The 109277-nt window shown below is 67.8% G+C and carries 119 protein-coding genes and 1 pseudogene (2 of these 120 running past the window's edge); 39 read left to right on the forward strand and 81 right to left on the reverse strand.

Features of this window, described 5'->3' with window-relative positions; genetic code table 11:
* The 10 genes and pseudogenes from queA to ACFQRC_RS11405 form a co-directional block, all read right to left on the reverse strand.
* Window positions 1-947, reverse strand: partial view of a tRNA preQ1(34) S-adenosylmethionine ribosyltransferase-isomerase QueA gene (gene queA / locus ACFQRC_RS11360; protein ID WP_379961270.1) — the 5' portion only. It extends 82 nt beyond the left edge of the window; only the first 947 of its 1029 coding nucleotides appear in the window; its start codon is at window positions 945-947; its stop codon lies beyond the left edge, outside the window.
* 355 nt (window positions 948-1302) lie between these two features.
* Window positions 1303-1869, reverse strand: a pseudogene (locus ACFQRC_RS11365) (peptidylprolyl isomerase); the annotation flags it as partial.
* A gap of 74 nt (window positions 1870-1943) precedes the next feature.
* Window positions 1944-2450, reverse strand: coding sequence for a pantetheine-phosphate adenylyltransferase (gene coaD, locus ACFQRC_RS11370; protein ID WP_379961272.1), 507 nt, complete (start codon window positions 2448-2450; stop codon window positions 1944-1946).
* A gap of 37 nt (window positions 2451-2487) precedes the next feature.
* Window positions 2488-3387, reverse strand: a complete 900-nt coding sequence (locus ACFQRC_RS11375; protein ID WP_379962423.1) for a polyprenyl synthetase family protein — start codon at window positions 3385-3387, stop codon at window positions 2488-2490.
* Window positions 3388-3392: 5 nt separating this feature from the next.
* On the reverse strand, window positions 3393-3641 hold the full coding sequence (locus ACFQRC_RS11380) for an exodeoxyribonuclease VII small subunit (RefSeq protein ID WP_379961274.1): 249 nt from the start codon (window positions 3639-3641) through the stop codon (window positions 3393-3395).
* Window positions 3642-3673: 32 nt separating this feature from the next.
* On the reverse strand, window positions 3674-4069 hold the full coding sequence (locus tag ACFQRC_RS11385) for a type II toxin-antitoxin system VapC family toxin (protein WP_379961276.1): 396 nt from the start codon (window positions 4067-4069) through the stop codon (window positions 3674-3676).
* The gene (locus ACFQRC_RS11390; protein ID WP_379961278.1) at window positions 4066-4353 is read right to left on the reverse strand and encodes a type II toxin-antitoxin system Phd/YefM family antitoxin; all 288 of its coding nucleotides are present in this window, start codon (window positions 4351-4353) and stop codon (window positions 4066-4068) included. The genes ACFQRC_RS11385 and ACFQRC_RS11390 overlap by 4 nt, the downstream gene beginning before the upstream one ends.
* Window positions 4354-4376: 23 nt before the next feature.
* Window positions 4377-6059: a long-chain fatty acid--CoA ligase gene (locus ACFQRC_RS11395; protein WP_379961280.1), complete on the reverse strand. Its 1683-nt coding sequence runs from the start codon at window positions 6057-6059 to the stop codon at window positions 4377-4379.
* Window positions 6060-6106: 47 nt separating this feature from the next.
* Entirely contained in the window at window positions 6107-7228 is a 1122-nt protein-coding gene (locus ACFQRC_RS11400) for an MBL fold metallo-hydrolase (protein WP_379961282.1), read from the reverse strand.
* The gene (locus ACFQRC_RS11405) at window positions 7206-7916 is read right to left on the reverse strand and encodes a DUF1013 domain-containing protein (protein ID WP_379961284.1); all 711 of its coding nucleotides are present in this window, start codon (window positions 7914-7916) and stop codon (window positions 7206-7208) included. The genes ACFQRC_RS11400 and ACFQRC_RS11405 overlap by 23 nt, the downstream gene beginning before the upstream one ends.
* Before the next feature lie 201 nt (window positions 7917-8117).
* Between ACFQRC_RS11405 and ACFQRC_RS11410 the strand changes: the two genes are divergently transcribed.
* Entirely contained in the window at window positions 8118-8561 is a 444-nt protein-coding gene (locus ACFQRC_RS11410) for a hypothetical protein (RefSeq protein ID WP_379961285.1), read from the forward strand.
* Here ACFQRC_RS11410 and ACFQRC_RS11415 read toward each other — a convergent pair.
* The gene (locus ACFQRC_RS11415) at window positions 8542-9186 is read right to left on the reverse strand and encodes a glutathione S-transferase family protein (protein WP_379961287.1); all 645 of its coding nucleotides are present in this window, start codon (window positions 9184-9186) and stop codon (window positions 8542-8544) included. The genes ACFQRC_RS11410 and ACFQRC_RS11415 overlap by 20 nt on opposite strands.
* A 103-nt stretch (window positions 9187-9289) precedes the next feature.
* Window positions 9290-10291 carry an NAD(P)H-quinone oxidoreductase gene (locus ACFQRC_RS11420; RefSeq protein ID WP_379961289.1) on the reverse strand — a complete coding sequence of 334 codons (1002 nt, stop codon included), beginning with the start codon at window positions 10289-10291 and terminating at the stop codon, window positions 9290-9292.
* A gap of 13 nt (window positions 10292-10304) precedes the next feature.
* Here ACFQRC_RS11420 and ACFQRC_RS11425 point away from each other — a divergent pair, with 13 nt between their 5' ends.
* Both ACFQRC_RS11425 and clpA read left to right on the forward strand, forming a co-directional pair.
* On the forward strand, window positions 10305-10571 hold the full coding sequence (locus ACFQRC_RS11425) for a DUF1192 domain-containing protein (RefSeq protein WP_379961291.1): 267 nt from the start codon (window positions 10305-10307) through the stop codon (window positions 10569-10571).
* Window positions 10572-10700: 129 nt separating this feature from the next.
* Window positions 10701-13022, forward strand: a complete 2322-nt coding sequence (gene clpA, locus ACFQRC_RS11430; protein ID WP_379961293.1) for an ATP-dependent Clp protease ATP-binding subunit ClpA — start codon at window positions 10701-10703, stop codon at window positions 13020-13022.
* A gap of 88 nt (window positions 13023-13110) precedes the next feature.
* On the opposite strand, the gene ACFQRC_RS11435 is transcribed toward clpA, so the two are convergent.
* Together ACFQRC_RS11435 and ACFQRC_RS11440 are read right to left on the reverse strand one after the other, a co-directional pair.
* On the reverse strand, window positions 13111-13419 hold the full coding sequence (locus tag ACFQRC_RS11435; protein ID WP_379961295.1) for a HigA family addiction module antitoxin: 309 nt from the start codon (window positions 13417-13419) through the stop codon (window positions 13111-13113).
* Window positions 13419-13697 carry a type II toxin-antitoxin system RelE/ParE family toxin gene (locus tag ACFQRC_RS11440; protein ID WP_379961297.1) on the reverse strand — a complete coding sequence of 93 codons (279 nt, stop codon included), beginning with the start codon at window positions 13695-13697 and terminating at the stop codon, window positions 13419-13421. The genes ACFQRC_RS11435 and ACFQRC_RS11440 overlap by 1 nt, the downstream gene beginning before the upstream one ends.
* Before the next feature lie 126 nt (window positions 13698-13823).
* Between ACFQRC_RS11440 and ACFQRC_RS11445 the strand changes: the two genes are divergently transcribed.
* Genes ACFQRC_RS11445 through ACFQRC_RS11455 form a run of 3 tightly spaced genes read left to right on the forward strand, consistent with a single transcriptional unit; the run spans window position 13824 to window position 16359 of the window.
* On the forward strand, window positions 13824-14453 hold the full coding sequence (locus ACFQRC_RS11445) for a glutathione S-transferase family protein (protein WP_379961299.1): 630 nt from the start codon (window positions 13824-13826) through the stop codon (window positions 14451-14453).
* Window positions 14450-15340 carry a dienelactone hydrolase family protein gene (locus ACFQRC_RS11450; RefSeq protein WP_379961301.1) on the forward strand — a complete coding sequence of 297 codons (891 nt, stop codon included), beginning with the start codon at window positions 14450-14452 and terminating at the stop codon, window positions 15338-15340. Before ACFQRC_RS11445 ends, ACFQRC_RS11450 begins: the two co-directional genes overlap by 4 nt.
* Window positions 15341-15375: 35 nt before the next feature.
* Window positions 15376-16359 carry a YihY/virulence factor BrkB family protein gene (locus ACFQRC_RS11455; protein WP_379961303.1) on the forward strand — a complete coding sequence of 328 codons (984 nt, stop codon included), beginning with the start codon at window positions 15376-15378 and terminating at the stop codon, window positions 16357-16359.
* 56 nt (window positions 16360-16415) lie between these two features.
* On the opposite strand, the gene ACFQRC_RS11460 is transcribed toward ACFQRC_RS11455, so the two are convergent.
* Window positions 16416-17162 carry a Bax inhibitor-1 family protein gene (locus tag ACFQRC_RS11460; RefSeq protein WP_379961305.1) on the reverse strand — a complete coding sequence of 249 codons (747 nt, stop codon included), beginning with the start codon at window positions 17160-17162 and terminating at the stop codon, window positions 16416-16418.
* Window positions 17163-17296: 134 nt separating this feature from the next.
* Between ACFQRC_RS11460 and thpR the strand changes: the two genes are divergently transcribed.
* A complete protein-coding gene (thpR, locus tag ACFQRC_RS11465; RefSeq protein ID WP_379961307.1) occupies window positions 17297-17872 on the forward strand; it encodes an RNA 2',3'-cyclic phosphodiesterase in 576 nt (191 codons plus the stop codon).
* Here the strand turns inward: thpR and ACFQRC_RS11470 are convergent.
* Window positions 17839-18666: a fructosamine kinase family protein gene (locus tag ACFQRC_RS11470; RefSeq protein WP_379961309.1), complete on the reverse strand. Its 828-nt coding sequence runs from the start codon at window positions 18664-18666 to the stop codon at window positions 17839-17841. The two genes, thpR and ACFQRC_RS11470, sit on opposite strands and share 34 nt — an antisense overlap.
* Window positions 18663-19127 (reverse strand): low molecular weight protein-tyrosine-phosphatase, encoded by a 465-nt coding sequence (locus tag ACFQRC_RS11475; protein WP_379961311.1) that lies wholly within the window; start codon window positions 19125-19127, stop codon window positions 18663-18665. The genes ACFQRC_RS11470 and ACFQRC_RS11475 overlap by 4 nt, the downstream gene beginning before the upstream one ends.
* A 74-nt stretch (window positions 19128-19201) precedes the next feature.
* Here ACFQRC_RS11475 and ACFQRC_RS11480 point away from each other — a divergent pair, with 74 nt between their 5' ends.
* Complete coding sequence (locus ACFQRC_RS11480) at window positions 19202-20836, forward strand: spinster family MFS transporter (RefSeq protein WP_379961313.1); 1635 nt, start codon at window positions 19202-19204, stop codon at window positions 20834-20836.
* Here the strand turns inward: ACFQRC_RS11480 and ACFQRC_RS11485 are convergent.
* The 18 genes from ACFQRC_RS11485 to ACFQRC_RS11570 all read right to left on the reverse strand — a co-directional run bounded on the left by ACFQRC_RS11485 (window position 20829) and on the right by ACFQRC_RS11570 (window position 36213).
* Window positions 20829-21272, reverse strand: coding sequence for a superoxide dismutase family protein (locus tag ACFQRC_RS11485; RefSeq protein WP_379961315.1), 444 nt, complete (start codon window positions 21270-21272; stop codon window positions 20829-20831). The genes ACFQRC_RS11480 and ACFQRC_RS11485 overlap by 8 nt on opposite strands.
* A 162-nt stretch (window positions 21273-21434) precedes the next feature.
* A complete protein-coding gene (locus ACFQRC_RS11490; protein ID WP_379961317.1) occupies window positions 21435-22748 on the reverse strand; it encodes a UDP-glucose dehydrogenase family protein in 1314 nt (437 codons plus the stop codon).
* Window positions 22749-23045: 297 nt separating this feature from the next.
* Window positions 23046-24155, reverse strand: coding sequence for an OmpA family protein (locus ACFQRC_RS11495; protein ID WP_379961319.1), 1110 nt, complete (start codon window positions 24153-24155; stop codon window positions 23046-23048).
* 203 nt (window positions 24156-24358) lie between these two features.
* Window positions 24359-24853, reverse strand: coding sequence for a DUF2793 domain-containing protein (locus tag ACFQRC_RS11500; protein WP_379961321.1), 495 nt, complete (start codon window positions 24851-24853; stop codon window positions 24359-24361).
* 80 nt (window positions 24854-24933) lie between these two features.
* On the reverse strand, window positions 24934-27123 hold the full coding sequence (locus ACFQRC_RS11505; RefSeq protein WP_379961323.1) for a phage tail protein: 2190 nt from the start codon (window positions 27121-27123) through the stop codon (window positions 24934-24936).
* A 1-nt stretch (window position 27124) separates the two neighbouring features.
* Window positions 27125-27523: a hypothetical protein gene (locus tag ACFQRC_RS11510; protein ID WP_379961325.1), complete on the reverse strand. Its 399-nt coding sequence runs from the start codon at window positions 27521-27523 to the stop codon at window positions 27125-27127.
* A gap of 10 nt (window positions 27524-27533) precedes the next feature.
* Window positions 27534-28352 (reverse strand): DUF2163 domain-containing protein, encoded by an 819-nt coding sequence (locus ACFQRC_RS11515; protein WP_379961327.1) that lies wholly within the window; start codon window positions 28350-28352, stop codon window positions 27534-27536.
* Window positions 28349-30640 (reverse strand): DUF2460 domain-containing protein, encoded by a 2292-nt coding sequence (locus ACFQRC_RS11520; protein ID WP_379961329.1) that lies wholly within the window; start codon window positions 30638-30640, stop codon window positions 28349-28351. Before ACFQRC_RS11520 ends, ACFQRC_RS11515 begins: the two co-directional genes overlap by 4 nt.
* A gap of 473 nt (window positions 30641-31113) precedes the next feature.
* Window positions 31114-31686, reverse strand: a complete 573-nt coding sequence (locus tag ACFQRC_RS11525; protein WP_379961331.1) for a hypothetical protein — start codon at window positions 31684-31686, stop codon at window positions 31114-31116.
* A 72-nt stretch (window positions 31687-31758) separates the two neighbouring features.
* On the reverse strand, window positions 31759-31953 hold the full coding sequence (locus tag ACFQRC_RS11530) for a phage tail assembly chaperone (RefSeq protein ID WP_379961333.1): 195 nt from the start codon (window positions 31951-31953) through the stop codon (window positions 31759-31761).
* A complete protein-coding gene (locus tag ACFQRC_RS11535) occupies window positions 31950-32264 on the reverse strand; it encodes a gene transfer agent family protein (RefSeq protein ID WP_379961335.1) in 315 nt (104 codons plus the stop codon). Before ACFQRC_RS11535 ends, ACFQRC_RS11530 begins: the two co-directional genes overlap by 4 nt.
* Complete coding sequence (locus ACFQRC_RS11540) at window positions 32261-32668, reverse strand: phage tail tube protein (protein ID WP_379961337.1); 408 nt, start codon at window positions 32666-32668, stop codon at window positions 32261-32263. The genes ACFQRC_RS11535 and ACFQRC_RS11540 overlap by 4 nt, the downstream gene beginning before the upstream one ends.
* A 53-nt stretch (window positions 32669-32721) precedes the next feature.
* The gene (locus ACFQRC_RS11545) at window positions 32722-33102 is read right to left on the reverse strand and encodes a DUF3168 domain-containing protein (protein WP_379961339.1); all 381 of its coding nucleotides are present in this window, start codon (window positions 33100-33102) and stop codon (window positions 32722-32724) included.
* Window positions 33099-33311 (reverse strand): hypothetical protein, encoded by a 213-nt coding sequence (locus ACFQRC_RS11550; protein ID WP_379961341.1) that lies wholly within the window; start codon window positions 33309-33311, stop codon window positions 33099-33101. The genes ACFQRC_RS11545 and ACFQRC_RS11550 overlap by 4 nt, the downstream gene beginning before the upstream one ends.
* A 13-nt stretch (window positions 33312-33324) precedes the next feature.
* Window positions 33325-33864 (reverse strand): hypothetical protein, encoded by a 540-nt coding sequence (locus ACFQRC_RS11555; RefSeq protein ID WP_379961343.1) that lies wholly within the window; start codon window positions 33862-33864, stop codon window positions 33325-33327.
* An 87-nt stretch (window positions 33865-33951) separates the two neighbouring features.
* Entirely contained in the window at window positions 33952-34692 is a 741-nt protein-coding gene (locus ACFQRC_RS11560; protein WP_379961345.1) for a hypothetical protein, read from the reverse strand.
* A complete protein-coding gene (locus ACFQRC_RS11565) occupies window positions 34692-34958 on the reverse strand; it encodes a hypothetical protein (RefSeq protein WP_379961347.1) in 267 nt (88 codons plus the stop codon). The genes ACFQRC_RS11560 and ACFQRC_RS11565 overlap by 1 nt, the downstream gene beginning before the upstream one ends.
* A gap of 130 nt (window positions 34959-35088) precedes the next feature.
* Window positions 35089-36213, reverse strand: coding sequence for a phage major capsid protein (locus tag ACFQRC_RS11570; protein WP_379961349.1), 1125 nt, complete (start codon window positions 36211-36213; stop codon window positions 35089-35091).
* A gap of 95 nt (window positions 36214-36308) precedes the next feature.
* Here ACFQRC_RS11570 and ACFQRC_RS11575 point away from each other — a divergent pair, with 95 nt between their 5' ends.
* On the forward strand, window positions 36309-37682 hold the full coding sequence (locus tag ACFQRC_RS11575) for an alpha/beta hydrolase (protein ID WP_379961351.1): 1374 nt from the start codon (window positions 36309-36311) through the stop codon (window positions 37680-37682).
* Here the strand turns inward: ACFQRC_RS11575 and ACFQRC_RS11580 are convergent.
* Genes ACFQRC_RS11580 through ACFQRC_RS11590 form a run of 3 tightly spaced genes read right to left on the reverse strand, consistent with a single transcriptional unit; the run spans window position 37679 to window position 39705 of the window.
* Window positions 37679-38098, reverse strand: coding sequence for an HK97 family phage prohead protease (locus tag ACFQRC_RS11580; protein WP_379961353.1), 420 nt, complete (start codon window positions 38096-38098; stop codon window positions 37679-37681). The two genes, ACFQRC_RS11575 and ACFQRC_RS11580, sit on opposite strands and share 4 nt — an antisense overlap.
* 46 nt (window positions 38099-38144) lie before the next feature.
* Window positions 38145-38459 (reverse strand): DUF6127 family protein, encoded by a 315-nt coding sequence (locus ACFQRC_RS11585; RefSeq protein WP_379961355.1) that lies wholly within the window; start codon window positions 38457-38459, stop codon window positions 38145-38147.
* Window positions 38449-39705, reverse strand: coding sequence for a phage portal protein (locus tag ACFQRC_RS11590; RefSeq protein WP_379961357.1), 1257 nt, complete (start codon window positions 39703-39705; stop codon window positions 38449-38451). The genes ACFQRC_RS11585 and ACFQRC_RS11590 overlap by 11 nt, the downstream gene beginning before the upstream one ends.
* Before the next feature lie 208 nt (window positions 39706-39913).
* Between ACFQRC_RS11590 and ACFQRC_RS11595 the strand changes: the two genes are divergently transcribed.
* A complete protein-coding gene (locus ACFQRC_RS11595) occupies window positions 39914-40780 on the forward strand; it encodes a hypothetical protein (protein ID WP_379961359.1) in 867 nt (288 codons plus the stop codon).
* A gap of 14 nt (window positions 40781-40794) precedes the next feature.
* On the opposite strand, the gene ACFQRC_RS11600 is transcribed toward ACFQRC_RS11595, so the two are convergent.
* Both ACFQRC_RS11600 and ACFQRC_RS11605 read right to left on the reverse strand, forming a co-directional pair.
* Window positions 40795-42144 (reverse strand): DNA-packaging protein, encoded by a 1350-nt coding sequence (locus tag ACFQRC_RS11600; protein ID WP_379961361.1) that lies wholly within the window; start codon window positions 42142-42144, stop codon window positions 40795-40797.
* A 103-nt stretch (window positions 42145-42247) separates the two neighbouring features.
* Complete coding sequence (locus ACFQRC_RS11605) at window positions 42248-42739, reverse strand: hypothetical protein (RefSeq protein WP_379961363.1); 492 nt, start codon at window positions 42737-42739, stop codon at window positions 42248-42250.
* 263 nt (window positions 42740-43002) lie between these two features.
* Here ACFQRC_RS11605 and ACFQRC_RS11610 point away from each other — a divergent pair, with 263 nt between their 5' ends.
* From ACFQRC_RS11610 to ACFQRC_RS11620, 3 genes are all read left to right on the forward strand, one after another.
* Window positions 43003-44637, forward strand: coding sequence for a M10 family metallopeptidase C-terminal domain-containing protein (locus ACFQRC_RS11610; RefSeq protein ID WP_379961365.1), 1635 nt, complete (start codon window positions 43003-43005; stop codon window positions 44635-44637).
* A gap of 262 nt (window positions 44638-44899) precedes the next feature.
* Entirely contained in the window at window positions 44900-48313 is a 3414-nt protein-coding gene (locus ACFQRC_RS11615) for a hypothetical protein (RefSeq protein ID WP_379961367.1), read from the forward strand.
* Between the two features lie 199 nt (window positions 48314-48512).
* Window positions 48513-49598, forward strand: a complete 1086-nt coding sequence (locus tag ACFQRC_RS11620; protein ID WP_379961369.1) for a sigma-54 interaction domain-containing protein — start codon at window positions 48513-48515, stop codon at window positions 49596-49598.
* Between the two features lie 53 nt (window positions 49599-49651).
* Here the strand turns inward: ACFQRC_RS11620 and fliS are convergent, their stop codons facing one another.
* The 19 genes from fliS to ACFQRC_RS11715 form a co-directional block, all read right to left on the reverse strand.
* On the reverse strand, window positions 49652-50044 hold the full coding sequence (gene fliS, locus ACFQRC_RS11625; protein WP_379961371.1) for a flagellar export chaperone FliS: 393 nt from the start codon (window positions 50042-50044) through the stop codon (window positions 49652-49654).
* Window positions 50045-50085: 41 nt separating this feature from the next.
* A complete protein-coding gene (gene fliD / locus ACFQRC_RS11630; protein ID WP_379961373.1) occupies window positions 50086-51702 on the reverse strand; it encodes a flagellar filament capping protein FliD in 1617 nt (538 codons plus the stop codon).
* A gap of 113 nt (window positions 51703-51815) precedes the next feature.
* Window positions 51816-52244 carry a hypothetical protein gene (locus ACFQRC_RS11635; protein ID WP_379961375.1) on the reverse strand — a complete coding sequence of 143 codons (429 nt, stop codon included), beginning with the start codon at window positions 52242-52244 and terminating at the stop codon, window positions 51816-51818.
* 52 nt (window positions 52245-52296) lie between these two features.
* The gene (flhB, locus tag ACFQRC_RS11640) at window positions 52297-53436 is read right to left on the reverse strand and encodes a flagellar type III secretion system protein FlhB (RefSeq protein WP_379961376.1); all 1140 of its coding nucleotides are present in this window, start codon (window positions 53434-53436) and stop codon (window positions 52297-52299) included.
* Between the two features lie 4 nt (window positions 53437-53440).
* On the reverse strand, window positions 53441-54217 hold the full coding sequence (gene fliR, locus ACFQRC_RS11645; protein WP_379961378.1) for a flagellar biosynthetic protein FliR: 777 nt from the start codon (window positions 54215-54217) through the stop codon (window positions 53441-53443).
* A complete protein-coding gene (fliQ, locus tag ACFQRC_RS11650) occupies window positions 54217-54489 on the reverse strand; it encodes a flagellar biosynthesis protein FliQ (protein WP_379961380.1) in 273 nt (90 codons plus the stop codon). The genes fliR and fliQ overlap by 1 nt, the downstream gene beginning before the upstream one ends.
* A gap of 51 nt (window positions 54490-54540) precedes the next feature.
* The gene (gene fliP / locus ACFQRC_RS11655) at window positions 54541-55302 is read right to left on the reverse strand and encodes a flagellar type III secretion system pore protein FliP (protein ID WP_379961382.1); all 762 of its coding nucleotides are present in this window, start codon (window positions 55300-55302) and stop codon (window positions 54541-54543) included.
* Between the two features lie 82 nt (window positions 55303-55384).
* Window positions 55385-55660 (reverse strand): flagellar biosynthetic protein FliO, encoded by a 276-nt coding sequence (locus tag ACFQRC_RS11660; RefSeq protein ID WP_379961384.1) that lies wholly within the window; start codon window positions 55658-55660, stop codon window positions 55385-55387.
* Window positions 55657-55983 (reverse strand): flagellar motor switch protein FliN, encoded by a 327-nt coding sequence (gene fliN / locus ACFQRC_RS11665; protein WP_379961386.1) that lies wholly within the window; start codon window positions 55981-55983, stop codon window positions 55657-55659. The genes ACFQRC_RS11660 and fliN overlap by 4 nt, the downstream gene beginning before the upstream one ends.
* Window positions 55976-56950: a flagellar motor switch protein FliM gene (locus ACFQRC_RS11670; RefSeq protein ID WP_379961388.1), complete on the reverse strand. Its 975-nt coding sequence runs from the start codon at window positions 56948-56950 to the stop codon at window positions 55976-55978. The genes fliN and ACFQRC_RS11670 overlap by 8 nt, the downstream gene beginning before the upstream one ends.
* Window positions 56947-57522 carry a flagellar basal body-associated protein FliL gene (fliL, locus tag ACFQRC_RS11675; protein WP_379961390.1) on the reverse strand — a complete coding sequence of 192 codons (576 nt, stop codon included), beginning with the start codon at window positions 57520-57522 and terminating at the stop codon, window positions 56947-56949. Before fliL ends, ACFQRC_RS11670 begins: the two co-directional genes overlap by 4 nt.
* Window positions 57523-57532: 10 nt before the next feature.
* Window positions 57533-59041: a flagellar hook-length control protein FliK gene (locus tag ACFQRC_RS11680; RefSeq protein ID WP_379961392.1), complete on the reverse strand. Its 1509-nt coding sequence runs from the start codon at window positions 59039-59041 to the stop codon at window positions 57533-57535.
* A complete protein-coding gene (locus tag ACFQRC_RS11685) occupies window positions 59038-59472 on the reverse strand; it encodes a hypothetical protein (protein ID WP_379961394.1) in 435 nt (144 codons plus the stop codon). The genes ACFQRC_RS11680 and ACFQRC_RS11685 overlap by 4 nt, the downstream gene beginning before the upstream one ends.
* Window positions 59469-60800 carry a FliI/YscN family ATPase gene (locus ACFQRC_RS11690; RefSeq protein ID WP_379961396.1) on the reverse strand — a complete coding sequence of 444 codons (1332 nt, stop codon included), beginning with the start codon at window positions 60798-60800 and terminating at the stop codon, window positions 59469-59471. The genes ACFQRC_RS11685 and ACFQRC_RS11690 overlap by 4 nt, the downstream gene beginning before the upstream one ends.
* Complete coding sequence (locus ACFQRC_RS11695; protein ID WP_379961398.1) at window positions 60797-61426, reverse strand: FliH/SctL family protein; 630 nt, start codon at window positions 61424-61426, stop codon at window positions 60797-60799. Before ACFQRC_RS11695 ends, ACFQRC_RS11690 begins: the two co-directional genes overlap by 4 nt.
* The gene (fliG, locus tag ACFQRC_RS11700; RefSeq protein ID WP_379961400.1) at window positions 61419-62456 is read right to left on the reverse strand and encodes a flagellar motor switch protein FliG; all 1038 of its coding nucleotides are present in this window, start codon (window positions 62454-62456) and stop codon (window positions 61419-61421) included. The genes ACFQRC_RS11695 and fliG overlap by 8 nt, the downstream gene beginning before the upstream one ends.
* Complete coding sequence (gene fliF / locus ACFQRC_RS11705; RefSeq protein ID WP_379961402.1) at window positions 62449-64179, reverse strand: flagellar basal-body MS-ring/collar protein FliF; 1731 nt, start codon at window positions 64177-64179, stop codon at window positions 62449-62451. Before fliF ends, fliG begins: the two co-directional genes overlap by 8 nt.
* A 1-nt stretch (window position 64180) precedes the next feature.
* Complete coding sequence (gene fliE / locus ACFQRC_RS11710; RefSeq protein WP_379961404.1) at window positions 64181-64534, reverse strand: flagellar hook-basal body complex protein FliE; 354 nt, start codon at window positions 64532-64534, stop codon at window positions 64181-64183.
* Window positions 64535-64546: 12 nt separating this feature from the next.
* The gene (locus tag ACFQRC_RS11715; RefSeq protein ID WP_379961406.1) at window positions 64547-65764 is read right to left on the reverse strand and encodes a sigma-54 interaction domain-containing protein; all 1218 of its coding nucleotides are present in this window, start codon (window positions 65762-65764) and stop codon (window positions 64547-64549) included.
* 274 nt (window positions 65765-66038) lie between these two features.
* On the opposite strand from ACFQRC_RS11715, the gene ACFQRC_RS11720 reads away from it, so the two are divergent.
* Both ACFQRC_RS11720 and ACFQRC_RS11725 read left to right on the forward strand, forming a co-directional pair.
* Window positions 66039-66863, forward strand: coding sequence for a flagellin (locus ACFQRC_RS11720; RefSeq protein ID WP_379961408.1), 825 nt, complete (start codon window positions 66039-66041; stop codon window positions 66861-66863).
* A 419-nt stretch (window positions 66864-67282) separates the two neighbouring features.
* Window positions 67283-67999 (forward strand): CPBP family intramembrane glutamic endopeptidase, encoded by a 717-nt coding sequence (locus tag ACFQRC_RS11725; protein ID WP_379961410.1) that lies wholly within the window; start codon window positions 67283-67285, stop codon window positions 67997-67999.
* 66 nt (window positions 68000-68065) lie between these two features.
* Here the strand turns inward: ACFQRC_RS11725 and ACFQRC_RS11730 are convergent, their stop codons facing one another.
* From ACFQRC_RS11730 to ACFQRC_RS11780, 11 genes are all read right to left on the reverse strand, one after another.
* Entirely contained in the window at window positions 68066-68884 is an 819-nt protein-coding gene (locus ACFQRC_RS11730; RefSeq protein WP_379961412.1) for a class I SAM-dependent methyltransferase, read from the reverse strand.
* Window positions 68884-71265, reverse strand: a complete 2382-nt coding sequence (locus ACFQRC_RS11735; RefSeq protein WP_379961414.1) for a hypothetical protein — start codon at window positions 71263-71265, stop codon at window positions 68884-68886. The genes ACFQRC_RS11730 and ACFQRC_RS11735 overlap by 1 nt, the downstream gene beginning before the upstream one ends.
* 21 nt (window positions 71266-71286) lie before the next feature.
* Window positions 71287-72018, reverse strand: coding sequence for a sigma-70 family RNA polymerase sigma factor (locus ACFQRC_RS11740; protein WP_379961416.1), 732 nt, complete (start codon window positions 72016-72018; stop codon window positions 71287-71289).
* Window positions 72005-72826, reverse strand: coding sequence for a MinD/ParA family protein (locus tag ACFQRC_RS11745; RefSeq protein ID WP_379961418.1), 822 nt, complete (start codon window positions 72824-72826; stop codon window positions 72005-72007). Before ACFQRC_RS11745 ends, ACFQRC_RS11740 begins: the two co-directional genes overlap by 14 nt.
* Window positions 72823-74925 carry a flagellar biosynthesis protein FlhA gene (gene flhA, locus ACFQRC_RS11750; RefSeq protein WP_379961420.1) on the reverse strand — a complete coding sequence of 701 codons (2103 nt, stop codon included), beginning with the start codon at window positions 74923-74925 and terminating at the stop codon, window positions 72823-72825. Before flhA ends, ACFQRC_RS11745 begins: the two co-directional genes overlap by 4 nt.
* 4 nt (window positions 74926-74929) lie before the next feature.
* The gene (locus tag ACFQRC_RS11755) at window positions 74930-75772 is read right to left on the reverse strand and encodes a transglycosylase SLT domain-containing protein (RefSeq protein ID WP_379961422.1); all 843 of its coding nucleotides are present in this window, start codon (window positions 75770-75772) and stop codon (window positions 74930-74932) included.
* A 151-nt stretch (window positions 75773-75923) separates the two neighbouring features.
* Entirely contained in the window at window positions 75924-76247 is a 324-nt protein-coding gene (locus ACFQRC_RS11760; RefSeq protein WP_379961424.1) for a hypothetical protein, read from the reverse strand.
* Window positions 76244-76531 (reverse strand): flagellar biosynthesis anti-sigma factor FlgM, encoded by a 288-nt coding sequence (flgM, locus tag ACFQRC_RS11765; RefSeq protein ID WP_379961426.1) that lies wholly within the window; start codon window positions 76529-76531, stop codon window positions 76244-76246. The genes ACFQRC_RS11760 and flgM overlap by 4 nt, the downstream gene beginning before the upstream one ends.
* Window positions 76532-76601: 70 nt before the next feature.
* On the reverse strand, window positions 76602-77099 hold the full coding sequence (locus ACFQRC_RS11770; protein ID WP_379961428.1) for a flagella basal body P-ring formation protein FlgA: 498 nt from the start codon (window positions 77097-77099) through the stop codon (window positions 76602-76604).
* A gap of 53 nt (window positions 77100-77152) precedes the next feature.
* The gene (locus ACFQRC_RS11775; protein WP_379961430.1) at window positions 77153-77620 is read right to left on the reverse strand and encodes an OmpA family protein; all 468 of its coding nucleotides are present in this window, start codon (window positions 77618-77620) and stop codon (window positions 77153-77155) included.
* Complete coding sequence (locus tag ACFQRC_RS11780) at window positions 77617-78294, reverse strand: MotA/TolQ/ExbB proton channel family protein (RefSeq protein ID WP_379961432.1); 678 nt, start codon at window positions 78292-78294, stop codon at window positions 77617-77619. The genes ACFQRC_RS11775 and ACFQRC_RS11780 overlap by 4 nt, the downstream gene beginning before the upstream one ends.
* Before the next feature lie 204 nt (window positions 78295-78498).
* Between ACFQRC_RS11780 and flgB the strand changes: the two genes are divergently transcribed.
* The 11 genes from flgB to ACFQRC_RS11835 are packed head-to-tail and all read left to right on the forward strand — an operon-like array spanning window position 78499 to window position 87145.
* On the forward strand, window positions 78499-78852 hold the full coding sequence (flgB, locus tag ACFQRC_RS11785; protein ID WP_379961434.1) for a flagellar basal body rod protein FlgB: 354 nt from the start codon (window positions 78499-78501) through the stop codon (window positions 78850-78852).
* A gap of 2 nt (window positions 78853-78854) precedes the next feature.
* Complete coding sequence (flgC, locus tag ACFQRC_RS11790) at window positions 78855-79259, forward strand: flagellar basal body rod protein FlgC (protein ID WP_379961436.1); 405 nt, start codon at window positions 78855-78857, stop codon at window positions 79257-79259.
* Window positions 79256-79918, forward strand: coding sequence for a flagellar hook assembly protein FlgD (locus tag ACFQRC_RS11795; RefSeq protein ID WP_379961438.1), 663 nt, complete (start codon window positions 79256-79258; stop codon window positions 79916-79918). The genes flgC and ACFQRC_RS11795 overlap by 4 nt, the downstream gene beginning before the upstream one ends.
* Before the next feature lie 24 nt (window positions 79919-79942).
* The gene (locus ACFQRC_RS11800; protein WP_379961440.1) at window positions 79943-81199 is read left to right on the forward strand and encodes a flagellar hook protein FlgE; all 1257 of its coding nucleotides are present in this window, start codon (window positions 79943-79945) and stop codon (window positions 81197-81199) included.
* Window positions 81200-81210: 11 nt separating this feature from the next.
* Window positions 81211-81954 (forward strand): flagellar basal body rod protein FlgF, encoded by a 744-nt coding sequence (locus ACFQRC_RS11805; RefSeq protein ID WP_379961442.1) that lies wholly within the window; start codon window positions 81211-81213, stop codon window positions 81952-81954.
* Between the two features lie 19 nt (window positions 81955-81973).
* Window positions 81974-82762, forward strand: a complete 789-nt coding sequence (flgG, locus tag ACFQRC_RS11810; protein WP_379961444.1) for a flagellar basal-body rod protein FlgG — start codon at window positions 81974-81976, stop codon at window positions 82760-82762.
* Between the two features lies 1 nt (window position 82763).
* Window positions 82764-83411: a flagellar basal body L-ring protein FlgH gene (locus ACFQRC_RS11815; protein WP_379961447.1), complete on the forward strand. Its 648-nt coding sequence runs from the start codon at window positions 82764-82766 to the stop codon at window positions 83409-83411.
* Between the two features lie 11 nt (window positions 83412-83422).
* Window positions 83423-84652, forward strand: a complete 1230-nt coding sequence (locus tag ACFQRC_RS11820; protein WP_379961449.1) for a flagellar basal body P-ring protein FlgI — start codon at window positions 83423-83425, stop codon at window positions 84650-84652.
* Window positions 84652-84930: a rod-binding protein gene (locus tag ACFQRC_RS11825; protein ID WP_379961451.1), complete on the forward strand. Its 279-nt coding sequence runs from the start codon at window positions 84652-84654 to the stop codon at window positions 84928-84930. Before ACFQRC_RS11820 ends, ACFQRC_RS11825 begins: the two co-directional genes overlap by 1 nt.
* Window positions 84927-86276 carry a flagellar hook-associated protein FlgK gene (flgK, locus tag ACFQRC_RS11830; protein WP_379961453.1) on the forward strand — a complete coding sequence of 450 codons (1350 nt, stop codon included), beginning with the start codon at window positions 84927-84929 and terminating at the stop codon, window positions 86274-86276. Before ACFQRC_RS11825 ends, flgK begins: the two co-directional genes overlap by 4 nt.
* Window positions 86277-86287: 11 nt before the next feature.
* The gene (locus ACFQRC_RS11835) at window positions 86288-87145 is read left to right on the forward strand and encodes a flagellin (protein WP_379961455.1); all 858 of its coding nucleotides are present in this window, start codon (window positions 86288-86290) and stop codon (window positions 87143-87145) included.
* A gap of 103 nt (window positions 87146-87248) precedes the next feature.
* Here the strand turns inward: ACFQRC_RS11835 and ACFQRC_RS11840 are convergent, their stop codons facing one another.
* The 3 genes from ACFQRC_RS11840 to ACFQRC_RS11850 all read right to left on the reverse strand — a co-directional run bounded on the left by ACFQRC_RS11840 (window position 87249) and on the right by ACFQRC_RS11850 (window position 88322).
* A complete protein-coding gene (locus tag ACFQRC_RS11840) occupies window positions 87249-87488 on the reverse strand; it encodes a hypothetical protein (protein WP_379961457.1) in 240 nt (79 codons plus the stop codon).
* Between the two features lie 127 nt (window positions 87489-87615).
* Complete coding sequence (locus tag ACFQRC_RS11845; protein ID WP_379961459.1) at window positions 87616-87858, reverse strand: type II toxin-antitoxin system HicB family antitoxin; 243 nt, start codon at window positions 87856-87858, stop codon at window positions 87616-87618.
* A gap of 212 nt (window positions 87859-88070) precedes the next feature.
* Window positions 88071-88322 (reverse strand): hypothetical protein, encoded by a 252-nt coding sequence (locus tag ACFQRC_RS11850; protein WP_379961461.1) that lies wholly within the window; start codon window positions 88320-88322, stop codon window positions 88071-88073.
* A gap of 152 nt (window positions 88323-88474) precedes the next feature.
* On the opposite strand from ACFQRC_RS11850, the gene ACFQRC_RS11855 reads away from it, so the two are divergent.
* From ACFQRC_RS11855 to ACFQRC_RS11865, 3 genes are all read left to right on the forward strand, one after another.
* Complete coding sequence (locus ACFQRC_RS11855; RefSeq protein WP_379961463.1) at window positions 88475-88633, forward strand: hypothetical protein; 159 nt, start codon at window positions 88475-88477, stop codon at window positions 88631-88633.
* 108 nt (window positions 88634-88741) lie between these two features.
* Entirely contained in the window at window positions 88742-89704 is a 963-nt protein-coding gene (locus tag ACFQRC_RS11860) for a peptidylprolyl isomerase (protein ID WP_379961465.1), read from the forward strand.
* A 90-nt stretch (window positions 89705-89794) separates the two neighbouring features.
* Window positions 89795-90283, forward strand: a complete 489-nt coding sequence (locus tag ACFQRC_RS11865) for a PAS domain S-box protein (protein WP_379961467.1) — start codon at window positions 89795-89797, stop codon at window positions 90281-90283.
* Here the strand turns inward: ACFQRC_RS11865 and ACFQRC_RS11870 are convergent, their stop codons facing one another.
* Both ACFQRC_RS11870 and ACFQRC_RS11875 read right to left on the reverse strand, forming a co-directional pair.
* Window positions 90284-91528, reverse strand: a complete 1245-nt coding sequence (locus ACFQRC_RS11870; RefSeq protein WP_379961469.1) for a M48 family metallopeptidase — start codon at window positions 91526-91528, stop codon at window positions 90284-90286.
* A gap of 65 nt (window positions 91529-91593) precedes the next feature.
* Window positions 91594-92049, reverse strand: coding sequence for an SRPBCC family protein (locus ACFQRC_RS11875; protein WP_379961471.1), 456 nt, complete (start codon window positions 92047-92049; stop codon window positions 91594-91596).
* A 46-nt stretch (window positions 92050-92095) separates the two neighbouring features.
* On the opposite strand from ACFQRC_RS11875, the gene ACFQRC_RS11880 reads away from it, so the two are divergent.
* Window positions 92096-92434 (forward strand): ArsR/SmtB family transcription factor, encoded by a 339-nt coding sequence (locus tag ACFQRC_RS11880; RefSeq protein WP_379961473.1) that lies wholly within the window; start codon window positions 92096-92098, stop codon window positions 92432-92434.
* A 49-nt stretch (window positions 92435-92483) separates the two neighbouring features.
* The gene (gene pepN / locus ACFQRC_RS11885) at window positions 92484-95075 is read left to right on the forward strand and encodes an aminopeptidase N (RefSeq protein WP_379961475.1); all 2592 of its coding nucleotides are present in this window, start codon (window positions 92484-92486) and stop codon (window positions 95073-95075) included.
* On the opposite strand, the gene ACFQRC_RS11890 is transcribed toward pepN (ACFQRC_RS11885), so the two are convergent.
* From ACFQRC_RS11890 to ACFQRC_RS11905, 4 genes are read right to left on the reverse strand one after another with little or no spacing between them, the layout of a single operon-like run.
* Window positions 95076-95663 carry an ABC-type transport auxiliary lipoprotein family protein gene (locus ACFQRC_RS11890; RefSeq protein WP_379961477.1) on the reverse strand — a complete coding sequence of 196 codons (588 nt, stop codon included), beginning with the start codon at window positions 95661-95663 and terminating at the stop codon, window positions 95076-95078.
* Window positions 95660-96607: an MlaD family protein gene (locus ACFQRC_RS11895; protein ID WP_379961479.1), complete on the reverse strand. Its 948-nt coding sequence runs from the start codon at window positions 96605-96607 to the stop codon at window positions 95660-95662. Before ACFQRC_RS11895 ends, ACFQRC_RS11890 begins: the two co-directional genes overlap by 4 nt.
* Complete coding sequence (locus ACFQRC_RS11900; RefSeq protein WP_379962424.1) at window positions 96607-97413, reverse strand: ABC transporter ATP-binding protein; 807 nt, start codon at window positions 97411-97413, stop codon at window positions 96607-96609. Before ACFQRC_RS11900 ends, ACFQRC_RS11895 begins: the two co-directional genes overlap by 1 nt.
* Window positions 97410-98519, reverse strand: coding sequence for an MlaE family lipid ABC transporter permease subunit (locus ACFQRC_RS11905; RefSeq protein ID WP_379961481.1), 1110 nt, complete (start codon window positions 98517-98519; stop codon window positions 97410-97412). The genes ACFQRC_RS11900 and ACFQRC_RS11905 overlap by 4 nt, the downstream gene beginning before the upstream one ends.
* A gap of 89 nt (window positions 98520-98608) precedes the next feature.
* On the opposite strand from ACFQRC_RS11905, the gene ACFQRC_RS11910 reads away from it, so the two are divergent.
* The 5 genes from ACFQRC_RS11910 to xth all read left to right on the forward strand — a co-directional run bounded on the left by ACFQRC_RS11910 (window position 98609) and on the right by xth (window position 104706).
* A complete protein-coding gene (locus ACFQRC_RS11910; RefSeq protein ID WP_379961483.1) occupies window positions 98609-99286 on the forward strand; it encodes an HAD family hydrolase in 678 nt (225 codons plus the stop codon).
* A 229-nt stretch (window positions 99287-99515) separates the two neighbouring features.
* The gene (motA, locus tag ACFQRC_RS11915; RefSeq protein WP_379961485.1) at window positions 99516-100379 is read left to right on the forward strand and encodes a flagellar motor stator protein MotA; all 864 of its coding nucleotides are present in this window, start codon (window positions 99516-99518) and stop codon (window positions 100377-100379) included.
* 3 nt (window positions 100380-100382) lie between these two features.
* Window positions 100383-101246 (forward strand): flagellar motor protein MotB, encoded by an 864-nt coding sequence (locus ACFQRC_RS11920; protein WP_379961487.1) that lies wholly within the window; start codon window positions 100383-100385, stop codon window positions 101244-101246.
* 80 nt (window positions 101247-101326) lie between these two features.
* The gene (gene pepN, locus ACFQRC_RS11925) at window positions 101327-103906 is read left to right on the forward strand and encodes an aminopeptidase N (protein ID WP_379961489.1); all 2580 of its coding nucleotides are present in this window, start codon (window positions 101327-101329) and stop codon (window positions 103904-103906) included.
* Window positions 103907-103929: 23 nt separating this feature from the next.
* The gene (gene xth / locus ACFQRC_RS11930) at window positions 103930-104706 is read left to right on the forward strand and encodes an exodeoxyribonuclease III (RefSeq protein ID WP_379961491.1); all 777 of its coding nucleotides are present in this window, start codon (window positions 103930-103932) and stop codon (window positions 104704-104706) included.
* A gap of 6 nt (window positions 104707-104712) precedes the next feature.
* Here the strand turns inward: xth and ACFQRC_RS11935 are convergent, their stop codons facing one another.
* Complete coding sequence (locus tag ACFQRC_RS11935; RefSeq protein WP_379961493.1) at window positions 104713-105867, reverse strand: aminotransferase; 1155 nt, start codon at window positions 105865-105867, stop codon at window positions 104713-104715.
* 57 nt (window positions 105868-105924) lie between these two features.
* Between ACFQRC_RS11935 and ACFQRC_RS11940 the strand changes: the two genes are divergently transcribed.
* Entirely contained in the window at window positions 105925-107268 is a 1344-nt protein-coding gene (locus ACFQRC_RS11940) for a tetratricopeptide repeat protein (RefSeq protein WP_379961495.1), read from the forward strand.
* Here ACFQRC_RS11940 and ACFQRC_RS11945 read toward each other — a convergent pair.
* Window positions 107237-107926 (reverse strand): TIGR02117 family protein, encoded by a 690-nt coding sequence (locus ACFQRC_RS11945; RefSeq protein WP_379961497.1) that lies wholly within the window; start codon window positions 107924-107926, stop codon window positions 107237-107239. The two genes, ACFQRC_RS11940 and ACFQRC_RS11945, sit on opposite strands and share 32 nt — an antisense overlap.
* A 92-nt stretch (window positions 107927-108018) precedes the next feature.
* Here ACFQRC_RS11945 and ACFQRC_RS11950 point away from each other — a divergent pair, with 92 nt between their 5' ends.
* Entirely contained in the window at window positions 108019-109233 is a 1215-nt protein-coding gene (locus tag ACFQRC_RS11950; RefSeq protein WP_379961499.1) for a glycerate kinase, read from the forward strand.
* A 9-nt stretch (window positions 109234-109242) separates the two neighbouring features.
* Window positions 109243-109277 carry the start of an S-methyl-5'-thioadenosine phosphorylase gene (locus ACFQRC_RS11955; protein ID WP_379961501.1) on the forward strand. Its footprint extends 841 nt past the window's final position, so the window shows 35 of its 876 coding nt (coding positions 1-35); the start codon lies at window positions 109243-109245; the stop codon falls past the right edge of the window.

Below are 109277 nucleotides of genomic sequence, written 5' to 3' on the forward strand. Positions count from 1 at the left end.
ATCCGCTCGCGGCCCATCAGCGCCGAGACCAGCATGAACAGGGTCGAGCGCGGCAGGTGGAAGTTGGTCAGGAGGCCGTCGGTCGCGCGGAAGCGGTAGCCGGGGGTGATGAAGATGGCCGTGTCGCCCTCGAAGGGGCGCACGCGGCCCGCCTCGTCGGCGGCGCTTTCGAGCAGGCGGAGCGATGTCGTGCCCACGGCGATCAGGCGTCCGCCTCGCTTCCGCGCAGCGTTGAGGCGCCCGGCGGTGGCGACGTCGATGCGGCCCCATTCGGCATGCATGTCATGGTCTTCGGTGTCATCGACCTTCACCGGAAGGAAGGTGCCCGCGCCGACATGAAGCGTCAAAGTCTCGTGACCGATGCCGGCCGCTTCCAGCGCCTTCATCAGGCGAGGCGTGAAATGGAGTGCGGCGGTGGGCGCGGCGACGGCGCCCTTTTCGCGCGCGAACATGGTCTGGTAATCACTGGCGTCGCGGGCGTCCGCCTCGCGCTTGCCCGCGATATAGGGCGGCAGCGGCATCCGACCGGCGCGCTCCAGCAACAGTTCGACCGGCTCTTTCCCCTCGAACGTGAGAAGGAGGCTGCCGTCCGTTCCCTTGCTACCCGCAAGGGCCGTGACACCGGAGCCGAAGTCGATCCGGTCGCCGTCGCGCACCCTCCTGGCGTTGCGGACGAAGGCGCGCCATTCGCGCGGCCCCTCACGCTTGTGGAGCGTCGCGCCCACCCTCGCATTGCCCCGATGCCCTTCGAGTTGCGCCGGAATGACGCGCGTGTCGTTGAACAGGAGGACGTCGCCTTCGCGCAGGAGGCCCGGCAGGTCGGTCACGACACGATCCTCCAGCGCATCGCCCTGGACGAGGAGCAGCCGGGCGCTGTCGCGCGGGCTCGCCGGCCTCAGCGCGATGCGATCGGACGGGAGGTCGAAGTCGAACAGGTCAACACGCATCGCGTGTCGTCCGATCATCCCTAGCCTGTCGAAGGGCGCGCATGGCGCCGGCTCAGGCTTGCGGCGTGTCGGCGCTTTCGGGCTGCGCGACGGGCTCTTCGGCAGCCGCGTCCTCGGCAGCGGGAACCTCGGCGACGGGCGCTTCCGTGGCGGGCGCTTCGGCAGCCGGAGCTTCCACCACTGGCGCTTCCGTCGCAGCCGGCGTTTCGGCGGGCGGCGCTTCGGCCACGGCTGCGGCGGGCGGGGCGACGGGCGGTGGGGCCGCCGCAGCCGCCGCGGCGCGGGCGGCCGAGGCGGCGGCCTGCTGCGCGGCGAGCGTCTCGATCTCGGCCGGGCTCAGCGCCGGAACATTGTCGGCGCCGATCGAGGCGCGCACGATCCGCGACGGGTTGGCCGCCGGTTCGCCCCGCGGGATCGTATCGACATATTGCATGCCGTCGACGACGCGGCCGAACACCGTATATTTGTTGTCGAGCGTCAGCCGGGGAATGAACATGATGTAGAACTGGCTGTTCGCGCTGTTGGGTTCGGTCGCGCGAGCGGCCGCGACGGCGCCGCGCACGTGCGGCAGCGCGTTGAACTCGGCGGCGAGATCCGGAAGCTCGGAGCCGCCTTCCCCGGTCCCGGTCGGGTCGCCAGTCTGGGCCATGAAGCCCTCGATCACCCGGTGAAAGATGATGCCGTCGTAGAAACCCTGGCGGGCCAGCGTCTTGATCCGCTCGACATGGTTGGGCGCGGCGTCGGGGCGGAGCTGGATGCTGACCCTCCCACCGGTCGAGAGGTCGAGATGAAGCGTGTTCTCGGGCTCCAATGCCGGCGTGACCGACAGCGGCGGCGCGACGGGAGCCGGCGCCTGGTCCTGCGCCGTCGCGGTGCCCGCGAACGCCAGCGCGACGATGACAAACAATGATTTCAAACGCATAACGCCCTCACCCGAATCCCTGGTTAACCGCTCTTAACGCGATCCCCGCCTTTTGTCGCGTCAGGCTGAACCGTTCATGAGCCTTTGCGGCCGATCTCGTCGACCCGGGCCCGTACCTGCTCGGCGACGGCGGGCGACACGAACTTGCGGATGTCGCCGCCGTAGAGCGCGATTTCCTTGACGAGGCGCGACGCGATCGGCTGCAGCGACACGTCGGCCATCAGGAAGACGGTCTCGATCCGGTCGTTCAGTTGCTGGTTCATCCCCGCCATCTGATATTCATATTCAAAGTCGGCGACGGCGCGCAGGCCCCGGACGATCATCGACGCGCCCTCGCGCTCGGCGAAGTCCATGAGCAGCGAATCGAAGCTGACGACGCTGATCCTGCCATCGGCACAGCCCTCGATCTCGCGACGCACCATCTCCATCCGCTCCTCGACGCTGAACATCGGCGACTTGGAGGGATTGGTGGTGACCCCGATGACCAGCCGATCGACGAGATGCGCGCCGCGGCGGATGATGTCCATGTGGCCGAGCGTGATCGGATCGAAGGTTCCGGGATAGACGCCGGTGCGTGTCATATTGTCCCCCCATGGATCATCCCGCCCGCGGCTTCTATCAATGATCCCGCTCGACCGCAAAGCGGGCGATGGCTCGGAGGAGGTCCGCTTCGGGACCGAAGCCCTGCAGATGCTCCACCGCCTGGCCGACCAGCATCTCCGCCTGCCGGCGGGCGCGTTCGGGGCCCAGAAGCGACACGAAGGTCTCCTTGCCCGCGCCGCGATCCTTGCCGACGCGCTTGCCCGTCTTCGCCTCCTCACCCTCGGCGTCGAGCAGGTCGTCGGCGATCTGGAAAGCGAGGCCGACGTCGCGGGCATAGCCGCGAAGCGGCGTGCGTCCCTCCGGCGGCACCCGGCCCATGATCGCGCCGGCTTCAAGGCAGAAGCCGATAAGGGCGCCGGTCTTGAGCTGCTGAAGGCGGGTGACGGCGGCGAGATCGAATGCCATCGCCTCGGCCGCCAGGTCCATCATCTGCCCGCCCGCCATGCCGCCCGGGCCGGCGGCGCGGGCAAGCTCCGCGATGAGTTCGACGCGGACGAACGGGTCCTCGTGCGTCGCCTCGTCCGCCAGAATTTCGAAGGCGAGCGCATGGAGCGAATCGCCGGCGAGGATGGCGGTCGCTTCATCCCAGGCCTTGTGCACCGTCGGCTTGCCGCGGCGAAGATCGTCGTCGTCCATGCAGGGCAGATCGTCGTGGATCAGCGAATAGACGTGAACGCATTCGACGGCGAGACCGACGCGGAGCGCGCGGTCGCGATCGACGTGGTAAAGCTCGCACGCCGCGGCGACGAGGAGCGGGCGCAGGCGCTTGCCGCCGCCGATCGCGGCGTGGCGCATGGCGCGATAGAGCCGGTCGCGGGCGTCTTCCGGCACGGCGAGCAGGCCCGCAAGCAGGCGATCGACGTCGTCGCCGATATCGGTCATCGCCGGATGGAGCCTGTCGAACGCCTCCGCCACGAGCGTCAACCGCCGTCGAACGGCGCGATGCCCGCTGGCCGGCCGTCGCGGCCGAACTGAATCTTCTCGATACGCGCCTGCGCCGCCTGCAACCGCGCCTCGCATTGCTGCTTCAGCCGCTCGCCTTCCTCGTAAAGTTCGATCGAAGCGTCGAGCGACGCCTCCCCGCCTTCGAGCGTACGGACGATCTCCTCGAGCCGCTTCAGCGCGGCTTCGAACGACAATTGGGCAATGGTTTCGGGCTGTTCTGACATGGGATCAGCATTGGCCTTCACGCAAGCGAGGGTCAAGCGGCGGTCGGGCGCCAGGCAAGCGGGTGATCGACGAGTGCGCCGTCCGTCGTAACAAGATGCATCTGCTCGGCGGCACAGATCGCCAGCAACAGCCTGTCGAATGGATCCTTAGTCACCGGCCACGGATCGACATCTCGGATGACGTGGGCGGCACTGACCGGCAACGCGGAAATATTGAGGCGGGTCAATGCGGCGGGCCAGTCGGGCAGCGGACACGGCAATGGCAACTTCCCCAGTCGATGCTTCATCGCGACCTCCCAGATGGAAGCCACACTCGCCCATAAGCTGGCGTCGTCATCCTCCAGCGCACGAATGACCGGCTCCGGCAGATTCCGACCGTTTCCGTCGATCAGCGGTACCAAAATGTTGGTATCGAGCAGAAGCCTCACTTCTGCTCCGCTTCGTCCGGGTAGCGCAGTGGTGTGATCAGAAAATCCTCTGGCAGCGGGTCGTCGAAATCCTTGGGCAGCGGCCCAACGATATGCCGTGGAAGGCCACGCTCCTCCTTCCATCGGTCGAGTGCCGCGAAATCAATGCCGCCGGGGCGCGGGGTCACCATCTCGAACACCGGTTCGCCACGTCGCGTGACAATCACGCGCTCTCCCCTCTCCATGGAGCGGATGAGATCGCTCAGGCGATTCTTCGCCTCTTTAATGGAAACATGGATGGTCATGCCACCATTGTAGCCACCGGTGGCTACTTTGACAATTCCGCCTTCGCCCGCTCCTCGGCCTGGAGCTCCTTGCGGCTCAGTTTGCCGATCATCGTCTTGGGCAGGCTGTTGCGGATTTCGAGGGCGACGATGCGCTCGTGCTTGCCGAGCGACCGGTTGAGCCAGTCGAGGAGGTCGGCGTCCGCGACGGAGGCGTCCTCATTCAGCGTGACGAAGGCCTTGGGGCGCTCGCCGGCATAAGGATCGGGAATGCCGATGACGAGCGCCTCGCGCACCGCCTCGTGCTGATAGAGAAGCGCTTCGAGCTGGCTCGGGAAAACCTTGAAGCCCGACACGGCGATCATGTCCTTCAGCCGGTCGACGATGCGGATATAGCCATCCTCGTCGATCAGGCCGACATCGCCGGTGCGAAGGCCGCCCGGGACGAACACCTTCGCGTCGGATTCCGGGCGATTCCAATAACCCTTCATGATCTGCGGCCCGGATACGACGATCTCGCCCGGTTCGCCTGTTGGCGCCGGGCGGCTCGGATCCTCCTTGTCGACTAGGGTCACCATCGTCGCCGGCAGCGGGTGGCCGATCGTGCCGGTCTTGTTGAGCCCCTCATAGGGGTTGGTGGAAACGACGCCGGAACTCTCGGTCAATCCATAGCCCTCCACGAGGCGGGCGCCGGTCTTCTCCTCGAAGCGGCGTTTCACCTCGGCCGGCATCGGCGCGCCCCCGGAGATGCAGACACGGAGCGAGGAGAGGTCCGCCTTCGCGATGCCGGGATGGTCGAGCAGAGCCTGATACATGGTCGGAACGCCCGGCAGCGCCGTCGCCCTGGTCCGCTCGATCGCGGCCAGCGCCTGCGCGGCATCGAAGCGGGGCAGTAGCACCATCTCGCCGCCCTTGGCGATGGTGCGGTTGAGGACGCAGGTGTTGGCGAAGACATGGAAGAGCGGGAGAACGCCCATGATCCGGTCGTCCGCTTCCGGCTCCGGGTCGATCGCTTCGACCTGCCGGGCATTGGCGGTGAGATTCTGGTGGGTCAGCATCGCGCCCTTGGGCGTACCGGTGGTGCCGCCCGTATATTGAAGCAAGGCGACCGCCTGCGGATCGAGCGTAGGCGTCTCGCAGCGGCCGTCATTGGCGATCAGCGCGGAGAATGCCGTGACGCGCCCAATGCTGGGGCGCTCGGCGATCTGGCTTCGCTTGAACAGGCGGTAGAGGACCGATTTGGCCGGCGGCAACGCGCCCGCCACGGAGCCGACGACCAGCCGTTCGAGCCCGGTCATCTCCATCACCTCCAGCGCGTTCGGCAACAGCGCGCTGGCCGACACGGTGAAGAGGATGCGCGTGCCGGAATCCTCGATCTGCGCGGCCAGCTCCGGCACCGTGTATAGGGGCGAGAAATTGACGACGATCGCGCCCAGCTTCATCGCGCCATAATAAGCGGCGACATAATGCGGGACGTTGGGGAGGAAGAGACCCACCCGGTCGCCCTCGCCGATACCGAATTTCGCCAGGCCGCAGGCGACGCGGTCGACGCCGCTCGCCACCTCGGCATAGCTGTACTTGCGACCCATGAAGTCGATCGCCCAGCTATTGGGAACGCGCCGGGCGGTGCGCTGGAACATGTCCGGCACCGTCAGCGGCGGGAAATCCCGCTCCCATGGCGCGGGATGGCGATAGGCCTTGCGCCAGATGTCGGCCGGATCGGTCATGGCGCAGGCGTAACGGGGGCACCGCCCAGGCTCAAGTCCTCAGACCCTCAGGTCGCGCGATACCAGTGGATGCCGTCGCGCAGCTCCCGCACGGCCCTTCCCTCCACCTGGAGGCGCCGGAGATGGGCCATCGCTTCGCCGGTGGCGAGGCCGAAGACGCTGTCGTCGATCTTGCGGGCGAACAGGATCGCGAAGCAATCCACGGCCCGGCGCGGCTCCGACAGGTGCGCGTGGAGCGCGTCGAGCTGTTTGCGGTGGCCGTGGTCCAACGCGTCGAGACGGGCGTGGAGGCCGGTGAAGGGCTCGCCATGGGAGGGGAGGACGAGCGGGCTGTCGGACAGCATTTTCAGTTTGGCGATCGACGCGAGCCAGTCGCCGAGCGGGTCCGCCTCCGGCTCGCTCAGGCTGAGCGAGACGTTGGAGGTGATCCGCGGCAGCACCTGGTCCCCCGCGATCATCACGCCGCCTGCCTCGTCCACCAGGCAGGCATGTTCGGGGCTGTGGCCGCCGCCAACCAGCACCCGCCAGTCGCGGGCGCCGATGCGGATCGTATCGCCGTCGCGCATCCGCACGAAGGCGACCGGCACCGGGCTCACCACCGAGGAGAAGCGGCCCCATCCCTTTTCCGCCTCGGCCGCGATCCTCTCCTCGTCCCAGCCGGCGGCGCGCCAGTAAGCGAAGGCTTCGCGCGGCGGCGTGTCGCGGATATCGGCGGTCAGCATCCGCGCGAATAGCCATTCCTCGCGCGTCATCCACAAAGGCGCGCCGAAGCGCTCCGTCAGCCAACCGGCAAGGCCGATATGGTCGGGGTGGAAATGCGTGCAGATGACGCGGGTGACGGAACGGCCCGCCAGCGGACCCGCGAGCAACGCTTCCCAAGCCTCGCGGCAGGGCGCGATGTCGAGCCCCGTATCGACGATGGCGACGCCGTCGGGGCTTTCCCCGGACTCCGATCCGGGGTCGTCGAGCAGCCAGATGTTGATGTGCTTGAGCGAGCCTGGAACCGGCAGCCGTGCCCAGCAGACGCCGTCGGCGATTGCGATCACCTCGCCCGCGCCGGGTCCGTCGCGGCCGAGCGGATAGGTCAGGCCCTTATGGCTGTAAGCCGCGCCGGCGTCCGCGATCGAGGCGTCGGGGGTCGCGCCCTCAGTTTTTGAAGGGATCGACAAAATCCGGTTCGGCGCTGGCTTCGGCTTCCTGGTCGCCGGATTGGGCGGCGGCCTCGGCGGCAAGCGCCGCTTCGGCCTCGCGGGCGTGGGTCTCACGCTCGGCGCGGAGCTCGGTGATCAGCGCCTCGCGGTCGCTGGCGAGGTTGAGGTCGACCGGCGCCGGCTCGATACCCGCCGCCTTCGCCGCCTTGGCGACGATGGCGTCGAGCTCGCGCTGCGAGGTGAGACCAAGCGTCACCGGATCCTTGGGCTGGATGTTGGCGATGTTCCAGTGCGTACGATCGCGGATCGCGGCGATGGTCGTGCGGGTGGTGCCGATCAGCTTGCCGATCTGGCCGTCCGAAATCTCCGGGTGGTTACGGATGATCCAGGCGATGCCGTCGGGCTTGTCCTGACGCTTGGACACCGGCGTGTAGCGCGGCCCCTTGGTGCGGACGGCCTTGTCGGGCTCCTTCTGCATCCGCAGGCGATATTCGGGATCGGCCTGGCCGCGCTCGATCTCCTCCATGGTGAGCTCGCCGACGCGAACCGGATCGCGGCCGGTCAGCTTGGTCGCGGCGGTATCGTCGGCGATCGCCTGCACCTCGAGAATGTGCAGGCCGCAGAATTCGGCGATCTGCTCGAAGGTGAGCGCGGTGTTGTCGACCAGCCAGGAAGCGGTCGCATGGGGCATGAGCGGCTGAGCCACTGGGCGTCTCCGGATAAAATAAGGGCCGCCCCTTCGCGGAGCGGCCGAAACATTGCCCGCGATGTACGCCCGCCGTCCACCGGGCGCAAGCCAAGACTTGTTCCGCTTCGCCGATAATCGGCCGCAATCCGCCTCAAAAAAGCCGCGCGCCCGATGAATGGGAGGAATGGGGAATCAGGGGAGGGACCAGTGAAGAGATTGATGATCGCGTCGCTTGTGGCGGCGCAGACGCTTGCCGTGGCGCAGCCGGCTCTGGCCGCGACGATCGACGACCTGCCGATCGCAGCGCAGCAGAGCCACGGCGCCTTCGCCGGAGCGCGCCTGCGCGTGCCTTTGGGCGGCGAAACCCGTGCGGTACGCGCCGGGCTCGCCGTCGCTTCGATGCAGCGCAGCGAGGCCAGCGACGGCCGCGCCGCCCTGCGCTTCTCGGAAGGAATGGAGTTGGGATTCACCGGCAAGGGCAAAGCGCGCTTGATGCTCGCGGGCCAGCCGATCGGCGCCAGGCTCGGCGTCGCGCAGGATGAAGACGATGACGGTGGCCCTTCCACCTTGGGGACGATCGCAATCGTGGTCGGCGGGTTGCTCGTCGCCGGGGCGATCGGCGTCGCCGTCCTCGCCCACGAGATCAGCAAGAATTCCGAGTGAAGCGGTAGGAGTCGATCGAGATGTGGCCGGGGGCGGCGCGTACCGCCTCCAGCCATTTCACGACCGCTGGAAAGGCGCCGAGCGAGAAGCCGCCTTCCGCCGCGACATGGGTGTAGGCGTAGAGAGCGATGTCGGCGAGGCTGAGCGTCTCCCCGACCAGGAACAGACGCGTCTCCAGGTGCTCGTCCATCAGCCGGAGCGCGGCCTCCCCGGCGGCTCGTTTCGCCGGCATCTGGCCCTGCTGCGCCCCGCTCAGCCGGTCTTCTCCGACATAAGCGAGCCAGTAGCGCATCGTCGCGATGTTGGGCTCGTGGCTGTACTGCTCGAAGAACATCCAGCGCAGCATGTCCGCGCGGTCGAAACGATCCGAGGGAATGAGGCGCGAGCCGTCGGCCAGATAGAAGCAGGCGGCGTTGCTCTCGGGGATGAACCGGTCGCCGACCTGAAGCACCGGAATGCGGCCGTTGGCGTTGACGGCGGCGAGAAACGCGGGCGTCCGCGTCTCGCCCTTCGAGATGTCATATTCGCGCCGTTCCAGCGGCAGACCGAGATACGCGGCGGTGAGCCGGACCTTGTAGCAATTGCCGGACGCCGAATATTCGTGGAGAATGAGTTCCAACGTCATTTCACCCCCCGTCATTCCCGCGAAAGCGGGAATCCAGCGCCGCGTCCGCATCATGCGTTGATCCATCGGAACAGATCGGTCCGGTCCGGATTGCCACGCTCGATCAGTCATGCATCTCCAGCACGATCTTGCCCACATGCTCGCTGCTCTCCATGCGGCGGTGGGCGTCAGCGGCCGCCTCCAGAGGAAAGACGCTGTCGATGACCGGGCGTATGCGTCCAGCCTCCAGATGCGGCCAGGCCTCGCGCCTCAATTCGTCCGCCAGGGCCGACTTGAACTCCACCGAGCGCGCGCGGAGCGTGGAGCCGGTGAGGGTGAGGCGCTTCGCCATGATCGGCCAGAGGGGGATTTCGGCTTTGGCTCCGCGCTGGGCGGCGATGGAGACGTGCCGGCCCTCCTCGGCGAGGCAGGCGAGGTTGCGGGGCACATAGTCGCCGCCGACCATGTCGAGCACGACCTGCACACCGCCCGGCGCGACCTGCTTCACCGACTCGACGAAATCCTGAATCTTGTAGTTGATTGCGTGTGCGGCGCCGATCTCCAGCGCCCGGGCGCACTTCTCGTCGGAGCCGGCCGTGACGAGGACGGTCAGGCCGAACGCAGTGCCGAGCAGGATTGCGGTCGTGCCGATGCCGCTCGTGCCGCCATGCACAAGCACGGTGTCGCCCTCCGCCGCGCCGCCACGCTGGAACAGATTGCTCCAGACCGTGAAGACGGTCTCGGGAAGCGCGGCCGCCTCGATCATCGTCAGCGTCGCCGGAACCGGCAGGCACTGGCCGGCGGGCGCGACGGCATAATGCGCATAGCCGCCGCCGGCGACCAGCGCGCAGACCCTTTCGCCGACGCGCGCGGGATCGACGCCCTCTCCCGTGGCGACGATCTCGCCCGCTATTTCGAGGCCGGGAATGGTGGGGGCGCCCTTGGGCGGCGGATAGAGGCCCAGCCGCTGCATCACGTCGGGCCGGTTCACGCCCGCCGCCGCGACCTTCACGAGCAGCTCGCCGGCGCCGGGCTTCGGAACCGGCCGCTCGACCGGCTTCAGCACCTCGGGCCCGCCCGTCTCGGCCGGGTCGATCGCGATCATCGTGGCCGGAAGGGTGGTCATTAAGTCACGCTCCATGCAAGAAATCTGGGGATATGTCGCGCATCCGATTGACACAAGCGGGTGTCCGGCGGACTCTTCGCACATGGATCTGGACGAACTCTTTCCGGACAAGCCAGGCGACCCGCTGACGTTGCTCGTCAGGCAGGATCTCGATCCCTTTTCGGTCGACGAGCTCCACGCCCGCATCGCCGCGCTCGAAGGCGAAATCGCGCGGGTGAAGGCAAAAATTGAAGCCGCCGTTAACCATCGCGCAAGCGCCGATGCGATATTCAAGAAGTGAAGGACGCGCGGAGCAACGTCCAAGGCGCTCCGCCGTTAATAAGGACGAGTGCTTGATGATGGGCCGACGCGGCACGACATTGGGGACAAGTTGCCCGTGACAGCCAGCGCGGGCCCTGAGGAGTAAGATATGCCGTCATTCGCCCGCGAACTGGAACAGACGCTCCATACGGCGCTCGCCGAAGCGAGCGGCCGCAGGCACGAATATGCGACGCTCGAGCATCTGCTGCTCGCGCTCGTCGAGGATGTCCACGCCTCCAAGGTGATGCATGCCTGCGGCGTCGACTTGAAGGAGCTGCGCGAAGGCGTCCGCCTCTATCTCGACAGCGAGCTCGAAGCGCTGAAGGTCGATGGCGAAACCGACCCCTCCCCCACCAGCGGCTTCCAGCGGGTCGTCCAGCGCGCCATCCTCCACGTCCAGTCTTCCGGACGAGACGAAGTGACCGGCGCCAACGTGCTCGTCGCGCTCTTTTCCGAGCGTGAGAGCTATGCCGTCTATTTCCTGCAGCAGCAGGATATGAGCCGCCTGGATGCGGTGAGCTACATCAGCCATGGCGTCGGCAAGGGCGAAGCCGCCGCCGAACCGACCGAGGTGAAGGGCACCGAGGAGACGCCCAAGGAAGAAGGCAAGAAGAAGTCCGAATCGGCGCTGAAGCAATTCACGGTAAACCTGAACGAGAAGGCCCAGGCCGGCCGCGTCGATCCCTTGATCGGGCGCGGACCCGAGGTCGACCGCACCGTTCAGATTCTCTGCCGCCGCTCCAAGAACAACCCGCTCTATGTCGGTGATCCGGGTGTCGGCAAGACGGCGATCGCGGAGGGCCTCGCCCGCAAGATCATCGAGGGCGACGTGCCCGACGTGCTCAAGCCGGCGGTCATCTACTCGCTCGACATGGGCGCTTTGCTCGCCGGCACGCGCTATCGCGGCGATTTCGAGGAAAGACTGAAGGCCGTGGTGACGGAGCTCGAAAAGCTGCCGCACGCGATCCTGTTTATCGACGAGATCCACACCGTAATCGGCGCCGGCGCCACCTCGGGCGGCGCGATGGACGCGTCGAACCTCCTCAAGCCGGCGCTGTCGAGCGGCACGATCCGCTGCATCGGCTCGACCACCTACAAGGAATTCCGCAACCATTTCGAGAAGGACCGGGCTTTGCTCCGGCGCTTCCAGAAGATCGACGTCAACGAGCCGACCATCGAGGACACGATCAAGATCCTCGCCGGCCTGCGCTCGGCGTTCGAGGAGCATCACAACGTCAAATACACGCCCGACGCGATCAAGTCGGCGGTGGAGCTGTCGGCGCGCTACATCAACGACCGCAAGCTGCCCGACAAGGCGATCGACGTGATCGACGAGGTCGGCGCGATGCAGATGCTGGTGATCCCGTCCAAGCGCAAGAAGACGATCACCACCCGGGAGATCGAGGCGGTCATCTCGACCATCGCCCGCATCCCGCCCAAGAGCGTCAGCGCCGACGACAAGAAGGCGCTCGAGCATCTCGGCCGCGACCTCAAGCGGGTCGTATTCGGCCAGGACAAGGCGATCGACACCTTGTCGTCGGCGATCAAACTGAGCCGCGCGGGCCTCCGCGATCCGGACAAGCCGATCGGCAATTATCTCTTCTCCGGCCCCACCGGCGTCGGCAAGACCGAGGTCGCGCGCCAATTGGCCTCGATCATGGGCATTCCGCTCCAGCGCTTCGACATGTCGGAATATATGGAGCGCCACTCGGTCAGCCGCCTGATCGGCGCCCCCCCGGGCTATGTCGGCTACGACCAGGGCGGCCTGCTCACCGACGCGGTCGACCAGCATCCGCACAGCGTGCTGCTGCTCGACGAGATCGAGAAGGCCCATCCCGACCTGTTCAACATCCTCCTCCAGGTGATGGACAACGGCAAATTGACCGATCACCACGGCAAGACGGTCGATTTCCGCAATGTCATCCTCATCATGACCACCAATGCCGGGGCGTCCGACATGGCCCGCGAGGGGATCGGCTTTGGTGCCATCACCCGCGAGGGCGAGGATGAGGAAGCGATCAAGCGGATGTTCACGCCCGAATTCCGCAACCGTCTCGATGCGGTCGTGCCGTTCGGCTATCTGCCCCCCGAAGTGGTCGCCCGCGTCGTCGATAAGTTCATCCTCCAGCTCGAATTGCAGCTGGCGGACCGCAACGTCCACATCAGCCTCGACGAGAATGCCAAGGAATGGCTCACCTCTCGCGGCTACGACCGGCTCTACGGCGCCCGCCCGATGGGCCGCCTGATGCAGGAGAAGATCAAGCAGCCGCTCGCCGAGGAATTGCTGTTCGGCAAGCTGATGGGCGGCGGCGAGGTCAAGGTCACGATCAAGGACAATGCTCCCGCCTTCGAGATCGTCCCGGCGGCGCCCAAGGCGCCGCGAAGGAAGAAGGGCGGCGGCAAGAAGAAGCCGGAAGAGCAGAAGGCGTAGTTACCACCGCGTTGGGCTGCGCCCGTCTAGGAGTTGGCCAAATTACAGGCAAAATCTAAATTCCGGTGACACAATTGGATTCACCCGCTCACGCCGCCTCCAGCCGGGGGATGGCGTCGAGGGCATCGCCCAGTTCGCGTTCGGCGATTTTGAGGTCGTAGTTGCGCTGCATGTTGACCCAGCTTTCGGCGCTGCCGCCGAACATCCGTGCGAGGCGCAAGGCCATTGCCGGGGTGACGGGCTGCTTCTCGCCAAGGATGTCGTAGAGCGTCTGGCGAGAGATGCCGAGCAGGCGGGCGATCTCCGTCTTGGGGCGGCCGACGGCGGGAAGGATATCCTCGCGCAGCATCTCGCCGGGATGGACGGGGCGCAAGCCCTTGAGGAGCGGGTTGGTCATCAGTGGTAATCCTCCAGATCGACATCGACGGCATTCCTGCCATCCCAGCCGAATGTGATCCGCCAGTTGCCCGAAGCATCGACGGCATAGCGTCCTTTGTCGCGTCCTTCGAGGCCGTGGAACCGATAGCCGGGCAGGTTCATGTCCTCCGGCGTGATCGCTCCCTCCAGCCTGGCGAGTATCGCCTCCGCCCGGCGGACATTCGGCACGCTCAGCTTCGACGCATCACCCCGTTCCGCCAACCGGCGCAGGGCTTTGCTGCGGAACGAGCGGATCATGGGTGTAAGCTAGTGCCTGACAAATGACCTGTCAAGCACCGCCTGACAGTCTCCCCGTTGGACCGCGCGTCTAGCGACTCCGCCGGAGGGACGATAAGGTGGCGCCTCCGCAGCAGGAGTACCGCCATGCCCAGCCTCACTTTCTACACCAATCCGATGTCGCGCGGGCGGATCGCCCGGTGGATGCTGGAGGAAGTAGGCGAGCCCTACGACACCGTCCTGCTCGATTACGGTACGACGATGAAGGGCGCGGACTATCTCGCCGTCAATCCGATGGGCAAGGTGCCGGCGATCAGGCATGGCGACACCGTCGTGACCGAGGCGGCGGCGATCTGCGCCTATCTGGCCGACGCCTTCCCCGCCGCCGGCCTCGCTCCCCCGCCCGGCGACGAGCGCCGCGGCCCTTATTATCGCTGGATGTTCTTCGCCGCGGGTCCGGTCGAAGCGGCGGTGACCAACAAATCCCAGGGCTTTGAATCCGACAAGAAGCAGATGCTCGGCTATGGCAGCTTCGAGGACACGATGAGCGCGCTGGAGCTGGCGATCTCGCGAGGCCCCTACATTTGCGGCGATCAGTTCACCGCCGCCGACGTTTATGTGGGCTCGCAGATCGGCTGGGGCCTGATGTTCGGTACGATCGATGAGCGCCCCGGGTTTAAGGACTATGTCGGCCGCCTGGACGTCCGCCCCGCCGCCAGGCGCGCGAACGAACTCGATGACGCCGCGATGCCGGCGAAAGAGGAGCAGCCGGCATGAGCGACGACATCCGGGACGCCGCGATCCGCCTTTACGACCGCTTCACGCATGACGGCATGGACCGCCGCGACTTCATGGCCCGTCTGACCAGGCTGGCCGGAAGCGCCGCCGCGGCCAATGCCCTGCTGCTCGGCATCGCCGCCAGCCCGGCCGCCGCCGCGATCGTGCCACCGGACGATCCGCGCCTCGAATTGCGCGACCTGGAATGGGAGATTTCACCGGGCCGCAAGATGAAGGGCTATGGCGCGGCGCCGGTAGAGGCCGATCCCGGTTTGCCTTTGGTTCTCGTCATCCACGAGAATCGCGGCCTCAACGACCATATACGCGACGTCGCGCGCCGCGTCGCGCTCGCCGGCCTGTCGGCGGTCGCGCCCGATTTCCTGTCGCCGCTCGGCGGTACCCCGGCAGACGAGGACAAGGCGCGCGAGATGATCGGCACGCTCGATCTCGCCGCCGCCACCGGCGACGGAGTCGCCATCATCAAATGGCTGAGCTCGCCCGCCGGCGGCAGCCGCAAGGTGGGCGCGGTCGGCTTCTGCTGGGGTGGCGCAATGGTCAATCGCCTCGCCGTCGCCTCGGGACCGGAGCTGCGCGCCGCCGTGCCCTTCTACGGCACGGCTCCCGATCCCGCCGAAGCCGTGAAGGTCGAGACGCCGATGCTGATCCACCTTGCCGGGCTCGACGAGCGGGTCAACAAGACCGCCCTTCCCTTCGCCAAGGCTCTGGAGGCGGCGGGCAAGGACGTCACCACCCACGTCTATCCGAACGTCAACCACGCCTTCCACAACGACACGTCGGCGGAGCGATACGACAAGGCGGCGGCGGATCTGGCGTGGCGGCGGACGCTGGACTTCTTCGCCCGCCATCTCGGCACGACCGCCGGCTGACCCACGTGACGAGAACAATGCGATGGCTGGCCCTGATGGTCAGCAGGGGCTTCGGCGATCGCGGCCGCCACGCCGATTCCCCGCTCGCCATCCCGCTTATCGGGTGGCGCGACATCCTGATCCGCGTCTGGCGCAGCGCCAAGGCCGACAATCTCAACGTGCTGGCGGCTGGAATTGCCTTCTACGCTTTTCTCGCCTTGCTCCCGCTTATCGCCTCGACGGCGATGATCTACGGCTTCGCGAGGGAACCCGTGGAGGTCGTCCGGGATGTGGGCAAGCTGGTGTCGATCATCCCCGAAGCGGCGCAGGAGCTCGTCGCGCGGCGGGTGGTTGAGGTCATCACCGATCATCGCGGCAGCGGCCTGGCCTTATTCCTCGCGCTGTTGCTCACGCTCTATGGCGGCGCGCGCAGCGCGCGGTCGATCACCGCCGCGCTCAACGCCATCTACGGCGAAGGCGACGTGCAGCGCTTCGCCCGGCGCTGGGGCATTCCCATGTTGCTGGCGCTGGGCAGCGCCGCTTTGATGCTGCTGGCGCTCACCGCCATCGCTATCTTCGGCTATGTGGGAGAGATGCTGCCGGAGAGCGCGAGCCTCGAATGGGGCATAACGACACTGGCTTTCTGGCTGCTGATAGCTTTGGGAATAAGCGGCGGCAGCGCCCTGCTCTACCGCTACGCTCCCTCGCGCCGCCACGCGCGCTGGGCGTGGATTTTCCCCGGCGCTCTTGCCGCCACGATCCTGTGGCTGCTCGCCACCTTCGCCTTCGGATTCTACATCGCCCGCTTCGGCCGCTACGACATCAGCTACGGCTCGCTCGCCGCCGTGGTCGTGCTGCAATTGTGGATCTACCTCTCCGCCTTCATCCTGCTGCTCGGCGCCAAGCTCAATGCCGAGATCGAGCGCCAGACCAGCGAGGACACCACCGTCGGCGCTTCCCGCCCAGCCGGCCGGCGCCACGCCGCATCGGCCGACGAGACCGGTGAGATCCCCAGGATCGAGTTGGACCTGACCGAATAGAAAAAGGCCCGGCGTTTCCGCCGGGCCTTCTCCCCTTCCCAATTCCAGGACCGTGCCTATTCGCGGCTGCCCATGAAGTTGAGGAGGAAGGTGAACATGTTGACGAAATCCAGATAGAGCGACAGCGCGCCCATGATGACGGTCTTGCCCATCATATCCGTTCCGGCGACATGGAAATAGAGGCTCTTGATACGCTGTGTATCATATGCGGTGAGCCCCGCGAACAGCAGCACGCCGATGAAGCTGATCGCGAGCTGCATGGCAGTCGACTGGACGAACAGGTTGATGATCATCGCCACCAGCAGGCCGACGACGCCCATGATCAGGAACGTGCCGAAGCCCGACAGATCCTTCTTCGTCGTGTAGCCCCACAGGCTGAGGCCCGCGAAGCCCGCCGCTGTCGCGAAGAAGGTCATCGCGATCGATTCTCCGGTGAAGACTAGGAAGATCGACGCCATCGACAGGCCCATCACGGTCGCGAACAGCCAGAACAGCAGTTGCGCGGTTCCGGTCGACAGCCGGTTGATGCCGAAGCTCAGCACCATCACGAACGCCAGCGGCGAGAACATGATGACATATTTGAGAATGCCCGGCCCGCCGAGGATGGCGGCCGCATAGCCGCTGTTCGCGAACAGCAAAGCGACGATGCCGGTGAGCAGCACGCCCGAGGCCATGTAATTGTAAACCGAGAGCATATAGGACCGAAGGCCCGCGTCGAAGGCCGCCGTGTCGCGGCCGACGCCCGTCGTCCGGGCGGTCGGTTGCGGCGATGCTGTCGCCCGCGGGTCAAACCCGTTTGCCATTTCAAACTTCTCCTTTGACGGCGAAATCCTCGCCGTTGCCCAGCAATATCGTGTGAATCGCTCTCGCATTCAAGGAAAACCGGAGGGGCTCGCCGGCGCGTCACCCCGGCGAAGGCGGGGGCCCAGTCCGGCGATTGACGCTGGACCCCGACTTTCGCCGGGTTACATTGGTGGGCATGCACCGCCTGTTCGTAGCGATCCGGCCGCCGCGCGCGATTCGCGATCAGCTTCTCGCGCTGATGGGCGGCGTTCGCGGCGCGCGCTGGCAGTGCGACGACCAGCTCCACCTCACCTTGCGCTTCATCGGCGAAGTCGACCGCCACCTGGCCGAGGACGTCCATGCCGCCCTCGGCGCGATCCATCATCCGCGCTTCGAAGTGGCGCTGAGCGGCATCGGCGGGTTTGAGCGTCGCGGGCAGCCGCACGCTTTGTGGGCCGGCGTCGCGCCGCATGAGCCGCTGAAGGCGCTCCACAAGAAGATCGACCAGGCGCTCGGCCGCGCCGGCATCGGACCGGACGAACGCGCCTATCTGCCGCACATCACGCTGGCGCGCCTCAACCGCTCTTCGGGACCCGTGGCGGGCCTGCTGGAGGAAGCCGGCGGCGTCACCAGCCCGCTTTTTGTCGTCGACGGCTTCTCGCTCTACGAAAGCCAGCTGACACCGGAGGGCGCGATCTATTCGGTGGTCGAGAGATTCCGGCTCGACTGATCCAGCAGCCGTTCCACCATAGCCGCATAGCCCGCGCCGAACAGCCGCAGGTGCACCAATGCGGGAAAGAGCTGATAGATCGGGCGCCGTTCCTCCCAGCCCGGCTCCAGCGGCCCATAGGCTTCCCAAAATTCGGGCGGCGGCGACCCGAACAGGGTCAGCATCGCGAGGTCCACTTCGCCATGGCCGTAATAGCAAGCGGGATCGATCAGCGCGGCGAGTTTGCCGCCGGCGACGAGGATGTTGCCGCTCCACAGGTCGCCATGGAGGAAGGCAGGTGGAGGGTCTGGTGGAACCAGCTCCGCCATCCGCCGCGCCACCGCCTCGACGCGCTCGCGCCAGGGCCGGTCCAATATGCTCGCGGTCGCCACCAGCCGCTGCTCCGCCCAGAAGCCCGGCCAGTCGCTCCGCTGACGATTGTCGAGCTCGACCGTGCCGAGCCGGTGATCCACGGGCCAGCCATACGTCTCACCCCTCCGCTCGTGCAGCCGCCGCAGCGCCGCTCCGATATCGGCCCAGGCGAGCGGGCTGAACAATTCATCATTCTCGACATGTTCGAGCAGCAATACGCCGTCATGCTCGCCCTCGACCATCGGCACCGGGGCGCCCGCGCCAGCCAGGGACCGAAGCATCGCCGCTTCGGTGCCGATGCCCGCGCCTCCCTTGGCCACCGTGCAACGTCCGTCGGGGCGTCGAAGCAGCAACACCTCCGACAAGTCCCCGCCCGCCAGCCGCTCCAGCCGATCCTCGGCGACCCCGAGAAGGTTCGCGACCTTGCGGGCGAAAGAGGTCATCGCCCCGCGATCTTGCGCGCGAGGCCTTTCGCACCCTCCATCACGTCCGCCCAGGCGGCGTCGAAATGCTCTTCCTCGCCATAATAAGGATCGGCGACCGCCTGCCCTTCGCGGCCTTCGACATGGTCGAGGAGCAGCGACAATTCCGCCTTCGCGCCGGCGGGCCGCATCGCCTCCAGGTCGGCGAGGTTCTGGGCATCGAGCGCGACGATGTGATCGAAGCGATGGAAGTCCTGCGGGCCTACCTGCCGCGCACGCAAGCCGGAGATATCGACGCCGTTCCTCCTGGCCACCGCCGCCGCGCGCGGATCAGGAGCATGGCCGATATGCCAGTCCCCGGTCCCAGCCGAATCCACCTCGACCTCCAACCCCAGCCGCTCCGCCTCGCCGCGCAGCGCCGCCTCGGCGAGGGGCGAGCGGCAGATATTGCCGAGGCACACGAACAGCACCGACTTTCCCATAAGGTAAACCTTGTTGCCAAAGCGCCTTCCTCTGCTAGCCCTGTCACAAGGGCGATTCAATCGGGAGGCAGGGCATGGCGGCGGAGGAACGCGGCGCGGGCACGGGCGCCGAACCCCAGCCTTACCGGGTCGGCGCCTATGCCTGGTACGCGCTCGGCGTTCTCGTCATCGTCTACATGCTCAATTTCATCGATCGGCAGATCCTCTCCATCCTCGCCGAGGACATCAAGGCCGATCTCGGCCTCGAGGACGCGCAGATCGGATTCCTCTACGGCACCGCTTTCGCCGTCTTCTACGCCTTGTTCGGGATACCGCTCGGACGGCTCGCCGACAGCTGGTACCGGGGCCGGCTGATGGCGATCGGCCTCGCTTTATGGTCGTCGATGACGGCCCTTTCCGGCTTCGCGAACAGCTTCGGGATGCTCGCCGTCGCGCGTATCGGCGTCGGCATCGGCGAGGCAAGCGCATCGCCCGCCGCTTACTCGATGATCTCCGACTATTTCCCCAACGAGCGCCGCGCCACCGCGCTCTCCATTTATTCGAGCGGCCTTTACCTTGGCGGCGGCCTCAGCCTGCCGATCGGCGGCTTCGTGCTGAGCCGCTGGAACATGGCCTATCCGGTGGCCGCCGAGGCGCCGCTCGGCCTCGCCGGCTGGCAGGCCGCCTTCCTCGCGGTCGGCATTCCCGGTCTGCTGCTCGCTTTGTGGATGCTGTCGCTCAAGGAGCCGCAACGCGGCGCGTCGGACGGCCTCCCTCAGCCGATCGTCCGGCCCAACGCCTGGGCCGCGTTCGGCCGAGAGCTCGCCGCGATCCTGCCGCCGCTCACCTTGTTCAGCGTCGCCCGGATACCCGGCGCGCTGCGCGTCAATCTTATCGTCCTCGCGGCCGTGATCTTGGCCGCCTTGGCTCTGATCGCGCTCACCGGCGATCCGGCGCAATGGTCCGCCTACGGCCTCGGCGTCTATGCCGTTTTCTCCTGGGTCCAGTCGCTGAAGCACCGCGATCCGCCGACCTATCGTCTCATCTGGGGCTCGCCGGTCGTGGTCACGCTCGCCCTCGCCTTCGGCAGCATTTCCTTCGTCGTCTATGCGGTGAGCTTCTGGACGCCGCCTTATGTGATGCGGACCTTCTACCCGGACCCGACCGGGCCCGGCCTGCTCATCGCCGGCATGACCGGCGCCGAGGAGATCGCGACCATCATCGGCTGGGGCGCGGCGCTTTCGGCCGCCGCCGGCGTCATCCTGGGCGGCATTGCCTCGGACATCTGGCGTCGCAGCGATCCGCGCGGGCGCATTTTCGTCAACATGCTTTCCGTGATCCTCCCGATCCCGCTGATCGCGATCATGTTCACGACCGAGAACCTGTCGCTCTTCTACTGGCTGTTCCCTTTCGCCCACCTGCTCGGCGCCGCTTGGGTGGGGGCGGCGGTCGCGACCCTTCAGGATCTCGTCCTGCCGCGGATGCGCGCCACCGCCGGCGCGACCTACATCCTGGGCACGACGATGGTAGGCCTCGCGCTCGGCCCCTATTATGCCGGCAAGATGGCCGACGTCGCGCAGGATCTGAGCGCCGGCATCTTCTCGCTCTACATCGTCCCGCCGTTCACCTTGGTCGCCTTATGGCTGGCGGGCCGCAAAATGGCCGAGCTCGAGGCGACCAAGGTCGAGCGCGCCCGCGAAGCTGGCGAGCCGATCCAGCCGATTATCTGAAAACCCCGCAGGCGATGCGCGCGCCGCTGTTTCCCGAAGGGTCGGTGCGGTAATCGTCCGGCCCCGCATGGATCACCATCGCCGCGCCGTCCGCGTCCAGCATCGCGCCGCTGCCCGAAACGCCGGCGTCCGGAATGCTGTATTCGAGCGTGCCGCCGCCGTTGGTCCCGATCAGGATGTTGGGCAGATCGCCCTTGTGCATGCCGGCCGGATTGTCCTTCCCATGGTCGGCGCCGGTCGGATTCCAGTGGCCGCCTGCGCTCTCGAAGCCGGGCGCCGTGCATTGGCCGGTCATGTGGACATGGGCGCCGTGCGCGCCCGCGGGCAGGTTCATTCCGTCGACCCGTATCCGGATGGCATCGCCCGCCTGGGTAGCGGTGGCCGTGCCCATCGCGCGGCCGGACGCATCGCGCAGATCTGCGGTCGCGCTCGCCATTACGGGCGCTCCGTTATCCGCATCGGTCCCGTAGGCGCCTCCCGCGCAGCCCGCGAGCCCGAGCGCGATACCCATCGAAAATAGAGCCGATTTCATTTCGCAGTCCTCCTGTGTCGCCTGATGAACGAGTCGCAAGCGATACGGTTTCGATTGCCTTTCCGGTCAGGCCGATGGCGTCCGCCCCACGCCATGCCAGCGAAAGCCGGCATTCTCCATCTCCTCGGCCGGGTAGATGTTGCGAAGGTCGATGAAGACCGACTGGGCCATGATAGCGGCGAGCCGCTTCAGGTCCAGCGCCCGGAGCACATCCCATTCGGTCACCAGCACGACCGCGTCCGCGCCCTCCGCCGCTTTGTAGGGATCGGGCGCGAACTCGACCTCGGGCATCAGCGGCCGCGCCTGCTCGACCCCTTCCGGATCGTAGCCGCGCACCCTGGCGCCGGCATCCTGCAACGCCTGGACGATCGCGATCGACGGAGCGTCGCGCATGTCGTCCGTATTGGGTTTGAACGTGAGGCCGAGCAGCGCGACCGTCTTGCCCCGTGCATCCCCGCCCAGCGCCTGGATGACCTTCCGGCCCATCGCCCTTTTCCGAAGGTCGTTCACCTTGACCACCGATTCCACGATGCGCAGCGGCGACTGATGATCCTCGGCCGTCTTCAGCAAAGCGACCGTGTCCTTGGGAAAGCAGGAGCCGCCATAGCCGGGGCCGGCGTGAAGGAATTTCGGCCCGATGCGATTGTCGAGACCGATGCCCCGTGAAACATCCTGCACGTCCGCGCCGACGATTTCGCACAGATCGGCGATCTCGTTGATGAAGGTGATCTTGGTGGCGAGGAAGGCGTTGGCTGCATATTTGATCAGCTCCGCGGTCCTGCGGCCGGTGATCATCAGCGGCGCCTTGTTGAGATAGAGGGGACGGTAGATTTCCCGCATCAACTCGGCCGCGCGTTCGTCATCGGTCCCGACGACGATCCTGTCGGGGCGCTTGAAATCCTCGATCGCCGCGCCTTCGCGCAGGAACTCCGGATTGGACACGATCCAGGCGGTCGCATCGGGCGCGGTTTCGCGGATGATCCGCTCCACCTCGTCCCCCGTGCCGACCGGGACCGTGGATTTGGTCACCACCACCGCCGGCCCGCGCAAAGCTCTGGCGATTTCCTCGGTCGCGGCGAAGACGTGGCTCAGGTCGGCATGGCCGTCGCCGCGCCGCGACGGGGTGCCGACCGCGATGAACACCGCCTCCGCCCCGCCCACCGCCAAAGCGAGATCGGTTGTGAAGGAAAGCCGCCCGCCCGCCACGTTGCGCTCGACGAGCTGAGCAAGTCCCGGCTCGAAGATCGGCATGACGCCGCGCTCCAGCGCCGCGATCTTCGCTTCGTCCTTGTCGACGCAGCTCACATGGTGCCCGAAGTCGGAAAAGCAGGCTCCGGAAACCAGCCCGACATAGCCGGTCCCGACCATCGCGATGCGCATCGAAATTCCCTGAACGGATGAAGGTCGCGCCCGCTTAACAAAGCTTGGCGGGAGGGCATAGGATTAAAGGAGCGCGGATCCGGCGGTCGGCGCACCGCGGCCAAGTGAAGAATGGCCCGCGCGATACGCGCGCGCGGAAGGGTCGACGCGCATCCAGGCGCGAGCTCCCGCACCGGGTACCTCGGCGGCGAGCAACTCCATCCTCATTTACGAAAACAAAAAAAGGAGCCGGCCCTCGCGGACCAGCTCCCTCTTTTCACCATCCAATCTCTCCCCGCCGAGGCGGGGAGAGCTGGATTACATGCCCGAACCCGGACCGAAGGTGATTTCCACGCGCCGGTTCTGCGGCTCGCGGACACCATCGGCGGTCTCGACCAGCGGACGGCTCTCGCCGAACGCTTCGGTGGTCATGACACCGTCCGGAACACCGCGGCCCGCAAGGTAGGACCTGACGGCGTCGGCACGACGCTGCGAGAGACCCACGTTGTAGTCCGCCGGACCCGATTTGTCCGCGTGACCGGCGAGCACGACCGTCGCCTGACCGGTGCTCTGGTAAGCAGCGGCGGCATTGTCGAGGATCGCGGCGGCCTGCGGCGTGATCTCGTCCTTGTCCCAATCGAAGAACACGATGAAGGGACCGACCACTTCCGGCGGCGGCGGAGGCGGCGGCGGCGGAGGCGGAGGAGGCGGCGGAGGCGGCGGCGGCGGCGGCGGGGGCGGCGGAGCAGCCCCGAAGTTGAAGATGATGCCGCCCAGCAAGCTGTGCGAGCGGAACCGCATTTCCGTCTCGGCGCCGTTGAAGGCCACCATATGGAGGTCGTCGACGTTGAAGAAGCGATACTTCAGCTGAACGTCGATGCTGTCGGTCAGCGGAGCGCGGACGCCGGCGATGACCTGCCAGGCGAGACGCGAATCGCTGTCGTCGAGGAACGGCGCGCTGTTGTCGTAAACGCGGTAATTGTCCGCCTTCACGCGAGCGATACCGATACCTGCGCCGATGAAGCCGTTGAGGCCGTCATCCTCGCCGAAATCGGCCATGCCGTTGACCATGAAGCTCAGGGCATTGCTGCTGCCGCCCGCGAAGGTGTAAACACCGAAGGGCGCCGGCGTGCCGGGAACGTGCGGGAGGTCGATTACGCTCTCGAGGCCCTCAAGCTGAGCCTTCTTGTAGCTGACTTCCGCTTCGATCCGGAAACCACCGAGATCATAGCCTGCGAACAAAGCGCCGTCATACCCGTAGGTGTGATCGACCTGAACGGCGTCCTGGGTGGCTCCGATATCGATATCGATGTCTTCGACGATCATCGCACCGAATTCGCCGCCGACATACCAGGCGCCATCGCGCGCAAGTGCCGGAGTCGCGAGCACAGTGGATGACAGCGCCACAACTATGGCGAGCTTCCGCATAAATCTTTCCCCTTTCTTTTCGCGTTCCAACGGGAACGACCTTGAACTCAATACGGTAACCGGAGTTTCCGTGCAAGCACGCTTATCCCCGATAATGTTGCCGAAATGCCTCAGTTTATGGCTAACATACCCCGAGACCTCTCGCCAGACTTGGCCTGAAACGACGCTCTACGGCATCGGTTTCACTACAGGAACAAAAAAAGTCAATCGATCAGACCATGTGACATTAAAGTCGCAATGATGGCGTCGATGGCGGACCTCGCTTCTTCGTCGATTACCGTTCCTCCATAAGGACTTGGCACGGGCGGCTGGCGCTCGCCGACGACCTGCTCGCCGCCGATCATCAAGCCCGACGCGACCAATTCTCCGTCGCTCCAGCCGTTTCCGTTCCAGTGATGCCACTGATTGTCCTGCTTGTTCCAGGCCAGCATTCCCGGCGGCGGCGCGACAAACCTCCATCCGCCCTCGGTCCAGACCGCGAGCCTTTGCTCCTTGCCGGCCCAGTCGCCGGTCGCGCCGCCGGCGACGATCCAGCTTTGGCCGATTCCCGGCGTGGGCGGCGGCGCGGCCAGCGGGCCTTCCTCGACAGCCGGATGCAGCGCGGCGTCGATCAGGGACAGGGATTCGTTGTGGTAGAGTTCCTTCTGCGCCTGGCCGGGTAGGATGAAGGGAAGTTGAAAACGCGCCGTATTGTGCATTTTAAATTCTCCCAGAAAAACAATCCCTTTTGCGCCCGCGAAGGGAGGTTGAGTTCAGGCTTGTTCTTGGGCGGCCGCGATCATGACTGCGGCGGAACGAGGATCTCGGCTGCGCGCGACGGGGCCATGGTGCCGAGCTGCGACACGCTCGCGGTGATCGGCCATGCCGCGCCGTCCTCGGTCTGCGCGGCCGCCGAATAGACGAATCCGGGCTGGGTGACCGTCACCACACGCTCGAAGCTCCCGCTCGAAAGAATTAGTTTGTAGGCTTCGTTTTCCTCGACCAGCGGAGCATCGCTCCCGTCGAGCCAGGCCCAACCGTCGCGGCTTCGCCGCACCCAGGCGAGCGCCAAGTCTCCGTTTGCCAGCCATTCCGCCCTGAAATGCGCCGGCGACGGCGGCCGCGCCGCCTCGCCCGTGAGCAATCGGCTGGCGGTCGCGGGCACGTCGTCCCCGAGCCCCGTCGCAATCAGCCGCACCTCGCCACCAAGCATCGCAAGGGGCGGCTCGATCGCGGCGAGTTCGTGCCGCTCGATCCGCACGAACGGCTCGCCGACAAAATGGCCGGTGGACGCCCATTCGGTTCCCATCCGCCCGCGCAGCAGCCGCGACAGCCGAAACCGTCCGCCCCCGAGCGGCAAGGCGTCGCCGAACTGGATCAATTCGTCGCCGAGCAAGGCGAGGTTCGCCCCACCGACCAGCGCGTCGTCGCTCCGCCCCTCCAGCCACATGTCCTCATTGAGCAATTGGACTTCCACGACACCCGCCGCATCGATGAGCGCCGCGCCGCCGGGCGCCAGCGCGCTGACCGCCGCTCCCATGGTGGCGGGCGCGACCGTCGCTCCCGCTTCCTGCCAGCTGGAGCCACCGTCATAGCTGGTGAGCAGCGCCGCGCGCCGCCATCCCGCTTCCGCGCCCGCCGCGGCGACCAGCATATGCGGCCGGTTCGCGGGTCGATCCCCGGTCAGCGGCAGATCGAGCAAATGAAGAATCGTCGGCCCATGCAACAGGTCGGGATGGCCGATCGGCCGGCCGGCGCTCGCCTCGGCGTGGTCGGGAATCGGCCCGGCCTGCACGCGGACCAGTTCCAGGCTCACCACCATCCGGTCGAGGGTCCAGCGGGCCACCTTCCACAATCCGACTCGATCGGCGATCCTCAGCTGTGCGCCCGGGCGAATAGTCGCGCGGCGCCAGCTGAGGTGCATCCTGGCCGTCGCCCCGGCCGCGCGCAGGGCCGCCAGCCGCCGCTCCGCGATCGCCTTGGCCGCGCCCGCGCCCAGCGCCGCCGGCAGCGCCAGCCGCTCCGTCCTGGCGGGCGGTCCGCCCCCGGTCGCTCGCTGCAATCCCGTCTGATAGTCCCGCGCCACGTCATAATAAGCGACGGTCACTTCGTCGGCGATGCCGCTGGCGGCGCGACGCGCGAATTCGCTTTCGCCGCCGCCGCCGCTCGGCCCCCGCGCTCCCTCTTCCGCGGCGCCGACCGTCACCGGCGGTTCATGCCCATCCGCGACGATCAGCGACACGCCATCGTCGCGGATCGAAAGCGGCACGACCTCCGCGAGCGTCTCGATCGCCGACCGAACGCTGTCGCCGCTCGCCGCATAACCGCCGAGCGATGGGGTCGGACCTCCAATCACGGCGCCCCCGCTGACATCCTCCGCGATGGCGCCGATCGTCACCGGCCCGGTATCCGCCTCCACTTCGAAGGTGAGCGACGGGATGCGGTTGCCGTAATCGGCGAGCTGGAAATCCTCGAACATCGCATAAGCAAGGCCCCGGAAGGCCGGCGCCTGGTCCGCTCCTTCCGTCGCGGCGATGAGCGGATCGGCCGCCTGTTCCTCCGTCCCGTGATACAGCCTGAAGCCGGTTTCGCTCTTGAAATCCCCTCCCGCGCCTCGAAGCAGCTTGCCGTCCGCCCATATCCTCCCGACGTTCCGGATCGGGCGCCCGGAAAGCACGACCGCGAAGGATGCCGAATAGCTATATTGCGTCGTCTTCGGCTGGCCCTTTCCGCCGCCGCTGGTGGTCCGGTCCTCCTTGAGGTCGGTGGACCAGATGATTGTCCCGGCCACGCGCATCCGTCCGTATATCCTGGGGATGGCCGAACCATAGGATGAGGTCTGGATGCCGAGATCGCCCAGCCGCGGCCCTTGCCGCGCCTTGGGCGCGAATATCCGGGCATCGACCTGCTGGCCGATGATCGCCCCGATCGCGCCTCCGATCGGACCGCCGACAGCGTTGCCGACGGCGGTCAGGATGAGCGTGGCCATGCTAGCGCGCCGCCCGCCAGATGCCGACGATCGGCCACGGCACCGGCAGGGGCCGCTCCACGACTCGCCGCAGCCGGGCATCGGCATGGACGAATCCGTGGTCCGTGATGACCGCCACGTGGATCTGGGCCGCCCCGGTCTCGACCACGATTATGTCACCCGCCCCGATTTCGTTGTCCGCGACACAATGCAGGCCGATGCTGCGGAGTCCATGCTCGATCTCCGCCAGATGCTGGCCGCGCATCGCATAGTCGCTTCGGATGCGCTCCCCCGCCACTCCGGCTGCCGCCGCCGCCGTCCCGACGCAGTCGAGGCCGTGTTCGGGGTCGCGCCCCTGCGGACGAAAACGCACGCCGACCAGCGACCGCGCCCGCGCGGCCACTTCCTTGCCGTCCATCATCGAATGTCTCCTAAGCGCCCGGATATCTGGTCAGCAGATCGAGACCCGGCAGATGCGGCTCGCCCCGAAAGTTCACGGCGTTGCCGAACCGCTCCGAACAGGTCGCGAGCCGTTTGTCGCAGCCTTGCGCGATCTCGACGAGGTCACCGGCTTCGGGCGCGAACGGCGGTGGCTCGCGCAGCGTCATCCGCACACCGGACGACACCAGCACCGCGCTTTCGAGGCCGCTATTCGCCCCCGTCATCCAGCGCAGCCGCCCATAAGCGTAAACGTTGGCCGTCGCCGCCACGCTCGCCACCTCGACCACATCCTCGTCCACCACGGCCGCGATCCGCGTCACGCGCGTCCGCCCCGCCATGTCGACCCGGCACCTCTTGTCGCCCAGCGCCGCCCGGCATTCCGGCGAGGTCTGTTCCACCACCGGCCAGTCGAGCCGAGCCGTCGGCCCGCGAAGCTCCGCCGAGAATCCGTGCCCCTCGATGCTCACGTCGCCGAGCTGCCCGCGCGCCAGGAGCAGTTGCTCGCCATCGGGATCGTCCCAATCGGCCATGAAGATCGCCACCGTCGCCCCGTCCCAGCGCCCGGCCTCGAGATCCGCCTCGCTGATCGCGTCGCTGGTCAGCGCCCCGGAGACATCGAGCGTGCCGGCGTCGAACCCGTCCGACAGCGTGATCGCCGACGGCAGCATTCCCGGCGCCGCGCGATAGGCAAGGTCTCCAATGGTCAGGTCGCGATCGTGCGTCGTGAACCCCAGCGCCACGCCGTCGGGCCGCTCCACCCGCCAGCAAAAGGCGATGGTGGTGAGGTCGGGCTGAATGAAAGCGCTCATTCGCGTATCTCCACCAGCTTCACGCTCGCCGCCTCGCCGGCCTGGAAGGTCGTCCGTCCGATGTTCAGCCGGTCCTCCTCGAACCGCACCGGCACATCGAACCGAAACCCCGCGCGGACCACCGCGCCCGCCGCCGGCGCCTCGTCGAACCCCACCACGCCTCTGGACGCCAGGACCCAGCCGGCCACCCGCTCCGCCCCGTCCACCGACACGAGCACGCTTCCCGCCACCGGCCGGGTGATCCGCCGCACCTGTTCCTCATAATGTTTCACCAGCGGGAACTCGGTCGCGATCCCGTCGCCCACCCCGATCGGCTGGTCCTCCGCCCCCGGCTCCCCGGTCATGCCGCTGGAGCTGTTGTCGTACGGATCCTCGAACCGGAATCCCACCGCCGCGCCTCTTCGCGCCCGGAAGAAGGCGATCAGCGCCTGCAGCTCGGCCTCGCCCCGCACACCGGGACCCGCGTCGAACCGCATCCGCGCGTCGGCCCAGTCGCTGTTCCTCTGCTCGGCCCCGCTCGCGGTCGTCACCACCGCGGTCGAGAAAGCCGGCTCCACGCTCGCCTCCCGCCCGATGCCGATCGGAAAGCGCACATCCTCGAAAGCCTCCACCGCCCCCTCTCCTTCTCCAAACCAGGTGAACCCGTCGCGCAGCACCTGCGGCAGCGCCCAGACGAAAACTTCCGCCGTCCCGCGACGAAACCCCGCTTCCGCCGCCGCCGCGATCCGCCTCCATTGATGCCTGTCTTCCGGGCTCAGCACGAACCCGGCGAAATAATGCTGCCCGTCCACCGGATAGCCGAGCCGGGCCGTCGTCTCCGCCACGCCCCGCGCGGTCGCCCCGCCATTGCCGGCGGTCACCCAGTCATAATCTTCGAGCTGCAAGACATCGAACGCCGGCGTTGCCCATCCAATGGGCACGTTCGCCCGCCTCACCTCCGCCCCTTCGAGCACCGTCGGCAGATAGACGAGCAGCAAAGCCTCGGCCCCCGGCGCCTCGTCTTTCACCGCCGCGACCAGAGCCGCCGTCGAACTCGCCAGCGCCGCCCCCGCCGCGTCCAGTGTCGCGATCTGGGCCGCATCCAGCGGCGTCCGCACGTCGGCGATCGACACCGGCGCGAACGCCGCCACCGCCGCCGCGTCGTAGAGGCAGATGCGGCCGTCCCCCATGACCCACCACCAGGGCTCGCCGACCTGGAACCGGACGGCGGCCCCCGCATCCCGCACGATGGCGGCGAAGGCCCGCCCCACCGCCTGCAAATACCCCATCGCACCCGCTTGGGCCGGCGACAGCAGAGCCGAAGGCGGCACCCATCCGGTCAGCGCCGGCGACCCGTCCTCGGCCCTCTGCTTCCAGTCGCCCCAGCAATGCTCGTCGAACAATTCGTAGGAGAGCGACAGGATGATCTCGAACCCGAGCGCCTTGGCCCGCGCCACGAAATCGCGATGCCAGGCCGAGCACGCCACGTTGAGCGCGCTTCCCGCCAGGCTCACATAGAAGCCGCCGCTATTCGCCTCGAGCCGGAAATAATGGCTCATCCCGACATAATGGTTGATGACCTGACGATAACCGAGATGCAGCACGTTCCTCAAAAGCCGCGCCGGAGTCAGATGGTGGCTGTCGTCATAACCGCTCGCCATCCGCAGCCGATGCTCGGGCACCAGGGTCTCGCCGATCGCCAGCACGGACCCAGGTCCGTCGCAGGCGATGTCGGTCAATTCGACCCACCCCTCCGCCGGCCCCGCCAGCGGCTCGTCCACTTTCGTATATCCCGGCGGCACCAGGCTGACGAACATCCGGTCGATGTCGCCCGCCCACACCGCCTCCCCCTCATGCGGAAACAGGAACCCGCCTTCCATCTCCGCGAAGTCGAGGTTGACGACCGCATCCTCCGGCGTGCCCTCAGCATAATTCCACAGCCGCACATACCAGCTGCGCGGCGTCCCCGCCTCGTCCCTTCCCTCGATCGTCAGGGTCGGCCCGTCGACCGCGTCCAGCCCCCTGAGCCCCCCACTCCGCCACCGGAAGCGCAAGCTGCACCCACGAAAATCCCGGCTCGTCTCATAGGCCAAGAGCGGATGATCGAACCGATCCTCCGCCTCCCAGATCAACCCCGCCAGGTCGCTCGCCTTGTAGAAGACGGCGTCCACCCGCAGCGAATGCGGCCCCGTCGTCACCACGGAAGCCATCATTGGCCGAGGAAAATTCACCGACCAGAACCGCGCGTCGAACCGCTTGATATGGCCGAGCTGCTTCGCCGCGCCCGAGGGCGCCAGCCAATGTGCCATTGCGCACCCTTTCCAAGACGACGGTTTAATCTGAAAGCAAGAAAGGCACTTTAGCGCTCGCGACCATGGGTGCCGCGACGAGAAGAAGCAGGATCCATGTTTACCTGCCTTGGTCGGCGGCCATTTGCTTCTCTGGCTGTTGGCCGAGAGCGCGCTAACCATCGCGCTCCCCGCGCTCGCGATCGGCATTCTCGCCGGCTATCAGGCGTGGGGGTCTGAGCAGACTCTCAGGATAATGAGTAAGCAGATCAGGCGCTCTTATCGGGGCATTCTTGTTTTCTCCGCCCTCACGCTCGCTTCCTTCTATTTCTGGGATGGAGAAGCCAGTCTCAAGGTAGAGATCGCGAGGCTGATGCTGGTCGACTACAGCTGTCCTGATCGGAACCACCGTGGCACTCCACATTCACGTCTTGAGTGAGAGGGCAGTAGGGACGGACGGATAGCTGACGACCGGCGGCTTTGATTCTCTACATTCAATCCTCCACCCGCATCAGCGCCTGCTTGACCGCCCGCGCCACCTGCCGGCTCGATGCGGCCAGCGCCCGCGGCTCCGTTCCCGCCGGCGCGTTGATCGTGATGCTCATGCGGATGTCGCGCCCGCCGCCGCCGCGCCCCGTCTCCACCCGCCCACTCGCCGTCGGCACAAACAGCTCCGGCCCGCGCTCGCCGACCATATAGGCCCGCCCCGGCGCCACAGGCCCGCCGGTCGCCCGACCCGGCGCGCCGAACAAAGCCATCAGCAATTGCGAGCCCAGCGCCACCAGCCCGGAGCCGCTTCCGCCGCCGGCCGCCTGCCCGATCCCGCCCCGGATCGCCGCCGCCGCGATCTCGGCCATCGCCGACAGCGCCACCTTTTTCAGATCCTCGAACCCGAACTTGCCCGTCCTGACCGCGCGCAGCAACGCGCTTTCCAGCGCCCGTCCAGCCCGGTCGATCCCCGCCGCGAGCGGCCCTTCCAGCTCCGCCCGCATCGCCGCCACGTCCCGCGCGAACCCGGACGTATCCGCCCTGACGCTCACCACCAGCCGCTCGATTTCCTCGTCCATAAATCCTCCCCGGGACGGGGAGGGGGACCGCTCGCCACCGGCGAGTGGTGGAGGGGTCCCCCGCCCGTATCCTCAATCCGGAAACATCTCCTGGAGCCGCGCCAGATCATCCGCCGAAGCGCAAAGCTCCTCCTCCGGCGCCAGCGCCCCCAGCACCGCCGCCAGTTCCGTCGGCGTCGCCCGCCAGAACTCGTCCGGTCGCCATCCCAACAGGGCACCCGACAGGCCCGCCAGGCGTAGCGCCGCGCCGGCGAAGGTGGCGCTCACTTTCCCTGCAATATCTGTGTCAGCAGCGTCTTCAGCACCGGCGTCGCCTTCGCCAGCCCAGCCTCCGCGATGGCCGCGCCGATCCGCTCCCGCGTGCACCAGTCCGGCCGGTCGCGCATGCAATGCCAGATGAGGGCCGCCATCTCGCTCAACCCCAGTCCGCCCTCCGCCGCCCGTTCGATGAGCGCGAAGAGCGGCCCCAATTCCTCCTCCGCCGCGACCAGCGCCTCGAAGCTCGGCCTCAGCACCAGCGCCTCTCCGCCCACCTCGATCGCGGCCTCGCCGCGAGCCGGGTTCGCGACCGAAGTCACAGAGCCACCACCGGCCCGCTGCTCTCCAGGCTCAAGGCGTAATTGCGCTCGCCATTATAGTCGCCGCTATAGTCGAGCCGCGTCACGAGAAAGCCGCCCCGCATCCGCTCGCCGCTCTCGAAGCTCAGCTCGTAATCGTCGACGAGTCCGGAAAGCGCGTTAGCCTTCACCCGTGTTTCGGCCGCCGATCCCGTGAAGATGCCGCTCGCCGAAACCGAGACGGAGCGAACGCCCGCGCCCGAAAGCAACTCGCGCCACCCGCCCGAATCCTTCGACGTGACGTTGACCGCCTCGCCGTTCACCGACATCTGCGTCGTCCGCATGCCCGCCACGGTCGAGAAGACCGGCGGCTCCGCCCCGTCCCCGATCTTCAGCAGAAAGGCGCTCCCTTTTTCCGCGCTCATATCCATTCCTCCTCATGTTCAAGCCATTGCCGTCGCCACCGCGACGCTCCCGTCTATTCGGCCAGCATCCGCGCCCTGAATTCGATGACGGCCGCCCACCCGCCTTGGCGCTCGCGCACCGTCCGGCTGCGCAGATAGAACATCGTCACCACCCGCCAGCCGCCGACGTCCCCGGCGATGCCGGCCAGCGCCTCCCGCGCCGCGCCGGCCAGCAGCCGTAGCCGGATCGGCCGCTCGCCCTTGTCGAACAGGGTGACCGCGAGCCGGACCTCCCGGCCCTCGCCGCTCTTGTGGCTCCAGTCGCTCTCCAGGCCCGCGTCCACCACCGCATAAGGCGGCGAGGCCTGGATCGGTGCGCCGTCGTAAACGCCAAGCCCTTCCAGGCTCGCCAGCGCCGCCATCGCCGCTTCCCGCAGCCGCTCTCCCGCGTTCATCTCGGCCCCGCGGCCAGCCAGCGCAGCGCCGGATCGAGGGCGAACCGCCGCGCGATCCCGCGCCCGCTCAGCGCGACGCCGCCGGCCACCGCCTCGGCGTCGATTCCTCCGGGTAGGCTCGCGCGCATCCGCTCAGCCAACTCGGTCGTGCGCGCCTCCGACCGCTCCCGCGCTTCATGCTCCACGCGCTTGGACAATCGCTCGAACATCTTCTCGCTCCCTTCATCCAATCCGCATCCGCCGCCACGGCCGCCACAGCGCGCTGACCGCCGCCGGCGGTCCGCGACCCTCGGCCGCGTCGCGGTGGGCGAAGAGGTGCGCCGTCAGCCGCGTGATGCCCTGCCGCAGCGCCTCCGGCACCGAGGGCCAGTCCGCCGCCAGCCCGGCCTCGTAGCTCACCCGCACGCGCGAGGCGTCCATCGCCCGAGTGATCCGCACCCAGCCGTCGCCATTCGCATCGATATCGACCGCATAGGCCTCCACCGGCAGCGCCGCCGCCGGGCCGTCGGCCGGCAGCGCCTCCACTCCGGCGATCGCCCGCACCGGCGTCGCCGCCAGCCGCCGCCACGCGCCGCCGGCGGGCATGGTCTCCTCATGTCCCCGCGCCAGCAGTGCCTGGCCGGTGAAATGCTCGCACAGCTCCGCCGCGACGGTCGCCAGCCGCGCCACCAGCGCGTCCTCCTCGGCGCCGGCGATGCGCAGATACGCCTTCGCCTCGTCGCTCGCCGCCGCCGGCAGCACGATCGGGTCCGCGTTCAGCATGACCGCCCTCCCGCTCCGGCGCGAATGCGCGGCGGATATTTCGTCTCAGCCATATCGGCCTCCTTCGATGATGTCGGGCGAGCCGCCCTAAACGGCGATTCCCGCCCGCGCGGCCATCCACGATCGGACATTGGCCCGCGCATCCGCCGGCAGCGGCCCGCCCCGCATCAGCAGCCCGTAGAGCCGAATGTTGCTGAACGACGCGCCGGAGCTCGACGCGCCGATCGTGATCCCGGCCCCGGCCAGCGAACCGTAATCCGCGAGCACCATCGCGCCCTCATTGACGGCGATGCCGCTGTTCGGGCCGTCGTGGCGCTCGGAAATCACCTCGTCGGCGCCCAGGACCGGCGCCAGATTGGCGGTCGTGGAACCGGCGCCGCTGAACAGCCGAAGGTTCGCCGACGCCCCGAATTGCTGAAGCACCCCTGCATTGCTCGTGCCGCCCCCCAAAACGTGGCGATTGGCTCCCCAGGTGATCTGGCGCAGGGCCGATATCCGCTCCCAGGGTTGGGGCAATAGCGGCGCGGCGGCTCTCAGGAAGTCGTCGATCCCGTCGAATTCGAGATAGAATTTCCCGCTGGCGCTCCGCCGCAATATCGGCCGCGCCGCGGCGACAATCTGCCCGGCATGATGGCCGTTGCCCGACCGGTCGAGGAGCAATCCCACCGGATCGCCTTCGCCCGCCGCCACCATTCCCGCGCTGTCCTGGAAGACGAGGCCCGGCCGCGCGTCGTAATAGGCTCCCGCCGTCCCGCCCGGAAACAGCGATAGCGGATCGAACGCTCCGCCCCGCCGCCGCAGCGCCAGGTCGATGCCCAGCGCGCTCATCAGTAGAGCGCCAGGATGTTCGCCGCATTGGTTCCGGTCGCGCGGACAAAGCGGGCGCGGAAGGGCAGCACCGATCCCGCCGGCACGTTCCTGAACAGGACGTCCGCGTCGCCGTCGATCCCGCGCATCGCGATGTCGCCGCCGGTGCCGACGAACAGGGCCTTGGGAATGTCCGGCAGCGGGTTCACGTCATGCGGGCCCACCGCCACCGCCCGCCTCGCCGGCGCGCTGACATGGTCGGACAAATTTTCAAACTGGTCGGCCATTCTCGGTCTCCTCGAAAAAAGTTGCGCCGCTCCGGCAGGGGAAACCGAAGCGGCGCACAGAGCCCTCTCCCATTGCGGGAGAGGGAGGGGCTCATTGCCTTGGCAATGGGAGGGTGAGGGGATGCTTCCCTTAGGCCGCGAACCGCATCAGCTTTATCGCTTCCGAATTCACCACCTGCCCGCCGACGCGCTTGGTCGCGTAGAAATGGACGAACGGCTTGTGGGTATAGGGGTCGCGCAGGATCTGCGTCTCCGCCCGCTCGGCGATCAGATAGCCGGCCTTGAAATTGCCGAACGCTATCGACAGCGAATCCACCGCCACGTCCGGCATGTCCTCCGCCTCCACGACCGGATAGCCGAGCAACGTGTCCGGCTGTCCGGAGACCAGCCCCGGCTGCCACAGGAACGCCCCGTCCGCCGTCTTGAACTTGCGGATGCCCGCCGCGGTCGACGAATTCATCACGAACACCGCGCCCTGGCGGTAGGGCGGCCGCAGCGCCTGGACGAGATCGATCAGCCGATCCTGGGGATTGGCCGCCGCGAAGGCCCCCGCCGCGCCCGAATTGACGAACTGCAAGGTGCCAAGCGGCCGCACCCCGTCGAGCGCTCCCGAGACCGGCGCCTGCAGGAAGCCCTTGGGCCGGTTGACTCCCGATCCGCCCACGAACGCGGCCCCTTCCTCCCGCGCGAATTCGGTGGCGATCTCGCTGGCCAGCCACGCCTCGACATCGAACGCGGCGTCGTCGAGCATCGCCTGGCTCGCCGCCGGATTGGCGTAGAGCTCGCCGAACGGCGGCGCGATCTCGGTGAAGACCGGCGTGTCCGTCTCGGGCCGCGCCGCCACCTCCGACACCCAGCCCGAGGGCGTGCCCCCGCTCGTCACCAGCTTGCGATAGCCGGCGCTGCCGACCTTCACCACATTGGCGATCGCGCGGATCGGCGAGATCGCCGTCAGGGTCCGCTCGATCGCCGCGTCGATCTCCTCCGGCACGGCATAGCCGCCGGCCGCGTCGGACGCGCCCGACAGCGCCTTCAGCTCGACGCCGCTCTCCAGCCCCTTGCGCAGATAGCTTTCGACGAACGCGGACCCTTCCGCCTTCGCCCCGCTCAGCGCCGGCCGCGCGCCCGCCACCGCCTGCGCGTCCATCCGCGCCTTCATCCGCCCCAGCTCCTCGCGCAGCTCGGCGACATCCTCGTCCTGCCGCTCGATCGCCTCGAACGATTCCTCCAGCGCATCCATCTTCACGTCGTGCATTCGCTCTCTCCCGTTGAACCTCAATATTGCTTTTCGATATTGGACACGGTCGCCCCGCTGGCTTACTCTCCGTCGCGAAAGGGGGGCTTTCCACGATGAGCTTGCTGACCCTGCTCGCCGCCACCGTCGCGGCGGCCTCCACGCCCGCCTTCTCCGAAAGACCCTGCGCCGACGCTCGCCTCGCGGGCCTCGCGCGCTGCGGCACCGTCCGCGTTCCCGAAGACCGCGCCGCGTCCGCCGGCCGCGCGATCGATCTCAACATCATGATCCTGCCGGCGGCCGCGACCACGCCCGATCTGCCGCCCTTGTTCGACATCGACGGAGGCCCCGGCCTTCCCGCCACCAAGAATGCCGAATTCTATCTCACCGCGGGCGGCGCCTACCGCGCCCGGCGCGCGGTTGTCCTCGTCGATCAGCGCGGCACCGGCGCATCCAGCCCGCTAAACTGTCCCGGTCTCTCGGCTTCCGAAGACGCCTATCGCGAGATGCTCCCGCCCGCCGCCGTCGCCGTATGCCGCGCGGCGCTCGCCGCCGGCGCCGACCTCACCCGATATGGCACCCGCGAGGCCGTCGCCGATCTCGACGCCGTCCGCGCCGCATTGGGCCACGACCGCATCGACATTTTCGCGCTCTCCTACGGAACAACCGTCGCCTTGCGCTACCTGGCGACCCATCCGGGCCGGGTGCGCGCCGCCGTGCTGATGGGGACGGCGCCGGCCGATGCGATGCCGCCACGCCACCACGCGCCCGCCGGCGAACGGGCGCTCGATCTCCTCTTCGAGGATTGCGCCGCCGATCCGGCATGCCGCGCCGCCTTCCCCTCTCCCGCCACCGATCTCGACCGCGCCGTGGCCGGCCTCGCCTCCGTCGCCGGAGCGCCGTCCCCCGCCATCTTCATGGAAAAGCTCCGCTCGCTCATGTACGCGCCGTTGGGCGCGCGGCGCGTCCCCTGGATCCTCCACCGCGCCGCGCAGGGCGACCTCGAACCTTTCTACGCCGCGACACGTCCGCAAGGCCCATCGCTCTTGTCCGACGGCATGTTCCTTTCGGTCACCTGCGCCGAAGGCCTCGCCCTCCTCGATTACGACGCCGCCGCGGCCGCCCGCGCCACCCGCTTCGGCGACTATCGCCTCCGCCGTCAGCGCGAAGCCTGCGCGCTCTGGCCCAGGGCTGAAGTCGCTCCCGATCACCTCGCGCCGGTCGAAACCGATGCCGCCGTGCTTTTCGTCTCCGGCCGCCTCGATCCGGTCACGCCGCCCGATTGGGCCGACCAGGCCGCGCGCCGCATGCCCCATGCCCGCCACATCGTCATCCCCCAGGGCGGTCACATCCTCGGCGGCCTCTCCGGCGCCGATACCTGCTTCGATCCCGTCATCCTCCGCTTCTACGACACCGCCGACGCGGCCGCGCTCGACGCCGCCTGCCTCGCCGAAATGAAGGCTCCGCCGTTCGCCACCGAAGATCGCTAGCCCGCCACCATATGCACCCGCGCCCTCGGCTGCATCGGCAGGGTCACCAGGCTCACCTCGATCAGCTCCAGCTCGGTCAGCTCCCGCAGGCCGTCCGTCTGTCCTGAGCCCGTAGAAGGGCCTTTCGCCGCGCGGACCCGGTATCCGAAGCTCAGCCCCGACACCGCGCCTTCCTTCAGCAGCGCCGCCGCCTCCCGCCCCGCCGCGCCGGCCGACAGCCGGCCGATCACCCTGAGGCCGCGCCTGTCCTCACGGAGATATTCGACCCGCCCGATCGGCCTCCCGGCCTCGTGCTGCCACAGCAGCGGCACCGCCCCGGTTCCGCGCTTTAGCGACCGCGCGAACGCCCCGCCCCGCACCACGTCGCCGCCCCGGTCGGGATGCCCGAACACCGCCGCATAGCCCGCGAACCTCATATCTCCCCTCCCGCTCTCGGGAGGGGTCGGGGGAGGGCCTGTCCAATCATGCCAGCATCTCCGCGAAGCCCAATTTGACCGCCATCCCGACCAGCAAGGCCGCCAGTCCGAACCGCGCCACCCATCCCACCGCCGCCTTCCACGCCGAGGCCTTGGCGTCCCGCCAGGCCTGCAAGAGCTCCCTCAGCTCGTCCATGTCCCGCCGCGCCCCCGGCTCGTTCAGCCCGATCGCGCCCAGCGCCCGTTCCGCTCCCGCCTGGCTCGCTTCCTCGACCAGCGCCCGCAGGGTGACGAGGTCCACCCCCGCCGCCTCCGCCTGCCTCATCAGCCGCGCCAGCATGGCGGCATTTTCATTGGTCATTTCGATGATCTCCAAAAATCCCCTCTCCCCTTGAGAGAGAGGCCGCCGGCCCGAATCCCAGCATGTCCCTCTTCTCTTCCGCGCTCAGGAAATCCGCCGCGCTCACCTGCGCCCACAGCCGCTCGCGATCCTCGGCCAGCGCCGTCACCTGGTCGATGTCGAGCGCCAGCTTCAGCCCCGGCCACCACGCCGCCAGCGCGCCCGAAAGCCCGGCCAATATCTTCTCCGCCATCGGCAGGATGGTCAGGCGCCACAAGGCTCGGTTGGCCTCGCGGTAATTGGCGTAGGTGGCGTCGCCCGGCAGCCCGAGCAGCATCGGCGGCACTCCGAAGGCCAAAGCGATCTCGCGCGCCGCCGCCGCCTTCAGTTCGACGAAATCCATGTCGGCCGGCGTCAGGCTCATCGCCTGCCATTTGAGGCCGCCTTCCAGCAGCATCGGCCTCCCGGCATTGGCCGCGCCCTGGAACCCCGCCTCCATCTCGTCGCGCAGCCGGTCATGCTGCTCGCGCGACAGCGCCCCGCCGTCACCCGCGTCGAACAAAAGGGCTCCCGAAGGCCGCGCCGCATTGTCGAGCAGCGCCTTGTTCCACTTCGTCGCCACATTGTGGATCGCCACCGCCCCGGCGGCCGCGCCCAGGCAGCCGAGGCCATAATGGTCGTCCAGCGGATGCAGCGCCTTCAGATGCACCAATGAAGGCCGCCCCAGCCCGTCCCGGGCGGCGAGCCGCGCCTTCGCCTCGCCGGCCTTGTACGCATAGGCGACCGGCCACCCCGCCGCATCCGCCTCCACCGCCACCCGCTCGGGCCGAAGCGGAAACAATTCCGCCGGCTCCCCCTCGGCGTCGAGCAGTATCTGCACGAACGCATTGCCATGCAGCAGCAGCTGCGCCGCCACCGTTTCGAGAAGCGACACAGTGAGCAAGGACACCGACATTTGGTTCCCCGGCGAAGGGTTTCCCATCAACGTAGTACTTTGATGGGTGCCCGGACGCCGGGGTCCAGACTGGCGCCGTAGCTGGACCCCGGCTTCCACCGGGGAACGCTCCACCGCATAAACCGCCGCCCCGGCGACCCCTTCCGCGACCAGCTTCACCGCCCGTTGCGCCACCGGATTGCTCAAGAAGGCCTCGCGCACCCGCGCCTCATAGGATCGCGGCCACGGCTCCCCCGGAGCCACCCCCGACCACCCGCGCACCAAAAAAGGCCGAGCGGCAACCCGCGCGGCCTTCCGCCCGAACCATTTCATGCTTCTGCTCCGCTTGATTGGGCGCGGCGGTCATCCGCCCGCTCTCACTCCCGACTCGGGAACGACTCGCAATTCCCCAGCCTGATGAATTGTGCCATATCAGCGTTACGCTGTCAACAGATATTTACCTGATTGGATAGTTTATCGCTTTGTCGCGACTTCCGCCGCATTCTGCTAAAGCGTGGCGGTCATCCCCGGAGGGGTTCGAATGCGCCATCCGATCCGCAAGGCCGGCTACAGCGTCGTCGCCATGGCCATGGGGGGCCCGCTGCTCTGGTTCGGCGCGCGCCGTCTCGAGATGGGCGGCGAGGACTGGCTCTCCGCCTCCGCGGTCGCGATCGGCGGCACGCTCTTCCTGTTCGCCGCTTTCTATCTGGTCATCGCATTGTTCCACGCGCGCGGCGTCGCCAAACTCCTCGCCGGCCGCGGCGTCATCGCCCGCTGGCATGTCGGCGCCGCCGATTGGGACCGCTTCCGCGGCTTCGACCAGCGGCGCGGCATGACCAATCCCCACTATCTGCTCGGCGAGCTGTGGATCCGCAAGGCGACGCCTCCCGAAGGCATCGACGTGATCGTCGGCGAGACGTCGCTTCTCATCGATCATTCCTATCATGTCCTGCGCCCGCGCGGTGTGCCGGACCTGCGCCGGATCAACTGGCTCGACGGGGCGGGTGGCGCCGATTGCCTCGAATTCCTGCTCACTTATCCGCGCGGCCGCGGCACCAGCGTCAGCCATACAGCGGTGCGCGTCCCCATCCCCGCTCATGCCCGGGCAGAGGCGCGCCGGGCCTATGCCTGGTTCGAGCCGCTTGTCCGCCGCGCGTCCGCCGCCGCGCTCAGCAATCCGCTGCACACGCCCAAGGGCATCGTCACAGCCCTCCTGCTCAGCCTCGCCGCCTTGGCCGGCGGCTGGGTGATGGCCGAGAGCCGCGACTGGACGATCGACGCGACGAGCTTCGTCGGCATGCTTCCGCTCCTCCTCCTGGTCGCGGGCGCCGTGACCGGGTTCTTCTTTCTCATTGTCGCCCTCTTCACCTTTCTCCCCGGCCTCGGCCGGCGTGACGCGGGCCGCTGACACCGTCTCGCGCCTCACAACACCCAAACCCTCGGCTCCGCCCGCGCCTTGCCCAGCATCAGCTCGGTCAGCGCCCACACCATCGCGTCCGCCCGGTCGGGCGAGCGCCCCGGCCCTTCATAGCCGCCGCCGCTGGTCAGCCCGGCCAGCTCGTCCTCCAGCTCGGGAAAGGCGCCCGCGAACCTCGCCCGCCCCTTCTCGAACAGGGCCGCCACCGGCTCGGCCCGCGCAGTCTTGCCCCGGCTGGCGCTGACCAGTTTGACCGGCATGTGGACCTGGGCGCCGTTGAGCACGCTCTCGACCATGTCGCCGCCCATATTCTTCTCGGCCACCACGCGGTCCGCTTCCCACAGGTCCGCCGCCCGCGCCACCGCGCGCGCCCAGCCTTCCGGGCTCAATCCCCGGACGCTATGGTCGCCGAGCACATAGCCGATCCCGTCGCGCCCCAGCCCGACCGCCACGATCCCGCACGCATCCCCGCTCGCCGACGCCGGCGGATCGACCCCGATGACGATGCGGGTCAAAGTCCCCTCTCCCGCTTGCGGGAGAGGGTCGAGGAGGGGGTCTGTCCGGCTCCGCTCGATCAGCGCCCGCGACCACAGCGCCCCCTCGACATCCTCGATCAGCTCCCCATCCAGCTCCTGCCGCCCGAGCCGGGTGCCGCCATAGGTCTCGGCCATCGCCGCGACGAAATCGTCGGGCAAGGTCACATTGTCTTCCATCCGCCCGCGCGTCGTCACCGTCCGCGGCTCCGCGCCGATCCGCTTGAGGATCGCGATCGGTCGCGGCGTCGTCGTCACCAAAGCGCGCGGCCGCATCCCCAGCCGCAGCCCCATCTGGAGATTGTCCCAGGCCGCGTCCGGCCGCGCCCATTTGGCGAGTTCGTCGCACCAGGCGAAATGATGCTGCGGCCCGCGCAGCCCGTCCGGATTCTCGCCCGAATAAATATGCGCCTCGCTGCCGCCCGGCCAGCGCAGCCGCTGCAGGCTCGGCTCCCAGGTCGGCGCGCGGCGCCCCCGCGCCACCGCCAGCAGCCCGCTCTCGCCCTCGATCATCACCTTGCGGACCTCGTCGACGGTGGCGCCGACCAAAGCGATCCTGACCGGCTTGCGCCGCTGCGTCGCGAGCCTGGTGATCCACTCCGCCCCGGCCCGGGTCTTGCCATAGCCCCGACCGGCCAGCATCAGCCAGGTGCGCCAGCCTTCCGCCACCGGCTCGATCTGCCCCTTGTGCGCCCACGCCTCGAAGCAGGCGTCCCACACCAGCAGGTCGGCCACCGTCATCAGCCCGAGCAGCCGCACCACCTCAACCTGATCGCACCGAACAAGCGCTTCGACCAGCGCCCGGAACATCGAAAACCGCATCGCATCGACCCTCCCGCTTGATCCGCCCAGCCGAGGCCGCTTTCACCGCAACCGTTCCAATAGGTCCAAGCGGATGGAACAGACTCGTCCGCACGTGAATGCGTCAGCCCGCCGCCGCTTCCCGCTCGATCCGCGCGCGCAATTTTTCGATCCGCCGCGCGAGCCGGTCGCGTATTTCCTCGACATCCTCCGGCTCGTGCCGGACCGCCTCGGCTTCGGCCGTGTCGCGGTGCGAGCGCAGCAGGGTGAGCGCGACCGAATTCGGATATTCGTGGATGCGCTCGACCGAGCCGTCGGCGCGGGTCACGGTCCTGACGGTCCCGTTCATCGCCCGCTCGAGCAGCATCAGTTCCAGATGCGCATAGCCCTCGCGCACCGCGCTCGCCCAGCGCGTCCGGAATTCCGCCGATTTCTGCCGTTCGCGATAGACGGTGGTCGTTCCGATCCGCGCCGCGCGCACCGCCGCCGCGACGTTGCAGGTCGTCGCCAGCGTCTCGAAGAAAATCTCCTTTTTGGCCGCTGTCAGCCCGCGCCGCGACGGCTTCTTGAGCTTCGGCTTCCGACCGCCGATCAATTCCACAGTCTTGCTCCGCACCCCATGACTTTCTCCCGCATGAAAAAGGGCCGGAAAAGCGATCTCTCGCTCCCGGCCCCGAGCCCATCGGCCCGACTCGCAATTCTCCAGCTTGATCTCATCTTTCCATATGAGCGTTACGCTGTCAAGTTAATTTGCCAATATGGTTCATACTGGCGGTAGGCCCGATAGCAATGGCACGGCGACAGGTCGTTCGCCGAAATGGTCTTGCCCGCTTGCTCCATTGGGCACAGGATCGTTCGATCCATAGCGGAGTCGCTGCCATGAAGCCCGTCTGGACGCTCGAGCAGATCACCGACAATCTCGGCGGCTGGAACGCGGCCTGGCCGACCAGCCGCCCGGTCGCTTATTCTTATTACACCTTCGCGCCGGCCCATCATCAGCCGGTCGTCAATTTCAGCCCCTTCTCGGTGGCGCAGCGCGGCGCGCTGGAGCGGATCATGACGCTCGTCTCCGATATCGTCCCGCTCGATTTCGTCGAGGTCGCCAATAATGGGCAGGAGCCCGGCCCCGGCAACGAGCGGATAGGCTTCCTCAACGTCCGCTCGGACGATTACCGCTTCACCGGCCGCGCCCGGATCGATTTCACCGATCCGCCGGGCGACGAAATGGGAATCATCCGCGGCGCCGACATCGAGATCAACCTCCACCGCGCGATCCCGCGCGGCGGCTGGACGATCGGCGAATCCAATTTCAGCACCCTGATGCACGAATTGCTCCACACGCTCGGGCTCCAACATGCCGGCGACTATAATGGCGACAGCGGCCACGCCCAGAATTACGAGACCGCCGCCGAATATCAGCAGGACAGCAGCCAGTTCACGGTAATGTCCTATTGGGCGGCGGCGGCGACCGGCGCCGATCATGTCGCCGGCGGCCGGCTCCATTTCGCCGCGACGCCGCTCGTCCACGACATCGCCGCGCTCCAGGCGCTCTACGGCGCGAATATGGAGACGCGCGCCGGCAACACCATCTATGGCTTTCATTCGAATGCCGGCCGCGCTTCCTACGATCTCGGCCGCGATCCGCATCTGGTCTTCGCCATCTGGGACGGCGGCGGCCGCGACACGCTCGATCTGTCGGGCTATGCGACCGGCTCGGTCATCGACCTGAACGAGGGCGCCTTCTCCAGCGGCGGGGACATGACCGGCAACATCGCCATCGCCCATGGCGCGGTGATCGAGAATGCCGTCGGCGGCGCCGGCACCGACACGATCCTCGGCAACGATGCCGGCAATCGCCTCGACGGGCGCGGCGGCGCCGACCGGATGACCGGAGGTCGCGGCAACGATATTTACGTCGTCGACCATGCTGGCGATATCGCCCGCGAAGGCACCGGCGCCGACGGGACCGACGCCATTCGCAGCTCGGTCGCGCTGGCGCTCGGCGGCGGCATCGAGACCATGGTCCTGACCGGCGGGGCCGATGTCGACGGCGTCGGCAACAGCCTCGCCAATCGCATGGTCGGCAATGGCGGCGCCAACGCGATGACGGGCGGCTACGGCAACGACCGGATCGACGGCTGGGCCGGCGACGACAGCCTCTCGGGCGGTCGCGGCGCCGATCGCCTGACCGGGGGAACCGGGCGCGACGAATTCGTCTTCGACAGCCTGCTGCGCCGCAACGAGATCGACCGCATCCTCGATTTCACCGCCGCCGACGACACGATCCGCCTCGACCGGGCGATCTTCGACGGCATCGCCGACAGCGGACGCCTCCGCGCCGCCGCGTTCAGCGCCGATCTCCAGGCCGACGCCACCGACCGGATCCTCTACGATCAGGCCAGCGGCGAGCTCTTCTACGACGCCGACGGCAAGGGCGGCGCCGACGCGATCCTTTTCGCGAAGGTCGACCCCGGCACCGCGCTCACCGCCGCCGATTTCGTCGCCTTCCTCTGAAGGCCGCCGTCCTCCCGCAGCGGGCTTGGCCTGCCAAGCGGGTCCCGCATCGGTCAATGGCTGGAAGTAGCTGACACAATGCGATTATTTTCTTGGCATCCTCAGATTAGGGGATGACAATAGGCGACTTTTCCTTCCATCTGAGTCGGTTGGGATCCGTCGAGCAGCGGGAAAAGGCTGATGTCTCTGCTGCATTCGACGAACGCGGCGGCGCGACAGTGGTGGCGGTAGCGATTATCTGAATTGAAGGGGGAGCAGACGGATGGCGATCGGTGAATATTTCAACCTTTCCTATTGGGATGAAAACTATCCCTCATCCGTCTCCGGAACCTCCGGCGGCGATTATATACGGATGTTCTTCAAAACCGAAGTAAGTACCGTCATCATCGATGGCGGCGCCGGTTTCGACATCATGGTGCTTCCAGACGGATGGTATTATGGGTATGAATTCGCCAAGACTGATAATGGGTTGATTGTAAGCTATAACGACCATACCATTATCATTTCGAATGTAGAATTATTTACCATTGAGGCATTTGACGGAATTCATGAGTTCTTCAGCGATCCGTTTTTCACTGACCAGAACGATTCAGTCAATTTCAACGCTCTTACCGATGAACAGGAAGGCTTGTTCGAGATCAAGCATTGGCTGGGAAATTACGACGCCCAATTCTATTATCCCTATCTCTACAACTCCGGAGACGGTGACGACATAGTTCGTGTCCCGGATGCTGAGAATTACGTTATCTATATCGATGGCATCATCTACCACGGAGCGGCCGACCGCGTCTGGGACTATGCGCGGGAGTTCAACGCTGGCAACGGCAACGACCGCGTCTTCGGGGGCGACTATCACGACATCATCAACGGCGGGCCCGGCAAGGACGTCATCAGGGGCGGTGCCGGCAACGACACGATCCGCGACGATCCGTTCGATGGCTATTTCGGGTTCCTCGGCGGCCTGATCGACGGCGGCGCGGGCGACGACACCGCGCACCTCACTTATTCGCCGCACAGGATCGTCGACTCTTCGGGCGAAATCCTGTGGAAGCAGGGCGACGAAGCGACCAGCATCAATTCGACGGGCGGGACGCTCTACGCCCATTATCTGGACGCGGCGGGGAAGCGGATCGGCTCGATCACCTTGGTCGATGTCGAGACGATTACCGGGCTCCTGGGCACGCCTTCGCCTTCGGAACTGTTGTTCAATTCCTATGGCAACAGGGTCGATTTCAACGCGCTCGGCGCGCACGAAAGGGCCGCCATCGAGGATCTGCAGGGCAGCGGCACTCTCGCCAGCATGTACAACGCGCTCGCCGGCAACGACGTCGTGACCCTGGCCGCCCACGGGACATCGCTCGCGGGTTCCGTGACATGGGATTCCGGGCTGACATTCAATGCCGGCGACGGTGATGACGAGGTCATCGGCGGCGGCGGCGGCGACCGCATCGACGGCGGGCGCGACAATGACAGAATCGACGGGCGCGGCGGCGCGGACATCCTGTCCGGAGGCGACGGCGACGACGTGCTGATCGGCAATGCCGGGTCCGACGACATGTCGGGCGGCTATGGCGACGACATTTTCCATGTCGCCGATGCCGGCGACATGCTGACCGAAACGGCCGCGGCCGGCGTCGACCTGGTGATGAGCTCGATCAGCTATGCATTGGGTCCCTATATCGAGAATCTGACCCTCACCGCCGCGGCGGCCATCGACGCAAAGGGTAACGGCATCGCCAACATCCTTACCGGCAACGACGCCGATAACGTGCTGGAAGGCGGCGGCGGCGACGACACCCTGCAAGGCCTCGACGGCCAGGATCGGCTGGAGGGCGGCTACGGAGCGGATCTCTACTACGTCAATTCCGCCGGGGATGTGGTCAGGGAACAAGGCGAAACCGACGTGGATCATGTTCGCAGCACGATCTCCTTCGTCCTGCCGAGATGGGTCGAGAACCTCACGCTTGACGGCGACACGGCCATCAAGGCGACCGGCAACGATCTGGCCAACGCCCTGGAGGGCAATGCGGCGGCCAACGTCATTGATGGCCGGGGCGGCGCCGACCAGATGACCGGCCTGGGCGGCAACGATCGCTATCATGTCGATTCCATCTGGGACGTGGTGGCCGAGGCGGCCGACGCCGGCGTCGATACGGTCTACTCCACCATCGACTATGAGCTCGGCCAGAATGTCGAGAACCTCATCCTCAAGGGCTCGTTCAACCTCAATGGCACGGGCAATGCGGCCGACAATTTCATCACCGGCAATGCTGCGGCCAACCTGCTCGACGGCCGCGAAGGCGTCGACACGCTGAAAGGCGGCGCGGGAAACGACACCTACATTCTCGACCAAATCGGCGACCGGGCCATCGAGACGAGCGCCAGCGGCGGCATCGATACGGTGAAGAGTTCCTTGAGCCACGTCCTGCGAGCCAATTTCGAGAATCTGATGCTCACGGGAACCGCCGCGATCGACGGCTACGGCAACGGTCTCTCCAATATTCTGGAAGGCAATGACGCCGCCAACATACTCGACGGCAAGGCCGGTGCCGACGCGATGCGGGGCGGCCTCGGCGATGACGTCTATTGGGTGGATCGCGCCAGCGACCAGGCGATCGAGGACAGTCCTTTCGGCGGCACCGACGAAGTCAGGGCCTCGGCCAGCTTCACCCTGGGCAGCTATATCGAAACGCTCAGTCTCACCGGCACGGCCAATATCAAGGGCACCGGCAACGATCTCGACAATCTGATCCACGGCAATGCCGGCGCCAACGTCCTCGATGGCGGCACGGGGGCCGATGCGATGTTCGGCGGCTCGGGGAACGACGGCTATGTCGTCGACAATATCGGCGACACAGTCCGCGAGACCAGCCCCGCCGGAGGCGTGGACCGGGTCTCCAGTTCGATCAGCTTCAAGCTTGGCGCCCATTTCGAGACCCTCATCCTCACCGGCGGGTCCAACATCGCCGGCGCCGGCAACGGTCTGGACAACAGCTTGATCGGCAATGGCGCTTCGAACCGCCTCGATGGCCGGGCCGGGGCCGACTATATGAACGGCGGCGGCGGCAACGACATCTACAGGGTCGACGACGTCGGTGATCGGGTCGCCGAGGCGAGCGATGGCGGCAGGGATCGGGTGCAATCCTCCGTCTCCTTCACGCTCGGCGGACATATCGAAAACCTGACGCTCACCGGCGCCGAGGATATCGAAGGCCATGGCAATGGCGCCGGCAACCTGCTGATCGGAAGCGACGGCGCCAACGCTATGACGGGCGGCTACGGCAACGACCGGATCGAGGGCCGCGCCGGCGACGACAGCCTCTCCGGAGGCCGAGGCGCCGACCGTCTGACCGGGGGCGAGGGGCTGGACGACTTCGTCTTCGACAGCCTGCTGCGTCGCAGGGAGGTGGATGACATCCTCGATTTCGTCGCCGTCGACGACACGATCCGCCTCGATCGCGCAATCTTCGACGGCATCGCCGACAGCGGACGCCTCCGCGCCGCCGCGTTCAGCGCCGATCTCCAGGCCGACGCCACCGACCGGATCCTCTACGACCAGACGAGCGGCGAGATTTTCTACGACGCCGACGGCAGGGGCGGAGCCAACGCGATCCTCTTCGCCCGCGTCGACGCCGGCACAACCCTCACCGCCGCCGATTTCGTCGCGTTCATCTGAAGGCCGCGGCCCTTCCCTCCGCCGGGGGGAGGGCTGCTGCCTGACGGCTTCGGACCCTGTCTCAAAATCCGGCTCGGACTCTTTATTCGTCGTTAACCATTTCCCTTCAAGAAGTGGGCGTCACACTGAATAACAGTGGCCAGGGGGGAAGTCGTTTTGCTTAAATGTTTTTCGCACCGCCCGTCGGCGGGCGCCTGATATGTCGGTCGCATTCAGCCCGGTGGCCGAAGCCGCCGCCAGCGCCGAGAGCCTGCTGATCGGCGAGAGCCCGGCGATGGTCGATCTTCGCCGCCTCGTCCGCCAGGTCGCGCCGAGCGGCGCATCGGTGATCGTCACCGGCCCGTCGGGAAGCGGCAAGGAAATGGTCGCCCGGTCGATCCACGCCGAGAGCCAGCGCGCCTCCAAATCCTATGTCGCCGTCAATTGCGGCGCGATCCCGCGCGATCTCCTCGAATCCGAATTGTTCGGCCACGAGAAAGGCTCGTTCACCGGCGCCCACACCCAGCATCGCGGCCGCTTCGAGGAAGCCCATGGCGGCACCCTGTTCCTCGACGAGATCGGCGATATGCCGGCCGACATGCAGGTCAAATTGCTCCGCGTCCTCGAAGAGCGCGCCATCCAGCGCGTCGGCGGCCGCGGCCAGATCGCGGTCGACAGCCGCATCGTCTCCGCCACCCATCGCGACATAGACGAAGCGATCGACGCCAAGCGTTTCCGCGAGGATCTGTTCTACCGCCTCGCCGTCTTCCCGATCGACCTGCCCTCGCTCGGCGAGCGCCGCGAGGACGTGCCCTTGCTCGTCCGCCACTTCCTGCGCCAGATCGCCGACACCAGGCGCACTGTCCGCTTCACGCCTGCCGGGATGGACCGGCTGGTCGCCCATCCCTGGCCGGGCAACGTCCGCGAATTGCGCAACGTCATCGAGCGCGCCGCCATCCTCTTTCCCGGCCAGACGGTCGGCGCCGAGGAAGTCGAGCTGCTCCTCCACCGCCGCACCCGCGTCAACCGCGTCGAGCGCGCCGCCCTTTGGGAAGCCAGCGAACGCGCCGTGCCGGTCGCGGCCGTCGCGCCGCCTGAGATCGTTCCGTGCGACGACGTCATGCCGATCCTGGGCGGAGGTCCGGTCGACCTGCGCACCGTCGTCGCCGAACTGGAGCATCGCTACATCAGCGAAGCGCTCGATCGCGCCGAGGGCGTCGTCGCCGAAGCCGCCCGCTTGCTCTCGCTCCAGCGCACCACCCTTATCGAGAAGATGCGCAAATACGGCATCGCCAAGGCCGCGTAGGACAGCGGGTCCAGATTGGGCCGCCCACTCCAAACGACCGCAGCGTTCTGAAACTACCCGATCGCGTCCCAGGCGGAGGCGATCTCGTGGAGCATGTCGCGGGCCTGGACGATCTGCTCGCTGTCGTTGGAGCGGCCGCCGGCGATCGTCAGCCGCCGCGCCTCGCGATAGATAGCGAGCAGCCCTTCGGCGATCTCGCCGCCTTTGTCGAAATCGAGGCTCCCTTCCAGGCCGTGGAGGATCGACAGCGCCCGCGCCTGCCGCGTCCCCCGCTGGGCGACGTCGCCCCGCCGCACCGCCGCCGCCATCGCGTCGAGCGCCTTCAGCAACTCGTCGAACAATATGCCGACCAGCCGGTGCGGCGTCGCGCCCTCGATCCGGCTGGCCATGTCGACGCTCTGATACCGCGCCCGCGCCGCGCCGAACTGGCTTTGCCTCATGAACATTCCAGGTCACTCCCTAATTGAGTTTGTCAGCCGCCGTCCGCTCAGTCGCCGCTGGCGTTCCAGGCCTTGATCTGCTGTTCGAGATAGCTCTGCGTCGCCTTGAAGGCGGAAACGCGCCGCTCCATCGCGGTGAAGGACGAGACGAGCTGGTTGTAATAGGTCTCCGAGCGGGTCTCGAGCGTCTCGCGGTCCTCGGCGATCGTCTCGGCTTCCTCGGCCAGCCGGTCCTGGGCGCTCGCGAACGGGCCGGTCGAGGCCCGGACCGCGTCGCGGATCGCCTGCAGCGCGCCGCCGATGCCCGAGTCGATGGTGATCGTCGCGCTCGACACCGATCCGGAGAGCTTGACCACGAGCCCGATCGCCCCGGAGCCGACCGGCGCGATGAGGTTGGTGCCGGAAGAGATCATCGCCAATCCGTCGACCTTGCCCGTGGCGCCGACGCCGCCCGCGGCCGGGACGAGCTCGGTCAGCTGATAGGTGCCGGGCTTTGCCTTGCCCATCTTGCTCATGATCGAGACCAGGGGGGAGCTGCTATACTGGCCGGGGTTGAACAGGGCCTCGACGCCTTGCGGATCGGCTTCGAGCATCTCCTTCAGCCGGGCGCCGTTGACGCTGAGCGTGCCGTCGCGGTTGGTGGCGACGCCGATCTCGGCCAGGGTGGCCGGGCCGCCCTGGCTGCTGAGCACGGTCGAGGGGAGCCGAGCCAGTTGGCGCTGCAATTCGCGGATGCCGAGGTCGCCGCGCAGCGGGCCGCCGTCATCGCCGGCCGCGCCCGGCCGCGCGGTGGCTTCGGCCAGGATCGCGTGCAGTTCGTTATAGGCGGCGGTGAAATCGTTCACCGCCTGCTCGATCGCGGCGCTCGGCCGGGTGATGCCGAGCGAGACCGTGGTCCCCGGAACGGCGCGCTTGAGGTCGATCTGGATGCCGTCGATCAGGTCCGCGATGACGTTGGAGGAGCGCTTCACCTCGACCCCGTCGAGATGCACGATCGCGTCCTGCGCGGTCTGCGCCGCGGTCATGCCGCCCGTGGCGCCGCCGCCGAAGGCGAACCGCTCCAGCCCGGTCGCGGTGCCGGCGGGGACGCCGAGGGTGAAGGCTTCGGCCTCGCCGGTTCCGCCCTTCAGCACCAGCCGGGCGCCGCCCTGCTGGGTAACGATGCTGGCGGTGACGCCGCTATTCTGGTCGTTGATCGCCTTGGCGAGGCCGTCGAGACTGTCGTTGGTCGCGTCGATCGTGACCGTGAACGCACCGCGCGACGTCGTCAGCGTCAAATCGCCCTGGCCGACCGGATCGGACGCGCTGGCCAGCGACATGGATTCGAGCGTCTGGGCGCGGGCGAGCTGGCCGACCTCGATCACCGCCGACAGGTCGCCGAGCCGGGCGCCCGGCTGGGCGGTGGCGGTCAGGATGCTGGTGTCGGACACGTTGGGCTGGCTGAACAGGGTTCCGCCGGCAATCAGCGTGGAAAGCGCCGCCGCGAACGAATCGATCGCGCCCGAAGCGTCGGCGAGGGCGGAGACCTGCGCGGCATTGGCCGCTTCGCGACGGGCGAGCTGAGCTTCCTTGGGTGCCCGCACCGCGTCGGCGAGGCCGTCGATCAGCGCCTTGGTGTCGATGCCCGAACCGATGCCGAGGCTGTATGAGATCGATGAAACCATGGGGATCCCCTTCCGTCATCCTCATCAACGGCGGGAGCGGCGGTTTTTTTAGGGTTCGCGCGCGCGAATCCGAACATTCTTTCGGGATCGGATCGGCTTCGCGGCGCCGGGTCCTAGCCTGTCAGGGTCCGCACCGCGCCGCCGCCGAGATGCGCCTGCGCGCCGAGCGAGCGGGAGGGGTCGGCGGCGATCCGGCGGGCGAGCGACATCACCGTTTCCAGCGCGACGATGTCAAGGGCCGGCGCGGCCGCCTTGATGTCCGCCGCCACCGCCTCGAGCCATTCGTCCATCGGCACGCCGGCGCGCTCGGCGCGAATGCGCAGCCGGTCGAGTTCCCCGATCGCCGCCGCCATGTGGCCGCGCAGCTCCTCCGCCTCGCTGGGAGCGACGGCCTTCGGCGCCCGGGCGATCGCCTGATAGGCCAAGGCGATCCGCCGGGCGCCGGATTCGCCCGAAAAAGCGAGTTGCAGCGCCGCCTCGATATGGTCGACGGCGGCACCGAGCTCTTCCTCGCTCGATATCCCTGATCCCGTCCGATCCATTGCCCGCCCCACGCTGCTTCGCCCGACTAGCAACGGCAGCGTCAGGGAAAGTTTAACTTTCCGCCCGGCCCTCGGCGTCGAAGCGGGCGCCCGGCGGCACCGCGACCGGCGGCGGCGCGGCGCCCGCGGCCATCGCGGCGTCGAGGTTGAACACGAAGGCGAGGACGGTCGCGACCGCGAGATAGAGATCGTCGCGGATGACCTGGCCGGTGCGGGCGGTGAAATAGACGGCGCGGGCGAGCTGCGGATAGCTGAGGATCGGCACCTGATGCTCTTTGGCCAGCTCGCGTATCGCCTCGGCGGTGGCGCCGCGTCCGCGCGCGACTACAACCGGGGCGGCATCGGTCTCCGGATCGTAGCGAAGGGCGACGGCGAAATGGGTCGGGTTGGTGAGGATGACGGTCGCCTCGGCCACCGCCGAGCGGGCCGATCCGCGCAGCACCTCGTGCTGCCGCCGCCGCACCGCCGCCTTCAGCTCGGGCGAGCCCTCGGTCTGCTTGTGCTCGTCCTTGATTTCCTGCTTGCTCATGCGGAGGCGCGCGCCGCGCTGCATGATCTGCGCGGGCACGTCGATCAGCGCGATCGCCGCCAGCGCGAGCGACATGACCAGCACGGCGATGACGAACGTCCAGCCGACCGTGCCGAGCGCGGGCCCGATCTCCTGCGACGTGAGGCCCATCAGGCCGCGCGCCTGGTCCATCAGCAACCAGATGCCGACCGCGCCCAGCAGGAGGACCTTGGCGAGCGACTTGCCGAGCTCCACCAGACCTTGCATTCCGAAGATGCGCTTCAGCCCCGACAGGGGATTGAGCTTGCTCGCCTTGAAGCCGAACGCCTTGGCGCGAAACCCGAACGAGCCGAGCATCGCCGGCCCGCCGATCGCGGCGGCGATGGTGATCGCGAACAGGCCGAGCAACGGCACGACGACAATCCCGATGAGGCGCAGCGCCGCCGAGCCGGGATCGAAGTCGCGCACGTCGGCCGCCTCGAAGCTCAGCCCGTCGATCAGCATCTCCTCCAACGCGCCCAGGAAGAGCGGGCCGGCGAGAGCGAGCCAGGCGGCGCCCGCCAGCACGACCAGCGCGGTGCCGAGCTCGCGCGACTGGAGGACGTCGCCTTTCTCAGCCGCGTCACGGCGCCTCTTGTCGGTCGGCGCCTCGGTTTTCTGGTCTTTTTCCGGTTCCTCGGACATGGCCTCAGCCCCCGGCCAGGCGCAGCGATTCCTGGAGCCCCTGCTCCAGCGCGGCGATGATCCCCTCGCCCATCACCGGCGCCGCCATCGCCATCAGGACGAGGCCGGCGAGCAGGGCGGCTGGGAAGCCGACGGCGAACAGGTTAAGCGCCGGGGCCGAACGGGCGAGCATGCCCATCACGATCTGCACCAGCACGATGGCGAAGGCGACCGGCAGCGCGATCGAAAGCCCGGCCGCGAACAGGATGCCACCGAACATGACCAGTCCGTACATGCTCTCGGCGGTGATCCAGGCGGCGCCGGGCGGCAGCGCCCGGTAGCTTTCGACGACGGTCGCGGCGAGCGCGAGGTGGCCGCCGATGGCGAGGAACAGGAAGGTGCCGAGGATCGACAGGAATTGCGCGACGGCGGGATTGTTCTGGCCGGTCGCGGGATCCATCATCGCCGCGAAGCCCAGGCCCATCGCGTTGCCGATCGTCTCGCCGGCGATGAGCGCCGCCGAAAATCCGATCTGGACCGCGAAGCCCAAAGCGAGCCCGGTCAGCACCTCGCCCAGCACCAGCATGAAACCCTCGATCGAGACGAGGCCGGCGTCGGGGAGCGTGAAATCGGTGACCGCGAGCGCCGGAATGCCGATGGCGAGCGCGACGACGAGGCGCAACTGCACGGGCACGAAGGCGGCGCCGAACACGGGCGCGGCGAGGAAAGCCGCGCCGGGGCGGATCATCGCCACCATCCAGAGCCAGAGCTGCGCTTCGAGGCCCGCGAAACCGGCCGGCATCAGTGCATCAGCTCGGGGATGCGGGCGAAGATTTCCTGGGTGAAATCGGCGATCAGCATCAGGATCGCGCCCCCGAACAGCGCCAGCGAGATCGCCACTACGATAAGCTTGGGCACGAAGCTCAAGGTCGCCTCGTTGATCGATGTCGCGGCCTGGATCATGCCGAGCACCAGCCCGGCGACCAGCGCCGGTATGAGGATCGGCGCGGCGGCGAGTGACAATATCCACAGCGCCTGCTGGGCGACGCCGATGAAATAATCGGGCTCTTCCATTATTCCGCCCCCGATCCGCCCGGATATGCAGTCGCCGACCGACCCATCGCCCTAGCCTCCGTTGAAGCTCGCCGCGAGCGAGCCCATGGTCAGGGCCCAGCCATCGACCAGGACGAACAGGAGCAGTTTGAACGGCATCGAGATGATGGACGGCGACAGCATCATCATGCCCAACGCCATCAGCGTGGAAGCGACGACCAAATCGATGATGAGGAAGGGCAGGAAGATGAGGAAGCCGATCTGGAAGGCGGTCTTCAATTCGCTGGTGACGAAGGCCGGCAGCAGGATCGAGAAAGGCACGTCCTGGGGCGAGGCGAAGGCCGGCACCTCGGCGAGGTCGGCGAACAGCTTGAGGTCGGTCTCGCGCGTCTGGCGGATCATGAAGCCGTGGAGGATGTCGCCCGAGCGGGTGACCGCTTCCTCGATCCCGATCTGGCCCTCGCCATAAGGGGTAAAGGCGGTCTCGTTGATCTGGTCGACGAACGGCCGCATCACGAACAGCGACAGGAACAAGGCGAGCCCGACCAGCACCTGGTTGGGCGGCGTCTGCTGCAGGCCTAAAGCCTGCCTCAGGATCGACAGCACGATGATGATGCGGGTGAAGCTCGTCATCATCAGCACCAGCGACGGCAATACCGTCAGCAGGCTCATCAGGACGAGGATCTGCAAGGACAGCGACAAGGGCCGGCCGTCGCCCGAGATGGTGTTCAGCGCCCGGTCCATCGCGCCCGGCTGGCCGCCGGCGGACTGGGCCAATGCGGGCGAGGCGGAAAGAAGGAGCAGCAGCAGGATCGCCAGAAAGGCGAGGAGCACCTTGTTCCCCGGCGAAAGCCGGGGTCCAGTCGGCGCGAGAATCTGGGCCCCGGCTTGCACCGGGGAACCGCTGCGAAGCGAATCACTCACTGACGGCAACCTTGGGCAGGCTGCTTTCGGACAGAAGCTCGATCTTGCCGCGCGAGACGGCGAGGAGCAGCCTCTTGTCGGCGAACTCGACCACCGCGAGCCGCCCCACGGCGCCCATCGGAATGGCGTCGACCACCTTCACCGCCCGCTCGCGCTGGCCCATCGAGACTCCGGGCTGCACCCGGCGCCACAGCCACAGGGCGCCGAAGGCGAGGCCGCCGACGAGCGGCAACAGGATCAGCAGCTTCAGGATGTAGGCGGTCATCATTTGCGGCGCTCGAGCCCCGCGAGCCTGGCGTCGGCGGAGACGACGTCGACCACGCGGACGCCGAAGCGGCCGTTGACGGTGACGATCTCGCCCTTGGCGATCAGGGTGCCGTTGGCCATGATGTCGAGCAATTCGTGCGCCTGCCGGTCGAGCTCGACGAGGCCGCCTTCGGAAAGGTTCATCAGCTCGGACAGCTTGAGCGCCGTGCTGCCGACCTCCACCGAGAGGCGGAGCGGGATGTCGGCGAGCAGGCGGTAGTTGCGGCCGCCAATGGCCGCCTCTTCCTCGTCCTGGAGGGCGATGGTCGGATCGGCTTCACTCATGTCTGGAACTCCCTTCGATCTTCTCGATCTGCAGCGCGGCGCGCCCGTCCTGGTCCCCGATCCGCCCCAGCGCGACCGGCCGGCCGGCGACCAGCAGGGGCACCAGCGCCGGAACGCTGATCGGGATCACGTCTCCGGGCTTCAATTCGAGCAGTTCGGCGACCGACAGGTTGGGCCGGGCGAGCACGCTGCGCGCCTGCAGCCGGACTTCCGACAGAGCGGAGGCCAGGCGTTCGCGCCACTCCCGGCTGGCGATGCCGCCGTCGTCGTTCATATTGGCCGACAATTGCGCCTCCACCGCGCGCAGCGAGGCGACCGGATAGAGGATGTCGATGGTCGCCGCGCGGCCTTGCGACGGCGCGATGGTGAAGCGCGCCACCGCCACCTGTTCCTCGTCGCGCACCAGGCTGGCGAAGGCGGTGTTGGTCTCGCGCGAGTTGAGCCGCGGCTTCACCGGCAGGATTTCGGCCCAGACCTCGGCCAGGGTCGCGACCAGCGCCTCGGTCAGCCGTGCGAGCAGCCTGTCCTCGGTCGCCGTGAATTCCTTCGCCTTGCCGGGTGCCTGGGCGCCGCTGCCGCCGTAGAAGATGTCGACCAGCCGGCTGACGAAGGCCGGCTCGATCGCGATCAGCACGCCGCCCTTCAAGGGACGCAGGCTGTAGAGGCTGAGGCTCATGAATTCGGGCTGTTCCGCCCGCCAGCTTTCGAAGCGGCGGATGGCGACGACGTCGGCGGTGACCTTGGGCTTGGCGCGGGCGAAGGGCTCGATCAAGTCGCGCAGCTTGCGCGCCATCCTTTCTCCCATCCGCTCCAGCGCGGGCAGCGCCGCCATCGGCCGCAGCGACACGCTGCCAAGCGCGTGGGCCTTGGGAGTCGCCGAGCGCGGATCGTCGGCATTCTGCTCGCCGAGCTGAGTCATCAGCGCGTCGACCTCCTCGCCGGACAGAGAGGATGAAGTGTCGGTCACTGGACCACGAAGCTCGTGAAATAGATGTCGTCGATGCCGCCGAAGCCGGCGCGCGCCTTGAGCACGTCGTTGACCGACTTCCTGAGATCGCGCTTCAAGGCCAATTTGCCCTGCGCCGTGCTGATCGTCACCAGATCCTGCTGCGACAATGTCATCAGCATCGCCGAGCGGACGGCCATTTCGTGCTGCTTCACATTGGCGAGAACCCGCTCGTCATAGAAAGTCGAAACGCCGAGCCCGATCTGCACGAAGCCTTCGCCGTCGCGGAGGTTGACCGTGAAGCTTTCGCCGACGGGGTAATAAGTTGCCTGGAATTTGGAAGGATCGGGCGAGCCGTCGCCCAATGCCGACGCATATTTGGCGGCGAAGCTTTCATCGACGCCCTCGCGCAGGACGAGCTGCGGCAGGTCCGGATCGACCTGCGCGGACGGGCCGCCGAGATCGAATACGCCGGCATAGAGCGCGGCGCCGACACCGCCGCCGCCGCCGATCAGGGCCAGCACAGCGAGCAGCAGGATTTTCTTGCGCTTGCCCGGCTTCTTCGCCGACTTTTCGGTTTCCGTATCGCTCATGTCATTATCCTCAGGCGTAGCGTTCGGAGAGAGTTGTGGACTGGGGCGGCGGATCGCCGGCTTCGGTGGCCCTTCCTCCGGCGGTCCTCACCCATGACTGCGGTCTTTCCTCGCCCTGGCGACGCTGCTCGCCGGCGGCGGAATGGCTGTTGGCGCCGAGATCGACATGGGTCTCGGCGAGGCGGACGCCCTGCGCCCTGGCTTCGGCAACGAGGCGCGGCTGGGCGTCGGCGATGATCGCGCGGGCGGCTTCGGTCTCGGCGGTCAGCCGCAGCGATGCGCCGGCGGCGCCCTGGTTCAGTTCGACATGGAGCGAGCCCAGATGCTCGGGATTGAGCCGGAAGCGGAGGCTTCCCTCGGTGCCCGACGAGCGCGCGATGTCTCGCGCCAGCCGGTCGAGCCACTCGCCTTCATGGGCCAGGTCGAGATGCTGCTCGACCATCGCATCCTGGACCTCTCCGGGCTGTCCGGTTGCCGGCGCGGTAGCGGCGGGCGCGGCCTGCTCCGCCGGGGCCGGCTGAACCAGAGTGGAGAAAATGCCGAGGATGGAAGCGTTGGCCGGTGCCGGTGGAGCGGGGTGCGCCTCCGCCGGGACGGGATCGGCGGATGCCGGCGTCTCGGCGCCTGCGACCGGCGCGTCCTTCGGCTCGAGCGAAGGCGTTTTGGGCGACGCGGCCTCGATGGAACCGCGCGCCTTGCCCACGGCAGGCGCGGGCATGGCGAGCTTCGCGCCGGGCTGCTGGTCGGTAGCGGCGCCAGGCACGCGCGGGCTCACGGCGTCGGCCGACGCGGCGTCGGTCGACCCGGAGGCAATCGCGACGGGAGCCGAGGCTCCGCGCAGCGCCGCGCGGACCTGTGCAATCGGCAGGGCCTCGCGAGCCGGCTTCGGTGTCCGGGCGAGCGGATTGGCGGCGGCCGGCTGACCGACCGACGTTTCAGAAACCGGGGTCCCGGGCGCCGGGACGGACGCCGTTTCGGGCGATCGAATAGTCTGGGCAATCCCCGCCTCAGGCGACGCTATGGCCTCGGCGATCTCGGCCTGTGGCGTCACAGGGGCCGGCGCGGTGAACACGCCGTTCGATGCAACGGCCTGAGGCTGCGATGCCTCGGCGTTCGCTACCGTCGCCGGCGGCTGACCACCAGTGGCGGCGATCGTCGGCGGTGGCGAGGGCATCGGCGCCGTCGTCCACGAAGGTGCCAGCACCTCCGCTTGTCCGACCGTCAATCCGGCGCCCTCGTTGCTCAACGCGTCCTCCCCCGGGGCCTTTTCCGGCTCCCCGTCCCCTGATTTGGCGTCCAAAAGTTTATGAAAGGTTTTTATGGTTAAAGTTTCTTGCATTTCGGCATCCGCCGGCACCTCCAGCGGCGCTTTCCCGCCCTCTTCGAGGGTTAACGGCTGCGCCGCGCCTGCCATGATCTGAAGGAACATCTCGCCCGCGCCCGCCGGAGCGGCGCCGTCCACCGGGCCGATTTCCAGCGGATTGGCGGCAAGGCCGGTCTTGGGTCCGATAGCCATCATGATTGCCCTTCTCCATCCGTGCCGAGCCGCGGGTGCCGCGCGCGATGGGCGGGTCTTTTCCGCTCCGCCGCGCGCCGCGCCGCGGACGCGGCCTTCTCTTCGAGCCGTTCGGCGCTTTCCTGGTCTCGTCGGGCCGCGATGCGAACGCCTTCGCGCGCCGCCACCTGCACCTTGGCGCCGGTGATCGTCCGGCCAAGTCCCTCGCGGGCGCGGTCGAGTCGCATCGCCAGCTCGCCGATGCTCGCCAGCGCGGCTCCGGACGCGTCGCCCCGCCCGGCGCCGAGCCCGTTGCGGATCAGCCGAAGCCGTTCCTCGCTGCTCTCAAGCGCCTTCAATTCCGCCGCCGCGCGGCTGGCCGCCGCGGCCGCGAGATCGTGCTGGACGCGCCGCACGCGGACGATTCGCGCGCGCTGGCGAAGATTGCCGCTCATGGTCCGAACGCCTCGATCAGGGCGGAGACGGAGGCGTCGAACGCGATCCTTTCGCCGGCGGCCTGGCCGATGAAAGCGAGCAGGTCGCCGCGCCGCGCGATCGCGTCGTCGATCAAAGGATCGCCGCCGGCGGCATAAGCTCCCATCAGGATGAGGTCGCGATTTTCCTCATAGGCCGACCAGATGCGTCGCAGCGCGGCCGCGGCCCTTGCATGTTCGGGGGTCACCACGTCGGCCATCACCCGGCTCAGCGAGCGGCCGATGTCGATCGCGGGATAGACGCCCTGCTCGGCCAGCGAGCGCGACAGGATGATATGGCCGTCGACGATCGCGCGCGCCGAATCGACGATCGGGTCATCGGTGTCGTCGCCGTCGGCGAGCACCGTGTAGAGCGCGGTGATCGAGCCGCCGGTGCGGCTGTCGGCTCCAGCCCTCTCGACGAGGCGCGGGATGAGGCCGAGCGCGGAGGGCGGATAGCCCTTCACGGTCGGCGGCTCGCCGAGCGACAGGCCGATCTCGCGCTGCGCGTGGGCGACGCGGGTCAGGCTGTCGATCAGCAGCATCACCTTCAAGCCCTTGGCGCGGAAATATTCGGCGATGGCGGTGGCGCGCATCGCCGCGCGGAGCCTCAGCAGGGGCGCATGATCGGCGGGCACGGCGACGACCACCGATTTCTGCCGCACGGCGCCGGGAAGCTTGGTGGCGAGAAAATCCGCGACTTCCCGGCTGCGCTCGCCGATCAGGCCGACGACCACGACATCGGCTTCGGCGCCGGCGATCATCTGGCCCATCAGCACCGATTTGCCGACGCCCGAGCCGGCGATGATGGCGACGCGCTGGCCGACGCCGGCGGTGAGCACGGCGTTGACGGCGCGGACGCCGATATCGAAGGATTGGGTCACCCGCGCGCGGTCCAGGGGATTGCCGGGGCGGCCGGCGAGCGGCCAGCGCTCGGTGACCGCGATCGGCCCCAGGCCGTCGAGCGGAGCGCCGAGCGCGTCAACGACGCGGCCGAGCAGGCCCGGCCCGACATCGGCCATGCCGCCGCCGCTGTCTGGCTCGACGCGCGCGCCGCTGGCATGGGCGGCGTCGCCGTCCAGCGCCATCAGCAAGGTCCGGTCGCCGCGAAAGCCGACGACTTCGGCGCGGGCGGCGCGCCCGTCCGAAGCGATCACCCTGGCGCCCGATCCGATCGGGCGGCCGAAGCCGGTCGCTTCGAGCATCAGCCCGTCATAAGCGACGAGCCGGCCGATTTGGCGCGGACGATCCTCGGACAGCTCGATGCCGCCGAGCATCGCCCGCGCCTGCTCCGCGATGGAACCCGTCATGAATCCGACCCGAAGGAGTCGAGCGCGGCGCGCAGCCGTTCGAGGCGGACCGCGGGCCCGTCCTCGATCCAGCCGTCGCCGGTGTCGAGGATGATCGAGCCGCGCTGGAGCGCCGGATCGCCGATCACCGGCACCGGAATGCGCGCGGCGTCGAGCAGGGAAACGTCGTCGGGATGGACCCTGAGCCTGGACGGCTCGACATCCTCGCCGATGAGCGCGGCCGCGACCTCGGCCCGTTGCTGGAGGAGCCCGCGGTCGATCTCCACCTCTCCGACAATCTGCCGGACCAGCCTCTCGACCGTCTCGGCGAGCAAGGCGGCCAGCGCCCCGGTAGGCTCGGGGCGAAGCGTTTCGAGCCGCTCGGCCAGCCGCGCGATGGCGTCGCGCTCGGCGGCGAGCTCCATCTCGACCGTGTGCCGTCCGGCGTCGAAGCCTTGCGCGAAGCTGTCGGCGTGGAGCGCCGCCGCATCCCGTTCCGGAGACTCATCCCCGCCGCCGTCATTCGCCGGCCGCGAGGGTTCCGCCGTGGAGCCCCAGGGCGTGAAGATCGGAAGGTCGCGGTCGATGGCGAAGCTGCCGACGCTGGCCGCCGAGCCCGCATATTCGCGGGGCCAAAGGTTAGACATAATCGTCCCCCCGGCCGGCGAGCATCAAGGTTCCGGCGTCGGCCAGGCGGCGGGCGATGGCCAGCATCTCGCGCTGCGCGTCCAGCACCTCGGTGAGGCGCATCGGCCCCCTTTCCGCGATCTCGTCCTGGACGGACTGGGCGGCGCGGCTCGACATGCAGGCATACATCCTGTCGCGCAAAGTCTCGTTGGCGCCCTTGAGAGCGACGACCAATATCTCGTTCTCGACGTTGCGCAGCAGGATGCCGAGATTCTTCTCGTCCAGCTCCAGCAGATTGTCGAAGATGAACATCTCCTCCTCGATCGTCTGGGCGAGGCGCTTGTCGACCTTGGCCAGCGACTTGATGATCCGCTGGTCGGCGCCGGGGCGCGTATTGTTCATGATCTTCGCTGCCTCGCTGGCGCCGCCGCGCGGCGCGGCAGGCGGCGGCGAGGCGCGGCCGACCTCGCGGACGAGGATGCGCTCGAGTTCTTCCAGCGCTTCGGCGGTCACCGATTCGAGCGTCGCGACGCGATAGATGACGTCCGACTGCATGTCGGCCGGAAGCAATTGCAGCACGTCGGCCGCGATCGGCGCATCGAGATGGGCGAGCACGAGAGCGGCGATCTGCGGATGCTCGATCGCGACCAGGCTGGCGATCGTCTTGGCGTCCATCCAGCGCAATGCGTCGAGCGCGCGGCTGCGGGTCGGCGGCGTGATCCGCGCCAGCACCGTCTCGGCGCGTTCGGCGCCCAGCGCATGCTGCATCACCGCCCGGATGCGCGGCGTCGCGCCGAAGCCGATCGTGGTCCGCGCCTTGGCCTTGCTGAGGAACAGGTCGAAGACGCTTTCCACCTGGTCCTCGCTGACGTCGGCGACGCCGAACATCGCGCTGCCCAGATGCTGGACATCATTGGGATCGAGCCGGCTCAATATATCCGCCGCTTCCTCGTCGCCGAGCAGCATCAGCAGGATGGCGGCGGCTTCGCTCCCCTTAGGCTCGCTGACCGCGGCTTCGGGGGTCGGGATTTCCGGATCGGCCTCAGCCATTTTTTTCTGTTCCCGTCTGGGTGTCGGCGCGGATCAGGTCGCGGACGACGAGCGCCGCTCGCGCCGGATCCTGGCGGACGAAGTTGCGGATAAGGGCGGCGCGGGCCTCGTAGGTCGGGGCCATTTCGATCATGCCGAGCGTGACCATGCCCTCGGGATCGTCGCGCGCCTGGATGGCGAGGGCGGCGGCTATCTCTCCGCCCATCGCCTTCTTCCCGGCCTGGGCGGTCTCGGCCCGCCTGGAGAGGGCGGCGCCGCCCTTGCGCAGCAGCGGACGGCCGATGCCGAAGATGACGAGCGCGGCGAGAGCCAAGGCGGTGAGGTTGCGGGCGAGCATGGCCACCCAGCCGGCCTGCCACCAGGCCGCGCTTGCTTCCTCGACCGGAGCGAAGCTGCGGGCGCTGAGCGCGACGACGTCGCCGCGCGCCTGGTCGAAGCCGACCGCGCCCTTCACCAGGGCTTCCAGCGCGGCGAGATCCTCCTTGCTGCGCGGCCGTCCCCCTTCCGGATTCTTGAGCGCGACGGCGACCGAGAGGCGCTTCACCTGCCCCGGCTGCTGACGGGTCACCGAGACCTCGCGCCCGACGGCGAAGCTGCGCGTGTAATTTTCGGTGCGCTTGGCGGTCTCGGCCATCGCGGTCGCGCCGGCGGTGTCGGCGGCGTCGGCGGCGATCTCCTCGCCGGGCGCGGCGGCGACCGTCGCGGCGGCCGGCGCCTCATTGGAAAGCGCGCCGGGAATGCCTTGCGCCGCGGGCTCGGGAACGGCCGCCGTCCAGGCGCCTTCCTCGGCCTTCAGCGCCGATTCCTCCTTGGGGAAGCCCTCCCGCGTGGCGTGGGTCTCCGTGAAATCGACATCGGCATGGACTTCGGCAGTGAAATTGCCTTCGCCGACGATGGGCGTGAGAAGCGTGGTCAGCGCCTCGCGGTAGCGTTCCTCGATCCGGCTCTGCACCGCGATCTGCTTGTTGGACGCATCGGCGAGGCCGTCGCCGCCGGCGCTGGAGAGGAGCCGCCCATTCTGGTCGACCACCGAGACGCCGTCGGGCGCGAGGCCGGGCACCGAGGACGCGACGAGATGGACGATGGCCTGGACCTGGGCGTCGCTCAAGGCACGGCCCGAGGCGAGGCGCAGCATCACCGAAGCGGCGGGCTCCGAACGATCACGGAGGAACACGCTCTGGGCCTCGACGGCGAGGTGGACGCGCGCGCTCTGCACTGCGTCGATCGCCTCGATGGTGCGGGCGAGGTCGAGCTCGCGGGCGCCGCGCAGGCGCTGCCCCTCGACCGCGCGGCTGGCGCCGAGCGGCAAATTGCTGAGGAGGGCGTCGCCATCGGGCGCGCTCTTGGGAAGGCCCTGCGAGGCGAGCAGCATCCTGGCCTGGTGATAATCGGTCTCGGACACCGACAGGGCGCCGGTCTCGCGATCGATCGTGTAGGCCATGCCGGCGGACTGGAGCGCTTGCGCGACCGCAGCCTTGTCCTCGTCGGGCAGGCCGTGGAAGAGGTCCCGCGCCGGAGGCGCGCTGAACGCCATCCACAGCATCGCGGCGATGCCGAGCACGGCGACCAGCATGATCGCCGGCAGCGCCTTGGCCACCGCCGGCTGGGCGGCGAGCCCCTTCAATTGCAGGACGGTCCCGCCAAGACCTCCGCTCCGCGAGGGAGCGTAGGACCGGGTGGGGGTGGCGACGATATCCGTCGGGGATGCGGCGATTTCGCTCATGTCAGACCGGCATGCTCATGATGTCCTTGTAGGCGGCCAGGAGCTTGTTCCTGACCTGCATCGTCGCCTCGAAACCGATCGAGGCGTGCTGGCGGGCCAGCATCACCGCCGCGATGTCGGTGGTCTCGCCGCGCTCATAGGCTTCGGTGACGGCGGAGGATTTCGACTGGAGCGCGTTGACCTCGGCCAGCGCGCTCTGCATCGCATCGCCGAAGCCGCCGGGCTTGGTCTCACCGGCCCCGGCGATGCCGGCGCCGCCCGCCGCGCCGGCTCCCGCCGCGCGCTGGAGGGCTTCATTCTGTTCGAGAATGGCCGAGCGCATGGCGAGCAGCCGGCTGCTGTCGATCGATGTCATGGCGAATTCCCTTTAAGCCGCGGCAGCGCGCATGTCGGCGAGGCGGTAGCGCAGCGTCCGTTCGCTGATCCCGAGCCGTTCAGCGGCGCGCAGGCGATGGCCGCCGGTCGCGTCGAGCGCGGCCCGGATGACCTGCGCCTCGGCGGTGCGGCCGACCCGGGTCAGCGGCTGGAGCGAGTCTTCGTTCGCCGCGGTGACGGCGTCGATGCTGAGGTCGCTGGTCTCGATCCGGTCGCCCTCGCGCAGCAGCATGGCGCGCTGGAGGACGTTGTCGAGTTCGCGCGCATTGCCGGGCCAGGCATGGGCCATCAGCCGTTCGAGCGCGGCCTGGGTCGGCCACGGCACCACGGCGCCTTCCGGCGAATGGCGGACGATGATGGCCGCCGCGATGGCGCGGATGTCGAGCCGGCGGCGGACCAGAGGCTGGAGCTGGAGCGGGAGGACGTTGAGCCGCCAGTAGAGATCGGCGCGGAACCGGCCTTCCGCCACTTCGGCGGCAAGGTCGCGGTTGGCGCAGGCGATGACGCGGACGTCGATCGGCTCGGGCCGCACCGCGCCTACCGGAAGGACTTCCTTCTCCTGGAGCGCGCGGAGCAATTTGGCCTGGAGGGCGATCGGCAGCTCTGAGACTTCGTCGAGCAGCAAAGTGCCGCCATTGGCCGCGCGGAACAGGCCTTCGCCCTCCGCGCTGGCGCCGGTGAAGCTACCCTTCTGGTGGCCGAACAGCATCGCTTCGAGCATCGTGTCGGGCAGCGCCGCGCAATTGACGGCGACGAACGGCTTGTCGGCGCGCGGCGAGGCGGCGTGGAGGAAGCGGGCGAGCCCTTCCTTGCCGGTGCCGGTCTCGCCGAGGATGAGGATGGTGGCATCGCTGCCGGCGATCCGCTCGGCGAGCGCCAGCAGGCGGGCGCTTTCGGGCTCGCCGCAGGCGGGGCGGAGCGCGGGGCGGACCAGCTCGGCGGCGAGGGCATGGCCGAACGCCATGTCGTCGAAGCCGAAGCGAAGCCGCGACGGCTGGTCGGCGCTTCCGACGGTGAGCGAGGGCGCGCCGTCCGCATATTCGATGAGGAGATCGCCAGCGCGGGCCATATCGGCTTCGCCGCTGTCGAGAATGCGAGGGCCGTTCGCCGCGTCTGTGGCCGAGACCGGCCAGCAGGGCAGGCCGGCTCCGGCGAGCCACCGGGCCAGCGCCGGATTGGCGGCCGCCGCCTTTTCGCTCAGTCCGATCATTCTTTTCCCCCGATCGCAGTGCCGCCGGCTTTTCGTCAGCGGCCTTCCCCCCGCCTGTTTAAGCAAGGCACGTGCCAAGCCGGCGAATGGCTCTTTTATGCGCGCGGCGCGCGGGGGCGCGTTCGCGCGCGTCAAAGGGCCGACGGGGATGGGCGTCGGGAAACCGACGCCGAAATTTTGTGATTAAAGCCCCGGCGAACCCCGCCGTTACTGGTTCCGTGGCAGCCGCGGGAAACCACCGGGTCGCCTTGATTGAGCGGGAAAGGATATTCCGATGACTGTTATCAACACCAATACTTCAGCCCTGCGTGCCCAGAACGGCAGCCGCGTCGCCAACAACCAGCTGCAGACCGCCATGGAGCGTCTCTCCACCGGAAAGCGCATCAACTCCGCGAAGGACGACGCCGCCGGCCTCGCCATCGCCAGCTCGATGAGCTCGCAGATCCGCGGCATGAACCAGGGCATCCGCAACTCCAATGACGGCATCTCGATGGCGCAGACGGCGGAAGGCGCGCTGAGCGAAGTCGGCAACATGCTGCAGCGCATCCGCGAACTGGCGGTCCAGGCGTCGAGCGGCACCTATTCGGCCGACGACAAGACCAACCTCCAGGCTGAGGTCACCGAACTCCAGTCGCAGATCACCAGCATCCTCGACAATACCGAGTTCAACGGCATCAAGCTGTTCGACGGAACGGCCGGCACCTCGGGCACCGTGACCATCCAGACCGGCGCCAACGCCTCCGACACGGTCGATCTCGACTTCTCGGACATCAGCGGCGACTATACCGACGCGCTCGCCGTCGACGTGACCAGCCTTGCCGCCGCCGGCGCCGATCTGGACACTCTGTCCGACGCGCTTGCCGCCACCGCCACGACCCGGGCCGAGCTCGGCGCCTCGCAGAGCCGCCTCGACTCGACGGTCAACAACCTGAGCTCGAACGTCGCCAACCTCTCGGACGCCCGTTCGCGGATCGAGGATACGGACTTCTCGTCCGAGACGACCGAGCTCGCCAAGGCGCAGGTCCTGAGCCAGGCATCGACCGCGATGCTCGCCCAGGCCAATCAGAGCGCCCAGAGCGTGCTGAGCCTGCTCCGCTAAGTAGAGCGGACGACAAGGAGCCCCGCCGCGGTCACCCGCGGCGGGGTTTTTTTGCGTCTGATGAAGGGCGGATCGCCAGACAAAAGTCGAAGCCTGCATCCGCAACTTTGAGCGTCATTCCAGCGAAAGCTGGAATCTCACTTCCTGGAAGGCAAAAGATTCCAGCTTTCGCTGGAATGACGAGAAGGGCTCGGCCCCAGATGCGCACTGCCCGGTGCGCGCGCCGCCAGCCACCGGCAACGCCTGGGCGGCAATGGCGCATCGACGAGGAAGTTACCGGTCGCGTACAGTCGTGTGCCTAAGCGTCGTTCGACCGTGAAGACGTTTGGCAAACTCCGCTGACAGCAATCGTTGACGACCCGTCGATCCTGTCGCTAGCTACGTCGGCGGGGTTTTGGCGGGGGCATGAGAACAAAGCTGTGAATGGCCTGATCGGGATTTCCGGGGTCGTGCTGCTCCTGCTGCTCGTCGGCGGGTTGATCGGCATTCAGGACCGCGACCGTTTCAACCCGCGCTGGCTGCTGATCGCCGCGCTCCTGGTTGTGATCAACGACATGCTGCTCACCCGTTTCTACGGGGCGATGCCCAATCTGTTGCCGGACCTGGATCGCAACTGGCAGGGTAAGCTGCTCGCTTTGGCCGCGACCCTCGCGATCGCCGCGCTTCCGATGTTCGGCTGGCGCCGGGTCGGGCTGACCCTCAAGCAGGCGCCTGGGAGCCTCAAGGCAGCTTTGCCCGTCCTGGCGCTCTATTGCGCATTCTTCCTGGGGATAGCGGTCGCGTTTTCCGGCGGCCCAATGAGCAGCGAAGAGATTGCGTTCCAGCTTACCATGCCGGGGCTGGAGGAAGAGCCATTCTATCGGGGAATATTGCTGTTCGCTCTCTACCAGGCCTTTGCCGGCCGCGTGCGCTTCCTTGGCGTCGAATGGGGCTGGGGCGCGATCCTGTCATGCCTGCTCTTCGGCATGGCGCACGCATTCGGTTTCTCCGACGGCCAGTTCTCGTTCGACCCGTTCGTCATGGCGATGACCGCGATTCCATCACTCATCGGCGTGTGGCTGATGTTGCGCACAGGGAGCCTGCTGCTCCCCATCGCGATGCACAATTTCGGGAACGCCATATCGATATTGTTGTGAGGTACGGAAAACCGCAGCCTGAAAAGGCCGCCTTCGATTATCGTCTAAAGGCCGCCCTTTTGAGCATCAGCCCTGGCTGGCGCGGTCCTGCCAGTCGAGGACGGCGAGATAGTTGCGCAGGCGGTTTTCCTCGAGCGAACGGAGCAGGCAGTTCTCGTGGAAGGGAATGACGAGCTCGGCGAGCGCGTCGCCCCATTCGGCGCCGGTGTCGAACAATATGCCGAGCCCGAACACCGCCGGTATCTCGGCGAAGGCGATGCCCCCGCCGTCCATCCTCACCTCCTCGACGAAATCCTCGACCGCGGTCAGCACGCCGTTGCGCGGGCCGCCTTCGTGGATGGCGAAGGCGAACTGGCCCATGCCGCGAAAGCCGCGATGGGGAATGAGCAGGTCGATGCCGGGCAGCGCGCCTCCGTCATAATCATGGAGGTGGCGGAACTCGGCCGGAATCTGGTCCGGTGCATAATATTGATCGCGCCGCCCGGATGGCCAGCCGATGTCGTGCAGGAAGACGAGCAAGGGCTTGCCGTCGCGCTCGCACAAAGCGCGGATACTCTTGAGCTCGTGATAGACGGTGTACCAATTATGGTCGCCGTCGATCAGCCAGGCATCGACGCCGGCGAGCTGGTCGAACGCCGCCAGGCTGGACTGGGCGATGTGGCGGACCTGGTCGTGGTCGGCCACCCATTGCAGGAACTCGGCCTTGGGCGCCGGATCGATGCTGGTCAGCCGGCCGCCGCGCTCGCCCGCGAAATCCGCGAGCATCGCCGACATGCCGCCATATTCGGCGCCGATCTCGACGATCTCGCGGGCATCGGCGATGGCGAGCGCCTGGAGGATGATGTCGGAAAATTCGGACATCGAATGGATCAGCAGATTGGCCATCAGGCGGCTTTCCTCATTTCATTGGCTTGGCTGCGCCACAGCACGGGGCGAAAGACGAGCGACAGGAGCATAAGCCGGTCGCCGGTGCCGACCGGCGGCGGCGCCAGCATCAGCGCATTGCCGCCGCAGCGGAACAGGCCGCCCGCCGCTTCCTCCATCCCTTCGTGGATAAGGCGCGCGGGGATGGAAAGGCCGTTCTTCCCCGGTTTCCCGAACGCCTCCACGTCGTGGAACAGGGCATCCTCGATCTGCGCCCATTCGCACAGGCCGCCAAGCTGGACGCCGACGGTGAAGCGGGCGGCGCCGATCGGGATCGCGGCCATGTAATAGCCGTCATGGGTTGGATGCGCCTCGACCTCGATCGCGGCCTGCCCGCGCTCGTCGGCGAGGATCACCGGGATCCTGACGCTTCGGGCGGCAAAGTCGCTGCTGCGAAGGTCGAGCCCCAGGCGGCTGACGCTGAACAGCGACAGGTTGAGCGGCAGGCCGTGGGCCTGAAGCTCGCCCGGAAGATACATGCGGCCGACATCGTTCAAATAGGAGAGCCCGCGCCGGCGAAGGCCGTCGGCGCTGGCGTCGATATCGAGCAATTTGACGAGATCGTTGGTGCCCAGATTGACGTCGTGGTCGAAGCTCTCGAAGATCGCCACCTCCTCCGCCTGCGGCAGGAAGAGCAGGCGCGCGAGGATGGCGCCGGCCATGCGGCGGCGGGCCTCGGCATCGTCCGAGACGGGCGGTCGAACCATGCCCGTCCGCGATCCGCGGGCGAAGGCGACGCAGGCGTCCTGAATCCGGTCGCGGGCGTCGTTCTGCAGGCCTTTCAGACCCGCCGCCTTGCGGATCGGCTCGCCTTCCGGCGTGTAATCGACCACCGATCCTTGCGCGATCGTGCACATCTGCTCGATGACGGCGATGCAGCCGCACAGCGCGTGCAGCGTCTTCAGGTCGTAATGGCGGGCGTCGAGAAAGCCTTTCTTGTCGTAGCCGGTCTGCGCCTCTTCGCGGAGCAGCATGTAGCGGCCGGCGACGTGGAGGTTCATCCGGTCCCTCAGCACCGGCTCGATGAAATTCTGGACCGTGCCGTTATAGCCAAGGTCGACGAGCATCACGGCATCGCCGTCGCGCACGCCGGCCGCCCTCAGATGCGCCATCAGCCGCTCGGCGAACCCGGCCGAGCGCGTCACGATCTTGCGAATGGCGCCGGGCTGGCAGGCGGCGCGTCCGAACGTCTCCTGGGCGGCCGCGCCGGTGCGGCCGCCGGCCAGCTTGCGACCTTCCTGGTCGGTCAGCAGGAGCTGCCGGGCGAGGACATCCACCCGTTCATGCTCCTCGGCACAGGCAAGATAGTCGCGGATCGCGGCCTCGTCGATGAAGCCGGCGCGGCACGCGGTGAAGCGGCTGATTTCGATCGCGCCGGTGGCCGCGTCCGGAAAGACCGCGTCATATACCCGCTTCGGCAGATGGCCGTCGCGCAGGACGAACAATGTCCGCACCGGTTTTCCAGTGCGACCGGCCAGCGCCTCCGCCTCGTCCTTCACCCATCCGGCGAAAGCATGCATCAGCGGACCCATCACGTCATGTCCCAGCGCCCAGACCGTGTCGCATTCTTCGCGGACGGAAAGCATCGGACGGTGCGGCTGAAAGGTGGGGGTAGCGGCGCGGGTGGCCGGATCGAGCACAGTCGCGGCGGCCGCTTCGAGACGCAGCCGCTGCTCGCAGGCGGCATCGAACTGCCTGAAATGGGCGGTGCATATCCCGAGCGCGGCGGGCGCGACATGGTCCGCCTTGATATTGTCGCCGACGTGAAGGATCGTTTCCGGCGCGGCGTTCAGCGCCTGGAGCACGGGCTTGAACAGCCCCTCCCCCTTGCTCAAGCCATGTTCCGATGAGCAGAAGATGCGGTCGATCAGGCGGAGCGCCTCCTCGCCCGCGGCCTCGCCGATCAGGCGGCGGAGCTGCGGCTCGCTGAGATAGGTGTCGCTGACGATGATGATGCCGAGGCCGCGCGCCTTCGCGTCGCGCATCAGGTCGAGCACCGGCGCGAAGCCGTAGCAATGGCGCGCCTCGGCCTTCAGCTCGATCTCCACCGCGGATTGGATTTCGGCCTCCCCGGCCGACGGGTGCATCCGCCGGTAGATTTCCTCGATCGACACTTCGTTGCGGCGGTCGTTGAACTTGGCCGCCTTGCGCGCGCGCTGTTCCGCCCACATGCGGGGGCCGACGCCGCCGCCCGCGACCGGCAAATCGGCGAACACGTCGCGCGGGGCCTGGGCGTTGCGCCAGATCAACGTGTCGAAACAATCGAGCGACAAATAGCGCAAGCCCGCCGGCGCCTGGTCCAGAAGCGAGGCGAGTTCAGCGGCTCGAACGACAACCTTCATGATGACTTTCCTTGAATTGGATCAGGCCCAGTCGGCGAGCGACCCGCGCAGCTTTTCGAGCGCGGCCTTCTTGATCTGACAGATGCGGGCGGCGCCGACGCCGAGTGTCTCGCCAATCTCCTCGAGGTTCATCTCCTCGACGAAATACAGCTGGAGCACCATCGCGTCGCGTTCGGGAAGGGTGCGGATGCCGGCGGCGATGGCGGCCTTGAGCCCCTTGCGCTCGAGCGCGGTGTCGGCGCGGTCCTCGACGTCGGCGAACCACATCGACTGGTCCGAATAGACGTCGTCGAGCGATTCCTGGCGGAGCGACTGGGTGTCGTCGACCAATGACCGATAATCGGCCGGGGCGAGCCCCATCTCCTCGGCCATCTCTGCGTCGCTCGCGGCGCGGCCGAACCGGGTCTCCAGCCGCGTCCGCACCGCCGCCATCTCGCGGCGACGGACCATCGCCGAGCGGCAGATGGTGGCGTGACGGCGAAGATGATCGATCATCGCGCCGCGGATGCGGATGGTGGCGTAGGTCGAAAAAGCGTGGCCGCGATCCTCGAAGGCGTTGGCCGCCTCGACCAAGGCGACCATGCCGACCTGGACCAGATCCTCCACCTCCATCGCGGTCGAGACCCGGCCATGGACGTGCCAGGCGATCTTGCGGACCAGCGCCATATGGCCGCGCGCGAGCACCTCCGGCGCCGGCCGCGCGGGCCTGCGCTGATAGGTGACGGCGACCTCGCCCGGATCAGTGAGCGCCATGCATGGCCTCCATGCCGAAGAAGCGGTGGCCGCCGGCGGTCGGCGGCATCGGTTTGTCGGAAAGGGCGCGGGCGATGCGGGTGAAGGCCGCGCTCGCCCGCGATTCAGGGAACGCTTCCAGGCAGCAACGCTTGCGGAACACCGATTCGCGGACATGGTCGTCGCGCGGCACCGAGCCCAGATGCGTCAGCTGGATGGGCAGGAAGCGCCGGACGACCTCGCTGAAATGGCGGAACAAGGCCCGTCCGCTATTGTCGTCGTCGACCATGTTGGTGACGACCGAGACGGCGGTGCAATCATGGTCAAGCGCCAGCACCTTGACGAGGGCATAAGCGTCCATGAACGCCGTCGGCTCGGCCGAGAGGACAAGCAGGATCACGTCCGACGCCGAGACCAGGCTCAGCGATTCCGGATAGATGCCGCTCGCCGTGTCGACCAGCACATGATCGAGCGTCGCCGCATAAGGACGCAAGGCGTCGGCGAGGCGACGCCGGTCGCTCTTGTCGAGGCCGGGAAGGATGCCGCTGCCGCTATGGCCCGGGACGATGCGCAGGCCCGACGGGCCCTGCTGCACGACATCGTCCAGCGCGCAGTCGCGCGCGAGCACGTCGGCGATGGTCGCGGTGGCGTTGAGGCCGAGCAGGATGTTGGCATTGGCGAGGCCCATGTCGCCGTCGATCAGCATCGCCTGCTTGCCGAGCCGGGCGAGCGCGACCGAGAGATTGACGGACAGGTTGGTCTTGCCGACGCCGCCCTTGCCGCTGGTGACGGCGATGACGCGGGCGTTCCGTTCGCGGCGCCCGATCATGCCGCATTCTCCAGCATCGGCTTCGACACGGCGCCGCCGACGACGGCGATCACTTCCACGGGCTTACCATCGGGAATCTCCAGGAACGAAAGGACGGGCACGTCCGGAATGTGGGGCGCGAGCAGGCGGGCGAGCGGGCGGCGGGCGATGGGCGAGGTCACCACCGCGAAGCGCCGCGCCTCGCCAAGCAGCGGACCGGCGACCTCGCCGACCGCCTGGACGATCTTCTGGGCGAGGCCCGGCTCGATCGGATGGCTGGCCTCGGGGCCGGCGCGCACCGCCTGGTTGAGGAGGCTTTCAAGGCCGGGATCGAGCGTCAGCACCGGCAGCGGCATGCGCACCGGCACGAGCGTCTGGACGATCAGCGCGCCGATCCGCTGGCGCACCGCCTCGACGAGCCGGACCGGGTCGGTCTCCTCGCGTGCGGCGTCGACCATCGCTTCGGCGATGCGGCGGAAATCCTTCAAGGGCACGCCTTCCGACAGCAGCGACCGGCAGAGCGCGGCGATCGAGGCGAGCGCCAGCGGCTGCGGCGTCAGGCCGGCGACCAATTGCGGCGCATTCTCCTTCAGCGCGTCGAGCAGTTTCTGCGCCTCGTCCATGCCGAACAATTCGGCGGCCGAGGACTGGACGATCTGGTTCAGGTGGGTGGCGACGACGGTGGAAGGATCGACCACTGTATAGCCGGCGACCACCGCGTCGGCGCGCCTGGAGGGATTGATCCAGACCGCGTCCAGCCCGAAGGTCGGATCCTTGACGATCTTGCCTTCGATCCGTTCGAGCAGGTCGCCGGAATCGAGCGCGAGCAGGTCTTCCGGCCAGATCTCGTCTTCGGCGCAGATGACGCCGGCGACGGTGATCCGGTAGCTGTTGGGACCCAGAGCGAGGTTGTCGCGCACCCGCACCAGCGGAACGACGAAGCCCAGCTCGCGCGAAAGCTGGCGGCGGATACCGGTGATCCGGGTCATCAGCGGCGCGCCCTTGCGCTCGTCGACCAGGCCGATCAGCGCATAGCCGAGCTCTAGGCCCAAGGCGGCGCCGTCGCTGACTTCGTCCCAGCCGATGACGCTCGGCGAAACCGGCGCCTCCGGAGCCACGGCGGCCGCGGCGTCTTCCGCGATCTTGGCTTTGCGGAGTTTCCAGGCGACGAAACCCGCGAGGGCTGCCGCCGGCAGGATGATGAGGTGCGGCATTCCCGGCAGGATGCCGAGGAAGGCGAGGATCGCGGCGACCGGGGTCCAGGCGCGGCTCGAGGCGAACTGGCTGCTGATCTGGCCGGAAAGGTCGAGCGGCGAGTTGACCCGGGTGACGACCGACGCCGCCGCGATCGACAGCAGCAAAGCGGGCACCTGCGCCACCAAGGCGTCGCCGATCGCGAGCAGCACGTAGATTTCGGCCGCTTCGCCGAGCGACAGGCCGTGGCTCAGCGTGCCGAGCACCAGCCCGCCGACGATGTTGATGACGAGGATCAGCACGCCGGCGATGGCGTCGCCCTTCACGAACTTGGAGGCGCCATCCATCGAGCCGTAAAAATCGGCCTCGGTCGCAACTTCCTGGCGGCGCGCCTTGGCTTCTTCGGGAGTGAGCAGGCCGGCATTGAGGTCCGCGTCGATCGCCATCTGCTTGCCGGGCATGGCGTCGAGGGTGAAGCGCGCCGAGACTTCCGACACGCGCCCCGCGCCCTTGGTGATGACGACCAGGTTGATGATCATCAGGATCGCGAATACGAACAGGCCGACGGCGTAATCGCCGCCGATCAGCATGCTCCCGAACGCCTCGATGACGTGGCCGGCCGCGTCGGGCCCTTCATGGCCACTCACCAGCACGACGCGGGTGGACGCCACGTTGAGCGCAAGCCGGAACAGGGTCGCGAACAGGAGGACGGTCGGGAAGGACGAGAAATCGAGCGGCTTCACCACGTTCAGCGCGACCATCAGCACCGCCAGGCTGATCATGATGTTGGCGATGAAGCCGATGTCGAGGACGGTCGAATGGACCGGCACGACCATCAGCATGACGAGCATCAAGGTGGCGATCGGCAGGACCGCGCCCTTGCCGGCATTCATCCAGAGCATACGGTTCACGGCGGGGGCAACCATCGCGTCAGCCTCCGAGCTGGGCGAGCATCAGATAGGCCAGCCGCGCATATTGAGGGGAAGGCCGGATCAGCGGCTGCGGCTGATGGGCGAGCGCGGCCATGCGCAACGCCGGGAAATCGGATTGTATCTGGTCGGATTGCGTTTCGGGCGCGAGCGCGGCCATCTGTATCTCCGGAAATTGCGATTGCGCCGGCAGAGGGCGCGGCAGCGGCGCGGCGGCCCCACCGATCTTCGAGGCGAAGCGCGTTCGTATCTCGGCGAAGCTGCGCGGGCTGCCGTCGCGATTGTAGAAGACGGCGCGGTTGGCCCGCGCGGCGGCGGGAAGGATGCCCGCCGCCGGCGCGCCGGGCGCGGCGTCGTGGGCGCGGAGGAACTGGCTGGCGCCGCCGGCGCCGAGGAAATGGGCGAGATAGAGGTCGACCGGCTCGGCCGCGCGGCCCAGCCTGCCTTCGAGATAGGATTTGTTGTCAGACGCGAACTCGGCGGCCATCGCCGACGCCGCCTCGGGCTGACGGCGAAGATCGAGGATGGCGCGGCGGGTCGCCGGATCGGCGACATGGTAGCGGCCGTTCGAGCCCTGCCGGATCGCGGCGGCGGCCCAGCCGAGGCCATGTTCGGCGCCATGCTTCCTGACCGTGCCGAGCCAGGTCTGGTCGATAAACTGGAACAGACCGGTCGCGCTCGAGGTGCGCGCGCGGGCGTTGGGATCAAGCCCGCTTTCGACCTTGGCCTGGTTGAGCAGATAGGTGAAGTCGACCCCGGTCCGAGCCGAGGCGCGGGCGATGGCGCTGCCGACGCGGCCTTGCGGCGCGTTGCTCACCTCGTCTCTCATTGCCGTCGGAATCATGACGCCCCCTGTTGGTCGGGGGAGTAGAAGCAACTGCCGTGCCAGATGGGGGCGGCTCTCGCCGTCATTCCAGCGAAAGCTGGAATCTCCTTGCGTAACGAAGTGGGATTCCCGCTTTCGCGGGAATGACGGGAGTGCGGATCGAGCGGCCTTAGCGGCCGCGGCTCCCGTCGCGGCCATACAGGGCGGCGGCTTCGCGCCCCCGCGCCGCGTCGAGCGCGTCGCTGCGCTGGCGGGTGAGGTCCGTCAGAAAATTGACGCGGACGCGTGCGGCCTCGGCGAGCTTCGCGATATGCTCGGCGCGGCTTTTATTCCCGGGATCGTTCAGCAGGTCGCCGCCGGCGGCGCGCAGCTCGTCGACGGCGTCGCGGATTCGAGCCACGCTCGCCTCGACCGCGGCGGCGTCAGGGCCGTCCAGCGCGCCGATCAGTTCCTCGTGGCAGGCCTGGAGCCTGTCGAGCAACGCAAGCGTCACGCATAGCCCCGCGACGGCAGGTCGAGCGCGATCATGCGTTCCGCTATCTTGTCGGGATCGACCGGATAGCGGCCTTCGGCGATGGCGGCGCGGATCGCGGCGACCTTCTCGGCATCGATCGGAGCGCCCGCCGCGGCCATTTCCGCGGCCGGAGTGGAAAGGCCGGCAACGCTGTCACCCCCGAGCCCGTCGCCCGCTTTCGCCGAGGCGGCGCTTCGTTCGACAGAGGTCCGCACAAGGTCGATCCGCCCTGCCGGTCCGCTTTTTCCCACACCGTCGATCATCGCTTCATCCTTCCGGGCCAATATTTACCCCGCCCACGCAACCTGCACTCTATAACGGCAGCGGCCGCGATCAATTAAATCCCGTGACGGAAACGCGGCCGTCCTCGGTCACCTGGCCGAATATCGGCGCGCTCTTGCGGTCGGCGCGAAGGCGGATTCGTTCGCCGGCGGCGCCATCCTCTTCGGCGACGGCGAGCGTGCTGACCTGGAAGGTCCCGCCAAAGGCGAATACCTCGACCTGGTCGCCGCGACGGATGACCGGCTCGGCCGCGGCCGCCGCGACCGCGGCGCTGCGGGTCAAGGGAACGCGGATGCGCCAGCCGAGCGGCTCGCAGCGCAGAGTCGCGGCGCCCAGATGTGGCGCCTCCACGATCACCGGCTCGGGACAGGCGGCGAGCTTCAGCCGGCGGTCGAGCGGGCTCGAAGGCCCACCGGCTTCGCCGATGCCGGCGCCGAGCGCCACGACGAGCCGCGTCTCCAGGCCAGCGAGATCCTCGAATCCCTGCGCGGCGGCCGGCGCGGCGCAGAGCGCCGACACGAGGACCAGGCGTCGGAATAACGTCACCATGCTGATGCTCCCATAGGTTCGGGAGGTATCGAAGCAACAGCCGTGCCAAATATCTATACCAGCCGCACAACCAGGCGGTGGGCCGCGCCATCGCCGTCGCGCGCCGGCACCACGATCTCGACTTTTTCTTCCGCCACACCGCCTTCGCGTACCGCGCGCGCCGCCGCCGCCGCGCGGGCGGCGGCGAGCTCCCAGCCGTCGAAGCGGCGCGCGGCGGGATCGCGGCCGAGGCTTTCGATCCGCACGGCCTTGCCGTCGCGCGTCGCATCCCTGCCGATCGCCACCAGCGCCTCGCGCGCGGAGTCCGTCAGCCTGGCTTCGCCCGGCTCGAACAAGGCGGCGCCTGGACGGTCGAGAATGAAACCGGCAGCGGGTTGGTCGGAGCCCAACGCTTCGCGCGCGCTCGCCGCCACCGCGCGCACGTCGGCTTTCCCGGCATAGAGGAGAATGAAGAAGCCGAGCAGCAGCAGCGCCAGATCGGCGAAGCTCGTCGCCCAGCGCGCGGCCGGGGACCGCGTCATTCCGCCCTCGCCCGCCGCTTCAGCCATTGCTCCGTGGTGACCGAGGCTTCGGCCCGGGCCAGCGCCTCGAGCCGGGCCAGCGCCGTTTGCTGCCAGCGCCGCTCCGCCATCGAGAGCCGTTCCAGCCGGCCCGCTATCGGCCCCGCCACGGCGGCGGAGAATATGAGGCCGTAGAGCGTGGTGAGCAAGGCGAGCGCCATCGCCGGGCCGATCGTGGCGGGATCGTCCATCGCGGCGAACATGCCGATGAGGCCGATAACGGTGCCGATCATCCCCATCGCCGGGGCCGCTTCCGCCGCGGCGCGCCAGATTGCGGTCGCGCCTTCGTGCCTCGCCGCGCGATCCTCCACATCCTTTTGGGCCCAGCGCGCGAAATCCTCGGCGCTGGCGGCGTCGGCGAGCCGCAGCGCCGCGCGCCGGACGAAAGGTCCGGCCCCTCGCACATGATCGGCGCAGGCGATGCCCTTCTGCTCGGCGATATGCTCGATCTCGCGGACGGAGCGGCGGGCCGCCATCGCGTCCGCCGCCGGCCGCGCCCGCAAGAGCGGCCGGAGCGCCGCCAGCGCCCGCGCCAGATCCTCGCGCGTCCCCCGCATGGCGGAGCTCAGCGCCGTTCCGCCGAGGACGAGCAGCAGCGCCATCGGGTCGAGGAGGCGCGCCGCCAGTTCGAACATGCTTAACGCCTCCCTGCTCCGCGACCGGCAAGACTTTGCCGCCGGGCCGGCAAGATTTTGCCGCCTTCCAGCCAACAGCCGCTTCCGACACGCCTTTTCGCGAGGCGCGCAGATTTGGCACGGCCATTGCACGATGCGACGCCGACATACCTGCCCTCCTGCCTTAACGGCCGGCCCGGGCGATAGTTTAGAGGAGTTGCGACGATGGCGGACGGCCATTCGCTTTTCGGGATACATGGCGCGGCGCTCGCTTTGCGCTCGCAGCGTCTGTCGATGCTCGCCTCGAACATCGCCAATGCCGCGACGCCCAATTACAAGGCGCGCGACATCGATTTCGACAAGGCGCTGAAGCTCGCGACCCAAGGCCGCGGCACCGACGCCGCCGTCGACAATTCGGTCGCCTACCGCGTGCCGGTGACGCCCTCGCTCGACGGCAACACGGTCGAGCTGTCGACCGAACAGACCCTCTTCGCCGAAAATGCGGTCCAGTATCGCACCACCCTCGCCTTCCTCGAAGGCCGGATCGGCACGCTCAAGCGCGCGCTCAAGGGAGAATAAGGATGGAAAAGCCCTTCTCCGTCTTCGACATTGCCGGCCGGGCCATGTCCGCCCAATTGGTGCGGCTCAACACGACCGCGTCGAACCTCGCCAATGCCGGCTCCGTCTCGGGCACCAAGGAAGACGCCTTCCGCGCCCTGAAGCCGGTGTTCCGCACCGTCGGCAACGGGGAGGGCGTCGCCACCGTCGCCGTCGACCGCGTCGTCCAGGCGGACAAGGAGCCGGTGATGCGCCACGCGCCCGGCCACCCGCTCGCCGACGAGAACGGCAATGTCTGGGAAGCCGGCGTCGATGCCGCGGCCGAGCTGGTCGAAATGGTCGAGACCGCCCGCCAGTATCAGAACAACGTCCAGGTTCTCCAGACCGCCAAGACTTTGACCCTCGACACCTTGAGGCTCGGCCAATGACGACGATCACCGACACCGCGACCCAATTTTCGGGCGTGCCCACGGCGACCAAGGCGCCGGGCGCGATGGACCAGAATGATTTCCTGCGGCTGATGACCACCCAGCTCACCACCCAGGATCCGTTCAACCCGATGGACAACACCCAGATGGTCGCCCAGATGGCGCAGTTCAGCCAGGTCGCCGGCATCGCCGAGATGAACCAGAGCCTGAAGGCCTTGGTCGAAGGCATGGGAACGCCCGGCCGCCTGACCGACGCCGCCAGCTGGATCGGCCGCTCGGTCCTCATCGCCTCCGACGTCGCCGCGCCCGGCAAGGACGGCGGCTATGCGGGCGAAATCGCGCTTCCGGACGGCGCCGAGAGCGTCTCGATCAGCTATGTCGATTCCACCGGCGCGGTCGTTCATTCCGAGCAGCTCGGCGCGCAGCCGGCGGGCACCGTTCCCTTCGCCTGGAACGGCAAGAATGCCGCCGGCGAGACCGTTGCCACCGGCCCGCTCAAGATGGTCGTCAACGCCACCGTCAAGGGCGAGGCCGCCACTCCGGCCACCGCCACCTGGGCCAGTGTCACCGGCATCCAATCGCCGGCCAGCGGCGGCGCGACCAGGCTTCTCACCGCGCTCGGGGCCTTGTCGCCCGAAGAAGCGCTCCGCCTTTCCTGATTTCAACCCGAGGGAGTATCCCACATGTCCTTCTACACCTCGCTTTCCGGCCTCAAGGGCGCCCAGACCGAACTGGGCACGGTATCCAACAACATCGCCAATGTCGGCTCCTACGGCTTCAAGAAGAGCCGCACGGAATTCGGCGACATCATCTCCTCGTCGCGCACCACGCCGGGCAACGGCACGCGCCTCAAGTCGATCGAGCAGCAGTTCAGCCAGGGCGGCTTCGAGGCGACCTCGCGCGAGCTCGACCTCGCCATCGCCGGCTCGGGCTTTTTCGTCACCCGCGACGACCTGACCGGGGGCAACACCGCCTTCACCCGCAACGGCAAATTCTCGACCGACGCGGCGAGCTTCCTGATCGATTCCAACGGCGGCTATGTCCAGGGCCTGCCGGTCGATCCCGAAGGCAATGTCACCGCCGGCGGCCTGTCCGCCGCGACCAACATCCAGATCCCCCAGACGTCGGGCGTGCCCAACGCGACCAGCCTCATCGACCTCACCGTCTCGCTGCCGGCGAACGCCGATGTCCCCGCGAACCGGCCCGCCTACACCGCCGCCAACCCCTACACGTTCGATCGTCTCGATCCGAACAGCTACAATCATTCGACCCAGACGACGGTCTATGACAGCAGCGGCAACAGCATTCCCGCGACCATTTATTATGTCCGCACCTCCGACGGTACGCCGAGCAACTGGCAGGCGCGCATGTTCGTGGGCTCGGAGGAAGCGACGCCCGGACCCGTCAACCTGCGCTTCGACGCCGCCGGCAACCGCACCCTGCCCGCCGGCACGGTCACCTTCGATCCGGTCTATCCGGCCGGCGCGTCGGCGCCGCTCGACCTGACGCTCGATCTCGGCGCCACCAACCAGGCCGCCGGCCCCTTCACCCAGCGCTCGCTGGAGCAGGACGGGTTCGCCGCCGGGTCGCTGAGCGACGTCACGATCGGCGAGGACGGCCTCGTCACCGCCACCTTCTCCAACGGCGAGACCAAGGCGATCGCCAAGCTCGCCATGGCGAATTTCGCGAATCCGGAAGGCTTGAAGCAGCTCGGCGACGCCCGCTGGTCGGTGACTGGTGAGAGCGGCCAGGCCGTGATCGCTGCGCCCGGCGAGGAAGGCATCGGCTCGATCCAGTCGGGCGCGCTCGAACGCGCCAATGTCGACATCACCGAGGAATTGGTCGCGCTCATTTCCGCCCAGCGCAACTTCCAGGCCAACGCCAAGGCGATCGAAACGGGCAACCAGATGACCCAGTCGATCATGAACCTCCGGAGCTGATCGGCTAGACCATGGACAGGCTCGTCTACACTTCGCTGTCGGCCCTGCGCGGCGCCATGGGCCGCCAGGCATCGACGGCGAACAACCTCGCCAACGCCAATACGGTCGGGTTCCGCGCCGAAATCGCCAACCAGCGCCCGCTCTGGGTGGAGGGCGCCGGGCACGATTCCCGCGCCCTCGCCTCGGAGGAAGTGCTGGCCGCCGACATGCGCGAAGGCGCGGTCAGCGAGACGGGCCGGGACCTGGACGTCGCGATGGAGGGCGATGCCCTGCTCGCCGTTCAGGCCGAGGACGGCGGCGAGGCCTATACGAGGCGGGGCGACCTGCAATTGTCCGACACTGGCCTGCTCACCACCGGCGCCGGCCGCCCGGTCCTGGGCGAGCAAGGCCCGGTCACGCTTCCGCCCGCCGATTCGGTCAAGATCGACAAGGACGGGACCATCTGGATCGTGCCCACCGGCGGCGATCCGAACCAGCCGCAGCGGATCGACCGGCTCAAGCTGACCTCGCCGGTGGGCTCCAACATCGCCAAGGGCCTGGACGGCCTGTTCCGGGTCGAGGGCGGCGGCGCGCTGCCGTCCGATCCGCTCGCCCGCGTCAATACCGGCAGCCTCGAAGGCTCCAACGTCAACCCCACCAAGGCGCTGGTCGACATGATCGAGGCCAGCCGCGCGTGGGACAATCAATTGAAGCTCATCACCACCGCGCGCGAGCTCGACGACGCCACCGCCGACCTGATGCGCCTGCCCAACTAATCGCCCCGAGGAGCATAAGATGACCAACGCAGCCCTCCACGTCGCCCGCACCGGATTGGACGCCCAATCGTCCCGGATGCGCGTCATCGCCAACAATCTGGCGAACGTGAACACCACCGGCTTCAAGCGCGACCGCGCGACCTTCGAGACGCTCGCCTATCAGACGATGACGGCGCCCGGAGCGCCCGCGTCGGCCGAGAATCGCTACGCCACCGGCCTTTCGCTGGGCTCGGGCGTGCAGATGACCGGCACCGCCCGGGTCAACAGCCAGGGCGCGCTCGCCACCACCGACAATCCGCTCGACCTCGCCATCGAGGGCGAGGGCTTCTTCCAGGTGACGATGCCGGACGGAACGATCGGCTATACGCGGTCCGGCAATTTCAACCTGTCCGCGGAAGGCCAGATCGTCACGTCGGACGGCATGCCGATCCAGCCCGCCATCCAGGTTCCCGAGGGCGCGCAGACGATCACCGTCGGCGCCGACGGCAGCGTCTCCGCGCAGCTCGCCGGCGAGACCGAGCCGACCCAGCTCGGCCAGATCGAGCTCGCCCGCTTCGTCAACCCCGCCGGCCTCGCCGCCAAGGGGGGCAACCTCTTCACCGAGACCGCCGCCAGCGGCACCGCCCAGGTCGGGCCGGCCGCGATCGACGGCCGCGGCTCGCTTCGCCAGGGAATGCTCGAAGGCTCGAACGTCAACGTCGTCCAGGAACTGGTCGACATGATCGAGACCCAGCGCGCCTACGAGGTGAACTCGAAGATGATCTCCGCCACCGACGAGATGCTCCGCAATGCCAACCAGCAGCTTTAAGATGGCCGCCCTCGCGCCCCTCCTCTGCCTCGCCGCCTGCATGGGCGGAACGAGCGGACTCTCGCCCGTCTACGCGCCGAGCTACGCCCCCCCGCCGCCGCCCGTGGCGTCATCGGACGGGTCGATCTTCCAGGCGTCGCGCGGCTATGCGGCGCTGACCAGCGGCGCCCGCGCCGCGATGGTCGGCGACATCGTCACCATCGCGCTGGTCGAGCGCACCGAAGCGGTCAAATCGAACAAGGCCAGCACCGGCCGGTCGAGCGATTTCGGCATCACGCCGCCCGCCACCGGGCCGCTCTCCTTCTTCCAGCCGACCGATATCGGAATGGGCGGCGACCAGTCGTTCAACGGCAAGGGCGAAGCCTCGCAATCCAACCGCCTGTTCGGCGAGATCAGCGTGACGGTCGCGGAAGTCTATCCGAACGGCACGATGCTGGTGAAGGGCCAGAAGCTCGTCACCCTCAATCGGGGCGACGAATATATCCAGGTGTCGGGCCTCGTCCGCGCCGCCGATATCGGGCCGGACAACCGTGTCCCCTCCACCCGCGTGGCCGACGCCCGCATCACCTATTCGGGCAAGGGCGAGATCGCCCGGGGCAGCCGCCAGGGCTGGCTCGGCCGCTTCTTCTCCGCCGTCAGCCCCTTTTGAAGGACGCGCGCATGGCCGACTTCCGCAAGATCGCCGCCTTGCTCGGACCGAACAAACATCCGTTCGGGCTGAGCCTGTCGAAGCCCGTTGCTTTTCTTTCGGCGCTCCGCGGGAAGGGCAGTCCTTCGACAGGCTCAGGACGAACGGTACGGGGAATGGCCGCCGCGATCGTCTTCGGGCTCGCTATGGCCTCCGCGCCCGCCCAGGCCGAGCGGGTCAAGGATATCGGCACCTTCCAGGGCGTTCGCGCCAACCAGCTGACCGGTTACGGCATCGTCGTCGGCCTGGCCGGCACCGGCGACGACAGCCTCGATTACGCGACGCTCGCGATGAAGGGCGTCGCCTCGCGCTTCGGCCTGACGCTCCCGGCCGGCGTCAACCCGGCGGTCAAGAACGCCGCCGCGGTAATGATCACCGCCGAGCTTCCCGCTTTCGCCAAGCCGGGCCAGCGCCTCGACATCACCGTGTCGGCGCTCGGCAAGGCCAAGTCGCTGCGCGGCGGCACCCTGCTGATGGCGCCTTTGCTCGGCGCCGACGGCAATATCTATGCGATGGCGCAGGGCAACCTCGCGGTGGGCGGCCTCGGCGTCGATGCCGCCGACGGCTCGAAACTTTCGGTCAACATTCCTTCCGCCGGCCGCATCCCCGGCGGCGCTTCGGTCGAACGGGCGGTCGACGCCGGCTTCGCGACCGCGCCGCAGCTTCGCTTCAACCTCGCCGAGGCCGATCTCACCACCGCCCAGCGGGTCGCCCAGGCGATCAACGGCGAGTTCGGCGCCATCGCCAGCGCCACCGACGCGGTCACCATCACCATCGAAGCGCCGCCGGGCGCCGAGACCCGGGCGACCTTGATGAGCCGCATCGAGAACCTCATCGTCGATCCCGCCGACGCTCCCGCCCGAGTCATCGTCAACGCGCGCACCGGCACCGTCGTCATCAACGGCGCCGTCCGGATCAGCCCGGCCGCCGTCAGCCACGGCAAGCTCACCGTATCGGTGCGCGAGGATCCGCGCGTCATTCAACCCGAAGCCTTCTCGCGCGGCCAGACCGCCCTGGAGCCGTCGAGCGACATCGAAGTGATCGAGCAGGGCTCGCCGATGTTCGCCTTCGCCCCCGGCGCCTCCCTCTCGGAGATCGTCAAGGCGGTGAACGCGATCGGCGCCGCGCCGTCCGACCTCGTCGCCATCCTGGAAGCGCTCAAGCAGGCCGGGTCGATGAAGGCCGAATTGGTGGTGCTGTGATGATCGGCGCCGTCAACTCCACCAGCCCGCAAGCCACGGCCGAAAAGCGCGAACAGCTGAAAGTCGCCGCGCAGGCTTTCGAGGCCGTGTTCCTGCGCCAGATGATCGGATCGATGCGCCAGGCGAGCCTTGGCGACGAATTGTTCGGCAGCAACGCCACCGAGCAGTTCCGCGACATGTCCGACGCGAAGCTCGCGGATTCGATGGCGGAGAAAGGCAGCTTCGGCATCGCCGAGATGCTGCTCGGCCAGTTCAGCCATCTGGAGGGCGGGAAATGAGCGATCTCCTCAGCATTGGATCGACAGGCGTTTCGGCTTACCGGAGCGCGCTTGCGGCGATCGGCGAGAATGTCGCCAATGCCGAGACACCGGGCTATGCCCGCCGCGAAGTTCGTCTGAACCAATCCTCCAACACCGGCTCGACCAGCCCGATCTACCGGGAGGCCCTGCTCTTCTCCGGCGTCGAGGCAGCCTCCGTCGACCGCGCCTGGGACGCCTTTCGCGCCGCCGATTCCCGGCTTGCCGCCTCCGCCGCGGGCCGCGCCGACACGCGCGAGCAATGGCTGACGGCGGTCGAGACCGCGCTCGACGACGGCCCCGCCGGGATCGGCAATTTGCTCGGCGGATTCTTCAACGCCGCCGTGTCGCTCGCCGCGACTCCGGACGACCGGCTCGGCCGCTCGGCCGTGCTGATCGCGCTCGACCGGGCGACAGGGGCGATGCGCACCACCGCCGAGGCGCTCTCGCGCGTGTCCGAAGGCATTTCGACCAGCGCCCGGCTCGAGGTCGAAGGGCTCAACGGAGAGCTGTCCGCCCTCGCCGACGTCAATACAGCCCTCCGCCAGGCCGCCAGCGGCCGTTCGTCTCGCGCATCGCTCGAGGACGAGCGGGACCGCCTCATCGATTCCATCTCCGGCCGGATCGACGTCAACGCCGCCATCGCCGACGACGGCACGGCGACGCTCACTCTCGCCCGGGCCACCGGCATGAACCTGCTGAGCACCGGCAACCGGGCGCTCGTCATCCTCGCCGAAGCGGGCGACGGCCGCCTCTCGCTCCAACTCCAGGCGAACGGCACGACCACACCCCTGCCCGCCACCGGCGGAACGCTGGCGGGCCTGGTCGACGTCGCCGCCTCGACCGCCGACAAAAGGATCGCGCTCGACGGCCTCGCCCAGGACTTCACACGCGAAATCAACCGCTGGTCCCGCGACGGCATCGATCTCAACGGCGACGCCGGGCGTACCCTGCTGACCGCGCCGGCGGGAGCGCTCTCGATCGGCATGCTCATCACCGATCCCGCCCGCATTCCCGCGGCCTCCGCCGACGGCAATCCGAACGGCAACCTCCTCGCCCTCGCCTCGCTCCGCGGAGCCGACAGCGCGGAATCGCGCTGGGCCGCGCTCGTCGCCGGCCAGTCGCAGGCCCTTGCCGCCGCGCGCGCCGAAGCCGGAGCCGCCTCGACCCGCCGCGACAACAGCTTCGCCGCGCGCGACGAAATCAGCGGCATCGACCTCGACCGCGAGGCGGCGGAACTGCTCCGCTTCCAGCAGGCCTATAACGGCGCCGCCAAGGTCATCCAGGTCGCCCGCGAGACGCTCCAGTCCATTCTCGCTCTCTTCTGAGGAACAGGATCATGATCAGCGGCACCCGCTACCGCCTTACCGTCGAGATCAACCGCCAGGCCGAGCTTGCCCGCGACATCGCCCGTTCCCAGGCGGAAGTCTCTACGGGCAAGCGCATCCTGGCGCCGTCCGACGATCCGACCGGCGCCGCGCGCGTCGCCGAGATCGGCCGCAGCCAGGCGGACGAGGCGGCATGGAGCCGCAACCTCGATACCGCGGCCACTTTGGCGTCTCGCGCCGACACCACCCTGGAATCGGTCGCGACCGCCATGGATCGGGCCAAGGAGCTGATGCTGGCCGCCGCCTCGGGCACATTGTCGGCCGACAATCGCGCGACGATCGCGGCTGAACTGAACGGCATCGCCGTGGACATCGCCAGCCTGATCGACGCGCGGGATCCGCGCGGCACCCGGTTGTTCAGCACCGGCGACCCGCTCGAAATCCCGGTCGGCGCGGGCATCGGAGTCGCGCCGGTCGATAGCCGCGCGGCCATTTTCGAGGATATCGACACGCCCGGCGGCCCGGCCGACCTGGTCGCGATCATCGAGGCCGCCGCCGCCGCCGTGGTGGAAACCGACCCCGTCGCGCGTCAGGCGGCCTCCAAAGCCTCGATCGACGCCCTCGATGCTGGGACCGGCCACATCATCGCCGCCCGCGGCGAGCAAGGCGTCCGCGCCAACCGCATCGACGACCTCAAGGAGCGGCTGATCGAATCCAAGCTCCAGCTGACCGAGCAGCGCAGCGACATCGAAGGCACCGATCTCGTCGAAGTCATCGCGCGGCTGGAGGCAAGGAAGCTGACGCTTCAGGCGGCCCAGGCGGTCTTCGCCCGGGTGAACCAGAACACCCTCTTCGACTTGCTGAGCTAAAATCCGCCCATCCGTCGAAAGCGGGCATCCGGCGTTTCGGAGGGAGAGCGAATTCGGTTCGCGCCGGGCGTGCCGGAAACGTCAGTCCCGATGAAGCCGGAAGCTAGCGTTTCTTGCGACGATCCTGTTCCCATTGCTCGCGGGTCTTGCAGACCTTGCGCGACGAGGTGCGGCCGCCGAACTTGTTGTCGCTGGTGAACCTGCGGCGACAGACGACATCGTCCTCGACCGGCGCCGCCGTCGTCCCCTCGACCATCTCCTCCATCGGCTCGGAGCTTTCCACCGGCTCCGGCTCCTGCTCCGGCTGCGCCACCAACAACATCACGACCAACGTACCGATCATATAGTTTCTCCCCACGAAGAGTCGCCAAAAGCTACACAAGCGGTGCATCTTCGCAAGACCAAAAAAGCACCCCGCCTCGGGGGGTTGAGGCGGGGCGAAGTGACTCGCTCGCGTCGCGGCCGCCGGGTCAGGCGGGAGCGAGACTCGCGAACCTGGCGGTGCTGATCCTTACGCCGCCGGTCAGGCGCGGCTCGGGGAACGGGCGCCCTTCGGCGGCATAGGTTTCGAGGACCGATTCGAGCGCGAGCAATGCCTGCTCACAGGCTTCGTCATGATCGCGCCCGATCGCCATCGCCTCCGGCACGTCTGGGATGGTTGCCAGCACCATGCCGTCATAGCGGCCCGACAGTCGCAACGTGTAGCTCAGCATGCCCGGCTCCTTCGAACAAAGGGTTCCAGATCCCGCGCGCTGTTCGACGAGAACCACCGGCGCGGCACGCTTGCAATATAGATGGGATCGGGCGCTTCCCCGGCGCCCTTATCGTCCCTGGTCCGACGCCAGAATGACTCGATTCACGGGCGATGGCGAGTCCCATTTTCGGGCGCCCGGCTCATGCCGAAGCCGTTTCGGCGCGACAATGGTCAGTCGCGATAACAATGATCGATATCGGGCGCGCGTCCGGCACGTTCGGCGCGGCGCTGCTCCTTGCCGATACATTCCTCCCGCTCGCGGACGGCGCGGCCGCGCTTCTCATCCGCCTCCGACTGGCTGGTGGTCATCACGTCGACCGTCTTCGAGGCGGCCTTGACCGGCAATGTCACGACGTCGAGCGCCGTCTTGGCGATGCAGCCGCTCAAGCCAAGCGGCAGCAGGCCGATAATCCAATAGCGCATGATCCTCTCCTCATCCGCCTCCCTCCCACTTGCCGCCTGATCTGGCGATGAACGGCCGCGCCGCCGGGGGTTGATGCAGTTTATGGAACCTGTCGCCTCTTTGGAATAATAATGCCGGTCCTGCCATCGGGTCCCGGGGAGGGGTTCTCGCCATGAACAAGGCCGATCGCGATTATTACAGCAGCCGCCGGGCCGCTGAGGAAGCCGCCGCGCGCCAGGCGAAACACCCGCAGGCGGCCGACAGCCACAAGAAGCTGGCGCAGCGTTACGCCGCTTTGGCCGACGATCAGGATGGCCTTGAAGACCGCTGAAACCGGCGCGCCCGCCGTCGCGTAACGCGATCTCCGCGACTGTCCGCGGCCTCTTGATCCCGGCCGCCATAGCGCTGACTATGGCCGCCACAGGGAAAAGGGGAGCTCATGTCCACGCATTTCATTCCGGCCGTCGCGACGCTGCTCGCCGCCGGGCTCGTCGCTTCGTGCAACCAGACCGATGCCGCGTCCGTCGCCACCGACACGCGCTCCGGCGCCTGGCGCCCGGCCCCCGTGGAGGACGCCGCCGAACCTTCCGAAATCGTCGCCAACGCGCCGGCCGAGGCATGGCGCCCGGTCGCTCCCGACAACCTCCTCATCCTCGACCTCGCCGATGGCGGCCGCGTCGCCATCGAGCTGGCGCCCGAATTCGCGCCCGTCCACGTCGCCAACATCCGCGCGCTGGCCCGCGCTGGTTGGTGGAACGGCGCCGCCATCTACCGCGTCCAGGACAATTATGTCGTCCAATGGGGCGTCAACGCGAGCGACAGGCCGCTCCCGCAAGGCGTCGTGAAGGCGCCGCCCGCCGAATATGACCGCGCGCTGACGGGCCTCACCGTCCGCCCGCTCGGCTTTCCCGACAGCTACGCGCCGATGGCGGGCCATGCGAGCGGCTGGCCGATCGGCTACGACCCGGACAGCGGCCGCGCCTGGCTCACCCATTGCTACGGCATGGTCGGCGTCGGCCGCGACCTCAGCCCCGACACGGGCACGGGGGGCGAGCTCTACACTATCATCGGCCATGCGCCACGCCACCTCGACCGAAACATCGCCACCGTCGGCCGGGTGCTGAGTGGGATAGAGCATATGACCGCTCGCCCGCGCGGTACCGAGGCCCTGGGCTTCTACAAGGACGAAGCGCAGCACGTGCCCATTGTCCGCGCCCGCCTCGCCGCCGACATCCCCGCCGCCGAGCGCCCGTCCTATGAGATATTGCGTTCCGGCCACGAGGCGTTCGGCGCTTTCGTCACCGGTCGCGCCAATCGCGGCGGCGATTTCTTCGACGTTCCCGCCGGCGGCGTCGATCTGTGCAACGCGCCCGTGCCGTCGCGGCTGAAGGAGCAGGATTAGTCGTCGCAAACATCGAATCGACGCCCCGCCATACGAGTTTTTAAGCTGCGCCGGGTAACGACACTCCCCTCAGTAGAAGGGACCCCGGGATTGACCCCCACCGAACCGTTGGCGCTCCACCATAGCTGGCCCATTTTCGAGCGCGGGCAGCGATTGAATCTTGGATGCGTCTACGATTGCGAGACGCTGGCCGGCTCCGCTGTTGCCGCGGCCGACAGAAAAGCATTGGCCAGACACGGCATCGGCATCTGGGAGTGCGATCTGAGCGACAACGCCCTCACCTGGTCGCCCGAAGTATATGACCTCTTCGGGCTGCCGCAAGACGCAAGCCCGGCCCGCGCGGTCTCGGTCAGCCTGTATTGCGAGCACTCGCGCGCGGCCATGGAACGGCTGCGGGCCCACGCCATCGCGCACCGGCGCGGCTTCACCCTAGATGCGGAAATCAGGCCGGCGCAAGGAGCCCGCCGCTGGATGCGGCTGGTGGCCGCCCCGGTCTGCGAGGGCCGCCGGGTGCTCCGGCTTCAGGGACTGAAGCAGGATGTCACGCACGAATATGTGCGAGGCTCCTCGCGGCGATAGCTAGCGAGCCTGGTCCGCCGCGCGCACATTCGCCTCGGCGAGGTGCCGCGCCTTCCATTCCATCGCCATCCTCACCCTCGTCCGGCCCGAGGGATGGTCGAAGAACAACGCCTCCTCCAGCGCGCCGGGCTCGATCTTGCGATATTCGGAGAGCTTCATCGCGATCGAGGCGAAGCCGTCCGGCTCGCGCGCCGCGTCCAGCCCGAAGGCGTCGGCGTCGCTTTCGTTCATGCGGATGAGCGTGTTGGTGACTGGCGTCATGGCGAGCATGAATATGGTGAAGATCGCGGCGAACAGCGGCACCACCGCCGGGTCGTCGACGCCGCGCACGCCCCAGCGGCGGCCGTAGCGGGCGAGGATTCGCGGGGTCAGCCACCACAAAAGGAACAGCCCCGCCACCACGATCAGCACCAGCACGATCACGCTGCGCCAGATATGGCCGAGCACATAATGGCCGAGCTCGTGGCCCATCACCGCCTTGACCTCGGCGGGCGTGCTACGCTCCAGCAGATTGTCATTGAGCGAGATGCGGATCGTCGGGCCGAGGCCCGACACGTTGGCCGAGATGCGCTTGTGCTGTTTCGACTGGTCGAACACATAGACATGCTCGGCCGGGACGTCGTGGGCTCGCGCCATCGCGATGATCTGGTCGCGCAACGGACCGGCAGCCATCGGCTTATAGTCGTTGAACAGCGGCGAGATCAGCACCGGCGCGACCACCAGCAACAGCGCGATCAAGGCAGCGATGGCGCCAGCCGACCACAGCCACCAGGTCCGCGGCGCAGCCCGGATCACGGCGAAGATGATGATCAGCAGGACCGCGGTGATGACGAGCCCGATCGCCAGCCCGATCGCCTGCTCCCCCGCCCACGCGCCGAAGCCGAGGTTCATCAGGTCATATTGCTTCTCGCGAAAATAGCCGGTGTAAATCGTCCAGGGCAGGACGATCAGCGAACTGATGACAACATAGGGCAAGGCATAGAGCGCGGGCTGGAGCCAGCGCCGTGCGGTGACGCGCTCGGCGAAGGCCCGCCAGCGCGCCGACCAGCCCAGGTGCAGGATCAGCAGGTGCGAGGCGACCCCGATCAATGCGCCCCACAGCAACAGCCAATAGCCGCCCTCGAAATAAGCGTCCGACTTCGCCCGCGCCGCCCCCTGCAGCGTGTCGAGATAGGCGCGCGTCGCTGTCTCCACGTCGAAACCCTGCGCCGCCACCTGCGCCGCCGCCAACAGATCGATCCCCATGCGATTCCCCCCCCCGTTACGGGCAGGCTAGCGCGGATCGGCCAAAGCGCAATCCGCGAATGGGATCATTTGTACATGCCTTCGCGCAGGTTGATTCCGTACTCGACCCAGGCCTTCATCGCGCAAAGCATCTGCGACCAGCCCATGCAATTGCCATAGGAAGCCTTGAGTCCGGCCGGCGTCTCCCGCCAGCCTTCTTCGCCGATCGAGAGGAGCGTGCGCCCGTCCTCCAGGGCTTCGAACCGCATCGTCACAATGGTGTCGTATTTGGCTGACGGATCATTCTCGTCGGCTTCCCAGCGCAGCACGATCCGCTTGTTCTTCTCGACCTCGGCCACCTCGACCGGGAAGGCGCCGGGGAAATCGTGGAAACTCCAGGACACGGTCGCGCCGGGTTCGATCCGCCCCTCGGCGCCGCCGGTGGTGAAGTAGCGCGAGAGGGTGCCGGGATCGACAATCGCTTCGAACACCTCCTCGACCGGCCTCGCGATCCGTCCGGCGACTTCGAACTTGAGTTCCATGGCGATTCTCCTTGAAGAGATACATCATGTGTTATAACTATGTAACATGTCAAGCGCGGACCAGGACGACCGGATTTTCAAGGCCCTGTCCGCGGCGACCCGGCGCGCCATACTCGATGCGCTCAAGGACCGGCCATGCACGACGGGCGAGCTCTGCGCGCGCTTCGAGCCGCTCGATCGATGCACGGTGATGCAACATCTGAAGGTGCTGGTCGCGGCCGATCTCGTGATTGTCCGGCGCGAAGGGCGCGAACGCTGGAATCACCTCAATGTCCTGCCGATCAAGCGCCTCCACGACCGCTGGATCGGACCCTATGCGCATCATGCCGTCGCCATGATCGACCGCCTCCGCGGCGATCTGGAAGCTGACTTGTCCGACGACTGATTGATCGCCGCGCGTTGCGCCGCCTGCCGCGCGCGACTACATCGCGCGGATGCTCGATGCCCAGAACGCCCCCGCCGCGCCGCCCGCCGCCGTCCTTCGAAAAGAGTATCGGGAGCCGGAATGGCGAGTGCCGGAGATCGCGCTGGACTTCGATCTCGGCGCCGGCAGGACCGTGGTGCGGGCGACCCTCAAGGTTGAGCGGAACGGTGCGCATGACGCGCCGCTGAGGCTTGACGGCGAGGGACTGGTCCTGGTCGAGGTGAAGGTCGATGGACAGCCCGCCGACCATCTTTACGCCGGCGACGTGCTGACCATCCCGCTCGCCGGCGCCTCCGCCGAGGTGGAAACGACCGTCGAGCTCGCGCCGAGCGCGAACAGCCAGCTGATGGGATTGTACGAATCGGGCGGCATCCTGTGCACCCAATGCGAGGCGGAGGGGTTCCGGCGGATCACCTTCTTCCCCGACCGGCCCGACGTGCTGAGCCGCTACACGGTCAAGATGAGCGCCGACAAGAATCTCTATCCGGTGCTGCTCGCCAACGGCGACCCGACGGGGACAGGCGAGCTGGAGGGTGGCCGGCACTGGGCGGAATGGAACGACCCCTTCCCCAAGCCCTGCTATTTGTTCGCCCTGGTCGCCGGCGATCTCGTCGCCAACCGCGATTCCTTCGTGACCCGGAGCGGCAGAACCGTCGATCTCGGCATCTGGGTGCGCGCGGAGGATGTCGCCAAGACCGGCCACGCCATGGCGGCCTTGAAGGCGTCGATGGCCTGGGACGAAAAAGTCTATGGCCGCGAATATGACCTCGATGTGTTCAACATCGTCGCGGTCGCCGACTTCAACTTCGGCGCGATGGAGAATAAGGGCCTCAACATCTTCAATTCGCGCTACATCCTGGCCGACCCCGACACTGCGACGGACGCCGATTACGATGCCGTCGCTGGCGTCGTCGCGCACGAATATTTCCATAATTGGTCCGGCAACCGGGTCACCTGCCGGGACTGGTTCCAGCTCTCGTTGAAGGAAGGCTTCACCGTCTTTCGCGACCAGCAATTTTCCGCCGACCAGGGCAGCCATGCGGTCAAGCGGATCGAGGATGTGCGGATGCTGCGCGCCGCGCAATTCCCCGAGGATGCGGGGCCGCTCTCCCATCCGATCCGGCCCGAAAGCTATATCGAGATATCCAATTTCTACACCGCGACCGTCTACAACAAGGGCGCCGAGGTGATCCGGATGATGCACACCATGCTCGGGCCGGACAGGTTCCGCGCTGGGGCCGACCTCTATTTCGCCCGCCACGACGGCGAGGCGGCGACGTGCGAGGATTTCGTCGCCGCGATGGAGGATGCGAGCGGAGCCGACCTGTCGCGCTTCCGGCTCTGGTACAGCCAGGCGGGAACGCCCCGGGTGCGGGCCTCTCTCAGCCACCATGCCGGCGACGGTCGGGCGCATCTCGTGCTGGAGCAGCACGTGCCGTCGACGCCCGGCAATGCGGACAAGCAGGCGATGCCGATCCCGCTGAAGGTCGCCCTGTTCGGCGAGCTGACGCGGGAGAAATATGCCGAGCGGCTGGTGGTGCTGGAGGAGCCGGTCCAGGAGATCGTGTTCGACGGGATTGGCGAAAGGCCGATATTGTCGATCAACCGTGATTTTTCGGCGCCTGTGATCGTCGAGGCGGGGCGGAACGCGGAGGATCTTGCTTTCCTGTCCGCCCATGACGACGATCCCTTCGCCCGCTACGAGGCGATGCAGCAATTGATGCTCGATACCCTGGTCGCGGCCATCGGCGGCGGCGCCGCCGATCATAAAGCGGTGATCGAGTCGGTTCGGCACACCCTCTCCGACGAGCGGCTCGATCCCGCCTTCATCGCCGAAGCGGTATTGCTGCCGACCGAGGCGTTCGTCGGCGACCAGATGCCGGTGGTCGAGCCGGACGCGATCCACGCCGCGCGCGAGGCGCTGCGGGCGGCGCTGGGAAGCGAGCTGGAGCCGCTTTGGCGCGGCGCTTATGCGGCCAACGCCGCCAACCGCTTCGAATATTCGCCGGCGGCGAAGGGCGCGCGCCGGTTGCGCACTGTGGCACTGGGCTATCTCGCCGCGGCCGGAACGGAGGACGCGCCGGCGATGGCGATGCGGCAATATGAGGCGGCGGACAACATGACCGACCGGCAGGGCGCGCTCGGTATCCTCGCCAACAGTGACGCGGACGAGCGGGCCAGGGCGCTCGACGCTTTCTACGCGCGCTACCGCGACAATGGCCTGGTGCTTGACAAATGGTTCACGGTGCAGGCGCTGTCGACGCGCGACGACACGCTGGCGGCGGTCGAACGGCTGGCGGCGCATCCCGATTTCACGCTTTCGAATCCCAACCGGATGCGCTCGCTGGTCGGCGCCTTCGCCGCCAACCAGCGCGCCTTCCACGACGCCTCGGGACGTGGCTACCGCTTTTTGGCCGACATGATCCTGGCCGTCGACGCGCTGAACCCGCAGACGGCGGCGCGACTGGTGCCGCCGCTCGGTCGCTGGCGCCGCTTCGACGCCGGCCGCGCGGGCCTGATGAAAGCCGAGCTCAAGCGGATCGTCGGGACGAAGGGGCTTTCCAAGGACGTGTTCGAGCAGGCGTCGAAGAGCCTCGCCTGATCAGCCGCCGATCCATGCCGCCACGTCGGCCGCGATCTGGTTGGCGGCCTGGTTGAGAGCGGGGGCGACGCTCGCCACATCGACGGCGGCGATGGGCACGCGCGCCTCGAAGCGGCGGGTCTCGACCCGGCCCTCGCCGCGGGCGAGCGCGGCGTCGTAGGTCGCGACCACCTCCATCGCGTCGGCCTCGACGCCGAAGCTCTGCAGCTGGCCGGTGAGGCGGATGCCGGGATCGAAGGTGAATTGCCGGGAATCGAGAACAACGCGCCCGGTGCGCGCGGCGATGGTCTCCGAGAGCAATCGGCCGAACAAAGCGTTGGGCGTATCCACCCATTGCGCGTCCTTCAGATAGGCGATGGCGGTGCCGTTTGACCGTACGGGGACGCGGTTGGTGTTGAGCTCCTGCGGGATGGTCGGCGCGACCACGGTGACCGCCTCGCCGGCGGGGGCGGTGCGGCTCGTCTCGGCCGGAACGGTGGCGGCCGGCTCGAGCGTCAGGAAATAAGGCGGCGGCTTCGCCCCGAAGCTGAGGCAGCCGGACAAAGCGAGCGCCATGCCAAGGGTCAGGATGCGCGTTATCGTCTTCATTGGCGGGGCTCGTAATCCGGGAGTTTGGGAGCGCCGAGCAGCGAGCCGGCGCCCTGCTGATCGACCTTCTGCGTCACCGAGCGCAACGCTTCGGACGTCGCCCTGAGGTCGCGGACCAATTGCCCGACCTCGGGCAAAGTCTGCTGGGAGAAAGCCTGGATGCCCGGTCGCGCGTCCGTGATCGCGGCGTCGAGATTCTCCATGCTCGTCTCGGCCGCCTGCACCGTGGCGCGCAAATCGTTGACGAGCGGCTTCGCATCCTCGTTGAGGAGGCCGTTGGTGGTCTCGGCAAGCGCTCCGAACTGCTCGGCCGCATCGCCCGCCTGGCGGATGGCGATGCGCGCGTCGGCGAGCGTGGCGGCGATCTCCGGGCTGCGCTCGGCGATCGATCCGCTAATCTCCTCCATATTGTCGAGGATGGCGGCGATCGACGCCTGGTTGCGGTCGGAGATGAGCTCGGTCAGCCGCTCGGTCAGGGTCGAGACACGTTCGAGCAATTCGGGCGCGCTGTTGAGCAGCTCACCGAGCGCGCCCGGCTTGGTCGGGATGACGGGTACGCCATACGGTCCCTCGCCGCGCAGCGGCGGCGCTCCGGCCGGCGCGGGATCGAGCTGGATCTGCGAGACGCCGGTGAAGCCGACGCCCTCGATGGTAGCGGTGGTGCCTTCCAGGACCGGCGTTTCGTCCCGGATGGCGATCCGGACGCGGACGAATTCCGGCGTCTTCGGCTCCAGGTTGATCGACGCGACTTGGCCGACGGGGACGCCGTTGAAGCTCACCGCCGATCCCTTGGCAAGGCCGTCGACGGCCTGCTTGAAGAAGATGTCATATTCCTTGTTGTCCTCGCCCGACACCTGGGAGAGCCAGATGATGAAGCCAAGCACGGCGACCACGAGGGCGAGCACGACGCCGCCGACAAGGATATGGTTGGAACGGGTTTCCATCAGCGCTCAGCTTCCCCTTTGGCCGACGCGGCCGCCGTCAATTCGGCCGCCCGCCCGCGCGGACCCCTGAAATATTCCTGTATCCATTCATGGTCCAAAGCCAAGAGTTGCGGGATCGTTCCGACCGCGACGATCTTGCGGTCGGCGATGACGGCGATACGGTCGCAGATAGCATAAAGCGTGTCGAGATCGTGGGTGATGAGGAAAACGGTCAGCCCGAGCGCGTCGCGAAGCTCGGAAATCAGTTCGTCGAAGCCGGCGGCGCCGATCGGATCGAGCCCGGCCGTGGGTTCGTCGAGGAACAACAATTCCGGATCGAGCGCGAGGGCGCGGGCGATGCCGGCGCGCTTCTTCATGCCGCCCGAAAGCTCGGATGGATATTTGGGGCCGGCGTCGGGCGCGAGGCCGCTCATCACGATCTTGTAGGCGGCGATCTCGTCGAGCAGCCTGCCCTCGATATGCGGGAAATATTCGCGGATCGGCACCTGCACGTTCTCGGCCACCGTCAGCGTCGAGAAGAGCGCCGCGCCCTGGAAGAGGATGCCCCATTTGCGGCGTATGTCCTTGGCTTCCTCCTCGTCGCGGTCGATCATCGATTCGCCGAAGACGGTGATGTCGCCGGCATCGGGCGTCTGGAGGCCGATGATCGAGCGCATCAGCACCGATTTGCCGGTGCCGGACCCCCCGACCACGCCCAATATCTCGCCCCGTCGCACGTCGAGATCGAGGTTTTCGTGAATGACCGCCTCGCCGAAGCTGTTGCGAAGGCCGCGCACCTCGATGATCGTGTCTCCCCCCGCTTTCATATCCACCCGATCTCGGTGAAGAAGACGGCGAAGAAGGCGTCGAGCACGATGACCAGGAATATGCCCTGGACGACGGCGGCGGTGGTGCGCAGACCGACCTGCTCGGCATTGCCTTCGACCTGCATCCCCTGGAAGCAGCCGGCCATGGCGACGATCAGGCCGAATACCGGCGCCTTGATGAGGGTCGCCCAGAAATCCGTGGTCGGCACGACCTCGCGGATGCGCTGGACGAAGGTGACCGGCGGGATGTCGAGCGATATCCAGGCGAACAGGCCGCCGCCGATGATGGAAATGATCGCCGAATAGAAAGCGAGCAACGGCATCAGCAGCACTGTCGCCAGCACGCGCGGAAGCACCAAAGCCTCCATCGGCGACACGCCGATCGTCCGCATCGCATCGACTTCCTCGGCGAGCTTCATCGACCCCAATTGCGCCGCGAAGGCCGATCCGGAGCGCCCCGCTACCATGATCGCGGTCATCAACAGGCCAAGCTCCTTGACCGACATGCGGCCGATCAGGTTGATGGTGAACACCTCGGCGCCGAACTGGCGGAGCTGGACCGCCCCCTGCTGGGCAATGACGACGCCGACGAGGAAGCTCATCAGGCCGATGATGCCGAGCGCGTTGACGCCGACCACCTCGAATTGCTGCGTCACCGCGTTGAGGCGGAAGCGGCGGGGGTGGAGGATCACGTTCCAAAGCGAGATCAACAGCGCGCCGAAGAATCCGAGCAGACCGAGCAGGGTCCTGAGCGCCACGGAGGTGGCGTCGCCGACCTGGCCGAGGATGCGGTAGAGCGGCGGCGTCCGGTCCGGCCGCACCTTCACCGTCTTGTCCGACCGCGACACCTGCTGCAGCAGATTGGCCTGGTCCTCGGTCGCGCCGACGACTTCGGCCCCGTGGTCGCGGGCGAGGCGGTGGATCAACCAGGCGCCGACCGTATCCATCCGCTCGATCCGCGAGAGGTCGGCGACCAGCCGGTCGGCGCGCACGTCTTCCAGCCGTTGCGGGAGGTCGCCGATGCGGGCCAGGGTCAGCCGGCCGGTAAACCGCAAATGACAGGCATCGCCCTCGATATCCTGGCTGAAATCCGCGGCGGCGCTCATGCGGCGGGACACTGTCCGATTTCTCCGGCAGCGGCAAGCGCCTGAAGGGGAGTGGACAAAGGCACCGCGCCTGTGCTTGCCGCAATTCGATGAAGGCCGCGCTCGCCATTTACGACATGGACCGCACGATCACGCGGAAGGCGACGTACACGCCCTTCCTGATCCACGCCGCCTCGCGCCTCGCGCCGTGGCGCCTGGTTCTTCTCCCGTTTGCCTTGCTGTCGACGCTCGCTTACGCGCTGAAGCTGATCGACCGCTCGCGGCTCAAGGAAGTCAATTATCGCCTGCTGATCGGCGGCGCGACCGATCCGGTGAAGCTGGAACCAGTCATCCAAAGCTTCGCCGACCGCCAGGTCGCCGGTAACATCATGCCCGGCGCCCGTGCCAGCATCGCCGCCGACCGCGCGGCCGGCCGCCGCATCGTCATGGCGACCGCCTCCTACCGCCTCTATGCCGGCGCGATCGCCGAGCGACTCGGCATCAGGGACGTGATCGCGACCGAGACACGGCTCGACGCGAAGGGCCGGATCGTCGCCCGCGTCGAGGGCAGCAATTGCTATGGCGACGCCAAGCTGGCGATGATCCAGGCCTGGCTGGAGCGCGAGGGGCTGACCCGCGAGGCCGTGCATATCCGCTTCTATTCCGACCATGTCTCGGACTCGGTCGTCCACCACTGGTCCGACGAGCCCGTGGCCACCAACGCGCACGACCGCCTCGTCAAGCTCGCCCATGCGGAAGGCTGGGAGGTTCTGGACTGGAGCCGCTAGAATTTGATGAGTCTGTCATTGCGAGCGGAGCGAAGCAATCCAGACCGGCGCAGGACTGTGCCCTCGCAACGGCAATTCAACACCACCCCATCCCGCTCTGGCCCGTCGTTTCCGGGGCGGAAATCTCTAATAATTTCCCGTTCACCATAAAGACGCGTGCCTCCTGCCGTTAACTTGTCCGAGGCGAGAGGCTTTTCGCTTCGAAGAGTGTCCAGGCGGGGATTGATTCATGTTTCCAGCGGTCGGCGTTATCGTCGTGCTCGTGATGGTGTTCGGGGGTTTCATGATCACCGGGGGCGACCTCGGCGCGGTCATGCACGCTCTGCCCCACGAGATGCTGATCATCGGCGGCGCCGCGGTCGGCGCCACCATCGCCGGCAATTCGATGAAGGAATTGAAGCAGCTCGGCGGCGGCATCGCCAAGATATTTAAGGGTCCGCGCTACGCCAAGCAGGATTTCCTCGACACCATCTTCCTGGTCTCGCGGCTGATGAAGATGCTGCGCACCGACGGCCCCGTCGCGGTCGAGCCGCATATCGAGGATCCCCAGACCAGCCCGATCTTCGCCGAATATCCCAAGCTGCTGAAGGACGACACGTTGATCCACCTGATCGCCGACACATTGCGGCTGGTGGTCGTCTCGTCCGGGACCCTCGATCCGCACGCGGTCGAGGAGGTGATGGATAATATGCTCAAGACCCACCACCAAGACACGATCCGTCCCGCCGACACATTGCAAAGCCTCGCCGACGCGCTCCCCGCGCTCGGAATCGTCGCCGCCGTGCTGGGCGTGGTGAAGACGATGGGCTCGATCGATCAGCCGCCTTCGATCCTTGGCGGCATGATCGGTTCGGCCCTGGTCGGCACCTTCCTGGGCGTACTGCTCGCCTACGGCATCGTCGGCCCGTTCGCCAGCCGCGCCCGCCAGGTGATCGAGGGCGACGGCGCCATTTACCATGTCGTCAAGCAGATCATCGTCGCCTCGCTCCACGGCCATCCCCTGCCGCTGGTGATCGAGGCCGCGCGCTCGGGCATCAGCCACACCAACCAGCCCGCCTTCGCCGACGTGTTCGACGGCATGCGGGGCCGCTGAGCCATGGCGAGCGCGGCCAAGCGCGGCAGGAACGAGCCCGAGCCGCGCCCGATCATCGTCAAGAAGATCGTCGCCGACGCGCATGGCGGCCATCATGGCGGCGCCTGGAAGGTCGCCTATGCCGATTTCGTGACCGCGATGATGGCGTTCTTCCTGTTGCTCTGGCTGCTGGGCGCGACCGACGAGGCGCAGCGCAAGGGCCTGGCCGATTATTTCACTCCGACTTTGGTCGAATTGAAGGAGAATAGCGCCGGCTCCAACGGCCTGCTCGGCGGAGCCTCGATCGTCGCGGCCGACAATTATCCGCACAAGCCGACCCAGACCGGCTCGAAATCGATCGTCATTCCCAAATCCACCATCGGCGGCGCCAAGGAGGGCGAGACCGACCGGACGGAGGATCGCAGACGGTTCGAGCAATTGAAGAAGATGCTGACCGATCGGATGGACAAGAGCGCCGAATTGCGCAAGCTCAAGCCCCATGTCCGCTTCACCGAGACCCGCGAGGGCCTGCGCATCGATCTCGTCGAGGAAGCGGATTTCTCGATGTTCGCGGTCGGCACCGACCGGCTGCTCCCCGCCGCCGTCCGGCTGATCGGCGAGGTCGCCAAGGTGATCGAGGGCGTGCCCAACGACATCATGGTGCGCGGCCACACCGATTCCCTGCCTTATGCGGTCGGCCGCGACATGAACAACTGGATGCTCTCGACCGCGCGGGCGGAAGCGACCAGGGCGACCCTCGGCCAGGCCGTCACGCCGGACCGCTTCGCCCGCATCGAAGGCGTCGCCGACCGCGAGCCCTACGTGCCCGAGGACCGTTACGACCCGAGAAACCGGCGAATATCGATCACCCTCGCCTGGCGGAGCTGACGACTAGAGGCGATGGTGCCGCTCGCCCGGCCCACCTTCGTGGTGGACAGCGGGGCTCGCGACGCGGAAACAGCCGGGCGATGGTCAAGCATCCAAAATCCACCCCGGCAATCCCTCCTTCCGCCGCGCGCCTCGTCCGCCGGGAGGATTATCGGACGCCGGACTGGCTGGTGCCGGAGATCGCGCTCGACTTCGACCTCGCCCCCGACCGGGTCCGGGTGCGGGCGCGGATCGAGGTCCGGCGCAACGGCGATCACCGCGCGCCGCTCCGGCTCGACGGCGACGGGCTGAAGCTGGTCTCGCTCAAGGTCGACGGCAAGGCGGCGTCGCACAAGCTCGACAGGAACGGCCTCACGATCCGGCTCGGCGCCGACAGCGCGACGGTCGAGACATTGGTCGAGATCGTCCCGGGCGCCGAGCAGAGCGGCCTGTTCGATCTCGGCGGCTTGCTCTGCACCCAGTGCGAGCCGGAAGGGTTTCGCCGGATCACCTTCTTCCCCGACCGGCCGGACGTGCTCGCGCGCTACAGGATCCGCATCGCTGCCGACAAGGCGCTTTATCCGATATTGCTCTCGAACGGCGATCCCGTCGGCGGCGGCGATATCGACGGCGGCCGCCACTGGGCCGAGTGGAACGATTCGGTCTCCAAGCCGTGCTACCTGTTCGCCCTGGTCGCCGGCGCCCTCGCCGCGAACCGCGACCGCTTCACCACCCGCTCGGGCAAGGAGGTCGATCTCGCGATCTGGACCCGGGCGCCGGACCTTGCCCCCACCGCCCACGCGCTGGCGTCCCTCAAGGCGGCGATGGCGTGGGACGAGACGGCCTATGGCCGCGAATATGATCTTGACGCCTTCAACATCGTCGCCCTCCCGAGCTTCGCGTTCGGCGCGATGGAGAATAAGGGCCTCGCGATCTTCGATTCCGGGCTGATCCTGGCGAACCCGGAGAGCGCCACCGACGCCGACCTCGATTCGGTCGGCGCCCTCGTCGCGCACGAATATTTCCACAATTGGTCGGGCAACAGGGTGACCTGCCGCGACTGGTTCGAGTTGGCGCTGAAGGAAGGCTTCACCGTCTTTCGCGACCAGCAATTCTCCGCCGACCGGGGCTCGGCCGCGGTCAAGCGCATCGAGGACGTCCGCGCCCTTCGCGCCGCGCAATTCCCCGAGGATGCGGGCCCCCGCGCCCATCCCGTCCGGCCCGAATCCTATCGCGACCCCGCCGATCTCCACACATCGACCGTCTATGCGAAGGGCGCCGAACTGGTGCGGATGATCCACACGATCGTCGGGCCAGAGGATTTCCGCGCCGGCGCCGAGCTTTATTTCGATCGCCACGACGGCCAGGCCGTCACCTGCGAGGATTTCATCGCCGCGATGGAGGAAGCGAGCGGGCGCGGCCTTGGTGATTTCGTCCATTGGTATGCACAGGTCGGAACGCCCCGGGTGCGGGCGACGCTGGGCCATGACGCCGACGCGAAACGGGCCGTGCTGACCTTGGAGCAGGACACGTCCCCGCCGGTACCGATCCCGCTCCGCGTCGCCCTCTTTGGAGAAGGCGGCAAGCTCGCCGAGCGGCTGGCGATGCTCGAAGGCGCGCGCCAGGACTTCGTCTTCGAAGGCATCGGCGAACGGCCGGTCCTGTCGATCAACCGGGGGTTCTCCGCGCCTGTCCTCATCGAGGCTCCCCGTTCGGCCGCCGACCTCGCCTTCCTCTCCGCCCAGGACGACGATCCCTTCGCCCGCTGGGAGGCGGTACAGAACGCGATGGCCGCCACCCTGCTCGACGCTGTCGAAGGACGCGGGAGCGATCCGGCATCGGTCATAGAGGCCGTCGGCCGCATCCTCGAAGACCGGCGGCTCGAGCCGGGGCTGGTCGCGGAGATGGCGCGGCTCCCTTCGCAATCGTCGATCGGCGACCGCATGGCCCTCGCCGATCCCGGCGCGATCCACCTGGCGTGGCGGCGGCTGCGCGCCGAGCTTGGCCGCGCGCTGGAGCCCGCCTGGCGCGCGGCCCATGGCGCGGTCGCTGCCGCCGGGCCGGACGGCAAGGGCGCGCGGCAACTGCGCTCGGTCGCGCTCGATTATCTGCTGGCGGGCGGCGGGCGCGATGCGGGCGCACTGGCGCTCGGACAGCTGGCCGGGGCCGAGACGCCGACCGACCGCGAGGGCGCGCTGCGGGCGCTGGCGGATTCCGACGCGCGCGAGCGGCCGGAGGGGCTCGCCGCCTACCACCGCAATCACCGCCACCATCCCGTGCTGCTCGACCGATGGTTCAGCGCCCAGGCGCTCTCCGTCCGCGACGACGTGATCGAGACCGCGCCCAGGCTCCTCGCCCATCCCGATTTCACCCTGGCCCACCCGACCCGGCTCGGCGCCCTGGTCGGCGCCTTCGCCGCCAACCCGCACGCCTTCCACGACCCGTCCGGCCGCGGCTACCGCTTCCTCGCCGATGTCGTCCTCGCCGCCGACCGATTGAACCCGCGCGCCTCGGCCGGCCTGGCGCCGCCGCTCACGCGCTGGCGCCGCCTCGAACCGGCTCGCGCGGCGCTGATGAAAGCCGAGCTGGAGCGAATCCACGCGGCGACGACCATCTCGGACGCGCTGCGCGTCCTGGTCTCCCATGGCCTTGCAGGAACCTCGACGGCGCCGGGCGATTGACGGGACCGGAAAGGGATGCCCGGGTGAAGATCGCGACCTATAATGTGAACGGGGTCAACGGCCGGCTGGCCGTGCTGCTGCGCTGGCTCGACGAGACGCGGCCCGACATCGTCTGCCTGCAGGAATTGAAAGCCCCAGATGAGCGTTTTCCGGAAAGCGCCATCGCGGAGGCCGGCTACGCGGCGATCTGGCACGGCCAGAAGAGCTGGAACGGAGTCGCGATCCTCAGCCGCGTCGGCGCGCCCGTCGAAACGCGGCGCGGCCTGCCCGGCGATCCGCTCGACCTCCACAGCCGCTACATCGAGGCCGCCGTCGCCGGACTGCTGGTGGGCGGGCTCTATCTTCCCAATGGCAATCCCAGGCCCGGCCCCAAATTCGACTATAAGCTGGCCTGGTTCGAGCGGCTGATCGAACATGGCGCGGAGCTGATCGCGGCCGGCGTGCCGGCATTGCTGATCGGCGACTTCAACGTCATGCCGACCGAGCGCGACGTCTACAAACCCGAGCGATGGCTCGACGACGCCTTGTTCGCGCCCGAGGTGCGGAACGCCTATTTCAGGCTGCTCGATCAGGGCTGGGTCGACGCGCTCCGCACGATGCATCCCGACGAGACCATCTACACCTTCTGGGATTATTTCCGGAACGCCTATGCGCGCAACGCCGGCCTCCGGATCGACCACGTGCTGCTCAGCCCCGCCATCGCCGGCCGGCTCGTCGGGGCCGGGGTCGACTCCCACGTCCGCGGCTGGGAAAAGACTAGCGACCATGCGCCGGTATGGATCGAGCTGGCCCCGGCCTGATCCGGCTCAGGCGAACAGCCGCCGCGCCGCGCGGAGGCGTTCGATGCCGCCTTCCAGCGTTTCCCTGCGCTTGGCGAAGCAGAGGCGGATGACGTTTCGAGCCGGCTTTTCCGCATACAAAGCGGAGACGGGGATCGCCGCGACGCCCGCTTCGCGCACCGCGCGCTCGCAGAAAGTGACATCATCGGCCGCGATGCCCGACGCGGCGAGATCGACGCCGAGGAAATAGGTGCCCTCGGCCGGAAGCACCGCGAAACCAGTGTCGCGCAGCCCCGCCGACAAGAAGTCGCGCGCCTCGGCTAGGTCCGCGCGCATGGCTTCGAAATAATCGTCCTCCTTGCGAAGCCCGTAGGCCACCGCCGCCTGGAGGTTGGGCGCGGTCGTGAAGGTCAGGAACTGGTGCGAATTGGCGATGGCGGCGGAAAGGTCGGGCGGCGCGATCGCCCAGCCGACCTTCCAGCCGGTGAGCGCGAATATCTTGCCCGCTGAGCCGACCTTGACCGTCCGCTCGGCCATCCCGGGCAGCGCCGACAGGGGAGTGTGCCGCCGCCCGTCGAACAGCACATGCTCCCACACCTCGTCGCTGATCGCCAGCACGTCGCGGTGCGCGCAGGCTTCGGCGAGCAGCCGCAACTCGTCTTCCTCGAAGGCGCGGGCGGTGGGATTGTGCGGGTTGTTGAACACGACCAGCCGGGTGCGGTCGGTGAAGCCCTGCTCGATCGCCGCCGCGGTCAGCCGCCAGTCGGGCGGCTCCAGCGAGACCAGCCGCGCGGTGCCGCCGGCGCGGCGGACCAAAGGCAGATAGGCGTCGTAAAGCGGCTGGAAGAGCAAAACCTCGTCGCCGGGCTGGACCAGCCCCAGGATCGCCGCCGCCAGCGCCTCGGTGGCGCCCGAGGTGACCGTGACCTCCTCCGCGCCGAACGCGAGCCCCTGGTGCCGCGCATAATGATCGGCCACCGCTTCGCGCAGCGGCGGTAGCCCCTGCATTGGCGGATATTGGTTGGAGGCGGTCCGCAGCGCATCGGCCGCCCGCTCCACCACATCCTCGGGCCAACCGAAATCGGGGAAGCCCTGGCCCAGGTTGACCGCGTCATGGGCGCGGGCCAGGCCCGACATATGCTCGAAGATGGTGGTCTGCCGTTCGGCCTGGGCGCGCCTCATGACGCAGCCCTAGCACCGGCGGCGCGCGCGCGATAGAATGCGCGCCGAGAGGGGATCATGGATCGAACCGCGTCCGACCGCTCGCTGCTCGGCTGGCTCTGCGTGGTCGGCCTCGCGGCGCTCGCCTTGCTCGCTCTGGAGCGGTCGCTGAGCCTGGAGCGCAATGCGCCCCTCGCCGCCCCGCCGGCTGCCCTGGCGACGAGCGGCGTACCCCAAAATTACCGCGAGGCTCTCGCGCGGATAGACCGTGCCATCGCCGACGCCCGGGGCCGGGCCGAGGAGCGTGCCGGCGAATGGCTTATGCACGAGACGCTTGCCCGCCGCTATTTGGCGCGCGGGCGGCTCACCGGCTCTTTCGACGATTATGCCGCGGCCAACGCCGCCCTGGCGCGCGCCTTCGCGGTGGCAAAGCCCGGCACCGGCCCGCACATGACTCAGGCGGTGCTCGATTTCACCATGCATCGCCTCGCCGCCGCCGAACGCCAGCTCGACATCATCTCCGCTTATGCCGTGCCGCCCGACAGCGATGATCTCGCTGAGATCGCCGCGATGCGCGGCGACATCGCCTTCTACCGCGGCCGTTATGACGAGGCGGCGGCGGCCTATGAAGAAGCTGACCGGCTGACGCCCGGTGCCGCCGATTTCCGCCGCGCCATCTTCCATTCGCGCACCGGCCGTCCGGACCTGGCGGAGGATTATTTCGACCGGGTTCGCTCCGGTTTTTCCGCTCGCTCGCCGCAAGCCGCCGCCAACATTGAATTGCAGCATGGCATCCTGGACCTGGAACGCGGCCGCTGGGACGTCGCCCTCGTCCACTTCACGGCAGCCGACCGGATGTTTCCTGGCCATTGGCTGATCGAGGAGCATATCGCGGAAGTGACCGCCTTGAAGGGCGACACCGCCAGAGCGGAGGCCCGCTACCGCGCCATCGTCCGCCGAACCGGCCATCCCGAATTCATCGACGCCCTCGCCGGGCTCGCCCGCCAGCGCGGAGACGATGCGGCCGCCACGGCCTGGACGCGGCGCGCCGGGGCGGCATGGCAACGAAGGCTCGGCCAATTCCCCGAAGCCGCTTACGGCCATGCCCTCGACCATTGCATGGCCGCCGGGGACTGGAGCTGCGCGCTCGACCTCGCCCGGCGGAACCACGCCAACCGCCCTTATGGCGAGGCCAAGGGCCTGCTCGCCAGGGCCTTGCTCGAAACGGGCCATGCGGCCGACGCCCGCCGGACCATCGAGACCGTCCTCGCCTCGCCATGGCGGACGGCGCAGACCCATGCCGTCGCCGCCCGAATCTATGCGGCGCTGGGCCGAAGCGGGCCGGCGCACATCCAGCGCCGCCTTGCCCGCAAGCTCGATCCGCACATCGTCATTCCGGTGGCGGCTCCATCCGCCACATGATGCTCTGCTCCGCCGGCGTCCAGACGCCCATGCGAACCCCGGCCGCCCGCAGCGCCTCGCCGGTCCATTCGTTGCAGGTGCGCACGAAATTATAGGCGCGGCGCGATTCGTAGAAGGCGTCCGACCCGCCATAGCCGCGCCCCGATAGCGGCATCGACCGCCCGTCCCCGTCCAGCTGGAAGCTGTCGGCGATGAAGTGTACCAGCCGCCGATACTGGTCGCGGCCAAGGACAGTCGGGCGGTGATATTCGTCCGCCACCGGAAGGGGCTCGTGATCGACATGCATCAGGCTCGGCCCGCCCCCCACCGCAGCCGCGAAGGCGGTCTTTAGGTTAAGATCGGCCCAGGTCGGCGTGTTCAGGTAGAAATCCCGGTTGCCGAAGCCGATCGCGAGATAGTCGCCGGCGAGGCGCGGATCCCTGATGTGGCTAGCATCGGCCAGCCTTCGCCAGTCCGCGTCCGCATTCACCGTCGGCACCAAGATCCAGGTGTGGACGCCGTTGGTGCGGATGAAGATGGTGACCCCCTCCTCCGCCTCCTCCCAATCGGCGTTCGCGCTCAGGACCCCGCCAACGGCGACCGCCAGGAGGTACAGGAGCGGCACGAGCAGCACCGCCCCCACCGACTTCATTATCCTGCGTCCAATCTTGCGCGTCATGTCGCCAGCCTAGCAGTCTCGCGCGACGCGACTAGGGCAGTCGTTCCGTCGCGCCGCTTGAAGAAGCGCCGCCGTCCGATCATCATCTGCCGATGAGCGTCCGCGACGACCTTGCGAGCATCTTCCGCGCCGGAATCGACGCCTGCCATCCCCGCAATGTCGTCCCGCCCCACCTCCCGGCCCCGCCGCGCGGGCGCACGATCCTGCTCGCGCTGGGCAAAGCCGCCGTGCCGATGGCCGAGGCGGTGGAAGAGGGTTGGAAAGGACCGCTCTCGGGACTTGCCGTAGCGCCGCGCGGCTCGGCCGGGCACCTGCGGCTGATCGACCGCCTGGAATCCGGTCACCCGATCCCGAACCAAAGCAGCGTCGCGGCCGCCGGGCATCTGCCCCGCCTTGCCCGCGAAGCCGGCCCCGGCGATCTCGTGCTGGTGCTGCTGAGTGGCGGCGCGTCGGCGCTCGCCTGCCTGCCGGGCGAGGGCCTGTCGCTGTCAGATAAGCAGGCGATCACGGGCGCCCTGCTCCGCTCCGGTGCTCCCATCTCCGCCATCAATTGCGTCCGCCGCCACCTGTCCCGCTTCAAGGGCGGCGGACTCGCCCGCGCCGCCCAATCCGCGCGGCTCGTCACCCTCGCCATCTCCGACGTGGTCGGCGACGATCCGAGGGATATCGGCTCCGGCCCGACGGCATCCGACGTAACCACGATTAGCGACGCGAAGGCGGTTCTGGCCAAATACGGCATTCCCGTTCCCGCGACGGGCTGGCGCGAAACGGTCAAGCCGGAGGAAGCGGCGACCTGGAAAGCCGACTATCACATCATCGCGCGCGGCCGCGATGCGGTCGAAGCCGCCTCCGCCCGCGCCCGGCAGCTCGGATGGATGCCCCGCATCATCGACAGCGACGGCCAGGGCGACGCCCGCGCGGTCGCGCGAGCCCATGCCCGGCTCGCCCTGAACGCCGCGCCAGGAACGGCGTTGATCTCCGGCGGCGAACTCACCGTGACGGTCACGGGCTCCGGCCAAGGCGGACCCAATCGCGAGTATGCGCTCGCTCTCGCCCTCGCGCTCGACAGCGCGCCGGTCCACGCCCTCGCCGCCGACACCGACGGCATCGACGGCGCCGGCGACGCCGCCGGCGCGTTCGTCGATCCCACCACCCTCGCCCGGGCGAAGACGCTGGGCCTCGACCCCGCCCGCGCCCTTCGCGACCATGACAGCGGCGCCTTCTTCGCCGCGCTCGGCGATTCCTTCGCCACCGGCCCGACCGGCACCAACGTCAACGACTTGCGCATCCTTCTCGTCGAGCCCTAAGACCGCCCCATGAGCGAATGGACGATCGGCATCCTCGGCGGCTC

Origin of the sequence: Enterovirga sp. GCM10030262 (assembly GCF_042666435.1) — a bacterium.
Classification (GTDB): Bacteria; Pseudomonadota; Alphaproteobacteria; order Sphingomonadales; family Sphingomonadaceae; genus Allosphingosinicella.

Coding starts and splice junctions, on each gene's coding strand:
- ACFQRC_RS11485 (WP_379961315.1), bottom strand. CDS start 21,272: ATGGCGAGCGCGACCGCAGATCTGCGCGATGCGTCCGGCCGCGCGATG.
- ACFQRC_RS11940 (WP_379961495.1), top strand. CDS start 105,925: ATGGATCGAACCGCGTCCGACCGCTCGCTGCTCGGCTGGCTCTGCGTG.
- flhB (WP_379961376.1), bottom strand. CDS start 53,436: ATGTCCGAGGAACCGGAAAAAGACCAGAAAACCGAGGCGCCGACCGAC.
- ACFQRC_RS11525 (WP_379961331.1), bottom strand. CDS start 31,686: ATGGACGAGGAAATCGAGCGGCTGGTGGTGAGCGTCAGGGCGGATACG.
- ACFQRC_RS11770 (WP_379961428.1), bottom strand. CDS start 77,099: ATGGTGACGTTATTCCGACGCCTGGTCCTCGTGTCGGCGCTCTGCGCC.
- ACFQRC_RS11920 (WP_379961487.1), top strand. CDS start 100,383: ATGGCGAGCGCGGCCAAGCGCGGCAGGAACGAGCCCGAGCCGCGCCCG.
- ACFQRC_RS11610 (WP_379961365.1), top strand. CDS start 43,003: ATGAAGCCCGTCTGGACGCTCGAGCAGATCACCGACAATCTCGGCGGC.
- ACFQRC_RS11380 (WP_379961274.1), bottom strand. CDS start 3,641: ATGTCAGAACAGCCCGAAACCATTGCCCAATTGTCGTTCGAAGCCGCG.
- ACFQRC_RS11470 (WP_379961309.1), bottom strand. CDS start 18,666: ATGACCTCTTTCGCCCGCAAGGTCGCGAACCTTCTCGGGGTCGCCGAG.
- ACFQRC_RS11850 (WP_379961461.1), bottom strand. CDS start 88,322: ATGCGCTATTGGATTATCGGCCTGCTGCCGCTTGGCTTGAGCGGCTGC.
- ACFQRC_RS11685 (WP_379961394.1), bottom strand. CDS start 59,472: ATGAGCGGCAATCTTCGCCAGCGCGCGCGAATCGTCCGCGTGCGGCGC.
- ACFQRC_RS11455 (WP_379961303.1), top strand. CDS start 15,376: ATGGTCAGCAGGGGCTTCGGCGATCGCGGCCGCCACGCCGATTCCCCG.
- ACFQRC_RS11390 (WP_379961278.1), bottom strand. CDS start 4,353: ATGACCATCCATGTTTCCATTAAAGAGGCGAAGAATCGCCTGAGCGAT.
- pepN (WP_379961489.1), top strand. CDS start 101,327: ATGGTCAAGCATCCAAAATCCACCCCGGCAATCCCTCCTTCCGCCGCG.
- ACFQRC_RS11600 (WP_379961361.1), bottom strand. CDS start 42,144: ATGCGGTTTTCGATGTTCCGGGCGCTGGTCGAAGCGCTTGTTCGGTGC.
- ACFQRC_RS11715 (WP_379961406.1), bottom strand. CDS start 65,764: ATGATCGGACTGAGCGAAAAGGCGGCGGCCGCCAATCCGGCGCTGGCC.
- motA (WP_379961485.1), top strand. CDS start 99,516: ATGTTTCCAGCGGTCGGCGTTATCGTCGTGCTCGTGATGGTGTTCGGG.
- clpA (WP_379961293.1), top strand. CDS start 10,701: ATGCCGTCATTCGCCCGCGAACTGGAACAGACGCTCCATACGGCGCTC.
- ACFQRC_RS11805 (WP_379961442.1), top strand. CDS start 81,211: ATGGACAGGCTCGTCTACACTTCGCTGTCGGCCCTGCGCGGCGCCATG.
- ACFQRC_RS11895 (WP_379961479.1), bottom strand. CDS start 96,607: ATGGAAACCCGTTCCAACCATATCCTTGTCGGCGGCGTCGTGCTCGCC.
- fliG (WP_379961400.1), bottom strand. CDS start 62,456: ATGGCTGAGGCCGATCCGGAAATCCCGACCCCCGAAGCCGCGGTCAGC.
- ACFQRC_RS11420 (WP_379961289.1), bottom strand. CDS start 10,291: ATGACCACCCTTCCGGCCACGATGATCGCGATCGACCCGGCCGAGACG.
- ACFQRC_RS11480 (WP_379961313.1), top strand. CDS start 19,202: ATGGCGGCGGAGGAACGCGGCGCGGGCACGGGCGCCGAACCCCAGCCT.
- ACFQRC_RS11880 (WP_379961473.1), top strand. CDS start 92,096: ATGTCAAGCGCGGACCAGGACGACCGGATTTTCAAGGCCCTGTCCGCG.
- ACFQRC_RS11815 (WP_379961447.1), top strand. CDS start 82,764: ATGGCCGCCCTCGCGCCCCTCCTCTGCCTCGCCGCCTGCATGGGCGGA.
- flgM (WP_379961426.1), bottom strand. CDS start 76,531: ATGATCGACGGTGTGGGAAAAAGCGGACCGGCAGGGCGGATCGACCTT.
- ACFQRC_RS11620 (WP_379961369.1), top strand. CDS start 48,513: ATGTCGGTCGCATTCAGCCCGGTGGCCGAAGCCGCCGCCAGCGCCGAG.
- ACFQRC_RS11835 (WP_379961455.1), top strand. CDS start 86,288: ATGATCAGCGGCACCCGCTACCGCCTTACCGTCGAGATCAACCGCCAG.
- ACFQRC_RS11585 (WP_379961355.1), bottom strand. CDS start 38,459: ATGACCAATGAAAATGCCGCCATGCTGGCGCGGCTGATGAGGCAGGCG.
- flgK (WP_379961453.1), top strand. CDS start 84,927: ATGAGCGATCTCCTCAGCATTGGATCGACAGGCGTTTCGGCTTACCGG.
- ACFQRC_RS11590 (WP_379961357.1), bottom strand. CDS start 39,705: ATGAAATGGTTCGGGCGGAAGGCCGCGCGGGTTGCCGCTCGGCCTTTT.
- ACFQRC_RS11720 (WP_379961408.1), top strand. CDS start 66,039: ATGACTGTTATCAACACCAATACTTCAGCCCTGCGTGCCCAGAACGGC.
- ACFQRC_RS11695 (WP_379961398.1), bottom strand. CDS start 61,426: ATGTCTAACCTTTGGCCCCGCGAATATGCGGGCTCGGCGGCCAGCGTC.
- fliF (WP_379961402.1), bottom strand. CDS start 64,179: ATGAGCGAAATCGCCGCATCCCCGACGGATATCGTCGCCACCCCCACC.
- flgG (WP_379961444.1), top strand. CDS start 81,974: ATGACCAACGCAGCCCTCCACGTCGCCCGCACCGGATTGGACGCCCAA.
- ACFQRC_RS11890 (WP_379961477.1), bottom strand. CDS start 95,663: ATGAAGACGATAACGCGCATCCTGACCCTTGGCATGGCGCTCGCTTTG.
- fliR (WP_379961378.1), bottom strand. CDS start 54,217: ATGCCGGCCGGTTTCGCGGGCCTCGAAGCGCAGCTCTGGCTCTGGATG.
- ACFQRC_RS11505 (WP_379961323.1), bottom strand. CDS start 27,123: ATGGCCACGCTCATCCTGACCGCCGTCGGCAACGCTGTCGGCGGTCCG.
- ACFQRC_RS11595 (WP_379961359.1), top strand. CDS start 39,914: ATGCGCCATCCGATCCGCAAGGCCGGCTACAGCGTCGTCGCCATGGCC.
- ACFQRC_RS11540 (WP_379961337.1), bottom strand. CDS start 32,668: ATGAGCGCGGAAAAAGGGAGCGCCTTTCTGCTGAAGATCGGGGACGGG.
- ACFQRC_RS11740 (WP_379961416.1), bottom strand. CDS start 72,018: ATGGCGCTCACTGATCCGGGCGAGGTCGCCGTCACCTATCAGCGCAGG.
- ACFQRC_RS11935 (WP_379961493.1), bottom strand. CDS start 105,867: ATGAGGCGCGCCCAGGCCGAACGGCAGACCACCATCTTCGAGCATATG.
- ACFQRC_RS11495 (WP_379961319.1), bottom strand. CDS start 24,155: ATGCGGAAGCTCGCCATAGTTGTGGCGCTGTCATCCACTGTGCTCGCG.
- coaD (WP_379961272.1), bottom strand. CDS start 2,450: ATGACACGCACCGGCGTCTATCCCGGAACCTTCGATCCGATCACGCTC.
- ACFQRC_RS11945 (WP_379961497.1), bottom strand. CDS start 107,926: ATGACGCGCAAGATTGGACGCAGGATAATGAAGTCGGTGGGGGCGGTG.
- ACFQRC_RS11795 (WP_379961438.1), top strand. CDS start 79,256: ATGACGACGATCACCGACACCGCGACCCAATTTTCGGGCGTGCCCACG.
- ACFQRC_RS11635 (WP_379961375.1), bottom strand. CDS start 52,244: ATGGATCGGACGGGATCAGGGATATCGAGCGAGGAAGAGCTCGGTGCC.
- ACFQRC_RS11395 (WP_379961280.1), bottom strand. CDS start 6,059: ATGACCGATCCGGCCGACATCTGGCGCAAGGCCTATCGCCATCCCGCG.
- ACFQRC_RS11500 (WP_379961321.1), bottom strand. CDS start 24,853: ATGCACAATACGGCGCGTTTTCAACTTCCCTTCATCCTACCCGGCCAG.
- ACFQRC_RS11575 (WP_379961351.1), top strand. CDS start 36,309: ATGAGCTTGCTGACCCTGCTCGCCGCCACCGTCGCGGCGGCCTCCACG.
- flgC (WP_379961436.1), top strand. CDS start 78,855: ATGGAAAAGCCCTTCTCCGTCTTCGACATTGCCGGCCGGGCCATGTCC.
- ACFQRC_RS11905 (WP_379961481.1), bottom strand. CDS start 98,519: ATGAGCGCCGCCGCGGATTTCAGCCAGGATATCGAGGGCGATGCCTGT.
- ACFQRC_RS11580 (WP_379961353.1), bottom strand. CDS start 38,098: ATGAGGTTCGCGGGCTATGCGGCGGTGTTCGGGCATCCCGACCGGGGC.
- ACFQRC_RS11615 (WP_379961367.1), top strand. CDS start 44,900: ATGGCGATCGGTGAATATTTCAACCTTTCCTATTGGGATGAAAACTAT.
- ACFQRC_RS11515 (WP_379961327.1), bottom strand. CDS start 28,352: ATGAGCGCTTTCATTCAGCCCGACCTCACCACCATCGCCTTTTGCTGG.
- ACFQRC_RS11475 (WP_379961311.1), bottom strand. CDS start 19,127: ATGGGAAAGTCGGTGCTGTTCGTGTGCCTCGGCAATATCTGCCGCTCG.
- ACFQRC_RS11425 (WP_379961291.1), top strand. CDS start 10,305: ATGCAAGAAATCTGGGGATATGTCGCGCATCCGATTGACACAAGCGGG.
- ACFQRC_RS11460 (WP_379961305.1), bottom strand. CDS start 17,162: ATGGCAAACGGGTTTGACCCGCGGGCGACAGCATCGCCGCAACCGACC.
- ACFQRC_RS11730 (WP_379961412.1), bottom strand. CDS start 68,884: ATGGCCAATCTGCTGATCCATTCGATGTCCGAATTTTCCGACATCATC.
- ACFQRC_RS11410 (WP_379961285.1), top strand. CDS start 8,118: ATGATCGCGTCGCTTGTGGCGGCGCAGACGCTTGCCGTGGCGCAGCCG.
- flgB (WP_379961434.1), top strand. CDS start 78,499: ATGGCGGACGGCCATTCGCTTTTCGGGATACATGGCGCGGCGCTCGCT.
- ACFQRC_RS11870 (WP_379961469.1), bottom strand. CDS start 91,528: ATGGGGATCGATCTGTTGGCGGCGGCGCAGGTGGCGGCGCAGGGTTTC.
- fliL (WP_379961390.1), bottom strand. CDS start 57,522: ATGAGCGATACGGAAACCGAAAAGTCGGCGAAGAAGCCGGGCAAGCGC.
- ACFQRC_RS11800 (WP_379961440.1), top strand. CDS start 79,943: ATGTCCTTCTACACCTCGCTTTCCGGCCTCAAGGGCGCCCAGACCGAA.
- fliD (WP_379961373.1), bottom strand. CDS start 51,702: ATGGTTTCATCGATCTCATACAGCCTCGGCATCGGTTCGGGCATCGAC.
- ACFQRC_RS11950 (WP_379961499.1), top strand. CDS start 108,019: ATGAGCGTCCGCGACGACCTTGCGAGCATCTTCCGCGCCGGAATCGAC.
- fliN (WP_379961386.1), bottom strand. CDS start 55,983: ATGAGTGAAGCCGATCCGACCATCGCCCTCCAGGACGAGGAAGAGGCG.
- ACFQRC_RS11450 (WP_379961301.1), top strand. CDS start 14,450: ATGAGCGACGACATCCGGGACGCCGCGATCCGCCTTTACGACCGCTTC.
- ACFQRC_RS11875 (WP_379961471.1), bottom strand. CDS start 92,049: ATGGAACTCAAGTTCGAAGTCGCCGGACGGATCGCGAGGCCGGTCGAG.
- ACFQRC_RS11565 (WP_379961347.1), bottom strand. CDS start 34,958: ATGGCCGACCAGTTTGAAAATTTGTCCGACCATGTCAGCGCGCCGGCG.
- ACFQRC_RS11435 (WP_379961295.1), bottom strand. CDS start 13,419: ATGACCAACCCGCTCCTCAAGGGCTTGCGCCCCGTCCATCCCGGCGAG.
- ACFQRC_RS11840 (WP_379961457.1), bottom strand. CDS start 87,488: ATGATCGGTACGTTGGTCGTGATGTTGTTGGTGGCGCAGCCGGAGCAG.
- ACFQRC_RS11560 (WP_379961345.1), bottom strand. CDS start 34,692: ATGAGCGCGCTGGGCATCGACCTGGCGCTGCGGCGGCGGGGCGGAGCG.
- ACFQRC_RS11845 (WP_379961459.1), bottom strand. CDS start 87,858: ATGCTGAGCTACACGTTGCGACTGTCGGGCCGCTATGACGGCATGGTG.
- ACFQRC_RS11690 (WP_379961396.1), bottom strand. CDS start 60,800: ATGACGGGTTCCATCGCGGAGCAGGCGCGGGCGATGCTCGGCGGCATC.
- ACFQRC_RS11660 (WP_379961384.1), bottom strand. CDS start 55,660: ATGATGACCGCCTACATCCTGAAGCTGCTGATCCTGTTGCCGCTCGTC.
- ACFQRC_RS11755 (WP_379961422.1), bottom strand. CDS start 75,772: ATGATTCCGACGGCAATGAGAGACGAGGTGAGCAACGCGCCGCAAGGC.
- ACFQRC_RS11900 (WP_379962424.1), bottom strand. CDS start 97,413: ATGAAAGCGGGGGGAGACACGATCATCGAGGTGCGCGGCCTTCGCAAC.
- fliE (WP_379961404.1), bottom strand. CDS start 64,534: ATGACATCGATCGACAGCAGCCGGCTGCTCGCCATGCGCTCGGCCATT.
- fliQ (WP_379961380.1), bottom strand. CDS start 54,489: ATGGAAGAGCCCGATTATTTCATCGGCGTCGCCCAGCAGGCGCTGTGG.
- ACFQRC_RS11490 (WP_379961317.1), bottom strand. CDS start 22,748: ATGCGCATCGCGATGGTCGGGACCGGCTATGTCGGGCTGGTTTCCGGA.
- ACFQRC_RS11555 (WP_379961343.1), bottom strand. CDS start 33,864: ATGCTGAACGCGGACCCGATCGTGCTGCCGGCGGCGGCGAGCGACGAG.
- fliS (WP_379961371.1), bottom strand. CDS start 50,044: ATGTTCATGAGGCAAAGCCAGTTCGGCGCGGCGCGGGCGCGGTATCAG.
- ACFQRC_RS11550 (WP_379961341.1), bottom strand. CDS start 33,311: ATGTTCGAGCGATTGTCCAAGCGCGTGGAGCATGAAGCGCGGGAGCGG.
- ACFQRC_RS11680 (WP_379961392.1), bottom strand. CDS start 59,041: ATGATGGCTATCGGACCCAAGACCGGCCTTGCCGCCAATCCGCTGGAA.
- ACFQRC_RS11545 (WP_379961339.1), bottom strand. CDS start 33,102: ATGAACGCGGGAGAGCGGCTGCGGGAAGCGGCGATGGCGGCGCTGGCG.
- ACFQRC_RS11570 (WP_379961349.1), bottom strand. CDS start 36,213: ATGCACGACGTGAAGATGGATGCGCTGGAGGAATCGTTCGAGGCGATC.
- flhA (WP_379961420.1), bottom strand. CDS start 74,925: ATGGTTGCCCCCGCCGTGAACCGTATGCTCTGGATGAATGCCGGCAAG.
- pepN (WP_379961475.1), top strand. CDS start 92,484: ATGCTCGATGCCCAGAACGCCCCCGCCGCGCCGCCCGCCGCCGTCCTT.
- ACFQRC_RS11910 (WP_379961483.1), top strand. CDS start 98,609: ATGAAGGCCGCGCTCGCCATTTACGACATGGACCGCACGATCACGCGG.
- ACFQRC_RS11510 (WP_379961325.1), bottom strand. CDS start 27,523: ATGATGGACGGCAAGGAAGTGGCCGCGCGGGCGCGGTCGCTGGTCGGC.
- ACFQRC_RS11820 (WP_379961449.1), top strand. CDS start 83,423: ATGGCCGACTTCCGCAAGATCGCCGCCTTGCTCGGACCGAACAAACAT.
- ACFQRC_RS11780 (WP_379961432.1), bottom strand. CDS start 78,294: ATGTTCGAACTGGCGGCGCGCCTCCTCGACCCGATGGCGCTGCTGCTC.
- ACFQRC_RS11775 (WP_379961430.1), bottom strand. CDS start 77,620: ATGACGCGGTCCCCGGCCGCGCGCTGGGCGACGAGCTTCGCCGATCTG.
- ACFQRC_RS11735 (WP_379961414.1), bottom strand. CDS start 71,265: ATGAAGGTTGTCGTTCGAGCCGCTGAACTCGCCTCGCTTCTGGACCAG.
- ACFQRC_RS11860 (WP_379961465.1), top strand. CDS start 88,742: ATGTCCACGCATTTCATTCCGGCCGTCGCGACGCTGCTCGCCGCCGGG.
- ACFQRC_RS11445 (WP_379961299.1), top strand. CDS start 13,824: ATGCCCAGCCTCACTTTCTACACCAATCCGATGTCGCGCGGGCGGATC.
- ACFQRC_RS11855 (WP_379961463.1), top strand. CDS start 88,475: ATGAACAAGGCCGATCGCGATTATTACAGCAGCCGCCGGGCCGCTGAG.
- ACFQRC_RS11745 (WP_379961418.1), bottom strand. CDS start 72,826: ATGATCGGGCGCCGCGAACGGAACGCCCGCGTCATCGCCGTCACCAGC.
- ACFQRC_RS11825 (WP_379961451.1), top strand. CDS start 84,652: ATGATCGGCGCCGTCAACTCCACCAGCCCGCAAGCCACGGCCGAAAAG.
- ACFQRC_RS11520 (WP_379961329.1), bottom strand. CDS start 30,640: ATGGCACATTGGCTGGCGCCCTCGGGCGCGGCGAAGCAGCTCGGCCAT.
- ACFQRC_RS11415 (WP_379961287.1), bottom strand. CDS start 9,186: ATGACGTTGGAACTCATTCTCCACGAATATTCGGCGTCCGGCAATTGC.
- ACFQRC_RS11440 (WP_379961297.1), bottom strand. CDS start 13,697: ATGATCCGCTCGTTCCGCAGCAAAGCCCTGCGCCGGTTGGCGGAACGG.